The organism is Rhizobium sp. No.120, assembly GCF_054558365.1.
Window position 1 is genome coordinate 167,981 of record NZ_BAAJNQ010000003.1, and the last position, 106,927, is coordinate 274,907.

A 106,927-nucleotide genomic window follows, 5' to 3' on the forward strand; every position below is an offset into this window, starting at 1 on the left:
ACGCTTTTCCAGCCAATGGAAATGACCCGTATCAGGATCATATGAAAGTAACGTCTTGAAATAGTTTACTTGAGAGATATTGAACTGCCGTACCATGGCGGCCTCCTATTTGGAATACCGCCATGATAATACCCTGATCAGGATACGGCAATAAACATCTCATAAACCATCAGCATACCCAACGGTTTCCGGATAGCGTGCCTCGACCTGACCGAGACGACCGTAGTAGGTCGTGATCTGGTAGAGCGACCGGTACTCGACCGGGGTGCGCTGCAGCGGGACCATCGGAAACTGGACGTACTTCTTGTCCTTGGTGTAGGCCATCATGCGATCCACACCGGCGGCCCCGCGACCTGTCAGCCACTTCAACGGCTGAATGTTCAGCGGCTTGCCGTTGACCGAGTTCGAGAGGCTGTTCTGCTTCAGGAATTCGAGGATCGAGATGTTGCCGGCGGAGCTGACCGTCTGAGAGACGATGTAGCCGAACTGGACCGGCGGCAGACGCAGGTCGGTCGGAGCCTGTGCCCAGCCGGAAGCGGCCCAAACTGCGTTGAGCAGGGAATTGACGTCTCGCAGGATCTGCGCCGGGGTCTTGTTGATCCAGAGTGGAGAGCTACCGGTACCGTCGCTCAGAACGTTGGTCGGCGTGACCGCGGCAAGGTTCAGGAGGCCATAGCAGTTCGGAAGAACCGAATCCCCGATGTACACCTGCTCATCGACGTCCATGTTGTGCTTGAGCACCATGGCATCGTACTTCTGGGTGTCGATCGGGCGGCCGATCTGCTGAGCGCTGGCGAGTTCGGGCAGCGTCCAGGAGATTTCGGCGCCCCACAGGTTCAGAGGTTGCGGGGTCTTGCCGATATCGAGCGCCAGAGAGGCGATCGCGTTGGCATCCTTGCCGATCCAGTTCTTGCCGGCCGGGTTCAGGCCACCAGCGCCGGCAAACGTGGAGTTGGTGAACGACGCGGTTTCGTCGGCGATCGAGACGTCCTCGCGAAGATCAATATCGCGAGACCATGTGACGCTGACAAGCGGCTCGTTGATGGTCTGATCGAGACGTTCAAGCTCGCCGATCAGGAACGCGCCGGTGCTGTCGATGGTTTGGCGGTCATAGGTTGCCAGGGCGTCACGGGTGCGAGCTCGGATGATGCGAGGAGAGCTCAGTGCGGTGCTGCCCACGATGTTGCGGTGATGAAACATTGATTGCTCCGTTGAGAAGACGGCAGCGCCGTCACAGATGGAATGATGGTGGGGAAGTCGCGTCAGATGTTGTACGCGACTTCAACGATGCCGTTGGCGTCTGCCGGTCCCATGAAGACCAGACCAGCCGGGGCGATGGTGTTGGTGCTGTCGGCTGCGCCTTCGATACCGCCGATAGGCTTGCCTGCAGCGGCGGCTGCAACGCGTATGTATGCCTGGCCGCCCTTGGCGACCGTGGCGCCCCCATTGAGCTGCACAGCCATATAGCCGCGCTTCAGGAAGTCGCCGAGGCCACCGGACTGCGGCGGCTGTGCCGAACCAAGTCCGCCAGAAGCGACCTGCGAGCTGATCGGGAACGGCCGCACCACGAGAGCGGCAAGCGCGGTTGCAGCTTCACCGCCGGAGAACGGCTGATATTTGCCGCTGACCAGCTTGGCCGGGAGGCCATAAGCCGAGAACGGTGCGGTGGCATCGAAAAGACCAGGCTCGACGGTTGCCTGAGCATGGTCGCGAGAGATGTCGCCGGGGATGCCCGCCGGCATGCGGTACTGGAAAGAGGTCATGTCGTGGGCTCCTTACTTGCGGTTCGACCAGAAGTCCTGGTTTCGCTTGTTGATGTCGGCGATGGTGTTGGTCGCCGCCTGACGTTCGCCGGTGTCGCGAGTGGCGTTGCCGCGGTTGTTGCTGAGTTTCGCCAGCTCGGACGCGCCGTTGAAAATCAGACGCGCTTGGTCGCAGCTCATGGCCTTAAAGTCCGGTGAATCCGTGGTGATGAACGGCTTGAAATGCTCGCGCTTGCCATCGTCCTTGAAGGCAATGCCCATGGCCTTGCGGCGCAGGGCGCAGAGGTTGTCGGCCGTCTTCTGCTTGTCGGCCTTGGCGTCGAAGGTCGGAAGCTTCACGCCAGGGGCAAGGATCTCGGCGCGGGCGACGGTATCCGTGAACTCGCCATGGAGAGGCGCGGAATCGCCGGTCTTGACCTTTTCCTTGTCCTTCTCGGGATCGTCTTCGTCACCGTCCGGGTCATCATCGCCGGTCGGATCGCCAGCTTCGAGCTTTGCGACACGGGCGCCGAGATCGGCAATCGCGCCGGTGATATCGGTCTTCATGGCTTCGATTGCGGCCATGCAAGCGGCCATGGGATCATCGCCGCCGCCGCCTTCACCGTCGTCTCCGGTCGGCGCTTCTTCGGTGCCGGCGCCCTTGACTTCGATCACGAGGCGCTGCGGGGTTTCGCCACCCTCGTCCATCGCCTTCTGAGCATTTTCGAGCTCTTCTTCGAGTGCCGCCTCATCCTTCGCTTTGAAGGCGGTGCGGATGCGATCCCATGTGGTTCGCTTTGCCATAGTTGTCTCCTTGGAAGGATCGGGTTTGCTATCACGCACTGCGCATCGAAGGCCGCAGCGACCTTTGTCCACGAGAGCCACATGGTTCCCGAGAATGTTGAATTGGCGGGCGACGCCGGGCTCGACCGCCTCATAGTCGGCGTCATAACCGCAGGAGAGCTCGCGCTTGCCGGCCCGGATCGCGTCGATACCGGATTGTTCCTGGATCAGCAGATCGGCCATGAGCGTGTCGGCGAACTCGCCCTCACCCCGGCGCACGTTGAACACGACGCCAATGGCAAGAGACCGCCAGTTCTCTGGTGTCACCCATTCGTCTGGGTGCTCGATCGTTACCGGCTTGCCGAGAAACGAAGCCATGGCGACGGGGCTGAATACCTCGTCTTCTTCGCGCATGACGCGGATTACGCCGTCACGGCCGGCCTTAAGCGGTTCCTGCCCTTGTGTGGCCTCGATCTCGCCCGGGACATAGACCAACTCGCCGGTGCGCGCGATCGGCACGTCCTCGCAGACCAGATAGCCCTCGGGCGTCTCGCGCTGCTTCGGGCCGAGCTCGGTAGGTGCATAGAAGCTGACGCGAGTGCTTTCGTCGTCATCCCGCGTCTCGCCTGCCTCGCGATAGGCGATGGCCGCCGCTTGATCAGGTTTATGTCCCGCGCGGACAAGCTCCGCTATGTTGGCAGATATCGTTGCCTGCGATGAACCGGCTTGTAACGGCATCGACACCCTCATATTGCGCAGAAATGCGCTATTTCCTTTAATTTTTGCGCGAGATCGCGCTATGGTGCAGCCATGACAGCTGCATCATTGACTGCGCTGAGAAAGCGCTTGAATCTTTCGAAGACGGCATTTGCCGAGCAAATCGGGATCGGACGCCGGACCCTAGGTCAGTATGAGGCCGAAGAGCGCCCTATTCCCCTAACTGTTGCCCTCGCCTGCGCGGCAATCGCGTTCGGGCTTCCTCCGATGGAGTGATTATGATCGAAGATGATCCGAACTATCGCACCGAGAAGATTACCTCACTCGCCGAAGCCGAGCGCTACAAAGCGCTCCATGCTCTTGGCCTTCGGGGCGTGACCGATAGTTGGCTTCTGGAACGATACGACTATACTGCGAGCGATGATGGCCGCGTGTGGGGCACCGCTACTTTCCGGAAATTGATCCCTATAGGAGAACGTCAATGACCGCGCCCAAATGCACAGAGGCTCATCATCTCGGGCCGTTCAGCACATTGGATATGTCGCCCCCAACCGTTTACTGCGATGCCTGCGGCGCCAGACTATGGGAGATTGATCCCAAATCCCCACTTGCGAAAACGGTCTCTTGGTTTCCGACCAATCAGCTGGCGTCATCAGTTTTGACGATGACGATTATGACGTTTCACCCGAAGAGATCCGAGAAGCAGAAGAATTCTTCTACCGAAAGGATGTCAATCAATGACCGTCGCCGAACTCCGCAAAGCCCTTGAGGGGTTGCCCGATGATATGCCCATTGCAATGACCAATGCGCAGCTTGCCGCTGGCGTTGCCGCCCTTCGCATGATGCGAAAAAAACATGGTGACCAGTTAGGAGATGGCGCTCTCGTATCGGTAATCTATCATGATATGTTTGAGGCCATTTCCATACCGAGCAAGTCTGCCTTTTCTTGATGAATCCGAGGTATGGTCCGGTACAGGCATTGGTGAGCCGCCGACAGCTTTCGTTGTCAGCTGAATCCTTGTTTTGCTAGATGCGATGTGTATGGATGGGCAGCATGACGTTGCCCCGCCTCAGTCCCGAAGAACTGGTTGAAGAATTGAACGAGCTCGCCCGTGTGAGCTTCGTCGATACGTTCCCGCAAGTTCCGCAGGAGCAGACGCTTGAAGCGGATGCCGCGGCCTTCATTCAGTCAGCCGCGGCGCTTCTCATCGACCTCGCGGCCGAGGGCGGCCAACTGGCGGAGCGCGCCCAAAGGATACTTGATCGTCTGGAATGACCACTTCGCACCAGCATCTGCAGTTTGGAAACTGCCCCGCATGTCCCTTCATGCCGTCCAATGTGGGCGGTTGATCCCACCGGACGAACTGTCCTTCCATCTCGGCGTGAGAATGCCTCACGTCACTGTCATCGGCTGTACGCCAGATATATCCGACCGACCCGACATGCTCAGCCCGCGCCCGCGTCAGTTCCGTTGAGGTCCGGCTTACCTCTGTGCGGGCAATCGTATTCGCCCGGCTCCGCGCCACATCCCCGGACCTCATGATCTCTTCGGCGATGTAGTTGGACCGACGCCCTTGGACGATGCCCTCGTTTGCCAGCTTTCGGACACGCTCGGCGGCTTCGAACGGGATGCTCTTGATGAGCGATACCTGTTCGTCCAGGCGCTCTCGCATCACCCGGCCGGTCGGCGCCGTCTCGATCTCTTGCCGAAGGCTGCGGCCCATCCGGCGGGACACCTCGAGCCATGCTGCCTTGTCGCGCGCCGCGACGTCCTCGACCATCCGCTTCGCCGTGGCATCTGCCCAGCCGCCGATGATGTCGCCGTAGCGCTGCAGGGCCGCGCTGACCTTCCCGGCAAGTAATGGATCATCGGGCGAGAACGCTTTGACGATATCGCCGACATGCCGGGCGATCTTGCGGAGTTGGGCGGCGTATCGAGCTTCGACCTTCCGGGCGCGGATGAAGGCTGATCGGCCCTCGACCTTATCCCGAAACCTCACCTCTTGCCTCCAGCAACGACCGACAGCGGCGGCTCTGCAGTTTCCTGCTCTTCCTCGACCGGATCATTGTCGGGTTCATCGACCGGCTCAAGCGCGCCTTCGGCACCAGGAGGTTCCTCGCCCTTGGCCGCTTCAATCTCGTCATCGGAGATGTTCGAGAAAACACCAGTGATATCAGACGATTGGCGAAGTTCCTTAAGAGCTGTCTCCTTGGAGATCAACGCGCCCTCCTCGACCGTCATAACGGCGGTTGCGATCGTGTTCGCAATGTCGGCTCGTTCCTTCTCGCTCATCTGCCAGAGCGGATTGAACCGATAGCTGAACGACGATGGTGGCTCGCTACCGAGCTCGGACCGATAGAGAACGTCGAGCAGCGTCGTGATCGGCAGGCGAAGGCGGCGCTCTTGCTGGGCATTGATCGAATCGTAGTAGTTCCGAAGGTCGCTCTCGCCTGTGGCATTCATGCCCGACGGTGATTGGCCGAACAGCCGGACCAGCGGAATATCGATCGCGCCTGAGAGCTGCTGACCAAACTGCAACGTGATATCGGCTAGGCCGGAGAACGCATATTGATGCGTCTCGAAATCATCTTCGGCGTCCATGAGGGTCAAACCCTCGTTAGACTGGTATTTCCGGATCAACTCCATCTGTTTGACCAAGGCGTCCATGACAGGGCCGCCGGCCGAGATGATCTTGCGCAGATCCTTGACCTTGTAGGTGCGCAGATGGGCCTTGTAGACGAGCTGTGCGGCGCCCTGCGTCGTGCTGTCGAAGGCGACGAGCCGGTCGTAGAGGCGCTCGACGACGCTCAAGCCCCAGCCGTTTTCCGTCTGCTGCTGCCAGAAGGGCAGCTCGTAGCCTTCGATGCGGATAACGCGGCTATAATGGACGTCCTTGTTGATCAGAGCCGGAGCGTTCTGGTTGATCGTGTAGAATTCTGGCTTGCCGAGATATGGGCCATATTCTTTCACCGGCCGCTGCAAGGACGGCTGCACCATCCAGCGGTCAAGGACGAGGAGCCCCTTGAACTGATCCTTGGTCACCGTCTCAAGCCGGAGCGGCGTCGCAACATCCTGCCCATCGATCAGCATGACCGCGATGGCACCGCCATAAAGCCGAGCCCATTTGACCGTGTCGTTGATCGCCTGCCAGATCTGCAGCCGGTTCATCGCCTGATGCAGGGTCTCGATGTCATCCGGGTTGGCGGTTCCGTTCAGATCGACGCCGGCGCGCGTCATATCCTCGGCGACGACATCGACTGCCTTCCCGACAAGCCAGGAGCCGCGATACATCCATTCGAGCTGGACGCGGTTACGGCTGATCGGATTGAAGCCATAGGTGTTGGCCGAAGCCATGCTGTCCGTACCGACGCCGGTCCGGGCCGCGAAGTTTTGAAAGCTGTCGCGGGTATTGGCCTGCGGCTGCATCGCGCGCTGTTGGATTCGGCCGCTGCGGCGTTTCGACATTATCCGGCTAGCCTCTTCCACATGTTTTCATCAAAGCTATCGCCAAGGGCGAGCTCATTCAGTGCGTCAGCGAAAGCATCAACCTGGTCGTCAAACTGTCCGTTCGGGAACGAGCAGATCTCGTCGAGAAATGCTTCGTTCCAATCGCCACGGACCAACTTGACATTACCAGCCTCGGCTTGGGCAGACGCTGGTTTCGCGCGCGTCGCCTTGTCGCCTGTCGGCGGGACCGCTTTCACATCAAACCCGGCGAGTAGCTTAATCTTTGTCCCAGCATCGGCCTTACCGGCTGCGCCAGGATCCTGCGGCATGCGAACGGTCACGAATGGGCCGTCCTGCGTTGCCGCATTCTTCAAGTTCTTCTCGACGTCGGACGGCGACCAGCGATCGCGGCGCACATCCTCGATGTAGAAGGTGTCGTCGACGTAGGCCATCTTGAGGCCCACCGTCCAATCAGGTTGCGTTCCGGGTTTCGGAACGCTGGCGGCGAAGTCCCACGCTCTGCAGCGCCTGGCGTTGGCCGGAACCGCATCCACGATCTCGAAGTCACCGCGCTGGAACATACCGCCCGAGCGAGGCGTCGGGCGCTGCTGATACTGTCCCGCGTAGGCGTATGAGCCCTTCGCTTTCTTCAAGCGCTCGATCTCGGCGCGAGGAAAGCGCTCCGGGAAAAGAAGCTCGCCCTCTTCGATCCGAGGGTCTTCGAAGAACAGCTCGCCGCCTACATAGGTCCGGCATGCGTTGCCCGGTTCGAACTCCATCGGCAAGTTCAGATGGACGAAACCAATGTCGAGATCGAGAGCCACCGCCGCGACGTCCTGCGCATGCAGACGTTGCATGATGATGACGATCGCCGAGGACGTCACGTCGTTCAGGCGGTCTGAGATACCCTCGCGAAAGATACGGACCGCTGTAGCGCGCTCCGTATCGCTTTCCGCCGTTTCCGTCGAATGCGGGTCATCGATCTTCACCCGGTCGCCGCGGCCTCCAGTCATTGAACTGAACGGTCTGGCCTCGCTGAAGCCGTTTCCCGTGTTTTCGAACTTCCCTTTGGCGTTCTGGTCATCTCGAAGCTTCAGCGGCCATAGGGTCTGAAACTTCTGGCTTTCGATCAGCCGGCGCAGTTTGATGTTGTCGCGCAAAACGTTCGGCTGGCTGTACGATGTCGCCAGCACCTGGATATCCGGCCGCTCACACGGTCCCCACTCCCAGGCGGTCCAGAAGACCATGAGGAGCGATTTCATCATGCCCGGCGGCACAGTCATCATGAGGAACTGGATACGGCCGGCGGTAACCGCCTCGAGATGCTTGCACATCGCCCGAAGCGCCCATCCGAACCGCAGGTCTCGCTTCGGCTCCAATACAGTCCAGAACTCTCGGATGAAGCCTTCCAGTGTGCGGCATTGCGCCCGGATCCGTTCGGCATCCCGCGCGGTGCGCTCCTGTTCGGCTATCTCAGCCCTGCGCTTCCTCTCCGCCCTGATCGCCCTCATCATCACCGCTGGTGGCGGCAAGCGGGCCAAAGATGGCTTCGAGTGCATTCAATTGCTCTTCCGTTGCGTTGGTCAGGTCGACTGTCTGGATAGGTCCGCCGTTCGGGCCGGCGATGCGGTGCTGTGCCGGCGGATAGGAGCCTTGCATCTTGTTCGCCTCCGAGATCGCAGAGAGCGCTATACGAGGATCGCTATCGGCGGCCTTGTCGAAGATCGTCTTCAGCGCCATGAGCCTGTCAGCGGCCGTCCATTCGGCTTTTTCAGCAACCCGAGCGCCGACCTCTCCGACCCGCTTCATGATGCTTTCATTTGCTTTCAGACGTGCCGCATTGCCCCGGTTTGCAGCATATCCCGCCGCTTCATACGCTTCATCGGCCGTCTTGCCTTTGGCGAGCGCCTGAGCGAACTTCTCATGCCGGGCATTTTTCAGGACTGGCATAGGTTAACCCTGGGAGGATGAAATGGTGGCACTCTGCCCTAAATGCGAAACAGACATTCATCATTTCTATTACGAAGCAAAGGATGCCCGGACGGAATATGGGACCAGCCTCGTCTATCCGGCAGTAGCGATAACATGCCCCCATTGTAGGACCGTTCTGGGTGCCACAATTGACCCGGTCTATCTACAAGGCCAAATACTCAGCGCATTGAAGAAGAAATAACCGGCTGACCCACTTAGCGCCGTTTATAAAGGGCATCGCTACCCCAGAGCAGCGGCGCGGCATCTTCTGCCACGAGTGAAGCCATGGTCTTATCGCCGGTGATAAGTCGAAAGGCCCGCTCTCTTCGAAATGGTTAGGTGGCCGGCACGAACGGCAACAGATATTCCGCGCCGACCTTGAAGGCGCTAGCAGCTTCGGAATTGATGGTTCCGAGCTCAAGCTTGCCCCATGGGGTGTATTTGAAGAACTGATCGTTCTCCTTGCTGCCGGAGGTGACAGGTTCAAATGTCAGGGTAAAGCCGGCCTGATTTTCGACGCGGCTGATAAGTTTGAATTTTGCGGTGCAAATGGGTGCGCTCATGCGTCTTCTCCTTTGTTTGTCCGGATACCGCCGGACGCGGGTTTCAGAAACTGCTCCGATCGTCTTTAAGTTTTGCCCGAACCATGGCACAGCAGAGCGCAAGGGCATCCGTCTCACCTGATCCGACATATTCGGTTCCGTTGAGATCGCTGATGTCCCACGATATGCCATTGCAGCCATTGACGAAGGCTTGTCGCGTCCAGTCGCCCTGTTCTCGTCCGAACTCCTGCTCAAACAGCGCGACCGCGGCTTCGAACTTCCTCGTCCAGCCGGATCGGGTTTCAAGGCCGAAGAGTGCCTGCATGGCCTTTTCGAGGCGATAGTCGCCCTTATCCGCGCGAGCGATCGTCAGGGCTAGATTGAAAGGATCGAGATCCCATTCATCGTAGGCCATCTGGCGCTCCAAAGAAAAACCCGCCTCGGCGAACCGGGCGGGCTGATGTGGTTGCAGGCTCCGGAATTGAACCGGATCTTCGAGGTTATGAGCCACGCGGCTTACCGTTTGCCCTGCCTACGTAAACTGTTGCCGGGCTACCCTCCCGGCTTGGCCGACGGCGCTGGTTGTGTATCCAGCGCTGCATCTGGTCGGGGCGCGTCGGCTTCCCCTCGTATTGGCTCCAAGGGCCGCGATTGACGATCGTATCCTTGGCTTACGGCGCCCCCGGAGGGGATTTTGCTACACCCGCGCGTGCAGCAATCTTATGCGGCGACCTGAAGCTTTGCCCTGCGTCGCGCTTCACGTTCGCGCAACTTGTTGGCCTTCTCCAGTCGCTTGCTCAGCGCCTCAAGATCTGGGCTATCAGGATCGAAAACCGGCTTTGCATCTTCCGGCAACCAGAAGCCCGGGCTTCGTGCCATAGGTGTTTCAACCTTATCCAAATCAGTAACCGAATTCGGCATCATTGGCACCACCCTCGACCAGTCAGGCTGATGTAACAAATTAGCTTTTTTAATCAATACGCCGGAAATGTTATTAAATTCATTTCTCAACCGTCGCTCTGAAGTACTACGCGATCGACCGGAATTTTTGCAGAAATCTCGAAAAGACCCAGCAATGTGACGCGCTGCCATGCAGATCGACCAGCGAGAAAGCAGAATTCGGTTCTCCTCGCTTTTGACGAGCTCAAGCATCCAACCATAGAACACCTCTTCCGCTCTGGATATAGCCGCAGCCGATGGCCGGAAGCGGATACGGATATCGACCTGGTCCATGGGCTCAGGTTGAATGTCAGGCCAATAGCTCTTGGCATGGCCTGGTCGCAGGTTGCGGACACTCAGATGCACGAAGGTATCGGCGGCCTCGACGAACCTGGCACGCACAACAAGGCTCACATCCGCGACAGTGGCGGCGTTCTCGCAAAGTCTGTCAAACGGCAAGGCGTTGGTCTGGTTCATCAAGGATCGTCTCCAATTGCTCATAGATCAAAGTTCGAAGTGTCGGTCGGACCGGCCACGGACGCCGGGCTACGGCCTTCCCACGCAATACGCCAAGCTGTATATGATCGAAGGCATCAAGCAGTTCGCTTGGCCTCTGCAATGCCCAATCCTGACGCTGGACGAGAATGTCGGATACCGCGCCTATTGTCTCGCTCCAGAGCTCATCTCGATTGTTCCGGGTCTGCCTGATGCAACGGAGTGTCATGATGAGGTGGCCGTCGCCATAGAGATTTCTGATTTCGTGCATGGTGCCGCGGGCATGGCTCTGTGCTGCCGCGCGACGGCGGTAGACCGGCACAAGGCGTATGCCGAGGCCGTCCAGTAGCGTATCAAGCTTGCCCTTGCGATCTTTCATATACCGGCTGCCCTCTCGATCGCTTCTCGCTTCATCGCACCCCAGAGGCCATATGCGATGTCACGGTTTTCATCGGTGGGATTGTCTTTGAACGCGTTCAGGGCGCGGCGATAAACCTTTCGGCGCTCAAGCCGGATTGGCGTCCAGTGCGCGCGGCAGATCCATTCGACAGCGCGTTCATCGCCCTTCCAGGTGCGCCGGCAGAATGGGACACAGCAGGAGATACGGTCGGTCACAGCCTCCCCTCCGCCTTCAGCCGTTCGACCTTCTTGACGGCGTGGATAACGGTTGTGTGGTCGCGGCCACCGAACAGCCGGCCGATCTCGGGATAGGACCGATCGAAGAGCTTCTTGACCTCGTACATCAACAACTGGCGAGCCGCGACGACCTTGCGATGGCGGTCCTGGCTCCGGATCTTGTCGAATGTGAAGCCGAGCTCTGCGGCGCGGTTCCGGACATAGAGGCTGCTGTTTCGCTCGTGGATGCCGCGCCATGCCCGCCAGGCCTGCACATGGGCGTCGAACTCGATATCGCAGCCCATCCAGTAAGGGAGATGCGGCTGTGGGGCGCGTTCGATGAGCAAAGGCATCGGCGGTTTCGGTACCGGTTTCGGGATCGGCATCCGGATCGGCGCGGCCCGTAGGCGCTGCTGCAGCAAGCGGTAAGCGTCGATCATCTCGGCGCCGGTGGCGTATGTCTTAGCGTCGACCTGCATCATGCCGGCACCCTCCGCCGCTCGATCTCAACAACCCTCCCGCCGCCACGGAAAAGCTTGTTCGCCTGATCGCGGACCAAAGCTCGCTTCGTCGTCGGTCCGGTCAGCGCCTCCGATACGATCGGGCTGTTCATCTGGCGGAGGAACTCAGCCTTGGCGGCGGATTCGGCTTCTGCCTGTGTCCCGAAGATGATGTCGTCGCGGCCATCGCGAACAACGCGGTTCTCACCGTGGTGATATAGCCGGTACCAGGCAATCCAGCCTGTCGGGCGGCGGTGGGTTCCGAAGTCACAGCGATTCACTAGAGCTCTCCTCTTTGAGCCAAAACCATGTCTTTCCGCTTTTGATCAATGAAATCGCGCTGGCGGAAACGCCAAACTCCTCGGCCAATTCCAATTGGGTATGGGTACAAAGCCGCCTTTTTATTTCCAGAACTTGAAGCTCAGTCAGCTTAGATCGCCCCTGACGACTACCGCGGTTGGATGTGCCGTGCGCGACCCTGTCCATCTGGTTTTCGGAATTGGTAGCCCATCGAAGGTGCTTTGGATTGACGCAGCCTCCAGACCCGTTGCCACAGGAATGCGCGACTTGATGTGCCGTGGAAGGTGACGGCCCGTGCGCGGCCTCGCACACATAGACGTGAGCCAGCTTCGTCTTTCCTCCAGTGCGGTACTGGGCATAGCCTTTGTCACTCTTGGTGAAGGGCCATATGAGGCAGTCTTGTCGGGTGTAGGGAATAGCAATCTGATTGAGAAAAATCAGGGTTGCTCCGTTCGGCATCCTACCGCCCTCAGGCGTACCGTACCTCACCTTGCGATGGTAATGTGCGCTGCAAAGCCCCTGCAATCTTGCCGGCTTTTCGCAGTTGCACACGCTGCATTTTCTACTCATGCGAATGCCCTCGGATTGTCTTTGAGGGCAGCGACCCAATTCTTGATCAGAACGATATCTGGTCCATCATTAGCCGATAGGTGACGCTCCATCTCCTCGCAGGCATAGAAAAGAGCGTCTTCGCGGCTCTCTGCAAAATTTCCCCACTTGGCGCCAACCTTGTAGCAATGGCCGCGATCGTTGGTTTGTGAGCTTGTCGACCACATCCAGAGACCATCGACATGCCGATGGATCTCGATGCGCGCCCGGTCCCATACCATGCGCGGGTGCGCCAGCCGAAAGGTGAAGTCCGGATCTTCCTGCCAAACTCGTCCATCAGGATCGATTGAGGCGATAACAGGCGGCTTTCTGATGGAATCGAAGAGACTGAGCTGTTGCATCAGAACAACTCCCCTGTCCGTTCCGGTTGATTGGACCGGTACCGGGTGTATTCGGCTTCGAATTTCAGGGTTTCAACGATGGAAGGATCACCGAAGCGGACCTTGATCGAGGCGATCTCAGCGATGCCCTCAATGTCCGATCCGAACGTCTTGTTGATCAGCGCCCAATCCTTGTCGGTTACCGCGACCTTCATCCGCTCCTGCTTATATTTTTCCGGACGATAGAGGGTCAGGACTGCATCGTAATCGGCTCGCGCGCCCTCTCCGCCGTAGAGGTCCCTGGATATCGGCCGCGGATTGTCGCGGATCGTGCCCTGCCCGTTTCTCTGGTTGAGGATCAGGACCGCCGAACCGGTCTCATCAGCCAGCGATTTCAGCTCGACGGTGACCTCGCCTGAAATCCGGTCCGGCGAGAGCTTTGGATCGCGCGGCTTCACCTTGCTGATATGGTCGATCACGATGAATGGCGTCTTGCCGTTGGCCCGCTTCTTGATGAACCGACGGGCATAGGTCACCAGCCGGTCAACGCCTTCGCGCTGGCACCTGATGATCTCGAAGGGTTGCTCGTTGATCCACGTCGCGAACTGGACGCATCGGTCCTGCTCGACCTGGCTCATAAGCCGCATCGGCTCGCGCTGCTGGCGAACACTGATCTCGTGGACCTGGGCAATCATCTGCCGCACGCATTGGGCCGGCGACTGGTCATAGGAGAGGAAAAGGACAGGATGCCCCTCATAGACCGCGTGGTAGATCAGCTGCATCGTCAGGGATGACTTCCCCTCGCCCGATGAAGACAGCAGTCCATAGAGGTTTCCGGCCTCGAATACCGGCTCCGAGAGAACCTTGGCAATCTCCGTCAGAGCAATAGGGACGCCGATGACGCCATCTCGTCGAGCCGATGCCTGGAAGGCTGCGAGATAGGACGAGCCGGGCGAGACAATCGCCGTCGTCTCGGCGAACCGGGACCGCATGTCTTTCAACCGAGCCTCGAGCTGCTCGATCTCGTCTCCAAGGGTGAGAAGATTGTGGCCCTCGCCTGCTAAGTCGACACCGATCTGGGCTTCACTCAGCAGGCGCCGGGATAGAGACATGCTCTTGATGGCGACGAGCGCGCCGTCATATTGGTTGCGAAGGCTTGGATCGGTGCCACGAACGAAGAGTTTGGAGAGATACACCGCCGGCGTGATCTCGATATCTTTCTTACGGTCCTTCTCGTCTTTGACGATAAACACCTTCGGAAGCCGAGGCTTGAGCGATATCGTATTGACCGGTTGGCCTCGGCGCCGGTCCTCGGCTGCAAAGCGATATGCGGTCTGGTGTATCTCCCAAGCGAAGTCTTCCGGCTCAAGGCCGCAGCTATCGATTAGAGAGTTATCGGCAAACATACAGGCGAAAAATGTCTCAGCCGCGGCAAAGGCATCATCCTCGGTGATGCGGTCCATGAAATCGCGGCGATTTGGCATCTCGTTCATGCCGCCACCTCGTCAAATTTGGTTGATTCATCACCGAAGGAATGCCAGCCGGCGCGGCTCTCACGGGCAAACACGTCGGCACGGCGCGCGTGCGGCATGATGCGATCGCATAGCGCGTAGAACTCATCCGGCTTGCGGCTGTGCTCTCGAGCGACTCCGTCAAAGATTGTGCGCGGTGCAAGGGACTGACGAGGGTTCCCCAAAGCTCCCACGATGATGATTTCGCCTGTGGTGCGCACGCGATAGCCGGTGCCCATCCTGTCCTTGCCGGCGGCGGTAGTTTTTCGCCAAATCATGAAGGACTTATACTCAAATCCCCAAGTCCTAACACATTGGATTGCCAAGGGCAGCTGAGGTGCGGTGGCCCAGAGGTATAGAAGGCAGTCCATGGAGGCGAGCTGGCTGACCGGCATTGCGAGGATCTCGTGGTCCTTCATGCAGGCATATTGCTGCTGTGCAGCCTTTCCATTCCCCTTCTCGCTGTAGAGGCCAAAGTCCCACGGCGGATCGATCACAAGGAGCTCATAATGGAGTGGAAGGAGTGGGTCGAAGAACCAAGTCATGCCGCTGCTCCCGCACGCTCGTTGCGCGCCATGCGGAGATCCATAAGCGGCTGCTGGTACCGGCCGGCGTGGACCTTCATATCGCGGACACCCCAGCAGATCGCCAGAGCGCAGGCCTCGGCGGCGTTGTGGGCTAAGGTCTTCTGCGTGGGGAGCTTGATGCCGATCAGCTCACATTGAGCAACGGCGGCGGCTTTCCAGTCCTTCTTGCCTTTGCTGTCGAGCGGCGGCTTGAAGGTCTGCCCGTAGAAGCTCTTGCGCCAGGTGCCGGGCGGAAGCGTCCCGTATGGAATGCCGAAGTTCGCGATCGTCGAAACGATGGCCGTGGTAGCGATCCAGGGGTAGAGCATGGCATCGGCGCTGGTGTTGCCGATCTTGGCCAGCGATTGCTCTTCGAGAACAACCCAATCGGGCTTTCCGAACTCGCGTATCAGCGCGGCAACTTTGAGACCAATCTGATCGCCTGTGTAATAGTGGTCGGCCTTGTCTGGCATCTGGAAGACGCCGCATTTCACGCTGGAGTAGTTGCGATCGATCTTCTGCTGTTCGGGCTCGAAGATGGCCCAGCCGGTGGACTTCGACGGGTCGAAACCGAAAATCTTTGTCATGCCGACTTCTCCAATGGGATAAGCCGATAGCAACCGCGGCGATCGGACGAGATAAACCACCCAAGGGGCTGCAAAACATGCTGCGCTTTGCTGATCTGCGCTGAAATGCTTTGCCGCGATGTGTTTAGCTCTCGAGCCGTCTGTCGGTCCGACCAGATCAGGTTTTCGAGATTGGCGACGCGAACCCAATCGCCAACGCGCTCCGAAAGCGCTTCGATGATGGTCCGCTGTTGTCGGGTGAGATCAGCATCCAAAATACGCTCTACAGGGGAAGCCTCTCCAATGTGGCTGCCGCATGTCGGGCAGCAGAATGATTTTCGAGATGTCGTCATCGCACACCGCTTGGAAGAGAAGGTCTCAGCATTCGCGCTGAGCAGTTGATGGCGGCTCAAGCCGGGAGGAAGGCGAGCCGCCGGGGGAACATCAGTCGTCTTCGGAACTGAAGGGATCGTCGCCGGTCGCAGGAGCCGCTTCGTTCTTCTCCCGCTTAGCCTCTGCCGCGACACGGGCCTCGATATCCGGGAGAACCGTGTCGTATTCCTTCTTGCCGGCGTCATAGCTTTCCAGCCACAGGCGATCGTCTGAGCTGCCGGCGTCGAAACCGGAGACGCGATCGAGGCCGTTCAAGCCAGCATGGAAGCCTCGAGCCTGTACGAGCTGCTCGCCGCTGACACGCTTGGAGAGGAGATCACCCTGCGGATCTTCGTTGATGTAGCCGAGCCAGATCAGGTTCTCGCGCTCGGTCCGGTGCTTGTCGACCGGCTTCTGCTGGTCTTCGGCCAGGAAGGATTTCAGGTAATGGTCGAGCTTTGCCGACGGGAAGCCGGCAGCCTTCGCGTTCTGCCGGTTCGATTTTTTCTGCTCGTTCAACTCGCGGATTTTGGCCGCGATGTCGCGATCCTTCCGATGGTAATAGGAAAACTGAACTCTACGCTCACGATCTGCCTTGGAATTATCACCGGCTAGTGCGGTCATGCGTCACCTACCTTTCGTTGAGAGTTGCTCTTTCGCAGCGCGCGCTTTCGCTTCCAAAGCTTCCACGCCTGCGAGAATATCCGACACAGCAGCATGGCCATGCACCTCCTCGACTGCCTTGACCTCGTTCTCGAGCTGCTTGATCAGGCTCAGGCAGAAGTTGACGTAGACAGAGCGCACTCGGTTGCAGAGCACGATGTCGTAGATCTTCCGCTGGCCTTTCATGAGCCGCTTGAAGCTGACCGCCGATATGCCGCATTGGCGGGCAAGCTTCGTAATGGCGCGTTCTTCGTCACCCCAGCCCGAGCATTCGCGCTCGTACATTTTCCGGGCCAACAACGTCGCCTCTTCTGGGCTATATGCGTCGACTACAGACATCGCTTTCGCCTCATTCCCTGAATTTAAATCGAACACCGAATGTTGAGTTTCTGAACACTTCATGATCGCCGCTCCTGCTAGGTTCCCTGTCAGCGGGAAGCGGCGAAGATCATGAAAGGAGATCAACCGCCGCCGACCGGCGACAGTGAATAGTGAGCTTCAGGCGTCCCATCGGTACGAACGGCCTGCCAGCCGGAACCGCGAAGATCCTGATTAAGTTTGGAAAATGAGATGCAGAGCAGCGTGAAAGCTCGAACCGGGTCAGACTGCCAGGAAAGAGCGATGAGATTGCAAAGCTGCGATGCGGGAATGAAATGCGGATATTCAGCGCGGAGAGCACGTTCCAAGCGGCTCTCGCGTGAATCCGACGGAGGGACCTCGTTGACCGCCATCATCAGACGTCATCCCAAAAGTGATCATCGTCGATCGCACGGATGAGAGGAAAGCGGTCGTTGCCTTCGACGGCGCCTGCGTTGTCCGTGACGCTCTCGTGAGGAATGAGGCTTTTCGCCGCCCAAAGGATGCAGCCAAAGAATGCGCCGGTACCGAGAGCGAGCGCGCAATGTCCGAGGATTTCCGTCATGCCGCCCCCGCCTGGACTTGAGTTTCGATCTTATTGGGACGCAAAGGACGCTCTGCCTGCACTCGATCGTGCGGCGTGCGGCCTTCAACTGCGTTTTGGACTACAATGCAGATGCCGGTGGAAAGCTTCGTCATGATCGCGCCCTCAGAATGGAATGTCATCTGTCTCGGTCACACCGAGATCATGGATACGCGGCCTTTCAGCCTTGAACGCATCAACAGCTTCCAAAACGATGAATGTTATGTCTGGATTTGCCGCTGCGAGGCGCTTGGCCTCATCGCAAGCCTTCGCAAGCGAATAGTGTTTGAAGGTCGAGCCCCGCTGACCGTTTCCATAAACCATGAAAAACTTCAGAACAGGGTGCGCCTCGGCACTTGGCTGCGCGTCTTCAGAACCAACGAGATAGCCAAGCGTACATTCGAGCGGACCGCAAATAGAGCGTATCGTCTCAATTCCCGGATTTCGGGATTTTCCGACAAGAATATCTCGAACCAAAGAACGGTTTGCGCCAATCTCATCAGCGACCGAAGTCGCGTTCTTACCTGTCGCGTCAAGGCGGATCTGTATTCTTTCCGCGAGCGTGCTCATGCTGCACTCTCTGACGGGGTCTCGAAGAAATATCGATCATCCCATGCGACATCGCGCTCTTCCGCAGCCTTGCGGATAGCCTTCATTTCATCGAGCGATGGCGCGATGCCATTTTCCCATCGGGATACCGTCGCTTGCGCCACCCCAGCCAGAGAAGCAAACTCTGCCTGGGTCACCCCGAAAATCTTTGTGCGGATATGTTTCATCGTGCTCATGACTGAATTTGTATCCGTATCTGGATACTCAGTCAAGCGTAAATATCCACATGCGGATTTTACCAGTGGCGATGCGCTCGGTACGCCTATCGCATGAAGCGCTATGATTATGTTTCCCTGCTGAAGGGGTTCAAAAAAATCGGCTTGAAACAGGACTTCGTTGCGTCGGAGATCGGCGTGGCGCAGGCATCTATTTCCCGTTGGACAACGAAGGATTCAGAGCCGTCGATCGACAATTATTTTGCGATCATTGACCTCGCGAGACAGCATGGCCTCATCACTGAGGATGACACAGACGAAAGCCCACCGGAGCGCAATCTCAATCTCATCGACGAAATCGATATCTTCGCAGGTCTCGGTGGCGGCGGCCTTTCGATCATTGAGAGCACCGCGACCAATGGCATTACCTTCCATCGTGAGAGCGTGCGCGATCAGTGGCGCCTTCCGGATTCAGTGCTCAATCGGTTCAACGCCCGACCGAACCATATCAAGGCATTTCCCTCGAAGGGAAACTCGATGGTTCCGATGATCCAGGATGGTGATGTAGTGTTCGCTGATACCCGCCACCGTGTGCCGTCGCCTCCTGGCGTCTATGTGCTAGCGGATCAGTTCGGTGGCGTTGTTGTCAAGAAGCTGCAGGTGATATCGCGACCTGCTGACGATCCAGTGATAGTTCGCATCTCGTCAGAAAATGCCGACTACGAGCCGCAAGAATTGACGCTCGATGAGATCCAGATAATCGGAATGTATGTGGGCCGTTTCACGGTCAATTGATCGAGATGGCAATTCACCTCAGGTAAGACAGCTCAGAACCTACGCTTAGCCACGCTGCCGCTCGCCATGTGCAGCCACATATAAAGCGTGGTCAGCCGTTCACGCTCGATCTTGATCCATTTATCCTCTGGTATTCGAGCGCAACGCGCGACCAGATTCCGCTGATCGTCATTCATCCGAGATGTCTGTGTTTTCAAGTATTCGATCATTGCCCACCACCTGTTGAGATAACCAAGGCATTAGGATGGTCTCTAACACAGAGACATCCGGTCCTGCGCCGATCTAGAGTCAGCGCCAAGCATCCGTGGAATCAACCTCTCCTGAAGCTCGGTTTGATTTCCCAGCCGCTACTGGGTCTAACACCGGCATCCCTATTCTGCGCTGGTCAGGCGCTGGTTCCATCCGGTACGAGCATCGTCCCTTTTCTTCGGGCGACGGTATAAGCTGCTTCAGTTTCCCGGCGAGCTGCAAACTCGATTTCCCGGCGGGCCATCAACCCCGTTCGATTCCGCCCGGTGAGCCTGGCGCCGGTACCGCATGGGATTATTCATATGCCGGAATGATCGGCGGCGCGGGTGAAACCCCGGAAAGACCGCTGCCCTTGCGCCTCCAAACACATTATCTTGGCGGGAACCTCCGAGCAGACCCAAGATTTTGCGCTTTTCTGCGCCTCAGAGCAGCATTGCCTATTCCATCAATTGTTGTGATGTGTTAGGCATTTTCTATCACGAAAGCTGCTTTGAGCCCTGGCCGGATCATTCCCGCCGGGGCTTTTCTTTTTCCGCCATCCAAACTCGGATTGCAATATCCAAAAATAAATATCCGTATTCGGATTGACATAATATCCGCTTCTGCATATTCTCATCCTCGTAGACAGCGACCACGAAGACGCCTCGGCAGATCTGGATCGCGGTGAAAACGCAGAGTGACAGTCGCTCCAACATGGAGGCCGTCATGTGAACAGCAGCTCGGAGATAGCGGCGAGGCCCGAGCCTCGAACAACCTCGCCGCAACAGCGCACCGACTGAGCCACGCAAGGAAGTCCGCGAAACGGCTGCGCAAGATGAGGATGGCGAAAATGACGACCGTGCAATTCGATTTCGAAGAAATGCAGCTCTCCGGCGAAGGCCTTATGGCTCGCGGCACTGCGACGCTCGAAAGCGCCTATGAGGATGACAGCGAATTCTATGTCTCGGAAGTCATTCTGGACGGCGGCCGCCGTCTGACGCGCCCGAGCAAGATCAACAGCGCAGATGTCTTCAACGGCGAACTCTTCACTATGATCGTGAAGCAGATCGAAGATGATCGTACCACGCACGGCAAGCATGCGGCTCTTGAATGGAGCGATGCCGTTGCCGGTAATGCTCCGGCTGTCTCTGCTCTCCGTCATCGTCGCGGAATGCCGCTGACGTATTCGACGGCACGCGTACCGGAAATCGGAGGGCGCGTGTCGTGACCGATATTCAAGCTCGCTTGGCCGACATCAACGCGCGAGCCCTTGCAGCACAGCAAAAGCGAGATCGCGAATTCTGGTCGATCATCGGATTTACCTGGCTCATCGCCATCGCCGCCGTGATCGTTGTCTGGTCGATCCCCATGGCCCGTGATGCGGACCGGAAATGGTCTCTCGACCATCAGGAACAGATCGCGTCCCGGCGCTGAATACCATCTAATTTCAACAGGAGTGAGCCGTTATGGCAGAGCAGTCTATTGGCGCGCTTGCGTCGAAACTCATTGATCGGTGGAGCTGGTGGCGCGCGGCGCTCAAGAACCCTGAGGCGGTCGGCAAGACCCTCCCCGTCCACGATGGCAATGCCCAGCAGGGCTATTACCGGGCAAAGAACCGGGACAAGACCTTTGATCCGGTCGCAATCTTCTATCCGGAAGGCTCGGACGAGATCGTCGCCTATCGCAACGGCCGCGAGGTTCGGCCCGACGAAATCTGGACGTTCTGCTGCCGGTACCCGGTGACCTTCGAAGCCTATACGGCGGCGATGGATGGGAAAGGCTGGCCCGACGATGACGCTACGGTCACCGCTCAGGTGAAGACTCCAGAGCCAGGACCGGGCGACAATTCACAAAACGAGCGTGTCGACGAAGCGGAAGCACTCAAAGATCAGATCGACGCTGCGCTCGCCGGCATGAAGGCCTACGAGAAGATTTCGGACGATGCGACGGCCTCCAAGGCCCTTTCGTTGCGCAATCGCCTGAACGAACTCTCCGGCCAAGCCGAGAAGATCCGCGTCAAGCAGAAGGAACCTCACCTCGAAGCCGGGAAGGCGGTCGACGCCAAATGGCAACCTCTGGTCAAATCGGCCAAGGCCGGCGCCGACAAGGTGCGTGACGCGATCGGATCGTGGGAAACGGTCAAGCTGCAGGAGCAGCGCAGGCGGGAGCGTGAGATAGAGCAGGCGCGCCTCGCTGCCGAGCATGCCGCCCGCGAGCAGTCTTCCGAGACTACGGTCTTGGAAGCTCCGGCTCCTCTCACCGCCTCGGAAGCCGCGCCGGCGCCGATCAAGCCGACCTATGGCAAGTCTGCGAGCGTTTCGATCAAGCTTGTCGTCACCGAGGTAACCGATTGGGTCGCCTTGTCGACCTTCATGCTCAATCACCCCGACCTTCAGAACTGCCTTCGAGACCTCGCGCAGCGCGCCATCGACAAGGGCCATTCCGTCCCCGGCGTCAAGGTGGAAGAGAAAGCGGCGGTGCGCTGATGGAAATCGTATCGCGCCAGCAAGCAAGGGAAGCTGGCCTATCCCATTATTTCACGGGTAGGCCATGCCCTCGCGGCCATTACGCACTCAAAAGCACCAAATGGAAGCAGTGCGCAGAGTGCGCTAGGGAGCGCGCGCGAGCCGTCATAGCCGCAAACCCAGAGCGCAATCGTGCCAAGGCCAAACAGTGGCAGGAAGCAAATCCTGAAAACGCCAATCGCAAGAAAAACGATTGGTACCACGCAAACAAAGATAAGGCCAAAGCATCATCTCGCGCGTGGGAGAAGGCTAATCCCGACAAGGTCCGGGCTACCCGCCAGCGTCGACGAGCCAGACGTATCAACGCTCCCGGCGATTTCAATGAAAACGACATCGCTCGATTGATGGTGATGCAGAAGGGCAAGTGTGCCCTCTGCAAATGCAAAATCACCAAGAAGAACAAGAGCATAGATCACATTACTGCTCTTTCGAAGGGCGGCAGCAACTATCCGCGCAATCTGCAAATTCTTTGCCTGCCTTGCAACCAGTCGAAATGCGACCGCGATCCTATCGATCACGCGCAAAAGAAGGGGTTTCTCCTATGAAATATGCATCTATCGCGTTCAAGTGGAACAAAGAAAAAACCTACGATTACGTGATCCCCGCCGGCCTTGATCTGCAGCCGGGCGACAAGGTCATGGTCGAAACCAAGCACGGCCCGAAGGAGGTCGAGGTCGTCGAGATCAAGACCGAATCCGACAAGGCGGAGAAGGAAATCCTCCGCCGTGCCGATCCGAAGCCAGAAGCCGCTACCGAAGCCGCCGCAGACGTCGCCACCGAAAAGAAGTGGGATTTCTAAATGGACACCCAGACCCAGACGAAACAGAGCATGCCGGCGTTGGCCGGCGGCGGCCAGGTTGTGGCGATCGTGCCGCAGACCTTCGAGGAAGCCTACCGAATTGCCAAGGCCGTCTACATCGGCGGCCTGGCGCCGGCGGCATTGATCGGCAAGCTGCAGGGCGATGATGCCGTGAGCGCGGTCACAGTCGCGATCTTGGCTGGCGCGGAGCTCGGCCTGAAGCCGATGGTCTCGCTTCGTAGCTTCACCGTCATCAACGGCAAGCCCGCGCTCTACGGCGACGGCATCATCAATGTGGTTCGCCAATCGGGCCGCGTTGCGTTGCTGAAAACCGGCTATGCCAAGGATGACAAGAAAATCCTTCGCGATGCCGGCGTGCTGCCGAGCAAGGAAGCGGAGGAGGAAGAGCCGGGTGTAACCGCCAAGGCGTTCGCCGCGCTCTCCGAGGACGAGCGCACCTTCGGCTATTGCATCGCGAAGCGGTCGGACACCGGCGAAGAGAAGACGGTCATTTTCAGCGTTGCAGACGCGAAGCATGCTCGCCTTTGGGATGATCGCCCAACCGTGCGCAAGCAGGTTTGGGAGAATGGGCAAAAGGTTTGGAAAGACGGCCAGCCCAATGACGCGCCTTGGTATCGGTTCCAGAAGCGCATGCTGTCTTGGAGAGCGGCGGGCTACTGCCTGCGCGAACTGTTTGGCGACGTGCTAGGCGGTATCCGTGACGAGTTCGAAGCTCGCGAGATCGCTGATCTAGATGATATGCGCGACGTCACGCCTCCAGACGAGCAGCCGGCGAAGCCCAAGCCTCCGGTACCGCCGAAGCCGCCGGTTGAAGACGCGGAAGTCGTCGATGTCACGGACAAGCCGACCGAGGACGGCAATGCCGGGGTCGAGCAGCCAGCGCAGACCGAACCGGAAGAACCGGCTCAAGAGGAAATCGTCGACGATAACGAATTTTTTGAGCGTCTTGAGGAAGCACTCGCCGTCGTTTCCGATGCTGCCTCGCTCGAAGAGGTTTGGGACAGCTTTGATCCTATGGCCCGCTTCGACGGCAAGCCGCAGGGGGAAACCAATCAGGCAATCGCCAAGGCGATCCGCAAGCGCGCTGAGAAGCGCATTGGGGGTGCCGCATGATGCTATCGTCAGAACAAACCCGCGCCGCTAGGCATGGCATCGGTCAAGGGCCTGAATGGTCAATGATCGAAAGGCCGGTAGGTCCGAGCGATCTTGTCCCCACTTGGTGTAAGGGCGCCAATATCAACTGGATGGATGAATACAGCAACCCGCCTTCGGTTAGGCTCAAGGTGAATTGCGAAGCCCGTAATTGGGAAAACAAACGGTACCGGAAGGAAGGCAAGCACTACCGCGCCTATCATGAGGATGGGCGTCTTGAGCAATATTCGCACGGCTCACCGCTATACATGGATAAGGTTAAGCGGTGGAGGAGCCTTGATGGTACCCTGCGCAGGTTCGCTCCGACTGAAGAGATCGGAACCTATAACAGCGAAACCAACCAATTTGAGAACCCGAAAGGCGAATGGGTAGAGGTAGAACGCCTTTGCACCGCGCAACAGGAAGGGTTTGGCGGTTCACATTACGATATCATCTTGGAAGATGGTACAGAAGTTATTCTGCGCGGCCCTTGGCATACGTCTGGACCTGAGGGATACACGGAAGTTGCTTATGTCGATCCGCTAGCAAGTTGGCGCGGTCGGTACAGGCGCCCGGAACCTTGGTTCAACATGACTGGCATGGGAGGCCTCCTCATCCGCGACGATGTCTTCATTGCCATCATGTCCCGCTTTCTCCCCCACCTCGAGCTAGCCCTCGTCAAAGAGCATGGAATTGCTGACATCCAGCCCCTGAAGCCTGAGTGGGATGCACCGAAGTGCGTTATTCGCGCTCGGGAGTGGGAAGCTCGCCGGCAGGCAAAGGCAGGTGCCGCATGAGCAAGTCCGATTTCCCAGCTCTAAGAATGACGATCGAAGGCGGCCGCCTCGTTCCGGCCGGCCCGTTCGACGCCGAGCGCCTGAATTCATATCGACGCGGGACAACCGTCTTTGTCCGGTTCACGGAAGAGAAAGACCGCGTCCTGATCCGGAAATGGTTTGCTGTGTTAGGCCTCGTCCTGAAACAGTGCAAGACACCGTGGAAGACGCGCGACGAGGCCCATGAGGCCATCAAGCTCGCCCTGGGTATCGTCAATTTGTCCAAGACCGTCGGCGGCGATTTTATGTCGTATCCGAAGTCGCTGACCGAGCTCGAAGACCCCGAGCTGCAAGAAGCGCTCGACCAGATGATCGAGCTTCTCAGCCGAATGACAGGTGTAGATGTCGCAACCCTGCGCAAGGAAACCGCGCACGTCGACGAGGAGCCGTCCGATCCCGAGACGGGCGAAGTCCTCGATACCCAACCCCAGAATTCCGGCTCGACGCCATCCGAGCCGGATACAGCGGACAGCGGCACCCTTTCCGCTTCCGCAGCGTCCGACGATCACGCCCCCCAAGCCTCCTCGTCGGACGCTCCCCCTACCGAGCGCGAGACGCTGATCAAGTTCGCAAAGGACATGCTTCCGATGGCGGCTGATACCAGCGTCTCGCCATCCGCCCTCAAATTGGTCGAACGCGAGTGGGCTCCTTACATCAAGGAACTTTCCCCCGAGAGCGTCGAGAAGGCACGCGCGATCAGCGAAAGCGTTCGCGCCATCGCCAACGATCCGAAGCGGCTCGGGCCAGCGCTCGAGCATTTCGCTGAGGTCCTGGAAACCACCGTGGAGAAGCTGCGAGGTGACGAAGATGCCTAAGTCGCCCAAGACATTCCCCTTTGGCGCGCTTGAGCGTGACCTCTGCAATCTCGCCCGTCACCGTGTCGCTGAATCCATCCATTCGGTTCTGCAGGTCGCGGATACCAAGGAAACGAAGTTCCTGATCACCATGCAAGCCATGGTTCAGGCGGTTGCGATGTGCAGTGGCGCATATAGCGCCGTCTATTCCAACAAGCTCGAAGATCCCTTTGAGGTAGCGAAGATCGTTCTCGATCTCGCTTCCGAGGTGAAGAACGGAGATGCTGTATGAGGCGCCCGAACCCCGCGACCCTGCAAGCGCAGTGTGACGCCTTCAACTCCCGCTATCCCGTCGGCCAAACGGTATCGGTCCGCAAGGATGACGGCGCTGGCGTCCTCACCGTCACACGGTCGAAAGCTGAAGTCTTGTCCGGTCACTCGGCCGTCATTTGGCTGGAAGGGATTTCCGGCTGCTACCTTCTCGATCGCGTCACCCCAATCAAGGATGCTGCTCATGGCTGAGGAACTGGAATTCGTCGGCTTTGTCGGCAAGTGCATGTCCGACCCAAAGAGCTACGCCAGCAGCCTTAATCGCTGGCGTGAGCCGACCGCCAAAGAAATTGCCGACAAGGCTCTATCCGAGCTTGAGACGGCCCGTCAGAAGGATGTGGACGCCCACGAGCGCAATCTCCCAAAGATCGAGATCAATCGCCAGCTTCGCGAGAAGATCATCGCCCTCATGAAAGAAGCCGGCATTCCGGATTCCTACAGTGAGCGTGACCTGAAAAGCCGCTCACGATTTCCGAAGAACATTCGTCATGATGCTGGATATTTGGGTGACTTGAACCGAAACGTGAAGATCACCGACGGATTCGATCATGCTTCATGGACCTATAACAGCCTCAAGGCTCGATATGACGAGTATGCAAAGCAAGCTGAGCAGGAAGATGCGAAGCGCAAAGCAGAGCAAGAACGCGAGGCTGCTGCCGCCCTTGAGAAGCGCCGCAACGATCTGAAGCTTGCCGAGATCATCATCCGCTATGGCTTGGATGAAGCCATCGATTGGAATGGCGCTCTTGATGCTCTCCGGGGCAAGGATCAACGCCTCGATCTGGCCGCCGCCATGTATCAGACCCGTGGAGATTGGTCCGATGGCTACTATCGGGTCTCAGATGCAATTGGTCGCTTTATCGTCACGACCCCAGAAGATGCGGCGATCCAGACAGATATCCTGTCATGCTTCAACGACGACATCGATGGGCGCATCTTCCGGGATACCGAATGGAACTACTCGCGCCTGTTTGCCGAATCCGCTGATTCTCAATTGTCCAAGGACGTTCAGACGGCCTTGGCAAATGTGGAGGGCGCTTGATGCCGATCCGAGCAGAACGCAAATCCCTCTACCTTGGCGGCGGTACCCATTCGAAGGAATGGAAGGCCTTCCGCGCCTCCATCATCGAGCGCGCTGGCAATCGCTGCGAAGGCACACCAATGCATCCGGATTGCCGAGCTGAGAATGGACAGCCGCATCCGATCACCGGAAGCAAGGTCGTCCTGACAATCGCCCACATGGATCATGATGAGAGTCATGCTGATCCAGATCGTTGCCGCGCACTTTGTCAAAAATGTCATTTGTCGTGGGATGCAAAGCATCACGCCGCCAATGCGGCCATCACCCGTCGCCGGAAGGCTCCTCAGATGGACGTGGAGGATTTCATCAATGGCTAATCGGATGGAATTCAACCGCAAGACCAAAGCCGCAATCATCGCCCGCGCCGCCGGCCACTGCGAAAAGTGCAAAGCCGTTCTGAAGAGTGGCGAGGGAGAGGTCGACCATATCCTTCCTTGTGCCCTCGGTGGCGAACCGACGATAGCCAATGGCCGCCTTCTTTGCCGTGTCTGCCATGCAGAAAAGACCGCAGACGATATTCGACGCATACGCAAGTCCGATCGCCAGCGCGATAAGGCAACGAGAGCGATCCGGCCGGCCTCGAAACTGCGTTCTGCACCCTTCCCCAAATCCGACAAGGCATTGCGCCGGCAGCCAAAGCCGAGCCTGCAGCCGAGACCGCTCTACAAGGAAATCGACGCATGACCCCGACACCTGAAATGATCGAAGCCGCCAAGCAGGCTTATTGGAAGCATTACGGTAAAATGCATGACGATAATGTGGTTTTCGAAAAAACCATTGCCGCCGCCCTTGCGCTCATACCCGGAGAGACGCTGCCTGCGGCGGTGAAGGAGATTGACCGCCAGAAAGCCGCCGACGCTGCGGTAAAAGCCAACCACGCTTATGGGCAATGGATGCCGGAACGCTGGCTTCATCTCTTCCTTGACGCTTACGAGGGCAAACTATGATCAGCCTTATGGATGTTCAGCGCGGCTATGATGATTGGGCGGCGCAACCTCACAACAAAAAGTGGGTAAAGCGCCTCGACGGTACGCCCATTGCCAACGATATCGTTGTTCGAATTTTTGAGGCATTGAAGGACGCCTCACCCGCCCCGCTGCCTGTGGCGGTGGAGGATCTGGAGTGGAACGGTGCTGGAAATAACATTTATGCATCGACACCATTTGGGCCATACGCAATACGCCACAATACCACATCGCTCACTACTTTTCCCTTGGAGTTGGTAATTCCCGGCGAAAAAGTAGCCACGCAGTTTTTCTACTTCGAGGACAGGGCCAAAGCCGCCGCCCAAGCCGACTACGAATCCCGAATCCGCTCCGCTCTCTCCTCTCCGGTAGGAGGGATGGAGGAAAGGCCGCCCCTACGCATTTCAGCACATGAATACGCGATGGAATATGAGTTCCGCGCCGACGAAGGTGATTATGCCCCCACAGACGGTGAGCGGGCCATGATCGAGGACGCTATTAATGGCTTCCTTGGCGAGAACGAGATTTCCCCCACCCCCGCCTCCGATATCGCCGCGCTTCAAAAGGCCTTTGACCAGCGCACGGATAAGCTTCTTGAACTTGTAGAAGAGAATGGTCTCCTAAAGGGCAGAGCCGCTACCAATGAACAGGCCCTGGCCTCCTATAAGTCGGAGATCGCCGCGTTGAAAGAGGAGAATCGGCGCTTGCGCAATAAGGTCCCGGCCCGTGCGCTAACTGATAGCCAGCTTGACGACGAAGCGGCGGCAATTGACGAGGTTATGGCCGGAGGCTTTGGTGAAGGTGGCGGATCACCGGGAGAATGGTGGTACGAGCGCGCCGACGAAATTGCCCACGAGCGCAAACGGCGTCAGCTCGAAAAAGAATTGGCCGAGCACAATCGCGCCGCCCTCCAGCATGTAGCGAAGGGAGAGCGGTAATGGCCTATTGGACCGTAAGTCGGCATCTCGGCAACACCCTCTATACCGTCGATGGCGCGGAATCCAAGGAAGCAGCGCTGCTCGATATCTACTGTGACGCGATCCGCGATGGCAATTTCAGGCTTCCGCCGCTTCGTGAAAGGTGGTGGCAGTTCTGGCGCCCTGCTGAATATGACGATTTCGAAAAGAAGCTTTTGGCCTTTTCGTCCGCCCTCTCCCAGCAAGAGGGGCGCGCGCGATGATCGGCTTTGCGTTTTTCCTCGGCATGTTCTGCGGCTGTATCCTCATGGCGATTGCCAATTATCTTGATTGGAAGGCACGCGCCGCCCCTCTCAATAAAGGAGGGGAGTAATGGCAGAGAAACTTACGCTTTGGGCCTTCTATACAAATGACGATTTGACCGAGGGTCGTGGCCGGCAGTTCGTGAAGCATTTTTGCAAGATTGAATCCACCGCGATCCGGCTTGCGAAGAAGGGCTATGTCCAAGGAACTGACTGCCCGGTAGAGCCAGTCGATGCCCTTTATGTCGATGGCAAATACTTCCTCCCCACATCGATCTTGAACATCGTACCCCCACCTCCGGAAGACGAGGCTCGTCAACGCGTGATCGACGCCAGAAAGCTTGCGCTGGAAAAGGCAAAGGCTCTTGGCCTTAGCGATGAAGAGATCGCTCTCCTTGTGAAAGGCCCCTCCCAATGACAAAACAGCACGATAAGGCTCTTCTGCCCTGCCCGTTCTGTGGCAAAGAACCGATGTTCGCATCTGTCACCGATGTCATCGACAACTTCGATCACGGCTTCACCATATGGTGCGGTGAATGTGGGATCGACATGCACGATGAATATCGAGACGACGTTCTGAACCGTTGGAACACTCGCTCCCCTATAGAAGCCGGAGACGGCGGGAACGGCGGAGGCGGCTGGCTGGATATCGCGAGTGCGCCGAAGGACGGCACCTATATCCTTGTCGCGGCCTACTACGATAATAAGCCAACGGTAGGTTGCGCCTATTGGCCAGAAGCGAATGAATGGTTTTGGTGGCACGATCAGGAATATTCATTGTCCGAAAATGGCTTTGAAGCTCGTTTTTGGCAGCCATTGCCCTCTCCACCATCCCCCTCTAACGAAGGGGAGAAGCCATGAGCGAGATACCGGACGATATCAACGCAACGGCGGATCGACTCGCTTGCATCAGCGGCATTGCAACTAGGGCAGATCATATCGCCCAAGCCATCCTCGCCGAACGCCATCGCCAAGCAGAGGTGATGGAAGAAGTGAAGAAAGAGGCAAGACGCAGGGCTTTGGAAGAAGCCGCGATATTGGTTGAAGCTCATCCGATGCGTTTTGCCGGCCAGAACGAACGTTATGTTCGCAGATCCATGGCTGAAGCCGTTCGTGCCCTCAGCACAATGCAGGAAATTTCAACCAAATGATCCTGTGTAACTATTTTACTCTCTGGTGGAAGAAAGAACCTGACTTCGATGTCAGCGATGATATTCGTTTCGTCATTGCTCATTATGGTCGTTCTGGTGGCCCATGGATTGCGAGACGGCTTGTTTACAAACTTGCGCGCCGCACCGGCATCGCCTTCAGAACGAATAGCGATGCACCTTGGATATTCTTCGGCGTTATGACCTTGTCGGAACGCGCCGAAACGAATGAGCCATCCGGCCGCGCCGCTCTTAACGAGGAGGCGGGGAAGTGACGGCCTCTGCGCTCATCAAGGAATCCGATCTCCACCGCATGGCGAAGGTTGCCAAGCGCGACGGCGTGACCGTCTGGGTAGAGATCGATGGAAAAAAGATCGGTGTTTCGCCCGATATCCCCGCTATCCACAAGAAGGATGACGTTGAACCCATCAGAGGTTTCGATCTCTGATGGAGGACATGCCGCGCAAACCATTTTTGTCACACGAAACCACCCGCCATAAAAAGCTTGTCTGGTATTTCAAGCGGAAGGGAAAGCGCGTCCGGTTGCGCGGAGAATATGGCAGTGATGAATTCAATGCTGCTTATGAGAAGGCCCTCACGGGCTCAAGCGCAGCACCAGAACCGCAAAAGGCAGCGACTGGAACTCTGAAGTGGCTGATAGAGCAATATAAGCGAAGCGCCGCTTGGGCTGAGCTAGCAGCGGGCACACGTCGAGCCCGAGACAACATTCTCAAGGAAGTCCTGAAAAAGAACGGCGATCTTCCCTACGGGCGAATGACAAAGGCAGATATCAAGGCTGGCATCGATAAGCGTGCCGCTACACCCAATGCTGCAAACAACTTTCTGAAAACAATGTCGCATCTTTTTAAGTGGGCCGTCGAGGCGGAGAAGGTAACGATCAATCCAGTCGCTGGCGTGAGCAAGGTAAAGGTGAAGTCTGATGGATTTCACACTTGGACCGTTGAGCAAGTCGAGCAATACCGTGCCCATCATAAGGTCGGAACGAAGCCGCGCCTCGCAATAGACATCCTCCTCTTTCTCGGCCTGCGCCGCGGTGATGCTGTCATCGTTGGGCGGCAACATCTGAAAGAAGGCATTATTTCACTGAAAACCGAGAAGACAGGGCAATGGGTCCATCTTCCTGTCTTTCGCCAGCTCCTGGAGTCGATTGAGGCAACGGCGACAGGCGATCTCGCATTCCTTACGACGGAGCGCGGCAAGCCGTTCAGTTCAGGAGCATCATTTGGGAATTGGTTTGCCAAGCAGTGCAAGGCGGCAGAATTGCCGGATGAGTGCAGAGCGCACGGGCTGCGGAAAGCAGGCGCAACAATCGCGGCTGATGAAGGCGCAACAGCGCATGAACTGATGGCAATGTTCGGCTGGTCGCGGCTAGCTATGGCGGAAATCTACACCAAGGAAGCCGACAAGAAGAGGTTGGCGCGAGGCGCTTCAGAACGTCTGTCGAACAGACTATAGGTCGCACCTATGACCCTGCGTGGTCGCACCCGTAGAAATATCAATAACTTACAATTAGATTTGGCGACCCCTGCAGGATTCGAACCTGCGACCACATGCTTAGAAGGCAAGTGCTCTATCCAGCTGAGCTAAGGGGCCATGAGCCTGGCCGCGCTTTGGGCGCGGCGGGCAACACATGCCTGAAACGGTCACCCAATTCAATGGGCGGCGTTCAATAAATGCCTGGCTTCAGTGAGTCCAGGGCTGGATGCGGTTGAAGCGGAAGTTGTCGGAGTAGGATACCGTCTGTCGGATGGGATCCTTCGGCGCGATGACACGGTATTCGATGCCATTGCGCTTGGCGTAGTCTTCCGCCTGCTCCTGCGTCTCGAAGGTCAGCTTGAGCTGCTGGCGCATATCGCCCGATGAGGTATAGCCCATGATCGGATCGATCTTGCGCGGCGTTTCCTGATCGAACTCCAGAACCCAGATATTGGTTTTGGCCTTGCCGGATTGCATGGCGGTTTTTGCAGGACGATAAATCTTGGCAGGCATTGCTGCAGCGCCTCCGAATCGAGCGGAATGATCCGCCTTCTTGCTTCTCTTGCCTCGGCGCAATCCCTTTCAGGGCCGCGCGAACACGACCTTTGCTTAGCCGCGAATGCCTTTGTTTTCAAGCAAAAAGGCGGCCGCTGCCACGACGAATTCAATGACTTCAATGAAGGGATTTTAAATGGTCGGAGTGGAGAGATTCGAACTCCCGACCCTCTGGTCCCAAACCAGATGCGCTACCAGACTGCGCTACACTCCGTACCCGTCAGCATGACCAAAACGCGATCATCGGCTGATTTCCGTACCGCCGGACGTGTAGTCCGACGGAACGAGTGGGGAGATACACGGTTCATCTGCCCGCTGCAACAGATAAAATCCTGCTTAGCACATCTTCCCCGATGAAAATTTATTTGCCAAGCTTTGCCGAAATAGAGGCGCTCGTCACCGTGTCGCCGACAGCAAGCCCGAGTTTGCGAACAATGCCGGCGTTCAGCTCGATGACGTAAGCAACCGGCCCACCGGAACTGATGATCGCTTCGGAATAGGGCACGGCGTTTTCCTGGATATGGGTGACGACACCCTTTTGATCCAGAAACACCATATCGAGCGGCAACTTGGTGTTCTTCATCCACATCATGACAGGCCGCGGCGTGCCGAAATCGAACAGCATACCGTGATCGGCCGGCATGCTGTCGCGATACATCAGTCCGAGTTCGAGCTGCGCCGGCGTCACGGCCAGTTCCACTGTGAATTTATAGGTTTGGCCCTTGGGCGATGTGATCGAAAGCGGTTCCGAATCGAAAGCCATCGACTGCATGCTTGCAGTTTGTCCCGCAAAGGACACAGGGACTACGGCCCCAACGAGAAAAAGCGCCACAATGGCGCTTTTCAAAATTCCAAAACATCCGGCTTTGCTCATATCAGTGCGGCCGTGTCGCCGGGCTCGGTGCATCCGGGTGGATTTCCGCGGCCATCAGGCCCTTTTCGCCCGGTCCGAAGCGAACAAGTACCACCTGCCCCGGCCGAAGCTCAGCGAGACCGAAGCGACGCAGCGTCTCCATATGCACGAAAATATCCTCTGTGCCCTCGCCGCGCGTCAGGAAACCGAAGCCCTTGGTGCGGTTGAACCACTTGACCAGCGCGCGCTCCAATCCGCTCGTCGCCGTCACTTGCACATGCGTACGGACAGGAGGCATCTGCGAGGGATGCACAGCGGTCGATTGGTCCATGGAGAGGATCTTGAAGGCCTGATATCCTCGCTCACGGCGCTGAATCAGCGCGACGATGCGGGTTCCCTCGAGAATCGTCTGATAACCGTCACGGCGTAGACACGTCACATGCAGCAACACGTCCTGCATGCCATTGTCGGGCACGATGAAACCGAAGCCCTTGGCAACATCGAACCACTTGACGACGCCTGAGATTTCGATGAGCTCGACGGTATCGCCCGACATCTCTTCGAAGTCGACAACTCCCTTCGATGAAATTCTGTCACCCATCCTAGTCAGCCCTCGATTACGCGTCACACTGTTACGGTTAACTGATTCCCTGATATCAAGATTAACATCTTGGTAACGGAAAAGCGCAAGTCCTAGTTTTCGTTTATTCCCACCCTAAGATTATTGCTCCAAGACTTGCGCGAAGCTGGTGCCGCGATCGAAGATCCGTCCAGCTCAACATTAAGAGAGGAAATAGAATGCGTTATCTCCATACGATGGTCCGCGTCACCGATCTCGACGCCTCGTTGCATTTTTATAGCACCTTGTTCGGGCTTGTCGAAACACGCCGCTACGAGAACGAGAAAGGTCGCTATACGCTCGTTTTCCTTGCTGCCGACGAGGATGCCGAATCATCCCGCAGTAACGGCGCCCCCAGCCTGGAACTGACCTATAACTGGGACCCGGAAGAATATAGCGGAGGACGCAATTTCGGCCACCTCGCCTACGAGGTCGACGATATCTATGCGACCTGCCAGAAGCTGATGGACAACGGAATCACGATCAACCGCCCGCCCCGCGATGGTCACATGGCTTTCGTGCGCTCTCCGGACGGCATTTCGATCGAAATCCTGCAGAAGGGCGCCAATCTACCTTCTGCCGAGCCCTGGGCTTCCATGGCCAATACCGGCTCCTGGTAAGGCCTAAGCTTTCGCGAGGCTTACGGCACGCGCGGAGCCATCCGTTTCGCGCTTGCCGCCCATGCCCATCCTCCGGCATGCTTGGACGACTCGAAGCATCATGCATCGGATATCGCGGGGTCATCGTTTCCAGTCGGCACGCGCGATATCGTCGTCCCTCGCAGGAGGCCGTTCCGATGCACGCCTTTTTGCAGGGAACGTCCTATGTGCGATCACCAGATTTTATACGGCAGAAAGAAGCTAGCAAGCACAATTGCCGTTCTTGCCTCATTTGTGATGATTGCGGGCTGCGCGACCAAGGGTCAAAAGCCGACCGAGACATCGGACATAGCCCCCGCCGCGCAGCCGACGGCAGCCGAACAGCTCGCGGCCGATATGAACAACAAGGCCGATGCCCGGCACCGCAAGGCCGACCTCGCCTATCGCGACCCACTGGTACATAGCATCAACGGCACCCGCCAGCAGATCGTCGCCCAGCAGAATCAAGCGCTCTATCCGGCACCCGCCGAAACTCCCCCTGAGGGGCAAACCGGTATTGCGGGCCTGGTCACGCAACCGACGGGCGTTAACGCGAGCAGAAGCAGCATCTTTTCCGCGCCGCCGCCCATTGCCGTCAATCCCGATGGGACGCTTGCCAAGACCCAAGCCGACGGGGCCCAGCCCATTACGCCGATGATGCGCAGTGTCTACAGCACGCCGCCGTCAGCAATGCCGACATCGCCACCACCGGCGATGGATGCCGCCGCATCGAACGCTCGCACCTCGGCAGAGATGTTGCCGCCACCCGTCATCCGCAATGCAACCTCGCCGACCGCGGGCTCGCCGCAGCCGATCGCCCAGGTGACGACGTCCGGAGCAGCAGCAATGCCGACCCCAAATGTCCATGAGTTGAACGGCAGACAGGCGGCCGTCCTGGCGCAATTCATCGCCTCGAAGAACCAGCCCAAAAACGGCAAGCTACTGGTGCAGCCGGTGCAGGGCGCGACAGGGCAATAAAGAGCCGATGTTTCCAGGACTTCTTCAATGTCAGAGGCAAGAGCCTGTTAAGGCTCGCTTATTCAGCATCGGCGGCAGTTTCACTCACCTGTCATTTTTTCCACAAAAAAGCAAAATTGCCGCTTGCGGGAATGAAATCCCCCCGCTATAAGCGCGCCACACAACAGCTGAACGCGCCCTTCGTCTATCGGTTAGGACGACAGATTTTCATTCTGTAAAGAGGGGTTCGACTCCCCTAGGGCGTGCCACTGTTGTTCTTTCTCCCACTGCAATTCATTTAAGCTACCGCTTGCGGACGCAATAGGCTATTCCTATTTGCACCGCGCGGCATGCGCCCTTCGTCTATCGGTTAGGACGACAGATTCTCATTCTGTAAAGAGGGGTTCGACTCCCCTAGGGCGTACCAAAAGCGTGTCCCGAAGTTTTCCACAAGCACCTCGAAAAATCTTCGCTTAGTCATCGATTTTTCTGCGATTTTTCTCGTTTTTCCGCTTGCGGGAATGAAAGGTGCTGACTATAAGGGCGCCACAGCACGCGCCCTTCGTCTATCGGTTAGGACGACAGATTTTCATTCTGTAAAGAGGGGTTCGACTCCCCTAGGGCGTGCCACTGTTCCTTCCCCTTAAATTGATGTTTTGGCTCGCTAAACGCAGGTATGCAGACGCGTATTGGGCGTAATCTGCGTTACGGAGCCTTTGCTGCGTCCGTGACCCGAAGCTGCACACGTCTGCTTCCCTGCCAATGATCGGCGCCGAGCGTGCCAGCAACGTGTATCTGTGCACCGCGCGACGACATAAGCAGATCGCCCAAGGGTGTTTCTGCCGCACGGAAGGCAATGCCATCCACCCGGCCGCCGTCCTGCGCCTCCAGCGTAATCTTAATGTGCGACTGGCCGACAAGGCGGGAATCGCGCAGGCGGTGGCTCGGAAGGGCGAAGACGGGCTGTGGATGGCCCGAACCATACGGACCGGCAGTCTCCAGCCTGTCGATAAGCTCCACGGTCGCGCCGCTTGCGCCGAGCGCACCGTCGATCTTCAACGTTTCGTTGGCGACGAGCCCGGCTACCTGCTTCTCCGCCTTCTCGGTGAAGAAGGCTCGCAGCTTTCCGAGATTGCTTCTCTCCACAGTCAGGCCGGCTGCCATGGCATGGCCCCCGCCCTTGACCAGCAAGCCGGCATCGACGGCGGCACGCACCATGCGGCCCATGTCGAAGCCGTTGATGGAGCGGCCGGATCCGGTGCCCTTGCCCATCGGATCGAAGGCGATGGCGAAGGCCGGCCGGCGGAATTTGTCCTTGAGGCGCGATGCAATGAGGCCGACGATTCCCGGATGCCAGTTCTCACGCGCCGTGACGATGACGGAGGCGCCGTCGCCATTGCCGTACTCCGCCAGGGCCTCGGCCTCCGCCTCTTGCAGCATGGTGGCTTCCATAACCTGCCTCTCGCGATTGAGCTCGTCCAGCTTCGCGGCGATGGTTTCCGCTTCGCCTCCATCAGCCAGCGTCAGCAGGCGTGCGCCAAGAGCTGCATCGCCGATGCGACCGCCGGCATTGATGCGCGGACCAATCAGGAAGCCGAAGTGATAGGGGGTAACGGGACCGTTAAGGCCGGCCCTGCGAAAGAGGGCGGCAAGCCCGAGATTGCCCTGATGGCGGGCGGCGATCAGCCCTTTGACGACATAGGCGCGGTTGAGGCCCTTCAGCGGCACGACATCGCAAACGGTCGCGAGCGCAACGATATCGAGCCAGGCGAGCAGGTCGATAGAACGCACGCGGGAATCTCCGGCCTCGCGCAGCAGCCGCAAGGCTGCAACCAGAACCATGAAGACGACGCCGGCGGCACAGAGATGCCCCTGCCCCGACAGATCGTCCTCACGATTCGGATTGACCAAGGCGTGACAATGGGGCAGCTCGTGCGCCACCTGGTGGTGATCGATGACGACAACGTCGATATTGCGCGCCCTCGCCGCATCAAGCGATTCGAAGCTAGTGGAGCCGCAATCGACGGTCACGATCAGCGTCGCGCCATTGTCGATCAGCTGATTGATGGCTGTCGGATTGGGACCGTACCCCTCAAAGATGCGATCGGGAATGTAAATGCTGGCGGGAACGCCGAAATGAGTCAGGAAGCGATAGACCAACGCCGAGGAGGCCGCGCCGTCGACGTCATAGTCGCCGAAGATCGCGACTGTCTCGCCCTTACTAATCGCGTGCAGGAGACGCCTGGCAGCCTTCTCGCAATCGGTCAGCAGGTGCGGGTCCGGCATCAGGCCGCGGATCGTCGGATCGAGAAAGGCCATGGCTTCGTCCTGGCCGACACCGCGGCCGGCAAGCACGCGGGCAATCAGGTCCGGCAGCCCATGCGTCTGCGCAATGGCGAGCGCCCTGTTCTGGCCGGCCTGATCGAGCCTGGAAACCCAGCGATTGCCTGATACCGAGCGCTCGACACCCAGAAATGCCCGTTGAACTGGATCGACCGGTTGCTCCACCATCTCTCCCGGAATTTGAGAGCGGCGTCCCTTTGAGACACGCCGCCGCTGGTCAGATTATTCTTTCGGCCGCTCGATGCGGATGACCTGCGGTTCGCCGACGAGATAGCCTTCGTTCTTGATTGCCGCAACTGCTTTGCGCACCGAATCCTCCGTCGTCGCATGGGTGACGAGGATGATCGTCTGGTGATCGGACGGCGCCAGATGCTGCTTCGAGCGCTGGACGATCGATTCGAGCGAAATATGGTTTTCCGCCATGCGGGTCGCGACGCTCGCAAAGACGCCCGTGCGATCGAGAACGGTGAGACGGATGAAATAGCCGCCCTCATGGCTCTGCATCTGCGCCTTGCGGTAGGGCTCCAGCGCTTTCGCGGGGTGACCAAGCACCGGTACGCGCTGTTCGCCCGGGCGGCTCTTGGCGATATCGGCGATGTCGCCGAGCACGGAAGATGCCGTCGCATTGCCGCCGGCTCCCGGCCCGACCATCAGCAATTCGCCGAGAATATCGGATTCGATCGCCACGGCATTGGTGACGCCATCGACCTGGGCAATAACCGAATCGAGCGGCACCATGGTCGGGTGCACGCGCTGCTCGATGCCGCTTTCCGTGCGCTGGGCGACGCCGAGCAGCTTGATGCGGTAACCGAGATCGGCAGCGGCGCGGATATCCTCGATGGAGACGTTGGTAATGCCTTCGAGGTAGATGTCGTCGGCCGCGATGCGATTGCCGAAGGCAAGCGTCGTCAGGATGGCAAGCTTATGAGCCGTATCGTTGCCCTCGATATCGAAGGCCGGATCGGCTTCGGCATAGCCGAGACGCTGCGCTTCCTTGAGACAATCGGCGAATGACAGGCCTTCCTTCTCCATCCGGGTCAAGATGTAATTGCAGGTGCCGTTCATGATGCCATAGACGCGGGAAATCGTATTACCCGTCAGCGATTCGCGCAGCGCCTTGATGACCGGAATGCCGCCGGCAACGGCCGCTTCGAAGTTGAGCAGGACGCCCTTCTCTTCGGCGATCTGCGCAAGCTCGACACCGTGATAGGCAAGCAGCGCCTTGTTAGCGGTGACGACGTGCAGGCCGCGTGCAAGCGCTGCGCGCACCGCTGCGTTGGCCGCGCCTTCGGAACCGCCGATCAGCTCGACGAAAACGTCGATATCGGCCTTCTGCGCCAGATCGACAGGACCGCCGAACCATTCGATGCCCGCTAGATCGATGCCGCGATCCCGCGTGCGATCGCGCGCCGTCACGGCAACGATCTTGACGGGACGACCGCAGGTAACGGCAAGCTCGTTAGCGCGGCTCTGAATGATGCGGACGAGCGAGGCACCAACGGTACCCAAGCCCGCAATGCCGATTTTGAGGGCATCTGCCATGGAAAATTCCTGATCAGTATTGGGACGGCAGCCGCGGGAACGGCTGCCGCGCGATATTATGAACGGTGAGCGTTCAGCGAAATGACATTATGCATCGTCTCGTCCGCGGTGGAGAAGAAGCGCTTCAGATTGCGTGCAGCCTGCCGGATGCGGTGTTCGTTTTCAACAAGCGCGATGCGGACATAATCATCGCCCTGCTCGCCGAAGCCGATGCCCGGAGCAACTGCAATGTCGGCCTTCTCGACCAGTAGCTTGGAGAATTCCAGCGAGCCGAGATGACGGAACTTTTCCGGGATCTTCGCCCAGGCGAACATGGTCGCGGCCGGCGGCGGCACGTCGAAGCCGGCTTTGCCGAAGCTGTCGACCAGAACGTCGCGGCGGCGCTTGTAGATGTTGCGCACTTCGGCGATGTCGGAACCGTCGCCGTTGAGAGCGTGCGTCGCCGCCACTTGGATCGGCGTGAAGGCGCCGTAATCGAGATAGGACTTCACGCGCGTCAGCGCCGCAATCAGCCGCTCGTTACCGACGGCAAAGCCCATGCGCCAGCCGGGCATGGAGAAGGTCTTCGACATCGAGGTGAATTCGACCGTCACGTCGATGGCGCCCGGAACTTCCAGCACCGACGGCGGCGGCGCGTCGTCGAAGTAGATTTCCGAATAGGCCAGATCCGAAAGCACGATGATGTCGTGCTTCTTGGCGAAGGCGACAACTTCCTTGTAGAAATCGAGCGTCGCGACATAGGCCGTCGGGTTCGACGGATAATTCAGGATCAGAGCCAATGGCTTCGGGATCGAGTGGCGCACTGCCCGTTCCAGCGGCGGGAAGAAGCTATCGTCCGGCTCGACCGGGATCGAGCGGATCACACCACCTGCCATCAGGAAGCCGAAGGCATGGATCGGATAGGTCGGGTTCGGGCAGAGGATCACGTCGCCAGGCGCAGTGATCGCCTGCGCCATATTGGCAAAGCCTTCCTTCGAGCCGAGGGTGGCGACCACCTGCGTATCCGGATTGAGCTTCACGCCGAAGCGGCGCGCATAATAGGCGGCCTGGGCACGACGAAGGCCCGGAATGCCCTTGGAGGAAGAATAGCGATGCGTGCGCGGGTCCTGGACCACTTCGCACAGCTTGTCGACGATCGCTTTGGGGGTTGGAAGATCTGGATTGCCCATGCCGAGGTCGATAATGTCCGCCCCGCCCGCTCGCGCGCTCGCTTTCAAACGATTGACCTGTTCGAAAACGTAGGGCGGCAAACGCCGGACTTTATGAAACTCTTCCATTTCTTTCCCCATGGGACAGCGGCCCTCAAAACCGCGCTGAAGTTCGTTGATCTCCCGGCCAGCCGCGATACGAACTTGGGACTCGCGGCGCCGTATTCATGCTATCTCGAAAGATAAGGTGAATCTTGGGCGCTTGTGCACGCAAAATGCAATCCGCCGGCCAGATACATCCAAATTCGGCCTATCTGAACGCTTTGCGTCCAAATCGCCTGAAACGCAAGGCTAATTCTGCGTCGCGGCCGGCTGAGCGCCGCCCTCTTTCTGAATTTCCTGCAGCGTATCCTGGCCATGTTCGGCGGCGAGCTTGCGCATCTCGGCAACGCGCTTCTGGTACTCGGCCTCGGAGATCGTGCCGGCCTTGCGCTGCGATCCGAGAGCCGTCAGCTGCTTGACCAGATCGCCCGCCTGCTGATCGTTGATCTGGACGTTTGCAGCTGTCGGTGGCGCATTGAAGGAAGGATAGCCGTCCTTGTAAAATTGCTGCGTGCTGGTTTCCACCACGGGCGTGCCCTTGGCGGGTTTTACGATCACCGCCTGAGGTGGCTGCTTGCGCTTGGCGAAGGCCGCCTTTTCCTCGGGCGTCGAGCAGCCCGCGAGCGTCAATGCGAGAATTCCGCACATTGCACCGCAGAATACGGAATACCGGTTCAGTCTTGCCACCATGCCGCCGCCCATAATTGTCTTCCTGCGCTATTCCTTGCTGTGGGTTGCGACTGTTAAATTTGTCGCAGCAGCAAAGCAAGAGCAGGGTTGCGTTTCATTCGACTTGTATTCTTTTTCCCGCAAGATGTACAAATGGAAAACAAGACACGAGCTGCCGCCGGGAGGATGATGCGTGACCGACAGCAAGCGGGACAAGAATGAAGGTAATGGTGGCTTTCCCGGCTTTGATCCAAAGTCAGTCGAGCCTTACATCGTCAGGGATCCCGAAGCGATGGCCGTCAACTTTGCCCGTGCGCTGGAAAATCTCGGCAAGGCAGCCTCAGCCTGGCTTGCACCGCGCGAGCGCGGCGAGAAGGTCGATACGATTGCCGATCCCTTTACCGACATGGTCAAGACGCTTTCTAAGGTCGGAGAATACTGGCTTTCCGATCCCCGCCGGACGCTGGAAGCGCAGACTCACCTGCTTTCCGGCTATTTCGGCCTGTGGACGAAAACCATGCAGCGCCTCAGCGGCGATTCGTCCGCCGAGGCTGAAGCCGAACCGGTCAAGGACAAGCGCTTTGCCGATGAGGACTGGCAGAAGAACCCTTTCTTCGATTTCCTGAAGCAGACCTATCTTCTGACGTCGAACTGGGCGGAAAAGCTGGTCGGCGAAGCGGAAGGACTGGACGAGCATACGCGTCACAAGGCGGCGTTCTACACGAAGCAGATCACCGCGGCCTTCTCCCCGACCAATTTCGTCGCGACCAACCCGCAGGTCTATCGCGAAACCATCGCCTCCAACGCCGAGAACCTGGTGCGCGGCATGAAGATGCTGGCGGAGGATATCAGCCTCGGCCACGGCGAGCTGCGCCTGCGGCAGACCGATATGACGAAATTCGCCGTCGGCCGCGACATGGCGCTGACTCCAGGCAAGGTGATCGCACAAAGCGATGTCTGCCAGGTGATCCAATATGAGCCGGCGACGGAGCAGGTGCTGAAGCGGCCGCTGCTGATCTGCCCGCCCTGGATCAACAAATTCTACATTCTCGATCTCAACCCGCAGAAATCCTTCATCAAATGGTGTGTGGAGCAGGGTCACACCGTCTTCGTAATTTCGTGGGTCAATCCCGATCATCGTCATGCAGCGAAGGACTGGACCTCCTATGCCCGCGAAGGCATCGATTTCGCTCTGGAAACAATCGAAAAGGCGACGGGCGAGCAGGAGGTTAATGCCGTGGGCTATTGCGTCGGCGGCACGCTGCTCGCGGCTACGCTCGCCCTCCATGCCAAGGAAAAGAATAAGCGCATCCGAACGGTCACCTTCCTGACCACGCAGGTCGATTTCACCTTCGCCGGCGACCTGAAGGTTTTCGTCGACGAGGAGCAGATTGCGGCACTCGAAGAGCAGATGAACGTACTCGGCTATCTCGAAGGTTCGAAGATGGCGACGGCCTTCAATATGCTGCGCGCCTCCGAGCTGATCTGGCCCTATTTCGTCAACAACTATCTGAAGGGGCAGGAACCCCTACCCTTCGACCTCCTGTTCTGGAATGCCGATTCCACGCGCATGGCCGCTGCCAACCATTCGTTCTACCTGCGCAACTGCTACCTCAACAATGCCTTGAGCCAGGGCAAAATGGTGCTCGACGGCAAGACGCTGTCGCTGAAGGACGTGCGCATTCCCGTCTATAATCTAGCGACGCGCGAGGATCATATCGCACCGGCCAAATCCGTCTTCGTCGGCAGCCAGTATTTCGGCGGTCCGGTGGAATTCGTGGTAACCGGCTCAGGTCACATTGCCGGCGTCGTCAATCCGCCCGACAAGCATAAATATCAGTTCTGGACCGGCGGCCCGACCGGCGGCGACTATGAGGATTGGCTGGCCGAAGCAAAGGAGACACCTGGCTCCTGGTGGCCGCATTGGCATGCCTGGATCCTCGCGCAAGATCATCGCATGACGGCAGCGCGCAAACCCGGCGGCAAGGCCCTCAATGCGCTGGAAGAAGCCCCCGGCAGCTTCGTTATGGAACGGGCGTAGCTGCTGCCCGATTATGCAATTTCCTTCGCCTCTCGTCCCTGCCCGCCTGATTTCCCGCTACAAGCGCTTCCTCTTCGATGCCGAGCTGGAGGACGGTACCTTCATCACCGGCTCCTGCCCGAATACCGGCTCGATGCTCGGCCTTACGACACCCGGCTCGCGCATATGGCTCTCCGAGCATGAGGGCGCGAAGCGAAAATACCGCCATGTCTTCGAACTCATCGAAGCTGATGACACAACCGTCGGTGTCAACACCGCCATGCCGAACCGCATTGCAGCGGAAGCGATCGCGCTTGGGCAAATCTCCGATCTCGGCGAGTATACAATGGTCAAGCGCGAGCAGAATTACGGCCGCAATTCGCGCATAGACCTGCTCTTGACCGACCCTTTGCGGACAACCACCTATGTCGAGGTGAAAAACGTCCATTTCATGCGGCAGCCGAGTCTTGCGGAATTTCCCGATACCGCGACGGCGCGCGGAGCCAAGCATCTGGAAGAACTCGGCGATATGGCGGAGGCCGGCTACCGCTCCGTTATGCTGTTCGTGATCCAGCGCAATGATTGCCATCGCTTCCGCATCTGCGGTGATCTCGATCCGGTCTACGCCAGGGCCTATGATCGCGCTTTGAAGCGTGGCGTCGAGGTCTATGCGCTGAAATGCAGGGTTTCGCCGACGGAAATCGCGCCTGCCGGGTTGATCCCGATAGACGAACCCGGCATAGCTGCATTAGAACAATTTAAGATCTCTACCGAAGGCTAGTCATGGTGAATTACATCGAAGCGGCAACGGCGCCGGCGAAGAATACGGGTGCTATCCGCATCTACGGAGAGGATGCCTTTGCCGGAATGCGCAAGGCGTGCCAGCTGACCGCCCGCTGCCTCGATGAACTCGCCGCGATCGTCGCGCCCGGCGTGCCCACCGATGTCATCGACCGTTTCGTCTTCGAATTCGGCATGGATCACGGCGCCTATCCGGCGACGCTGAATTATCGCGGCTATATGAAATCCTCCTGCACGTCGATCAACCATGTCGTCTGCCACGGCATTCCGAACGACAAGCCGCTGCGCGAAGGCGATATCGTCAATATCGACGTGACCTATGTGCTCGATGGCTGGCATGGCGATTCCAGCCGCATGTATCCGGTCGGCGAAATCAAGCGCTCGGCCGAGCGGCTGCTCGAAGTCACCTACGAATCTCTGATGCGTGGCATTGCCGCCGTTCGTCCGGGTGCCCGCACGGGCGCCATCGGTGAGGCGATCCAGACCTACGCCGAAGGCGAGCGCTGCTCGGTCGTGCGCGACTTCTGCGGCCATGGAGTCGGCAGCCTCTTCCATGACTCGCCAAATATCTTGCATTACGGCCGGGTCAACGACGGCCCGGAACTGCGCGAAGGTATGATCTTCACCATCGAGCCGATGATCAATCTCGGCAAACCGCATGTGAAAGTCCTCGGAGATGGCTGGACAGCCGTCACCCGCGACCGTTCGCTCTCGGCACAATATGAGCATACGGTCGGCGTGACCGCGACGGGCTGCGAGATCTTCACCTTGTCGCCCGGCGGCCTAGACCGCCCCGGCCTGCCGCCGCTGCAGGGATAATTCATGGCAAAACGGCCCGCTTCTTCCAATGGACATGGTGACATGCCCCTCGATAGAGGCGGGAAGACGGAGGCGTTGGAAGATGCGCCGCTACTCAACGAGCGGCTATTCTTCCCGCAACAGGCTGCCAAGCCCGCCCCGCAGACCTCGAAATCCGCCCCGATAGTCAAATCCGTGCCAGCCAACGTCGAAGCCCATTATCACGGTCACCGCGAACGGTTGCGCAATCGCTATCGCGACGGCGGCGATGGGGCATTGGCAGACTACGAAGTCCTTGAACTCCTGCTTTTCCGCCTGATTCCGCGCCGCGACACGAAACCGATCGCCAAGGCCCTGCTCGCCCGCTTCGGCACGCTTGGCGGCGTGTTCGGCGCGCCGGTCAGCCTCTTGACCGAGGTCAGCGGCGTCGGCGATGCCGTCGCCCTCGACCTGAAGCTCGTCGCAAGCGTCGCACAGCGCATGCTGAAGAGCGAATTGACGGGCAAGCCGGTACTCTCCTCCTGGAAGGCGCTCGTCGATTATTGTCATGCTGCCATGGCGCACGAAGCACGCGAGCAATTCCGCCTGCTGTTTCTCGACAAGCGCAACGCTTTGATCGCAGATGAAGTACAGGGGTTCGGCACCATCGATCATACGCCGGTCTATCCGCGCGAGGTCGTCAAACGCGCACTCGAACTCTCCGCCTCGGCAGTGATTCTGGTTCACAATCACCCGTCGGGAGATCCAACTCCGTCCCGCGCCGATATCGACATGACCAAGACCATCATCGATACCGCCAAGCCCTTGGGCATCACGGTTCACGACCATGTTATCATTGGAAAAAACGGCCACGTCAGCTTCCGCGCATTACGGCTGATTTGAAATCAGCCGAATTCTCCTAAGATTTTTATTAAAAAATACCATGCAATAGTTTGATATAATTAAACTTTTTTAATTCACCCAACTCTTCCAACTCTTCGAAGCGGCTGTGAATCGTCGGCCCCAGCCAGTTACTATTTTTCAGTTCAGCGTCAGGATCATCTGGCAGAAGGATCGTGGCTATTCCGACGACGAGCCTGCTGGCGGAAGCTGCTGTTTTGATTTGACCAATCCGTCTCAGTGGTCGGCCCGATCCGGAGATCGCATGCAGAAGACATCACCGACATTTGCCTCGCGCCTTCGCCGTCTTGGCCGTGGCGCGTTCGTTGCTTCGATCGGTTTCGCGGCAATCGCCGGCGGCTTCTATGCTCATATGCTCTGGACGACGAATTTCCATCCGGTCATCGCCGGCGAGCTCTACCGCTCATCGCAGCCATCGGCCAGCAATATCGCCGAGTTTCAGAAGCAATATGGCATCAAGACCATTATCAACCTGCGTGGCGACAATAGCGGGCATGGTTGGTATGATACAGAAGTCGCCGAGGCGAAAGCGCTCAACATCGACCATATCGATTTCCATATGTCTTCGGGCCGTGAGCTGACACAGGAGCAGGCGGCGCAGCTTGTCGACATCATGCGGAATGCGCCGAAGCCGATCCTCATTCATTGCCAGGCCGGAGCCGACAGAACGGGCCTAGCCTCGGCACTTTACCTAGCTGCCATTGCCAAAACCAGCGAGGCTACTGCAGAGGGCCAGATGTCGATCATCTATGGTCACCTGCCGTTCTCTTTCACCCGCGCCTATGCCATGGATCGTACCTTCGAGAAGCTGGAACCCTGGCTCGGCCTTTCGGCATCGTGAGCGCCATACTTCCCGTTAGATAATCTGTAACATTGAGCCGCTACCGGTTGACGGAGTGCATGTTGCATTGCGACATTGATTCCCTATTCCAGTCATCCGAGGCTTCCCGATGGACCAATTCGATCTCCTAGTCGTGGGTAGCGGCCCTGCCGGCCGCAGAGGCGCTATTCAGGCCGCCAAACTCGGCAAGAAGGTGCTCGTCGTCGAGCAAGGCAAGCGGGTCGGCGGCGTCTCGGTCCACACCGGCACCATTCCCTCCAAGACACTGCGCGAAACGGCGCTCAACCTTTCCGGCTGGCGCGAACGCGGCTTCTACGGCCGCGCCTACCGCGTCAAACAGGAAATCAGCGCCGAAGACCTGCGCCGCCGCCTGCTAATCACTCTCGACCACGAGGTCGAAGTGCTTGAGCATCAATTCGCGCGCAATCGCGTCCAGCACATCAGAGGCAAGGCAAGCTTCGTCGATCCGCAGACGATGCAGATCGTCAAGGATGATGGCGAGGTGGTTACCGTGTCCGCCGCCAGCATCCTGCTTGCAGTCGGCACCAAGCCTTTCCGCCCCGATTATATGCCCTTTGACAATAAGACAGTTCTCGACAGCGATGAATTGCTCGAAATCGAAGACCTGCCTCGATCGATGGTCGTCATCGGCGCCGGCGTCATCGGCATCGAATACGCCACCATCTTCAGCGCTCTCGACACGCAGGTGACGCTGATCGATCCGAAATCCACCATGCTCGATTTCATCGACAAAGAGATCGTCGAAGATTTCACCTATCAGCTGCGCGATCGCAACATGAAGCTGCTGCTCGGCCAAAAGGCCGAGAAGGTGGAGCGGCAGAACGGCAAAGTCGAAGTGACGCTCGACAATGGCCGCCGCATCACCACCGACATGGTTCTTTTCGCCGCGGGTCGCATGGGTGCCACCGACACGCTCAATCTTGCCGCTGCCGGCCTCGAGGCCGATGCGCGTGGCCGCCTGAACGTCAATCCGGAAACCTTTGCCACTAAGGTTCCGCATATCTTTGCCGCCGGCGATGTCGTCGGTTTCCCGAGCCTTGCCTCCACGTCGATGGAACAGGGCCGCATTGCCGCGCGCGTCGCCGTTGGCGCGATCGCCAAGGAGCCGCCGAAATACTTCCCCTACGGCATCTATGCCGTGCCGGAGATTTCCACCTGCGGCCTTTCCGAAGAAGAGGTCAAGGAGCGGCATATCCCCTATGAATGCGGCATCGCCCGCTTTCGCGAGACGTCGCGCGGCCACATCATGGGCCTCGATACCGGTCTTCTAAAGATGATCTTTTCGCTGAAGACTCGCCGCCTGCTCGGCGTTCACATTGTCGGCGAAGGTGCAACAGAGCTCGTGCATATCGGCCAAGCCGTGCTGAACCTCAAGGGCACCGTCGAATATTTCGTCGAAAACACCTTCAACTATCCGACGCTTGCCGAAGCCTACAAGATCGCCGGCCTCGATGCCTGGAACCGCATGGGCGATATCAAGTCGGAGATTTGAGCGCGTCTGTGAAATTCACGTTAAGTGAGGCCAATAGGCCTCACGCAAGAGCTTCGATCAGAGGCAGGACTTCGGCGAAAGAACCGATGCTGTATTTCGGGGATGGCAGCGTGTCCGGCCAAGATGTGCCAGCAGCGTAGAAGACGCCTCGCATTCCCGCCACCTCCGCGCCCCTGACATCGGCCTCTGGATTGTCGCCGACAAAAATGCAGCTTGCCGGGGTGACGCCCAGCCGTTCAGCGGCAAGCTGAAAAATTCTCGCATCCGGCTTCCGTAGGCCGACATCCTCCGAAATGACAACGCGGTCAACGAAATCTCTCAGTCCGGTGATCTCAATTTTTGCGGATTGAACGTCGCTATGGCCATTGCTGATGATGGCCGTCTTCAAACCATGCTCGCGCAGCGCGACAAGCATTTCCAGGGCACCTAGCGACGGCCGTGCGAAATGTGGGTAACGCCGTTGAAAATCGGAAAGCAACAAAGCCCCGCAATCATCGCTCACACCGAGAGCAGCCGCCAGTCGCGGATAGAGCTTTTGTTTGTCCACGAGGCCTTCCTTCTCCAAAGCAAAGAAGGTTGCCTGAAAATTCTGAAAGGTGACGTCCTCCAGTTGATCTTCAAACCGTTCGAATTGATCCGGCAGGAATGCCAGGAGGGCGGCGCGCCGGTCGATAAGCGTCTCATCAAGGTCAAATATCGCCGCTTCAATCAAGGTCGACCCCTTCGTCATTCATCGTACCACGCCTCGGATAGAGCCTACGACTCTAATGACAAGTGTCTATGGCAAACGATCGGATTAGGCTACGAGCGCCGCCTGAACCGCAAAGGCGATAGCGGGCTAGACCAGGCAATATCGGCGAAGTCGAGGTGTCAGAAAACTTCCATGATATCGGCACAAAAAAGCCCTGCCGCGAACGGCAGGGCCTACTTTCAGTCCGGAAGAAAAGCCGATTACTCGGCGCTGTCTTCAGCAGCCTTCTTCTTCGGAGCGGCCTTCTTCTTCGGAGCCGCAGCTTCTTCGCCTTCGGCGGCAGCTTCAGTCGCTTCAGCCTTGGCAGCAGCCTTCTTCTTCGGAGCAGCCTTCTTGGCGGACGGCTTGTCTTCTTCTTCGTCGTCAGCCAGCAGCGTTTCCTTGGAAACGGTCTTGTCCGTGACGTTGACCTCGGTCAGCAGGTGGTCGATGACCTTTTCTTCAAAGATCGGGGCGCGCAGGTTGGCGGAAGCGCCCGGCGTCTTGCGGAAGAATTCCAGGATTTCCTTTTCCTGGCCCGGGAACTGCTGGAGTTGTGCGTAGAGAGCACGCTGCAGTTCGTCTTCGCTGACTTCGACGCCGGCCTTTTCGCCGATTTCGGAGAGAACGAGGCCGAGGCGAACGCGACGCTCGGCGAGCTTGCGGTATTCCTCGCGAGCCTTCTCTTCGGTGGTATCTTCGTCTTCGAAGGTCTTGCCGGATTCGCTGAGGTCGGTTTCGATCTGGCGCCAGATGCTGGCGAATTCAGCCTCGACGAGCTTCTGCGGCGTGTCGAACTGATACATTTCGTCGAGCTGGTCGAGGATCTGACGCTTGACCTTCTGGCGGGTAACCGAGCCGTACTGGCTTTCGATCTGGCCGCGAACGATCTCCTTCAGGCGATCGGCGGATTCGATGCCGAGCTTGGAAGCGAGTTCGTCGTTGATTTCGATTTCGCCGGGAGCTGCAACTTCCTTCACGTTGATGTCAAAGGTCGCTTCCTTGCCGGCGAGGTTCTTGGCCGGATAGTCGGCCGGGAAGGTTACGGTGATGACCTTCTCATCGCCAGCCTTAAGGCCAACGAGCTGCTCTTCGAAGCCCGGGATGAAGCGGTTGGAGCCGAGAACGAGCTGTGCGTCTTCGTCCTTGCCGCCGTCGAAGGCAACGCCATCGACCTTGCCGAGGTAATCGATGGTGACGCGGTCGCCATTGGCAGCCTTGCCCTTCTTGGTCTCGTAGCTGCGGGCGCTTTCAGCGATCTTGAGGATCTGCTCGGTCACTTCGTCTTCGCCGATCTCGGCGACTTCGCGAGTGACCTTGATGCCGTTGACCGGTTTCAGTTCGATCGCCGGGATGACTTCGTAAGACAGCGTGAATTCGAAATCGGCTTGAGCAGAGAGGATCTTTTCGGCCTCATCCTGGTCTTCCGTCATCGCGATTTCCGGCTGAGTGGCCGACTTCTCGCCGCGCTCGGTCAGGATCGCCGGCGGCTGGTCACGAACGATTTCGTTGACGAGATCAGCCATGATCGACTTGCCGTAGACCTTCTTCAGGTGCGAGACCGGAACCTTGCCCGGACGGAAGCCGTTGATGCGGACCTTGTCCTTGACCTCGGCCAGGCGCTCGTTCATGCGCACTTCCATGTCCTTGGCCGGGATGACCACCTTGATTTCGCGCTTCAGCCCTTCAGCGAGCGTTTCGATAACCTGCATTGTCCTACCTTCATTCATGGCGGCCGTGCCCAGACAGCCGTTCGTTTCGATGAGCACGACGCCGGAAAATCCCGAGCGTGGCTTGGATGCAATTCTCTTCCACCTTGCAAGAGCGCCGCGCATTCAGTCGAACGCGCAAAAGGCGGCTCTATCCCGTCACGAGCCAAAACATCTTCTCCACTTCCTCATCGAAAGCGGGATGCTTTGGGCAAGATGGCGCGTCCTGCGGCATATTGGGAGACAGGCTTGGTCAGCCTCCCCCCGTCCACAAGACAGTGTTGGTGCGGGTAGAGAGACTTGAACTCCCACGCCTTGCGGCACCAGAACCTAAATCTGGCGTGTCTACCAATTTCACCATACCCGCGTTCCCAAAACCGCATGGCGATGCCTGCCCATGGGGCCTTCCGGAGCGCGGCGTCTCTATATCACCCGTTTCAAACCACGCAAAGGAAAAATGACGGCTCCGCGACAACGCCCGAAGCTTATCGGAGTCATTGGCGCAGATATCGTCAGTAAAGCGGCTCCTCATAGACGGATTTGCCGTCGAGAAGCAGGCTTCTGATATGGGCAACGCCGTCGGAAGATACGCGCGCTGCGATGGCGACGCGATTGGCGTTGCGGGCACTCTCGATATCGCGGCCCTGCCCTTCAGGCACGTAATAGCGTTCGATGCCATAGGTGACGCCGATCATCGCTTGGGATTGATCGGCTGCATCGCCATAGAAAACATAGTCGTAAGGCAAGCTTTTGAGCACGACCGTGTCAGGCTTCGGATCGAGTGCTCCAAAAGATGATTCGACGACACCCCAATAACCATCATCCTGTTTCTTCAGCCGAACGGACAGGATCGCCGCGCTTCGGCTTGCTTTCGGTGGTCCGTCGACCAATGTCGAGATCGGAACCCGCGAGATGTCGTAGTTCAAGGTCACGTAGTCGCCGCGCAGAAGATCGCGCGGATCGACCGGCGCCGTCTTCAAGAGAATCTCAACGCCGCTCCGCAGGCCCCAGGCCCGCTCGCCGACCATATAGCCAAGAACTGCCGTCTGCAGCGCGGCCACGACTATGGCTGCGATCCAAAGGCGGCTGGAGCCAACGGCCGGACTCTTTTCAGCGGTATCTGTCATGCCCGCGTCCCCTGTCCGCTATTATCGGAAAAGCGCCGTTCCAGTTGGATGACCAGCCAGGCGGCAATCGCCACAAGCACGCCGGCTACGAGGAAAAAGCCTGCCGTGCCGATGATCGAGCCTATCGTCTCGCCTGCGAGATAGAGAATTTCGCAGGCAAAGACGAAATAGGCGAGATAGCGTACCGCACCATTGTCGCGGCCGCTGAGCGCGATGGCGATCACCGCGCTGGCAAGCGTCGCTGCCGCGACAATGACGAGCGGCAATTTGTCTTCAACCCAGACATTATTCTCAAAGGAACCGTTGCTGATTTCGGCATGGATAAGAAAGAAGCCGATCGATGCAACCAGAAACGTGTAGAAAGTAGGCGCGGCGCCGGCCGTGCGGGCAAAAGGCACCAACGGCGACGCGGGGACGCTGACGACGAGAAACGCCGCCATGCCGAGAGCGGCAAACAGGATCGCGTTATTCAATCCCTCATGACGGCCAAAGAGCCATGTCAGCCAGCCCACGAGCATGAGATAGGCCAAATGCCGAGCCATCGGCGCGTCGACATAGCGGATAAGCGCAATCAGGACCGCAGCCATCAGAAGCGGCATCCAGGGCATGATCCCATACCATTCGTCGAAATGCCCCCAGAGATAGCCGCCACAAAATGCCCAGGCCAGAAAACCGGCGAGCCCGACTTGCGCCGAGGAGCGAAACAACGCCGCGACTATGCAGGCAGCGGCGAACCAGACGAGCATCATTCTGAGCTCGTCACCCGACAGATTGTACATCTGGCCGACCAGCGCCATGGCGCCACCGAAACTTAATGTGCCGAGAATCAACATTGCGGCAGCGACGATGGAGCGACCCTGAACTAACAAATATGCCGCCGCGAGGTAGAAGGCCCATATCATCGCAACCAGCCCCAACAGACGGGCAACTCTCGGAAGGGCCTCCCAGTTTGCGGAGATGAACAGCAGGATGGCAAGACCGAGAAGCACGGCAGCGATGATGGTCAGCACCCGGCCGGCGCTGAAGCTCGTCCGGCGGCCGTCATACTCGCTGAGGATGGCTTTCGCCGTCCCCGCGTCGACCAGGCCCTTGTCGATCCAGATCTTCAGATCCCGCTCCAGCCTGCCCCTGTACATACCCGCTCCCTCGCTGCGATTCTGCTCGTGACAGAGTTAGCACAAATCGCCGTGCAATCGATGTGAGCAGAGCCGTTCCGGCAGAGGCTTCGGCTCACGGGAATATGTGCCATGTTAATACGGAATTAAGGGATCATGCAGTATTTTGACGGCCGGTAAAGAGATACCGATTAAAGATATGCGCGCAGCTCATGTCTCCCATGAGATTATTGCGCTGCACAAATTCGAAAAGTCATACTATTTATCAAGCAACAAGACGGCGGTGGCGCGCCGGACCGATAGAGATCGGACCAAGCCTGGGGATAGTATCCCGACATAATATTCGGGGCCGCACACTCCTCCTCCCAGTGCGCTCCGATAGATTGACGACACTCCTCCTCCCAGTCGTCAATCATCTCAAATGACGCCCGCCGCATCCTCCTCCCGCGGTGGGCGTTATTTTTATCCTCACTAAATCGGTTTGCGCTGCCTAGACGCCCATTCGGCCATCAGATGGCATTGCCAGTATGGCAAGAGTCTCAAGCTCATTTCTGAACCGCCACACGGCAGTTCGCGGCAACATCTGCCACTCCAAAACAGCACGGCTGGCGAAAAGACGGCTAAAAGCGGGCGGCTCGTGGCAAACGCTCCGGAATGGCTGACACTGGCGCGGAATTGATTTCTAGCGACAGACCAGTTTCAGCCGCGATATGCACATAAAGCAGCCATCATCTTAGGCAAAGCGTCTATAAGACTTGCGCATTATGCATAGGTGACATGAAGCTTTCGCGCTTTTAGTTTTCGCGGCGCAGCATATATTTAAATCCATTAGATCGACGACGGAACCAATCACGGAACCGCTCGATTCCTTGATCCTCGAAAGGGACTACAATGAACCTGACCCGCTCTTTCAACAACTGGCGCAAGTATCGTCAGACCGTTAACGAACTCGGCCGCATGAGCGCTCGTGAACTGCACGACCTCGGCATCGACCGCGCCGACATCCATCGCGTTGCCCGCGAAGCCACCGGCCGTTAATCGCCGGATAGGCTTCGCCCAACAGCGAAAGCCTTCTCAACGCCCGTTGCGGACCTCCGCGGCGGGCGTTCTTTTTTGCCTATCGACTGAGCAAGCGCAGCATAACCGACACCGCCGCGAGCTATTCCTTATCTGCAAGGCACACAAATTTTGAGCATCGACTGCTTTTTGGGCGTCATATTGCACAAATGCATAGCAGACGCATCTTCTTTGCACTGCACAATCAGCCTCTTAGCGCCTATATAGAGTGCAAGCGCTGAGGCGGTAATCGTATCGCCCGCAAACAAGATACCGAGGAAAAGATCATGAACCCGATTCGCATTGCAAAGAACTGGATCAGCTACCGCCGCACTCTGAACGAACTTGGCAACCTCTCCAGCCAGACCCTTTCGGACATCGGCGTCAGCCGCTACGAAATCCGCAACATCGCTGCTCGTTCTTTCCGTTAATAGGAACGAACTGCAGTCTGCCCAAGACGGCGCCTTTCGGCGCCGTTTTTGATTCCAGCTCTCAGCAAATCAATTGGATCGCCGGCCTGCCCGTGATAATGACGCGCGCATGACACAGATCACTTCCCACTCCCCCATCCACGTCATCGGTGGCGGCCTCGCTGGCTCGGAAGCCGCGTGGCAGATCGCCAATGCCGGCGTGCCCGTCATCCTGCATGAAATGCGCGGCGTGCGCGGCACCGAAGCGCACAAGACGGACGATCTTGCCGAGCTGGTGTGCTCCAACTCGTTCCGCTCCGACGATGCCACCAGCAATGCCGTCGGCGTCATCCATGCGGAAATGCGCATGGCGGGCTCTCTCATCATGGCATGTGCGGACAAGCACCAGGTGCCGGCCGGTGGTGCGCTTGCCGTCGATCGCGACGGCTTTTCTGCCGCCGTCACGCAGGCAGTGCATGGTCACCCGCTGATCACCGTCGTCCGCGAGGAAATCCAGGGGCTGCCGCCCAAGGAATGGGATCAGGCGATCATCGCCACCGGACCGCTGACCGCACCGGGGCTTGCCAGCGCCATCCAGGCAGAAACCGGGGCGGATGCGCTCGCCTTCTTCGACGCCATCGCGCCGATCGTCTATCGTGATAGCATCAATATGGATGTCTGCTGGTATCAATCGCGCTACGACAAGGTCGGTCCCGGCGGCAATGGCAAGGATTATATCAACTGCCCGATGGACGAAGCCCAATACAATGCCTTCGTCGATGCGCTGATCGCCGGCGATGCCGTCGGCTTCAAGGAATGGGAAGGCACGCCCTATTTCGATGGCTGCCTGCCGATCGAGGTGATGGCAGAGCGCGGGCGTGAGACGCTGCGCCACGGGCCGATGAAGCCGATGGGGCTCACCAATGCCCATAATCCCACGGTCAAGGCCTATGCCGTCGTGCAACTGCGTCAGGACAATGCGCTCGGCACGCTCTACAATATGGTCGGCTTCCAGACGAAGCTGAAGTATGGCGCGCAGGCAGAGATCTTCCGCCTGATTCCCGGTCTCGAAAACGCGGAATTCGCCCGCCTCGGCGGCTTACACCGCAATACCTACATCAATTCCCCGACCCTGCTCGACCGCTCGCTGGTCTTGAAGTCGCGACCGGGCTTGCGTTTCGCCGGCCAGATCACAGGCTGCGAAGGCTATGTCGAAAGCGCCAGCATCGGCCTGCTTGCCGGCCGCTTCGCGGCAGCGGAGCGCAAGGGTGAAGCGCCCTTGCTGCCGCCAGATACGACAGCGCTCGGCTCGCTGCTGAACCACATCACCGGCGGCCATATCGTCTCGGACGAGGAGCCGGGCAAACGCTCCTTCCAACCGATGAATATCAATTTCGGGCTTTTCCCGGAGCTGGAGCCGGGGTCGATCGTCAAGCCGGAAGGCGTCAAGCGCTTTCGCGGCAAGGACAAGACCATCATGAAGCGTCAGCTGATCGCCAAACGTGCGCTTGCCGATTGCGCTAGCTGGCTTGGCGTGCCGGCACCCGTATTCGCGGAAAGCGCCTGACCTGAAGCAATTCCAGGAAAAGTGCGAAGCGGCTTCCGCGCAGAATTGCATAAACACAAAAGGATAGAGCGTTTTCGCGATTCAAAGAAAAGCGCAAACGTTCTGACGGACTTTCATGATCTTCAGCTCGTTGCCGGCGGCGGGTGGTGCTCGAGCTTCGCGTCTTCTCCGGCAACGTAATTGCCGAGCAGCCAGAGCGAAACCTCCGCAGCTTCCGTTGGCGTCTTGAACTCGAACGTGGCGTTGTGATGCGGAACATCCAGAAAATCGACCGTCAGCCCACGGCCGGTTGCCGAAATCTTGGCACGCGCCCTGCCCGGTTCGATCAGATGGACACTGAAATGATTGCGCACGTTGCGCATGAAACCGGCTTTGCCATCATGCAGACGCACGAAGACTGCCTGTCCGTCTGAGGTCGCTTGCAATTGGCGGATTGCTTCGGCGGGAAAGGCGCGACCGAATTCCAGAATGGCAAGGCCGGTATCGTGCAGGCCGTCTTCCTTGTTCTGCGACGCCATGCGCGTCGCGTAATAAGCAATGAAGACGACGATAGCAAACAGTATGCACCAGACGACAATACCCACGGCAAATCCCCCTGAAATGCAAATCAAGTGCCGCCATCTCAATAGACGCCGAGACTTGTGCGAGCTTGGTGTATTTTAGATTTTCTTTGTGATCGACGCTATTGCCATGCGCAGCTGCCGGCGCCATTGCGGCAGTACTAGGGATTGATCGAAGATGCCGGCGCCAAGCTTCTGTGCCTTCTGCAGGACAGGCTCGGCCAAGGTAACAGGCAGAAAGGCGGGGAATACCGCCTGCGGGACAGGGCCTGCTGCCCTCGCCTTGGCGAGATGCTCGCGACCAAGACCGGCAAAGGCTTCGACCGCTGCCGAAATGCGCGGCTTGTCTTCACCGGCGAGAAAACTGTCGCGATCTAGCCCTGTCGCCGAGAGTATCTCCAACGGAAGGTACACCTGGCCGCGATGGCGATTAAGCGGCATCAGAAGCAGCAAGCCGGCGATTGCCTGAGCAACGCCCGCATGGCCGGCGGCATCGGCGGAGCGCTTCGCCTCGTCGGCGGACAAGACCAGGCTTGCAAGCTGGATGAGAGCAGACGCAGTCTCGCCGGCATAGCCTTCGAGGCTGCTGCGGCTTTCCAACGGGTCATCGTAGAGATCGAAGATGCGCGCATCGATCATGTCGATCAGCGTCTGGCGCGGCAAACGATACTCTTCGATCGCGGTCAGAAGCTCGGAGGCCAGAGGATTGGCTTCGCTCGATCCGTGAGATTGCCCTTCGAGAAGATCGCGCCAGTATTGCATGCGTACTTCGCCAGGCAGCGGCTCATGCACCAGATCGCGCACGCGCGCCAACTCAGCGTTGAAGGCATAGAGTGCGGCCAGCGCAGGACGTTTCTCCTCCGGCGCCAACAGGCAGGCGAGATAGCGATCGCGATCCGTGTCGCGAAGTGTGGCAAGGCAGATGTCCCGGTTGCTGCGGGGCGCGGCTGTTATCGTCATGCTTTTGGATCCGCAGATCAAACAGCGATCAGCGCCGCGGCCACGGCACGCGATTCGGAAAGCATGATATTGAACGTGCGCACAGCGGCCCCGGTACTCATAGGGTCGGAGGAAATCTGCTTCGCGCGCAGGGCAGCCTTCAGCTCGGCCGGCAGGGGGCGCAGCTCCATGCCGGTGCCGACAAGCAGCACTTCGATCTCGGCGGCTTCATCGAGAATCTTCTGGAAGCGATCCGGCGTCAGCGCATCGCCCTGCAGCATGTCCCAGCCGTAGATGCCGGAAGGCAGGCACAGCAGCGAACCGCGATGCGACATGTCGGCAAAACGGAAACCACCATTTCCGTAAGCGTCGATCGGTGCGCGTCCGGGGAAATGCGCGTTTCGGATTTCTATACCTTTAGCCACTGTATCACACCGCTGGTTTGCCTGACTGGATATCGCCGGCCGCGGGTCCATTGCTTTCGCCGCCGGTCTGGAACTTATCCGGACGCAGCTTGAACAGGATCAGCACGGGCGCCGCAATATAAATCGACGAGAAAGTGCCGACAGCGACACCGAAAAGCAGGACGAAGGTGAAGGCACGGATCACCTCGCCGCCGAAGATGTAGAGGGCGAGTAGCGCCAGAAGCGTAGTCGCCGATGTCAGGATGGTACGAGATAGTGTCTGATTGATGGAAGCATCGATCAGAATCGGCAGCGGCATCTGCGAATAGCGCTTCAGATTTTCGCGCATGCGGTCATAGACAACAACCGTGTCGTTCAGCGAATAGCCGACGATGGTCAGGATCGCGGCAATGCCGGTCATGTTGAATTCCATGCCTGATAGCACGAAGAGGCCGAGCGTCAGGATAACGTCGTGCAGCGTCGCGATGATCGCACCGACCGCGAACTGCCATTCGAATCGAAGCCAGATATAGATCAGAATTGCTGCCAGCGCCGCCAGGACGGCTAAGGAGGCAGTAGTGGTGCTTTCGCCCGATACCGCTGGGCCGACCACCTCGACGCGAGAGAAATTATAGGTCTTGCCCAGTTCGTCCTGCACGAGAGAAACGGCCGATTGTTCGGCATTCTCGCCACCGTCCTGCGAATGGACGCGAATCACGGCGCCAAGTCGATCAGCCAGCCGCTCGACGCGCACATCGCCGGGCACGACGGCCTCAAGATGCCTCTGAATATCCGCTACGTCGGCAACGCCCTGCTTGGCGCGGACCTCGATGATCGATCCGCCGGCAAAATCGATGCCGAGATGCATTCCGACCGTCGCAAAGGCAATGAGTGTGGCGACGGACAGAGCAGCGGAGACCGTAAACGTATAGCGGCGGATCCCCATGAAGCGGATATTGGCATTGTCGAAAATGCCGCTGCGCACGCCAACCAGCAAAGTGCGCGGCTTGCGGCGTGAAATCCACATATTCACCAGCGACCGCGTGACGAAGCAGGAGGTGAAGAAGGTCGAGATAACGCCGACCATCAGAGTCGCGGCAAAGCCGCGCACCGCGCCAGTACTTGCGTAGAAGAGAATGGCGGCAACGATCAACACTGTCAGATTGGCATCGGCGACCGTCGCAGCCGCCCGGTTGAAGCCGTGATACAGCGCATCGACGAGAAGATGAGTCTTCTTCTCCTCCTCGCGCACACGCTCGTAGATCAGCACCAGCGCATCGAGGCCGATGCCGATGATGAGAACGATCGCGGCAACGCCAGGCAAGGTCAGGGTGATGCCGAGCAGCCCCATGAGCGCTGCCACCATGATCATGTTGATGACGAGCGCGATGGTCGCGATGACGCCGAGCAGGCGATAGAAGCCGATCATCAAGGTAGCAACGAAGACGGCGGCAGCGATGCAGGCAATCAGGCCATAACGCGCCGTCTCTCCACCAAGACCCGGCTGAATCGTGCGCTCCTCGACCGTCGTCAGTGTCGCCGGCAATGGTCCGCTCTTGATCATGACGGTCAGATCCTGCGCGCCCCGGGCGGTGAAATCTCCGGGAACGTCGATCTCGCCCGTTGCGATGACAGTCTTCAGGGAGGCCGCAGAGATGACCTGATCGTCAAGCACGACGACGATAATCTTACCGAGATTGCTGGCCGTCGATTGGGCAAAGCGATGGGTCGCCTCCTGCGTCAGCTTGACGGAGACCGTGCCCTCGCCTTTCTGATTGTCGACGACCGCGACGGCATCGGAAAAATCGATGTTCGAGAGCAGCGGCTGCCGTTGCACCAGATAACCGGCGGGCGGATCGTCTTCGGAAAACAGCACATCGGATCCGGCCGGCGGCTGCTTGTCCATGGCGTCCTGGACCGACATCGACTGATCGATCAGGCGGAAGCTGAGTTTGGCGGGCTGGCCGAGAAGGTTTTTCAGCCGCTGCGCATCGGTAAGATCCGGCACCTGCACGCCGATGCGGTCACCTCGTTGCGGGCGGATTATGGGTTCGCCTACGCCGAGCTGTGCGATACGGGCGCGGATGACTTTCATCGCACGAGCGATCGCAGCCGACACATGGTTATTGATGTCGGCATCGGTGATATCGAGTGTCAGCGCCCCGCTGTCACCCTGAGACAGAACCACGGACGGCTGGCCCGGTCCTGATGTCAACGGCTGCAATGCCGTCAAGGCCGTCTGGACCTGCGCGGGATCATTGATGCGAAGCTGGATCTTGCGGCCGGTGCCGGTCAGACCCGAATAGCCGACATTGACGGTACGCAACCGCGTCGCGATATCGCCGACAACGCTTTCCAGGCGATCTTTCTCGACTTCACCCCGTTCGATCTTCAGCAGCAGATGCGAGCCACCGCGAAGATCGAGGCCTAGCTCGATCTTCCGATGTGCCCACCATGCCGGAAGGGATGAGAGCGCGCGCTCGCCAAACAGATTGGGAGCGGCCAGAAGCACGCTCAAGAGAACGACGAACCAGATCAGGGCGGTCTTCCACCAGGAGACGTGCAGCATCGCTCTCTCGAATTAGGGCTTCCCTACCGCGCCCCTCTTTCGACGGAAAATGCAAAGGGCGCAGTAACATCTTGAATTTGTGCACAGTCCTTCAAGAAAGTCGATCTCGAATTTCGAAGACGCACAGCGGCGGCTGGAGCCGCCCTTCGGGGAGCCTTACGCGGCGTCCGCCTTGACGGGCTCGCCCTTGACGCGAACCTCGGAAATGGCGCTGCGGACAACGCGGATGCGCACGCCTTCGGCGATCTCGACTTCCAGTTCCTTTTCATCGACGACCTTCGTGACCTTGCCGACGATGCCGCTGGTGACGATCTGATCGCCGCGGCGGATGTTCTTCAGGATCTCGTCACGCTTCTTCGCCTGCGCGCGCTGCGGGCGGATGAGAAGGAAATACCAAACGACCATCAGCGGCACAAACAGGATGATCATTTCAAAGCCGGAACCGCCGAAGGCGCTCGCGGCCGAATCTGTTGCGCTCTGCGCATATGCGTTGGTGATAAACATCGAGAACTCCCTTGAATTCCGAGCGGGTACGGGCCCCGCGTCAGGTGGCCGGAATATAGTTACGCGTATGGCGAATGCAACAAAAACAGCCGTCAACCGTACCGTTTTCCCGGCCTGTTAGCCTTTCAGCCCCCAAAGGAGCATGATACCCGGCAAGACAGCGCGCGCATTTTACGACTTTCTTGTTCAATATTCAGGAGGAAACGGTGACTGAAGACCAAAACGCCCTGATCCTTGCCGAAGTCCGTCGCCTTGCCGACGCTGTCGAACGTCTGGCCGGGCCGGCCCCGGCGATCAACGACTGGAATGCCGCCGACTGCTTCGTCTGGGCCCCTACCCGACTTCATCTGCAGCCCGTCCCGCAGCCGAACCGGGTGGCGCTGACTCTCATCCGCGGTGTCGATCATGTGCGCGATATTCTGCACGAAAACACGCTGCGTTTCGCGGAAGGCTTTGCAGCCAACAACGTGCTGCTCTGGGGCGCGCGCGGCATGGGCAAATCCTCGCTCGTCAAGGCGGTACATGAAGATGTGCGTCGGGCGACCGGCGTCTCGCTGAAGCTGATTGAAGTCCATCGCGAAGATATTTCCTCGCTGCCGGTGCTGCTCGATATCGTGAAGGCCGCACCGCATCGCATCATCATCTTCTGCGACGATCTCTCCTTCGATCATGACGATACCGCCTATAAGTCACTTAAGGCGGCTTTGGACGGCGGCGTTGAGGGACGGCCTGACAATGTGCTCTTCTACGCGACATCCAACCGTCGGCACCTGCTGCCGCGCCATATGATGGAAAACGAACAATCGACCGCGATCAATCCTTCGGAGGCAGTCGAGGAAAAGGTCTCGCTCTCCGACCGCTTCGGCCTCTGGCTCGGCTTCCACAAATGCAGCCAGGAAGACTATCTGCAGATGATCGACGCCTATGCCGATCACTTCAAGCTCGATCTCGATCGCGCGCAGATGCATCACGAAGCCCTTGAATGGGCGACGACCCGCGGCGCCCGCTCCGGCCGTGTCGCCTGGCAATATATCCAGGATCTGGCGGGCCGGTTGCGCATAATGCTCGATCGCGACTGATCTTCGAGGCCATAAACGACAAAAAGCCCGGTTTTAACCGGGCTTTTTGCAGAGTCCTTGAGACGCATTACCTATTCAAGGAACGTCATTGGGTTGACCGGAGCCGAATTCTTGCGGACTTCGAAGTGCAGCTGTGGCTGGCTGACATTGCCGCTCATGCCGGAAGTCGCCAGCGTCTGGCCGCGCTGAACCTTCTGGCCGCGGCTGACGTTTAGCGCATCGGCGTGGCCGTAGACCGTAACCGTGCCGTCGTCGTGGCGGACGAGAACCGTGTTTCCGAGCTCCTTCAGGCCGTTGCCGGCATAGATAACGACACCGTTCTCGGCAGCCTTGATAGGCGTCCCCGAGGGAACAGAGATGTCGATGCCGTCGTTGCGGCTACCATTGACGTTGGCGCCATAGCCGGCGACGACAGCGCCGCGAACCGGCCAGCGATACTTGCCGATACCAGTTGCCTCGGGCGCATCGGCCTGTGCATCCGACTTGGCGGCATCGTTAATAGACTGGCTCGGCGAAGCGGAAGCGACTTCCTTCGGCTTGGCAGAGGTATCAGCCGCGGCATCGGCATGCGCAACCGCTTTGGGCGCCTGCTTGGCGATCGGGTCAGCGGCGGCCTGCTTCGGCTCGATGGTGAGCGCGCCCGGCTTGACCGATGCCTTCTGCGGCTCGATCGAAGCGGTCTTGACCGGATCCGCAGCAGCGACGCCCCCATGCGGCAACGCGAGTGCCTGGCCGATGCGAATGCTGTCGCCAGCCTGCATGTTGTTCGCACGCTTCAGTTCAGCGACAGTGACACCGCTTTCCTTGGCGATCCTCGCCAGGGAGTCACCCGGCTTGACGACATAAGTGCCCTTCGGTGCCGGGCCCTTGCCATTGCCAGCAGCGAGCTTGTTGGGATCAGCAAGCCCAGCCTGGGACTTGCCGCGTATTTGATTGCCGGAAGGCAGCGCAAGAGCTTCCTGCTGCGGCGCCTTGACCGGGCCGGGCATCTTGCCGCCCTTGGACAAGTCCGTCGCTTCAGAGGCCATCTTGGCCGGACCCGAGACACCCGCCCCATTCATCGTCGGAATGATGATCTGCTGGCCGGGTTGGGCGGCGACACCATTGCGCAGGCCGTTCGCACGCAGAATTTCCTTTTCTGGAACGCCATAGCGGCGCGACAGCAGTGCGATATTTTCACCCTGATGCAACGTCACGCTCGGCGCATTGACCGTCGTCCAGCCGGGAGACATCTGCTGCGCGGCGGCGGCCTTGATCGTGCCGGTCGACATCGTATCGGGAGCAAGTGCGGGCGCGGCACGGGAACCATTGCCGCGCGACGAGGGGAACGGCTGCGCGAGCGCTTCGGCTTGCCCCTGAGATACCGCACGAGGACGACCGGCACTGGCGGACGCGCTGGGCGGAGCAAGTTCGGTGCGCTGAATTGCAACGGGGGCGGTCGAAGCCCGTGCGCTGGAATAGGACGGATTATAGCGAGCCGGAGAGTTCGGGTATGGTTGCGACACCGGCGCGGTCTGCTGCGAGTAATCCTCCTGGCCGTAGCCGCCGGCCTGAGCAACGTCGGCCCGCGGCACGGGATCGCCGTTCGGACCACTTAGGCTGCGACGGTTGATCGAACCGGTCGTCACATTGTCCGTCTTGTTGAAGAGACCGCTGAAGCGGGTCGTGTCCGAACTGCAAGCTGTGGCAGTACTCGCCAGAAGAACGGCCACCAGGACTTTCCCTGCCGATTTGCTGACGTTTGAAGAAAGACTGAAACCCATGACTCGACCCACTTAAGACGCAACCGATTATGGGTCGATTAAAGCGCGTTAATCTTACCATGCGGTTAAAGCACTGGTGTCGCATGTGTTTTTTTGAGGAATTGCTAACCATAGAAAATGAAACGGCGTCATTGCGCCCGTTTCACAGGGGCGTCAGCCCGAATTGAGCTCAAAGATAGGAGGCGAGCATGGGCACGATGGGCTGGTAGGGAACGTCGAATAATTCTTCGCGCTCGAATCGGCTTCCCGTCTTCGTCAGGCGCACCAGGCGACACGTATGCTCATCGACGATAAGCGGGGCTATCATCGAGCCGCCGGACACCAGCTGTTCGGCATAGAAGCGCGGCATCGTGGTAAAAGCTGCGGTGACCAGTATGCGGTCGAAGGTGCCCTCGCCCGGGAGACCGGCGCTGCCGTCCGCCTGGCGGATGATGACATTGCGCAGGCCAAGCGCATCCATGCGCTGCTGCGCCGATGTCGTCAGCGTCTTGTAGCGATCGACCGTAAGCACGCGCTCGACGATCCGCCCCATGACGGCGGCGGTGAAACCGCTGCCCGTGCCGATCTCGAGCACGCGGTGGCCCGGCTTGATCTTCAGACTATGAAGAATACGCACCACCAAATCGATGCCTTCCATGAAGGCACCGCAATCGATCGGGATCGTCCGGCTGGAATAGGCATCATCGGCAAACTGCACCGGCACGAAAGGTATGCGCGGCGTCTGCTCGACCGCCGTCATCAGGTCGATGTCCAAAATGCCCTCTGCTCGCAGCCGCAACACCACGGCCGCAAAGCCTTCCTTTTCCACCAAACGAGGTGTCAATCCGCTACTCCATACCGAGCGCCCGCGCCACGCGGTCTTGCGCCGAATAATCCGTCAAATCGAGTTTCAAAGGCGTTACCGAAATACGATTTTGTTTCAACGCCTGAATATCAGTCCCCGGACGGAAGATACCGTTTCGCTCGCCGAAGCGAAGCCAATAATAAGGGAAGCCACGGCCATCGGCCCGCTCCTCGACCTGCACGTTGAAGGCAAGATTGCCCTGTGCCGTCACTTCCACGCCATCCACCTCGTCGGGGCGGCAATTGGGAAAGTTCAGATTGAGGAAGGTGCCATCGGGCAGATCGATAGTCATCAGCTTGCCGAGCAAGGCAGGCGCATGCGTTTCAGCGACGTCCCAAGGTACGACACGCGCACCGTTTTCATAGAGATAGGCCTGGCTCAAAGCAAAAGAGCGCACACCTTGCAGCGTGCCCTCGATGGCACCGGCGATGGTGCCGGAATAGGTGACGTCGTCGGCGACGTTCGAACCGGAATTGACTCCGGAGAGCACGAGATCCGGCTTGTTGTCCATCACCTGGCGGATCGCCATGATGACGCAGTCCGTCGGCGTTCCCCTGAGAGCATAATGCTTCTCGGAAACCTTGCGCATGCGCAAAGGTTCGGAAAGGCTCAATGAGTGGGCAAGACCGCTCTGATCCGTCTCGGGCGCCACGACCCAGACATCATCGGACAGAGTGCGGGCGATACGCTCCAATGCCGCCAGACCTTCGGCATGAATGCCGTCATCATTGGTCAGAAGAATACGCATCGCCCACCCCCCAATTATGCTGCTTTTTCGATCCTCTTCAGACCACCCATATATGGCAGGAGTGCGTCGGGGACAGTGACCGAGCCATCGGCATTGAGATAATTCTCAAGCACCGCGATGAGGCAGCGGCCGACCGCCGTACCGGAACCGTTCAGCGTGTGAACGAACCTGGTGTTCTTGTCGTCCTTGCCGCGATAGCGGGCATTCATGCGCCGTGCCTGGAAATCACCGCAGACGGAGCAGGACGAAATCTCGCGATAGGTATCCTGCCCCGGCAGCCAGACTTCGAGGTCGTAGGTCTTGCGGGCGCCAAAGCCCATATCGCCGGTCGAGAGCGTCATGACACGATAATGCAGGCCGAGGCGCTTCAGCACCTCTTCCGCGCAAGCCGTCATCCGCTCATGTTCGGCAACGGAGCTTTCCGCATCGGTGATCGACACGAGCTCGCACTTCCAGAACTGGTGCTGACGAAGCATGCCGCGCGTGTCGCGACCGGCAGAGCCTGCTTCCGAACGGAAGGACGGCGTCAGAGCCGTGAAGCGCAGCGGCAGCTTCTCTTGATCAAGGATTTCGCCGGAAACAAGATTGGTCAGCGAAACCTCCGCCGTCGGGATCAGCCAGCGACCATCCGTGGTTCTAAACGAATCCTCGGCAAATTTCGGCAGCTGACCGGTTCCGAACATCGCCTCGTCGCGTACCATCAGCGGTGCGCTGACTTCGGTATAGCCATGCTCGCTGGTGTGGAGATCGAGCATGAACTGACCAAGAGCGCGCTCAAGCCGAGCAAGCTGAGAGGTCAGCACCGTAAAGCGCGAACCGGAAAGCTTGGCAGCTCGCTCGAAATCCATGTAGCCGAGGGCTTCGCCGATATCGAAATGCTCTTTCGGCTGATGGTTCCAGGTCGGCTTGGCGCCCCAGGCATGCTTGACGACGTTGTCGTGCTCGTCCTTGCCGACGGGCACGTCCTCGAGCGGGATGTTCGGAATGCGCGCCAATGCATCATTAAGCTCGGCGGTGAGCGTACGCTCTTCTTCTTCCGCAGCCGGAAGCGAGACTTTGAGGTCGGCAACTTCCGCCTTCAGCTTTTCGGCAAGCTCGCTGTTTTTCTGCGCCATTGCCGCGCCGATTTCCTTGGAAGCGGCATTGCGGCGGGACTGCATGTCCTGGACGGACTGAATGACGGAGCGGCGCTTCTCATCGAGCGCGATGAGGCTTTGCGACTGAGGCTCCGCACCGCGCTTTGCAAGCGCTGCATCGAAAGCTTCGGCATTCTCACGAATCCATCTGATATCAAGCATCTTCGTTCCAGGTCGTTTGACATGAGTATAACTCCGACCGAGGTCTCGGTCGGAGGTCGAAACGGCAATGGCAGGGAAACGAGGCTGAGCCTTCCGCGCCTAGACGTCGTCCGTCGTGGTGATCTCGGAAGTCCCGCCGCTCTCTTCAAGCGCTTGCCGGCTACGCTGGCGTTCCACGAGTCTCGCCGCGTAGATGGAAATCTCGTAGAGAAGGATTGTCGGCAGTGCAAGGCCGATCTGGGACATCGGATCCGGCGGCGTCAGCACGGCGGCGACGATAAAGGCGAAAACGATGGCGAACTTACGCTTTTCGGCCAGCCAGGTTGACGTCAGCAAGCCGACGCGCGCCAGCAGCGTCGTGATGACGGGAAGCTGGAAAACAAGGCCGAAAGAGAAGACGAGCGTCATGATGAGGCTCAGATATTCCGAGACCTTCGGCATCAGCTGGATACCGACCTGACCGTCGCCACCCGTCTGCTGCATCTTCAGGAAGAACCACATCACCATCGGCGTGAAGAAGAAATAGACGAGCGCGGCTCCCATAAGGAACAGGACGGGGGACGCGATCAGGAACGGAAGGAAAGCATTGCGCTCGTTCTTATAGAGGCCGGGCGCGACGAATTTGTAGATCTGCGAAGCGATGATCGGGAAGGAAATCACCAGGGCGCCAAACATCGCGACCTTCACCTGGGTGAAGAAGAATTCCTGCGGCGCCGTATAGATCAGTTCGGATTTGGCAAGATCGAGATGAGCCCACTCCACGGCCCATTTGTATGGGTAGACCAAATAGTTGAAGAGATGCTTCGCCACAGCGAAACATCCGATGAAGGCAACGAAAAACGCGACGAGCGACCAGATCAGCCGCGTGCGCAATTCCATAAGGTGTTCGATAAGCGGCTGTGGCTTATCGTCGATATCACCCGTCATGCCTGGTCCTTCTTCTTGGGCGTTTTAGGCGTGGCCTTGCTGGCTGTGGCAGCCGCGCGCTTCCTGGGAGCTGGAGGCGCTTTCTCTACGGCAGCAGCGGTCGCGACCTTGCGCGGGGCTCGCTTCGGTTTTTCCGTCACTACGGGCGTCTGTACGGCAGCGGCCGCAACGTCGTCGAACTTGGTGACAGCCTTCGGGCGCGGTTTGCGCACGGCCTTTGGCTTCTCGGCGGGTTCGCTTGCAGCGGTAATCGGCTGCGGAACGACTGCCGCCCCTATCTCGGCAGCCGCCGGCGACGGGTTGCTCGAAGCGGCAGACGCCGGAGATGAGGCAGCAAGAGCTTCCGGCAGGCCAGACGCCACACCGGGAACCGGCTCAGACGGCAACGGCGTCGCGGCCGAAGCTGCCTTGTCTGGCGTTGCCGCACGCTGCAGATCGGCCTTTATCTCATTGCCCATTTCCCGTAGCGGGTTCATGGCTTCCCGCAGTGAGTTGACCGGATTGAGCTTCTGAGCGTCGGCAATGGTCTGGCGCACATCATCCAGATCCGCCTCGCGCATGGCTTCATCAAATTGGGCACGAAAATCGCCAGCGACTTTCCTGGCGCGCGCCGTCATCTTACCGATGGTCCGCAATGTCGATGGCAACTCCTTGGGGCCAATCACCACCAAGGCCACGACGCCAATAACCACCAGCTCGGACCAGCCTATATCGAACATGCAAAGGCTCCTGGGCCAACGGCAAGCCTTTCAGCTCACGCCTGCCCGACATGATTACTTCGTTTCGTCAGCCTTGTGCTCGACCGTACGGGAGGCCGTCGATGCGGACGTCGACGTATCTTCGTCGTCGCTCATGCCCTTTTTGAAGCTCTTGATGCCTTTGGCGACATCACCCATCAGCTCTGGGATCTTCCCACGGCCGAACAACAACAGCGCGATGGCCAGGACGATCAGCCAGTGCCATATGCTTAGAGAACCCATTGCTTTAACTCCCAATTACAGTGTCTTTTCGATGTAAGACGTTTGCGGATGTTTTTCAAACACCAAAATGTAGTGCATCCACGCATATCGGGATGACGAACGCCCATACGGGTGGCGAAACGTCTTCAAGCCGAGAAGATGATTGTTATATTCGCACCTGCTGATGGCGAAAGAGAGACCTGACGCGCCGTTTTGCGAAAATCTGCCGATGCGATTGCGGTCACCTTTCAGGAACCGATCAATGGTTCAATCGCCGGAACCTACGCCGCTCGGCGGGAGGATGCCCAGTTCTTCAAGATCCAGCTGCGTGATTGGATCTTCGTCCTCAGTGAGCTCGTCACTCATCAATGGAGAGGGAATATTGAAATTGGCCGGGATACGGCCCGAAAGCAGCCCCGCCCCCTTCAACTCTTCGAGACCGGGCAAATCGCGTAGCTCTTCCAGGCCGAAATGATCGAGGAAGTCGCGCGTCGTACCGAGCGTCACGGGCCGCCCCGGTGTGCGACGACGACCACGGAACCGCACCCAACCGGCTTCCATCAACACGTCGAGCGTACCCTTGGAGGTCTGCACACCCCTGATATCCTCGATCTCTGCGCGCGTGACAGGCTGGTGGTAGGCGATAATTGCCAGCACTTCCAACGCTGCGCGGGACAGCTTGCGGACCTCGCTCTCGTCGCGCCGGATCACGAAAGAAAGATCCGCCGCCGTGCGGAAGGCCCAGGCGCCATCCACCTGCACGAGATTGACGCCACGCATGGCGTAATCGGCCCTGAGCTTCTGCATGATGGCAGAAATATCGATGCCACGCGCCACACGCTCGGCAATGAAAGCTTCGGAAACCGGCTGCGCCGAGGCGAAAACCAATGCTTCGGCAATGCGCTCGGCCTCGCTCAGCCGGCGCTCATCAACATCGGGCGCTTCCGCCTCGTGCCCCACATGCTGCTCGTCTTCCGGGTCCGTCACACGTTTTCCCGCCCTATTCCGCTGCTTCCAGTGACGAATGCTTCGGTCCGCGCCGCATGTAGAGCGGTTCAAACGCGCCTTCTTGACGAATTTCCAGCTGCCCTTCGCGCACCAGCTCCAGCGAAGCCGCAAAGGCGCTGGCGATGGCCGTTACACGATCGTTGGCAGTCGTCATATAGCTCAGCAGATAATGTTCCAATGCCGTCCAATCGGTGATTTCGCCGATCATGCGGTCAAGGATGACGCGGGCATCGGCAAGCGACCACACACGGCGCTTCTCGATCGTCACCTGCGTCACCGCCTGACGCTGACGCAGGCTAGCATAGGCCGTCAGGAGATCATAGAGACTGGCATCGAAGGCCGACTGGCGGCGATCTGGAATATGCTCCGGCGCGCCACGCGCGAAGATATCGCGGCCGAGACGATTGCGATTGACGAGATCGGTTGCCGCGTCACGCATCGCCTCGAGGCGTTTCAGGCGGAAAGCGAGCGTCGCCGCCATCTCCTCACCCGTCGGCCCGTCTTCCTTGCTCTGCTGGGGGATGAGCAACTTAGATTTCAGATAGGCGAGCCACGCGGCCATGACGAGATAATCGGCCGCAAGCTCGATACGGATCCGCCGGGCGCTGTCGATGAACTGAAGATATTGCTCGGCAAGCGCTAGAACGGAAATACGGGACAGATCGACTTTCTGGGTGCGCGCAAGATGCAGCAGAAGATCCAGCGGTCCTTCGAAGCCGGCAAGATCGACGACGAGCGCCGGCTCGTGCGAGCCGCGTTGCGTCTCGTTCTCCTGCCAGAGCTTGTCCATCGGCGTTGCCGCCTGCTGAAGCTTATCCGTGCTGCCGCTCACTCTATCACCCGTCCGTTCTTCGAAGTCCGGTTTACGCCACTGCGAACATCGCGTCGAATTCCGCCCGAATGGAGGCTTCATCGGCGCCATCATCTCTGCCGAAAGCCGCTTCGACCGCCTTGGCCCTTGCCAGCGACGCACCCGCCAGCGCGGGTACATTGCGAACCACCTGCAGCATCTCGTCCATGACACCATTGCAATGCAGCACGATATCGCATCCACCCGCAATAATATTTGCTGCACGCTCGCCGATCGTGCCTTTCAGCGCATTCATCGAGGTATCGTCCGACAGCAGCAATCCCTGGAAACCGATATAGCCGCGAATGATCTCCTCGTTCACCTTGCGCGATGTCGTGGCCGGGTTTTCCGGATCGATATCGGTGAAGACAACATGGCATGTCATCGCCATCAGCTCATCCTTGAGAGCGACGAAGGGCGCGAAATCATGCGCCTCCAGCTCCGCGCGCAGAACCGAGACGACGGGCAGTTCGTGATGCGAATCGGCAAAGCCGCGGCCGTGGCCGGGTATATGCTTCATCACGGGCAGTACGCCACCCGCTTTCAGACCTTCCGCCGCAGCGCGCCCCATCTCCGTCACCGTCACCGGATCGGAGCCATAGGCGCGATTGCCGATGACATTGCTCGATCCCTCCACCGGCACGTCCAGCACCGGCAGGCAATCGACATTGATGCCGAACTTCAGCAAATCGAAGGCATGGAGCCGCGACATCAGCCATGCGGCACGGAGGCCTCGTTCGCGATCCTGACGATAGATGTCGCCGAGCGCCTGCCCCGATGGATAATGCGGCAGGATCGGCGGGCGAATGCGCTGCACCCTGCCGCCTTCCTGATCGATGAAAACAGGCGCATCACGGCCGACGCTATCGCGCAAGGACGCAACGAGATCGGCGATCTGCGCCGGCTCGGAAATATTGCGTCCAAACAGAATGAAACCCCAAGGCTGCTCCCCCTGATAGAAGGATCGTTCTTCGGGTGTGATGGTGTGGCCGCTACAGCCAAGGATCATGGATTTCGATTCGGTCATATCCGAATCATAAGGCTTGCGCCGGGAAATGCGAGTGACGTCAAACGGAGATGCACAGGAACAGCGCCACAAATGAAAACGGCGAGCCAATGCCCGCCGTTTTCAGAAGTTTCGTATCCGATCCTTACTTCGAGATCAGGCAGGTGCCGCCGGCGGCGCGATAGCGCGTGCAGATGGCTGCGGCCTCATCCTTAGAGCCGGCGACGACGCGAACGCGATAGTAGGTCCCCTTGCCGGCGATGTCAGCCTTGCGGATCTCCAGCGGATGGCTGCCGATGACGCCGGCGAACTTGACCTTGAGGTTCGCCTGCGATTTCTGCGCATCGGCTTCCGTCGGCAGAGATGCGATCTGCACACCGTAAGCGCCGCCACTTGCAGCGGAGGTGGCAGCCGGGGCTGCAGCCGCCGGGCTAGCAGATGCGACCTGCTTCGGCTGAGCCTTGGGCTGAGCTTGAGGTTGAGCTTCCTGGGCCGGAGCAGCCGGATTTACCTTGGCGGCGGGCTCCGGACGTGCCGTCGGGACCGGGTTCGTCTTGACGACGCGGATCGGCGTGCTCTCGGCGCTGGCGGCATCGGTATTATCCGACTGGGCTGCTGCCGGGGCATTTGCCGCAGACGGGCGCGAACCGGTCGATGCGACCTGATTGTTCGCCGGCTTGGACGCCGGGGTTGTCGTGTCGGCAACCGGCTCGTCGCGCGGCACCAGAGAGCCATCCGGCTTGACGATCATCGTGCGCACCTTGCGCGGCGAGACCGACGGCACCTGATCGTCGTTGTTGGCGGCGACATTGCTGTTACCACCCTTCTGGTTCGGCAACAGGCGCGGATCTTCGGTTTCACCAACCGGCGTCGAGGTGACCTGATCGCCGCTACCGTCATCCGGAGATACGGCTTCGGGAATTAGCGTCTTCTGGACAACATCGACAGGCTGCTCGTTGGAAGAGACGAGCTCCTTCTGCTTCGGCGCTGCTGTGCTATCGCCGGCAACGCGGTCGTAGACGGCTTTGTCCTGATTCGGAACAACGGTACCGCCCGGATTTTCCGGCGCGACCTTGACTGGATCGCTGTCGGCCGTAATTACGCGTGGCTCACCCGAGAAGCTAGAGAGCGGCGTCCCGTGACGAAGCCAGCTATAGGCGCCGTAGGAACCAACGCCCAGCGCAACGACGACAACGGCGGCCGTAACGATGCCACGCACGGAACGAACCGGACGGCGGCTTGCCGCAGCCGGGTTCAGCGTCATTCTGGCGACATTCTCGACAGGCGTCGCGGCTTCGCGGTAGCTGCGACGGAAATCCTCTTCCAGTGCACGCTCGAACTCGTCGAACTCGTCGATCGACTGCTTTGCGACGGGTGCAGCAGACTGGGCAGCCGCATTCTTCGACCAGGAAGCGGCGGAAACGGCACTACCGAGGGCGGCGGCAACGGCCGGTTTGATCGGCTCGGGTGCGGCCTCCTTGGCCGGCGTACCAAGCAGGCTCGCCATTTCCGAATCGAGGTCGAAATCAAATTCCGGCGGAACCGTGATCGGCTCTTCGGGCTCGATTGCTGGCAGATGCGGAACATGCGACCCCTCGAAGGTTTCGACACGATCCTCCGTCTCAGCGATTTCCGTGGGATCGAAGGGCAGCGGCTGATCGACTTCGAACACTGGTGCTGCCTTGGTCGCAGCAGGCACAGCATTTGCGGCAGAGGCAGTCGGCGCGGACGGCAGCGGCTGAGGCGCTACAGCGGCAAACACTGGAGCAGCCGGCGCAGGCGCAACGGGAGTTGCGCGGGATAGGGGGGGCTCTGCCACCGGAGCGGCCGGAGCCGGCTGCCGTGCGGTAGAAGACTTTTCGGCCTCTGCGAAGTCGAGACCTGCAAGCTCCATTTCGATATCGGCCAGATCGAATTCGAAATCCTGATCGGCGAAGGGGTCTTCCGCACCGAAGGTAATCGGCTTTGCGTCTTCACGCTGTGCCACAGGAACCGGAGCGACCGGCGGTTCTGCAGGCTCCGGGAAGGAGACGCTGAAATCTTCGAAAGCTGGTTCTTCCTTGGCAACCGGCGCATCGGCTCTGGATGGAACCGGATAACGATTCACATCGGCCAGAAGGGCATCGATCTCAGCCGAAAGTGCGGCCGGATCGGCCTTAACCACCTTTGGCGGTTCGGGCGCACGGAAGACCGGCGGAGCGGGCTGAGATACGGCTTCTGGAGCGCGCGGAGGCTCGACAGCGTCGAACGCCTCGAAATCGATAGCATCATCGAAGAGCGCCTCGTCGGAAACGGCCTTCGGCGCGGGAGCTGCAGCCGGCGTGATTTGCTCACGCGGGGCGGCCGGGGTTGCCAGCGTAAAGTTGGCAAGCGGCAGCCTTATGGTGGCAGCAGCGGACTGCGGCGTCGGCTTCAACACGGGAGCAGCCGGTTGTGGTTCGACGGGCACGGGCTTTTGTGCTGGCTGCAAAACCGGCGCGATCGACATTTCAAGCTCGTCGATCAGATCGCGAGCCCCGATCGTCGGCTTGATCGGCGCCGCAGGCTGCGGCGCAGACCCTTCGAGCTTCGGCTCTTCGAACTTAGGCTCAACATGCACCGGCTCAGCTGGAAGAACAGCCTGTTCAAGGCTCGGCGGCAACACCTGCTCCGCCGGAGCCGAAATGTCATTTGCCGGACTCATTCGCGGCGTATCGTACCGCTCGAATTCGCGAAGAAGTTCGTCTTCGAGATTGAAGGCAGGATCTTGCCGCTGAACCGGAGCATTCGCCTGAGCAGCGGGGCGCGGCTCAAAACCTACGATACGAGCAAGTTCCGCAAGCGGATCATCATCCGCAAAGAACTTGTCGTTTCCGCTTGCGCGATACGCGAACTGTTTTTCTGCCATCACCCGTTCCACTCGAAAACGCTTCAACCAATGCCAGCGTAATGTGGGTAAATGGTGACGTTTATCGCATTTCGTCCGGTGCAGCGGTCCCGGTTATACCAAGACCCGACTTCAAAACCGACGCGACAGCGTACACCAGCCCAAGTCTGGCAATGCTCAATTCTCGGTTCTTATCGTTAACAAAACGTAATTCCGGTAAATCTTTACCTTTGTTCCAGTGTCCATGGAAGGAACTGGCCAGATCGTAAAGATAAAAAGCGATGCGATGCGGTTCTTGAGACTGTGCCGCAGCTTCGATGATTCGCGGGAACTCCGCAATCTTCGCAACCAACTGCAATTCAGTGGGATCGGAGATTGCACCAACGACGGCCTTCGACAGGTCGAGCGAGGCTATATCGAGGTCCGGGAAAGCTTCCTTGGCCTGACGAAAGACCGACATACAGCGGGCATGAGCATACTGCACGTAAAAGACCGGATTGTCCTTCGACTGCTCGGTGACCTTGGCGAAATCGAAGTCCAGTGGCTCGGAATTCTTCCGATAAAGCATCATGAAGCGCACGGAATCGCGGCCGACTTCATCGACGACTTCGCGCAAGGTGACGAAATCACCCGAGCGCTTCGACATCTTCACCGGTTCGCCATTTCGATACAGCTTGACGAGCTGGCACAGAAGCACCGTCAGCTTAGCAGCGCCATCGGAAACGCCACGAGCCACCGCTTCAAGCCGCTTGACGTAGCCGCCATGGTCGGCGCCAAGGATGTAGATCATCTCGTTGAAGCCGCGGTCGAACTTATTCTTGAAGTATGCAACGTCGGCAGCGAAGTAGGTATAGGAACCATCGGACTTGATCAGCGGGCGATCGATATCGTCACCCACCTCGGTCGAGCGGAACAGCGTCTGTTCGCGGTCTTCCCAATCTTCTGGCAGCTGTCCCTTCGGCGGCGGCAGCGCGCCCTTGTAAACATAGCCCTTAAAGGTCAGGTCGTTGATCGCGGTGCGGATCAGTGCCGCGCCATTGGCATGCAGGGTGCGCTCGGAGAAGAAGACGTCGTGATGAACGTTCAGCGCCTCCAAATCCTCCTTGATCATTGCCATCATCGCATCGATGGCACGATCCTTGACGATCGGAAGCCACTGCTCTTCCGGCATGCCCCGTAGCTTGGTGCCGAATTCCTTGGCGAGCGCTTCACCGACCGGAACGAGATAATCACCGGGATAAAGGCCCGGCGGTATCTCGCCGACCTGCTCGCCCAGCGCCTCGCGATAGCGAATAAAGACGGAGCGTGCGAGCACGTCGATCTGCGAGCCGGCATCGTTGATGTAATATTCCTTGGTGACCTCATAGCCGGAGAAGGCCAGCAGGTTTGCCAGCGCATCGCCGACGACGGCGCCGCGGCAGTGGCCGACATGCATCGGTCCGGTCGGATTGGCCGAAACATATTCGACATTGACCTTCTGCCCCTCACCGAGCTTGGAGCGGCCGAATTTCTCGCCTTCGGAGATCATCGTTGCCAGCAGTCGCTGCCAGTAGCCTACCGAAAGACGGATATTGATGAAGCCAGGCCCCGCAACCGAAACCTCGGCGACATCAGCGTCTTCCTTCAGCTTGGCGACGATGATTTCGGCAAGCGCACGCGGATTCGTGCCGAGCGGCTTGGACAGAACCATGGCCGCATTGGTGGCGACATCGCCGTGACTGGCATCTCGCGGTGGCTCCACGCCGATACGTCCGAAATCGAGCTCAGATCGCTTTTCTCGCACAATATCAATTTGTTCGAGAGCGTTCTTAATTCTTACTTCGAAATCGGTGAAAAGGTTCATCATATCGTCCACGCATTAGCTTCGCGAGCCGCTATCGGCCCGACGCCGCCGCTGCCTACCGCAAATCGGGAGTCTGGTCAAACAGGCGCTTATGGGCGCTGATGGCGTAGGTGTCGGTCATGCCGGCAAGATAGTCCCCGACATGCCTTGCCTTGGGGGCAATTGCGAGCCCGGCAATATGATCGACCCAGTAGTGGCTCTGCATCTCCCTCGGATTTTCCATATATGCGCGGAAAAGGTCCGTGACGATCTGCGCTGCGCCGGCACGGATGCGCATGATGTCGGGATGACGGTAGATACGCTTGAACAGCATTTGTTTGATCAGCTTATCGGTTTCGGCCATCTCGGGCGAGAAGGTCGCGATGACCCGCCCCGCAGCTCGAATGTCGGCGACGTTGCCCGGCTTGATTTCGGCGAGCGCTTGCTGCGAAACGGCGATCACATCCTCGACCATGTGGGTGATCTGCCGGCGCATGATCTCGTTCGTGAAGCGGCTCGCCTCCAGATGCGGGTAGCGCGCCCTCACCTCGGCCATCAGCGTGGCGAGAAACGGCACCTCCTCCAGCATGTCGAAGGTCAGATAGCCGGAACGCAAGCCATCATCGATGTCGTGCGTATTGTAGGCGATGTCATCCGCGATCGCGGCGACCTGCGCTTCAAGGCTGGCATAGGAGGTGATTTCGAGATCGTGGATCTCGCAATAATCGAGGATTGGCTGCGGCACCGGACCGCGGATGCCCTTACCATCAGGCGTCATCAATGGCCCATTGTGCTTGACGAGGCCCTCAAGCGTTTCCCAGGTAAGATTGAGCCCGTCGAAATCGGCATAACGGCGCTCGAGCTTGGTGACGATGCGCAGGGATTGGGCGTTGTGATCGAAGCCGCCATAGGGCAGCAACATTTCATGCAGCGCGTCTTCGCCCGTATGACCGAAAGGCGTGTGGCCGAAATCATGAACAAGCGCCACACCCTCCGCCAGATCCTCGTCGAGTTTCAGGGCTCGCGCCAAGGCGCGGGCAATCTGGGCAACTTCGATCGTATGCGTCAATCGTGTGCGGTAATGATCGCCATCCTGAGCAATGAAGACCTGCGTCTTGTGCTTCAACCGACGGAAGGCGGTCGCGTGGACGATCCGGTCGCGATCGCGCTGAAATTCGGAACGTGTCGGGCTCGATCCTTCTTCGTAGAGCCTCCCACGCGATTCCCAGGGATTTGTCGCATAGGCCGCTTTTTCCCCGTATCCGAAACCCAATGCATGCGTATCAATCGTCATTATCAATCCATTCCGGCATTTGGCTCCCGCACCGCCATCAGCGCGACAGTCGTTTCCCTGCCATCGGTTCGGGGTCCTGTCCGACGATCCGGGCAGTGGCCCGCTCTTTCGTACATCCCAGCCCATTGACGCCGCTTTGCGGCCTTCATACCTATAGACCAGAAAACAGCAAAATGGTGCGTGGCTCAACCAGGAAACCATAGCTGTCAACGGCCTGACTTTCATGATAAAGGCTACGGATATCAGCCGTTTGAAAGTTCGGCGGCTTATTGGTTCTCTCCGGATCTTGACCCCGGCAGGAGGAAGACATGACTGAGACAAGTGTTACCCTATCGGATGCTGCGGCCAAGCGAATCGCCGCGATCGTGGGAGCGGAATCCGGAAAGAGCGCCCTTCGCGTCGCTGTCGAAGGCGGCGGCTGTTCGGGTTTTTCCTATAAGTTCGATCTCGTCGAGGGCCCCGAAGCTGACGACATCATTGTCGAAAAGGACAATGCGACCGTCCTGATCGATCAGTTGTCGCTGGTCTACATGGCAGGCTCCGAGATCGATTTCGTCGATAATCTGCTTGGACAATCCTTTCAGATCAAGAATCCGAATGCGGTCGCAAGTTGCGGCTGCGGCACAAGTTTTGCCATCTGATCCTCATCCCGCTTTTCCACAGTTTGATAACCGGCCAGGAGCCTTCGCTTCGGGCCGGTTTTCATATGGGCTGTAGTCAAGCCCGCCAGCTGCGGATACAACAGGGCAAAGCAAAGGAATGAGCCGCCCATGAAAATCGCCACCTGGAACATCAACGGCGTCAAAGCGCGTATCGAGAACCTCTGCCAGTGGCTGAAGGACTCGAACCCGGACATCGTCTGCCTGCAGGAGATCAAGACGGTCGATGAAGGATTTCCCAGGCTGGAGATCGAGGCGCTCGGCTATCACGTCGAAACACATGGGCAAAAGGGTTTCAACGGCGTCGCTATCCTCTCGAAGACCAAGCCGGATGAAGTGACACGCGGTTTGCCGGGTGACGATGGCGACGAACAAGCCCGCTTCATCGAGGCGGTGTTCTCCGTCGGAGGACATGGCGCCTTGCGGATCTGCTGCCTCTATCTGCCGAACGGCAATCCGGTCGATACAGAAAAATACCCCTATAAGCTCGCCTGGATGGAGCGCCTGCGCAAATTCGCCCTGGAGCGCCTGGCCCTTGAAGAGCCCCTGATACTCGCCGGCGACTACAACGTTATCCCCGAGCCGCATGATTGTTTCGACCCGAAGGTCTGGGAGAGCGACGCACTCTTCTTGCCGCAGACGCGCCAGGCTTTCCGGCAGCTCGAACATCTCGGCTTTACCGATGCGGTACGCGCGACAACGGACGCGATCAAGCTTTATTCATTCTGGGATTACCAGGCCGGCGCCTGGCCAAAAAATAACGGCATCCGCATCGATCACCTGATGCTCTCTCCTGAAGCGGCCGATCGCCTCACCGGCACGGCCATCGAGAAGCATGTGCGCGCCTGGGAAAAGCCCTCCGACCATGTCCCCGTTGTCGCCCACCTGGATTTCAGCAATTAAGCTTCAATCCCGATCGGGAAAGGCTATCATCTCCGCCGGGCGGAAGCCCGATGCAACGCCAATTAGTCGGAGCCTGCGACGTCGAGCTGATGGGCCATGGAGACTGCTACTCGGCGATCGTTCTCATTGGCAACGGAGAATGCTTGCTCCTGCAAGTCTTCCATCCAGCTGCAGTCCTTCGGCTTGCACTTGTCGAGTGCTGCCGTCATGAAGGCCAGACCGCGAATGGATTGGCCTTCCTGGAACAGGATATTGCCGAAGACGGCCATGGCGCCTGGATGGCCGCTCTTGCGCGCCTGGTTCAGCCACTTCTTGGCCTGCTGCACATTGGTGGCGCCACCCTCGCCCGTCAGCATCATCTGCGCGAGCTGAAACTGCGCCTCAGGAACGCCGAAGGTGGATGCAACCTGGAAATAGAGCTGGCGTGCCTGATTGAGATCGACTTTGACCGGGCTGTTGGCAATGCCGGTCTTATAGTAGCTCGCAAGCGCGAGCAGTGCGTTGATGAAGAAGCCGGTATCTTCCGAACCCGGCTCAACGCCTTGCTGGGCGATCTCGCTATAGATCTTGAACGCTTCGAAATCGTTCTGCGTGACGCCATCACCATCGGCATACATGTTGGCCAGAGCCCAGCGGGAGCCGGTGTGACCTTTTTCGGCGGCATAGCGATAGGCTTCGACCGCCTCTTCCTTTTGCCCGTTCTTATAGGCCTTGAAGCCGAACTTGAAGAGATCGAATGGACCCGATTCCTTGGTGACGCCGGCATTGATATCGAATGCCTTGGCTTGCCCCGCTAGCACCACCGCAGTGGCAAGGGACAGGCTGAGCATCATGACTCTCGCTGATATGAACTCGGACTTAAACATAACAGTCGATTTCTTTCGCTCCATTCGTACCTGTTACGGCGCTTGCATAAACGCCATCAGTTTCACGAATGTTTTCCCTGATGGCGCACAAGACTGGATCGTCCTTCGAGAGGGCGCTTCCTATGGCATCCAACCGCTGCTGTTTGCCACAATTGCGAGCATAGCTTGCAATTATGTCCAAACCAGCATTCGCCCGGCCGCGACCGCGTTCCGCCGCCGAAGGAGCGATCGCAATCGCCTTCCGATGATGGAAATCAAAGATCGTCCGGCTGACGACATACCTTGGCAGACAACGATTTTTCCACCGCACCGGAAGCGTCACGGCTCCGATCCCGAATTGTTGTTTATGCCAAAGTGGAAGTTCACCCATCAACCGCTTACGCACTTTCTATAAGGCTTACCCCTGTGCCCACGTAATCGCTGCTCCCCATTTGTGGCGGGAAATGGACAAATTGTAATCTGATCACGTGGCTGCAATGTCTTGAAATAGAGTGTTGCTAATTCGTCACAAAAATTTTATCGGATGTGAGATTTTCTTAACCATAAATCGGGCAGAAGGCCCGGTTTACGCTCCACTTTTCCCGATCCGATAAAGAAACGCCGCGAAACTCATGAGAGCTCGCGACGTTGGCAATAGAGTAAAGGAACAATCCACTCGGCTCTTTCAGTTCAATGACTTGTCATCAGAAGCTGACTTTCACCGATGTCTGAAGTGCAGCGACTAAGTCATTGCCGAAGCTATAGGTCGCATCATTACCATAGACGACACCACCACGCGTGACTGGTCCGGACTTACCCGATGTCATGAGGCCGAGAGCACCTCCGAAATTGAACTGGACATGCTCGGTCGCCTTGTAAGCCACGCCTGCGCCGAGGGTCCACGTATCCGAGTTCATGCCATAGCCATCACTCGTACCACGGTCCCAGGTCAGGCTGACGGCCCCGCTCCACTTGTCGTTGAACTTGTGGCCGACACCGCCGGTGATTGTCCAGCCATCCTTGTAGAGCAAGTCGAGCGAGGTTAACTCGGTCGGGCCATTGGCTCTGCAGGATATGCTACGGGTGGAGCTGGGGCAAAGCGCGATGCTCTGCAGGATACTCCAGTTCGTCCATTTGACCGAACCGAAGGCTAGCCAATCCGGCGCAATGCCGGTCTGCACTTTCCACTCCAGCGAATCGGGCGCATCGGCAGAGCCGAAAACCGAGGTTAACTTGCCACCAAAGCCGGGGACGACAGGCGGCGGCACCTCAGTCAGGTCGACGCTACCCTTGAGGTTGTCGTATTTGACCCGGCTGTTGTAGACAAGGCTCGTGCGGAAGGCATATTCCGGAATTTCATAGGCGATACCGGCGCGCCAGCCCCAACCGTGACCGTCGATATCAAGCGAGCCCATGCCGTTGTAAATGGCGGAAATCGGGGCCGGCGTGGCGTAGACAAGGCGCGACTTATACCCGCTGACTTCCTGGTAGAAACCGCCGCCGATCAGACGTAGTTGACCCGGCCCCGCATCGAACTTGTACGAGCAGGTAGCCGAATAGTTGTTCGTGCGAACCTTGACTTCGGTTTCGTTGTTGGCACCCGCCCAGTTTACACCTTCGTTGAGGTGCCCGCCAAACGGCTGTGAATAGTCGGCCATGCAGTCGATGTCGTCAGTGATGCCGATCTTGAAGGCGGCATAGGGAATGGCATAATTTTCCGCTGCATCCGTCGAACGGCTACGGTTATTGAGATTGCCGTCGGCTGGATTGATGTCTTTCGCGTTCTTTAGCTTGCGGTCCGGCATGACATAGGTGACACCCGACTCGAAAACGTAGCGGCCCTTGTCGAAGAGCAAATCGATGTCGTAGCCGCCACGATCGAGACCGCCCGCAAAAGCGGCGGTCGCAAAAGACGAGCTGATGACGAATGTGACTGCGCTCCTCAACGCAACAGAAAATGCCATTGTATCTCCCCCACATGTGCATTCAGTGGTTTGATTGTTGCGATGATCGCGTAAATTGGCAATGTGGCGCGTAAGAGCACCGGTCATGTAAGAGAGCGATTGATTTACGTAAGAAAACGAACTCCGCCTCTCAAAATCTCTTGGCGTAGGTGATTTTTTCTTTCGAAACGGCATTTTCGAGCCCCGGAGAGATTTTCATTCTTCACAGCAACAATTCTGTTACAATATGACAACAGTTTTGCTTTTCGATTACATCAAGCACTTTATGAGTAATCTGTTTCGCCTGTGCGAAACTGACGGCATATCCGGGCCAGTTCATTCCATCGAATCGAGGCGATAAAAAAGGCACGCGGCGAGTACCGCATGCCTTTTTCGATTCTTCGATCTCTGTTCCCTAGCGCGAGGCCTGATATCTCAGGTCGCGCATCTCCGGGGTGAAACCATTAGTCTATGCAAACGCCTCAGCCGGCTTCGCTGACCCGGGCGAGCGCCACCTTGAGGCTCGCCTGTTGCCCCTCGAGCTCGCCAAGCCGCTCGCGCTCAGCGGCGACCACGTCCGGATTGGCATTGGCAACGAACTTCTCGTTCGAAAGCTTGCCGGCAATGCGGGCGATCTCCTGATCATTCTTGGCGATCGCCTTTTCGAGACGCGCCTTCTCGGCCGAGAGATCGATGAGGTTGCCGAGCGGCAGGCAGACCGTCGCCTCGCCTATGACGATCTGAGCTGCGCCCTTGGGTGCGGTATCGGCAAGCGAAACCGATTCCACACGCGCCAGCCGCTTGATGGCGGCGTCATGACGGAACAGGCGTTCGCGCGTCAGGCTATTGGCATCGACCACGACCAGGGGTGCCGTTGCAGCTGGCGGCACGTTCATTTCCGAACGAACAGAGCGAATGCCGGAAACCAGATCGATCAGCCAGTTGATCTCGTCGGCGGCGACATTATCGGCATAGGACGGTGCCGGCCAATCCGCATGGCAGATCAGGCCGTCGCGTTCTCTGCCTTCGCCCGCCGTGTGCGCCCAGAGCTCTTCGGTCATGAAGGGCATGAATGGATGAAGCAGCTTGTAGGTCTCTTCGAGAACATAGGCAGCACAAGATTGGGCCTCCGCCTTGGCGCCTTCATCCTCGCCATTGAAGATCGGCTTCAAGAGCTCAAGATACCAATCGCAGAACTGGTTCCAGATGAAGCGATAGAGCGCGCCTGCAGCATCGTTGAAGCGGAAGCTTTCCAGTGCCTCGGTCACGTCGCGCTCCGCACGCGCCAGCTCCGTCAGGATCCAGCGGTTGACGGTAAGCTCTGCGGCTTCGGGGACGAAATGCGGGTCGCTCTTGGCGCCGTTCATCTCGGCAAAGCGCGTGGCGTTCCAGAGCTTGGTGCCGAAGTTGCGATAGCCGGCGATACGGGCCGGGTCGAGCTTAACGTCGCGACCCTGCGCGGCCATGATCGCCAACGTAAAACGCAACGAATCGGCGCCGTACTGATCGATTAGTTCCAGCGGGTCGATGACGTTGCCCTTGGACTTCGACATCTTCTGGCCGTTCTTATCGCGGACCAGGGCGTGGACATAGACCGTGTTGAACGGCTCGACAGGCTCGCCGTTCTCATCCTTCATGAAGTGAAGGCTCATCATCATCATGCGGGCAACCCAGAAGAAGATGATGTCGAAGCCGGTGACTAGGACGTTCGTCGGATAGTAACGTGCCAGTTCAGGCGTCTCATCAGGCCAGCCCAGCGTCGAGAACGGCCAAAGCGCCGAGGAGAACCAGGTGTCGAGCACGTCTTCGTCGCGCGTCAGGATTTCGCCCGGCTTGAAGTTCTCCAACAGGTCCTCGACATAGGCCTTCATCGGCCCCTCATGCGAAAGGTAATGCTGGATCGCGGCCTGTAGCGCTTCTTCCTCGGTCTTTTCGACGAAGACCTGACCATCCGGGCCGTACCAGGCGGGAATCTGATGCCCCCACCAGAGCTGACGTGAAACGCACCACGGCTGGATGTTTTCCATCCAGTCGTAATAGGTCTTGTCCCAGCTTTTCGGAACGAGCTTCGTACGCCCTTCACGAACCGAGGCGATCGCCGGTTCGGCGAGCGTCTTGGCGTCGACATACCACTGCTCCGTCAGGCGCGGCTCGATCGGCACGCCGCCACGGTCACCATGCGGAACCATGTGTTTGTGTGGCTCGATCTTATCCAGAAGACCCGATTCTTCGAAAATACGGACGATGATCTTGCGCGCCTCGAAGCGGTCCTTGCCTTCCAGCTCATCCCAGGCTCCGTGCAGGGCAGCAGGATTGTCGAGACCTTCAAGGAAATCCTCGTTGTCCTTGATGGTGATGGTCGCTTCCGGGGTCAGGATGTTGACGATGCGCAGGCCGCGACGCTTACCGACGTCGAAGTCGTTGAAATCATGCGCGGGCGTCATCTTGACCGCACCCGTTCCAGCTGTGGGATCCGGATACTCGTCGGCAACGATCGGGATGCGGCGACCGACGATCGGCAAGATGACATGCTTGCCGACAAGCGGCTTGTAGCGTTCGTCTTCCGGATTAACGGCAACGCCGGTATCGCCCAGCATGGTTTCTGGGCGGGTGGTGGCAACGACGAGATAATCGCGCGTTTCCCATTCCGTCGCCTTGCCTTCTTCATCGAAGGCAATCGGATGCTGATAGGTGACGCCCGGCTCCAGCGGATAACGCAGGTACCAGAGATTGCCGTTGACCTCGTGCTGCTCGACTTCGATGTCCGAAATTGCGGTCAGCATTTTTGGGTCCCAGTTGACCAGCCGCTTGTCGCGATAGATCAGGCCTTCCTTGTAGAGCGTGACGAAGACTTCGAGAACGGCCTTGGACAGGCCCTCGTCCATGGTGAAGCGTTCGCGCGACCAGTCGCAGGAAGCGCCGAGGCGCTTCAGCTGATTGAAGATCAACCCGCCGGACTCGTCCTTCCACTCCCAGACTTTTTCAATGAATGCTTCGCGGCCCATCTTGTGGCGATCCGGCTGCTGACGCTCGGCAAGACGACGCTCGACGACCATCTGCGTGGCGATGCCCGCATGATCCATGCCCGGCTGCCAGAGAACGTCCTTACCGCGCATGCGCTCGAACCGCACCATGATGTCCTGCAGCGTATTGTTCAGCGCATGGCCCATGTGCAGCGAACCGGTCACGTTCGGCGGGGGTATGACGATCGTGAAGGTTTCCGCGCCCGGCTTGGCGTTCGCGCCGGCGCGAAAGGCGTCGGCCTCATCCCATTTTTGGGCGATCTTCGGTTCGACGGTGGCGGAATCATATGTTTTGTCGAGCATTTTATGACCGGATCTAGAGGACTGGGTGATGCGGGTTGTAAATAGGATGGCCGGGAGCAAGTCAATAAAAAAGCCGCCCCGGAGCCCGGAGCGGCGGATCGGCTACCCGAAGCTCGAGGCTATCAGCGGCGCGAACCGCGAGCCACTCGTTCGATTTCCTCACGCACGAGTCGCTCCACAAGGGTCGGCAAGTTGTCGTCGAGCCATTCCTGCAGCATGGGGCGCAGCATCTCCTGGGCCAGCTCATCGAGGGAGCGGCGCGGACCACCGTCGACGACTGCAGCCAGCTCCTCGAATGAGCGGGAAACTTGAGCACCGGTGGCTTCCGACATTAGTGGCGACGCAGAGATGGCCTGGGTCGACAAGGGTGCTTCCACCTCCATGGCAACGGCTGGTTCATGCGCCTCAAAAAGCGATGACTCGACGGACGCTGCGACCTGAGGCGCCACAGCGGCAGCCATCGGCTTCTGCTCCTCCATATCGGGTTCCACTTCCGGCATCCGCATGGGCGACTGTGCGACCGGTGCGGCAACCTCCGTAATGGCCTGCCTCAGGGGGGCGTCGGCGATCGGCTCGACATGCACCTCGGCAAGGCGGGCGGCTATGGCCGGCGGCAGCTCGCGCGGCTGCGGCTCGCGTCCGGCATTCAGCAAAGCGGCGGTGTTACGTTCGGATGCAGCGCGCACGCGCGCGGCAACATCGGCCAGCGAGAGACCGCGGCCTGCGGCCTCGGGCTCGGCAACCGGCAGCTGCGAGTTTGCCGCGACAAAACGCGGATCCTGTTCGGCGGCACGGGCGCGGTCAGCGGCGGCGAATTCTTCATCCACAGTCAACTGAATGTCGTCGTCACGCACGCCAGAGCCGGCAAAATGCGTCGTGGGGGTCGGCTTGGCACCTACAGGCTCATTACTTTCGATGATCCTGCGGATCGACGCCAGAATCTCTTCCATGGACGGTTCACGCACTACATTTGGCTGAGCCATATTCATCCCCGTTTTCCCATATTCGACGACCGGAAACTCGCACCGTAAACTCGCCACGCGGCACCCGAATCAGGGCCACCCTAGATGACTGTCTTCGGGAAAAAAATCACCTGAAAAGCACTAAACCCGGTGATGCACAGTTTTGTTACGATCACGACGAATCGCTCTGCTAAACGTGATTCTGCCACAGAGCGCGGCAATAAAAAACAGGCGCCCGGAGGCGCCTGTCGCAAGCTTACTGAACAGGTCGCTCTGAAAATCAGAAGACGAATTCCTTGGCCTTGGCAAAGCCCGGCAGCGGCTTGATCGAGGCGTTGAAGAAGACGTTTTCCGAAAACGCACCGCGTTCGCGCATAAAAACGGTTGCGCGGGCAGCCTGGCCATAGCCGATAACGGTGATCAGGCGACCGTCTTCGCCAAGCTGGTCCAGCAGGCCCTGCGGCAACTGTTCGACGGAGCCGTTGAGGAAAATCACATCATAAGGTGCATCGGCGGCATGCCCCTTTTCAAGGTCACCTCCAACGACGGTCACATTGCCGTAGCCAAGCGCGGCAAGATTGGTCTTCGCCTGAGCCGCTAGCCCCTCGTTGGATTCAAGCGCGATAACCTTGCCGGCGAGAAGTGACAGGACGGCGGACACGTAACCCGTGCCACAGCCGACATCGAGAACCTTGTCGTCCTTGGTGATGGCACCGAGCTGCAGCAGCTTTGCGAGCGGCGAGGCCTCCATCAGGAAACGGCCAGGGGCGACCTCGATATCGCAGTCGACATAGGCCAGGAGCTTCGACTTCTCCGGTACGAAATTTTCGCGCGGTACGGCGAAAAATGCATTCAACACGGAATGAGAGGTGACATCCGTTGTCCGGATCTGGTTCTCGACCATCTTCACGCGCGCTGCTTCGAAATCCATCTTATCCTCTTGCGCCCTTGGTGCCAGACCGGCTGGCTCTACTTTCTGTTACGCGTGTCTTAATCGCCTGACGCTTCGCTTTCAAGGCATTGCGGCAACAGGCGCAGAGATTCATCACAAGGCGTCGCAGGCGAACAACAATCTTGACACCGGCCGCATGCGTCATCGTCCTGGTATCGGACCTCGAAGACATTTAGGAATCCGCCGTGCTCAGGATCGGGACGCATGTTAGCAAAATGTTAACTTCAGGCGCCCACGCTTCCATGCGTTGCACCCGCCGTGGTGACCAATCGACCTTCCGGCCCGAAGCCATTCGGCCCAGATATTAAATTTGAATAGAAGGTGGCTGGGATGCCTGTTTCTCTCGTTCTTTTCGTCGTAACGTCGCTGCCGCTTGTGGTTTTCCTGGCCGCGAGTCTTTCCTCGATGATGTAGGTTTTCCGAATGAGGCTTTCGCTCTGCGCCGCAGCGCTTCTCCTTCTCTTGCCCCAAGTTGTGTTGAGCGAGGAAACCTCAAGCGAGGATGAACCAAAAGAGCCGGCTCCGATCATCGGACACATCGTTACCGGAAAGCAACTCGACGAATGGTGCGAAGAGGATCGAACGCTCGCTTCGGTCTATATCCAGGGCATTCTCGACGAGGCCCAGCGAACGAAGAGCCTGACGATCCGGGCCACAAAGCAGACGCCCAAGAACTCATCGCGCTATGAGCGCTACCTTCAGCAGTTTGTCGGTGCTTTCTGTCTGCCACCCGAGCTCAGCAATACAAAAGCGACGACGATCGCCTGCAAATGGATGGCGGAGCACTCCTGGCAGCTGGAGCGGCCCGCCAGCTCTTTGATCGCGCGCGCCTATAAATTCGCCTTTCCATGTCTTGAGGAATAAGCTCCAGCGAGGCCCAACGTCCCAGTCCTCATTTTTGTTGACAAATACTAAGTCAACCTTACAATTAGCGTGCTGAATTTGATTGACCTCCAGTCCAGCAAAAGGCGGCCCAGTTTTTTCCCTAGACTGGACCGCTTTTGCTTTTTATGGCTCGCGGAACCACCCGACCTGCCAAGACGGCGGCTTGTCGTAAGCCCGCGAACCCAACATCCAAGATCATCCGAGCGAAAAAACTGAAGTGCCTAGCCGCAAAGGTAAATGCTCCGGCCGCGATCTCGATTGATCCCACCACAGCAATCCTTTGCCCAAGATTTTGATCAGCAGGGTGGAACCGCCAGAATCATTGTCGGCGATCGATGGGAAGGGAATCTAAACGCGCAACGATTGCCACACTTCGTTTTCTCTTGACGGAGTGGCTGAGCTTCAAAGCGCCAAAGCTGAAAACATAAAGCAAAATCAGATATTTAGAATTGAGCTTGGAAGAAATGGAGGCCTCGCCCGGAATCGAACCGGGGTGCAAGGATTTGCAGTCCTCTGCGTAACCACTCCGCCACGAGGCCATCCGAAAGCAATTTGCGTTGTGGTGGCGCGGATTTAGAATGATCCAAAGAAAACCGCAAGAGGGTTCATTCTGAATCCTATCCTTTTTTCATTCAGAAAAGATATTTGCTCATGCGGGCGAGCAAAATGCCGACGCGGTCGGCTTTTACGAGCGGTTCGGTTCAGGGCGACAGGACACGCCAGATATCGACAATCAGGTGGCGCCCTACCCGATCCTTCATTTGCATCAACAGAGATCGACTTCAACATAAGGCGCAGCTGCCGATAACTGGTGATTTCGGATACTCGGCCAATCGCGCCGAATTATTGCAAACCAACCGGGTTTCAGAGCAAAAGAACATTACCGTCTCGGCGAATAACCACCTCGTCCGGAGGCGTGGTCGCTGCCAGCCCATTCAGGTAGGTTATGGGGACCTGAGGTAGATGTTAGATTTAGTACCACCGGTTTGTACGCCACCCACAGACCGGACAGTGCCGCGTCCGACGAGACTACGCCCCCAGTAATGTCGTCGGACGCACCACACAGCCAGATGGCTAGATCGCACCGAGGTGGAAGCCGGATAAAGCTGCCCTTTTCTCCGATACGGAATGATACTTTGTTTTTCCGCCCGACGGGCGAAGCACTACAAATTGCGTCATTTTTGCAACAACGCCGGTTTTCAAGTAGGGCGCATATAGTTCTGCATCCTTAGTATCTTGCCAAATCACCGAAGCAGGTTCAGGAAATAGTTCGCGAAGCTTATTACTTCGCACCTACTGATAGGGAACATGAACGGGATGGGGTTGGGCACGTCGTTTTTCGGCGCGATATCTCATGCCCAATCAAGAAAGATTGGAGTTATTATGAACATCAAGAGCCTTCTTCTCGGCTCCGCTGCTGCCCTGGCAGCAGTATCCGGTGCTCACGCGGCTGACGCGATCGTCGCAGCCGAGCCGGAGCCGCTGGAATACGTCCGCATCTGCGACGCTTACGGTGCTGGCTACTTCTTCATCCCGGGTACCGAAACCTGCCTCAAGATCGGCGGCAAGGTGCGTACGGAAGGTGAGTGGTATAATGCTTACAACCGTGATAGCCATCAGGGCACGCTGTGGCATACTCGTGCCGAGCTGAACGTCGACACCGCAACCGACACCGAATACGGTCCGCTGAAGACCGAAACCATCGTTCGCTGGGACTGGAACGACGGCGGCTCCACCTCCACCAACCTGCTGTGGTCCTACATCAGCCTCGGTGGCTTCACCGTTGGTAAGAAAGACTCGCAGTACAACCTGTATATCGGCTACGCCGGCGACGTCATCAACGACGACGTGATCTATGACGGTCCGTACGAACTCAATCAGTTGACCTATGAATATGACGGCGGCAACGGCTTCTCGGCTGTGATCTCGCTTGAAGATTCCAACTCCGCCACGACCGGCTCGGCATCCTACGGCGCAAGCTGGTGGACGGACGACCGGACCAATCACTACGCTCCTGACGTTGTCGCCGGTGCCGGCTTCAAGTCCGGTGCATGGGGCTTCAAGGTCGTCGGTGGTTACGACTCGATCGTCGAAGAAGGCGCCATCAAGGCTCGCATCGATGCTGACTTCGGCGCATTCACGGCCTTCTTGATGGGCGGCTGGAATACTGACGGCGACAAGCTCAACAAGTATGCCGGCACCAACCAGGACGTCTCTGCTTGCACGGCGCCGAACGGCACCGTCAATGCCTCGAAGTGCGGCTGGGGTGATTGGGCTGTTTGGGGCGGCGTCGGCGTTCCGGTCAACGACAAGCTGAAGTGGAACCTGCAGCTCGCCTACAGCGACTCGAAGATCTTCGAAGCAACCACGAACCTGAAGTTCAACCCGGTCAAGAACCTCCTGGTCGAGCCGGAACTGACTTACGTTCATTATGACTATGCCCACGACGATACCGTTTCGGGCATCCTGCGCTTCGAACGCAACTTCTAACCTGATCAGACTTGACCTCCGATCAGAGAAGGAAGGGGGCCGGCTTTCCCTGCCGGCCCCCTTTTTCATTGTAACACCCGCAATCAGCGGCTCCTCCTGCGATCAATACGCGTGTCACAAGGATCTCCAGTCAACGAAAAGGGGAACCTAGTCGCTGCCCTGGGCGTTTAGCGATGAAAAGGGACATAGCTGAATACAGGAGTTAGAACCTTGAAACACTACCTTGCTTCGCTCGCCTTGAGCGTGGCGCTGGCCACGGGCTCAGCGCTATCCGCCGCCCTGCCTGCAGTGGCCGCGCCGCCGAGCAGTCCATCTATATCGCGGGCATCAGATCTTATCCTAGTGCAAGAGCAAGGATCGCGCCGATGGGGCAATGACGACCGTCCCCGCTGGCGTGATCGCGATCGCCGTCACTGGCATGGCGACCGCGGCTGGGACCGCCGCCGCCATTGGGATGACAGATGGCGGGACGACCGCCGCTATCATCACCGCCGCCATGGCGGTGTGATATTCGAGATTCGGCCTTAGTGCGGCGGGTTGCGATATCGGAATGATATCTGCCAAGCTCACGTCGGACACAAGGTAGGAAGCGGGTCACGTCGGGGAATAACACAAACAATATGGCCGCCACCGGAACTCCGGCGGCGGCCATATTATTTTAAGAGGAACCTGCGCCGGTTCCTAACGTCTTGCGATTAACGGCAGACGCGAACATGGCGGATAACCCAACGTCCATGAATCTTGCGCTTTACCTTCTTCACATGGCAGTGATGATGATAGTGGTGATGACGATGATGATGCATCGGAGCGGCCTCGGACGGCACGCTGAAGGCAAAGACCGACGCCACAGCTACTGCAGAAGCAAGAATCAGATTTTTCATGTCGAACCTCTAAAGCATTGGGGGACTATGCTGCGCGGATCGCGCATTACGTTCATGCGCCGCATGGCATTAACGACACATGAACATGCTCTCACATTCGCGAGAGCAACCATACCTTGAACTAATTTTTTCAGAAAGACCACATATATCCACCCGAGAGGTCCCTTGGCGGGCTCTCGAAAATCACGAATGCATTATTTTGGCACGATCTCATTAGCCCGCTACCATTCGCCATCTCGCGGGAAGAAAAGTGCAGCGCAAGATATTGTTATTGCACCGCAAAAAGCCTGAATGATTCATGCGCTCGATTTTCAGTCGTCCACCGAACGAAGGGGCAGCAGGCGCCGAATACGTTCGTCGCGAAGATAAAGGCCACCCCACGCCGTGACGCCGAGCAATAAACTTATAAGTTGTGGAGGCGACCCGATTTCTCCGAGGCGCAGATGGGCGCAAATTGCACCGCCGAAGAACCCGGTCGTCAGGATCGCTCCAAGGACTGCCGTGCGCGGAATTGCGTAAAGAATGACGCAGACGAAGATGATCAAACCCACCACCGTAGCCAGATTGGCGGGAAAGCCCGTCTCCGCCATCTGCGCGCTGATCAAGGCCGGCGCAAACAGATCAACCGCCCCATCGGCCACCAATGCAAGAATCACAATTACGCTAAGAACCCATCCCACCGCCACTCCACCACGAAAGCTCGCATTCTCGGCCATCTTATCCCCCAAATGTGCCAGATTTGGCCCACATTCCCATTGCCCACCGGCATTGACGCCTGGCTGACAGGTGGCGGCAATCTGGCATGAATGGGAAAGACCGGTCAACGAAGATACCACTGTCGAACCAGGCGAGCCTCGGCCGAAGTCAGTGCTGCGGGGCATGCGCAATAAAACTGCAAAAATGTGCTGCTATAAGCTTGGCCGCACTCATCAGCTTTGAGAATTACGAACACAGGATTAAGTCAATCGGGCATGTTTGCTCCGATATCAGCTTCAATTCTGTAGAAGAAGAGTGGCTCCCCGGGCCGGATTCGAACCGGCGACCTGTCGATTAACAGTCGAATGCTCTACCGCTGAGCTACCAGGGAATGCGCTTGGCGCGGTGTGAGCGGGGTAATACAAATGCTTTCCCGATTTGCCAAGCGGTTTTTTCAAAAAAAATGAATTCTCTTGCATTATTTCCTCGCGCCACCATTTCCTGTGGATGACCGATCAAAGCGAAACGCCAGCAAATGCCAATCGGAATGGCCGGAAAACCCGCCGTTTTGGCATTGATCCCTCTACCCGCGAGCTGGTTTTCGGCTCTGTGAGAATTCCCCTACCTCGATCACGCCTTGCCCGCGTCGGCGTGGGGATAGCGCTTATCTTCGGCGGCCTGCTCGGCTTCCTGCCGGTACTCGGCTTCTGGATGCTGCCATTGGGCTTCATCGTGCTCTCGCACGACATGCCGGTGGTGCGCCGCTGGCGCCGCCGCTTCGCCGTATGGTGGACGCGAAAACGCCGACCAGCAAACTAACTCTTTTATCCTATCGCGCACGAACGGGACGAGCCGGATTGCCGACTACAGTCGCGCCGGCGGCAACATCTCTGGTGACGACCGCACCGGCGCCGATGATTGCGCCATCCCCCACGGACACACCGCCGACGAGGATCGCTCCGCCGCCGATCCACACGCTTCTGCCGATCGTCACCGGCCGCGCGACCTCCAGCCCCGCTCCGCGCAGTTCGGCATCCTTATGATGTTCAGCGCAATAGATATGGACCCCCGGCCCCAGCATGCTGCCGTCTCCGATGCGCACGCTGGCGCTGTCGAGGATGGTGCAGCCGGCATTCATATAGACCCGGCGGCCGAGCGAGATGTTGATGCCATAGGAGCAGTGAAACGGCGCCTCGATGAAGACGCCCTCACCGATCTCGGCAAAGAGTGCGGCTAAAGCGGGGGCGAGGTGGCCGCGTTGGGACGGCGGCATGGTGTTATGCGCATACACTGCCTCGCGCGCCCGCCAACGCAAGGCGTCGAGTTCCGGATCGAAACAGCAGTACCACTCTCCCGCTGCCATTTTCTGCCGTTCGCTGTGACCCATATTCCGGTTCCTCCAATCCCTTCCAACCTTCCACTCAGCAATCTTGCAATACGGCTCCGGGCGCAGACAAGGAGGCGCATTGCATCTTTTTGCCGAATAACAATCCAAGGGCGAGGACCTGCCAACCACGTCTCTTCATCAGCAAGAGCTCAACTGCACGATCCTGCAAGTAGCGCCCCCTTCGTAGACCCGCGATCCTTGTGAAAAAGCCCGCCAATGCGGGATTCTTGCCCACAACAAACTGTCACACAGCTTGTCTATAACCCGCGCTACCGCGGACTTGCGCAAGACCACCGGTTCCGAGCTTTCAAAAGGAAATAGGGATATGTCGAAACTTAAAAATTACATTTCTGCCGCCGCCGCTGGCGTCATGAGCGTCGCTCTGGCGATGCCGGCTGCCGCAGCTCCGGTCAAGTTCGATTTCTGGTTTGGCTTGTCGGGCGACCTTCAGCGCGTCGTCGAGACGCTCTGCAAGAACTTCAACGATTCCCAGAAGGATTATGAAGTTTCCTGCGTCAGCCAGGGCAACTACGATGCCGCCCTGCAGAACACGATCGCCGCCTTCCGCGCTGGCAAGCAGCCGACGATTGTCCAGGTCTATGACGTCGGCACGGCAACGATGATGCTTTCGGGCGCCTATTATCCGGTCAACAAGCTGATGGCCGAGAACGGGTACAAGGTTGACTGGAACAACTATTTCCCGGGTATCGCCCGCTACTACGCCACCTCGAAGGGCGAGCTGCTCTCCTTCCCCTTCAACTCTTCCACCGCCCTGCTCTATTGGAACAAGGACGCTTTCGCCAAGATCGGCAAGACCGCCGCACCGAAGACCTGGGAAGAAGCTGCGGAAGACATGAAGGCCCTGAAGGGCGCCGGCTATGAATGCCCGATGGCCATCAACATCTCCGGCAACGAAAGCTGGCAGCTGATGGAGCAGTTCTCGGCCATCCACGATCAGCCGATCGCCACGAAGAACAATGGTTACGACGGTCTCGACGCCCGCCTCACCGTCAATAAGACGAAGTTCGTCAAGTATGTGACTGATCTCAAGAGCTGGTACGACCAGGGCCTCATCAAGATCAAGTCCAAGGACCTCGGTCAGGATATGGTTCAGGCCTTCGCCGCCGGCGATTGCCAGATGATCATGACCTCGGTCGGCGACCATGGCACGGTCGGCAAGACTCATAAGGCCGACATGAACTGGGATGTTGCCGAGCTTCCGGTTTACGCCGGCACCGAGCGCAAAAATTCGCTCGTCGGCGGCGCTTCGCTCTGGGTTCTATCCGGCAAGTCGGCTGACGAATACAAGGGCGCTGCCGCGTTCCTGAACTTCATCGCCAAACCCGAAACCGCCCTCTTCTGGTCGACCAACACCGGCTACATCCCGGTTACTAAGTCCGGCTTCGAATTCATGAAATCCTCCGGTTTCTACGACAAGGCTCCTTACAAGGGCCGCGAAGTCGCTATCGCCAGCTTGACAGCTTCCGAGCCGACCGCGATCACCCGCGGCATCCGCCTTGGCAGCTTCACGCAGATCCGCGCCGAGTTCGGTAACCAGATGCAAGCCATCTTCGCCAACAAGGTCAGCGTCCAGGAAGGCATCGACAACCTCGTCAAGAACGGCGACGCCGTACTCGAGCGCTTCGAAGCCACCTACAAGGGCAAGCAGCTGCCGTAAACGGCAAAGCCCGTAACAGAACAGCGTCCGCCGGGGTTTCCCGGCGGACGTTCGTTATGAAGGCAAGCGTGGCATCGGGATATCAAGCCGGTAGAGACAATGGAAAAGCGAGTAACTTTCAACAAATGGAGCGTCGGCATTCTGTTCGCAGTGCCGCAACTGCTCCTCATCTTCACCTTTTTCTATTGGCCGGCGGGTCAGGCGGTCTTCTGGTCGCTGACGCTGCAGCAGCCCTGGGGCGGGGGCAATATCTGGGTCGGGCTCGACAATTTCAAATCCATTCTCGCCAGTTCCGATTACTGGAACTCGGTCACGATCAGCATCATCTTCGCTGCTATCAGCACAAGTATTTCCATGGTCGGCGGGCTGATACTTGCGGCATTGACCGATCGACAGCTGCGCGGCTCGAAAATCTATCGCGTGGTCCTGATCTGGCCTTACGGTATTGCCGCGCCCGCATCGGCGATGGCCTTCCGCTTCATCCTGGCGCCGGAAGCCGGACTCATGGCCGTGGTCAATCAGTGGTGGCCGGGATTCTGGGACCCGGGTCTTGACGGCAACGCCGCCATGGCCTGCATCATCGCCGCCTTCTCGTGGAAATATATCGGGTACAGCTTCATCTTCTTCCTCGCCGCTTTCCAGGCCATTCCACGCGCGCTGATCGAGGCGTCCGCCATGGACGGCTCCGGCGTGCTCCGCCGCTTCTGGGACATCCAGTTCCCATTGATCACGCCGACAATCTTCTTCCTGCTCGTCATCAACATCACCGAAAGCTTCCAGGATTCATTCGGCATCGTCGACATCATGACTTCGGGCGGCCCGCACAACTCGACCAACCTCATGGTCTACAAGATCTATTCGGATGGCTTCAAAGGTCTCGATTTTTCCGGTGCTGCGGCACAGAGCATCATTCTCATGCTGCTGATCGTCCTGCTTACCATCTTCCAGTTCCGCTTCATCGAGAAGCGCGTGCATTATCGTTGAGGCTGACATGGTCGAGCGCACACCCATTCTTAATTTTTTCACCCATTTGATCCTGTTCCTTGGCTTCATTGTCGCCGTCGGCCCACTGGCTATCGTCGCCATTGCCGCATCGCACAACATCGCCGATGTCAACAAAGTGCCGATGTCGCTCATCCCCGGTTCGGATTTCTGGGTCAACATGAAGACGGCCTGGACGACCGCAAATCTCGGCCCGAAGCTGCTGAACAGCCTAATCTTCGCTACCGGCGTCGCGGTGGGCAAGGTATTGATTTCCGCGATAACGGCCTTCTCCCTGGTCTATTTCCGCTATCCCGGCCGCCACCTCATTTTCTGGCTGATCTTCATAACGCTGATGCTGCCGCTCGAAGTGCGTATCGTGCCGACCTATGCGGTCGCAGCGAACGTGCTTTCGCCCTTCCAGGGAATTCTCGACATCACCGGCATCACCTGGCTTATCGCAAAGCTTACTGGTATCGAAGTTTCCCTGAACCTTGGGCTACTTAACTCCTCAATCGGCCTTATCCTACCGCTGGTCGCGACAGCGACCGGTACCTTTCTTTACCGCCAGTTCTTCCTGACGATACCGGACGAGTTGGCTGAAGCCGCGCGCATGGACGGCGCCGGAGCATTGCGCTTCTTCGTCGACATCCTGCTGCCGCTGTCGCGCACCAACATGGCCGCCCTCGGCACCATCATGTTCCTTTGGGCCTGGAACCAGTATCTCTGGCCGTTGTTGGTAACCACCGATCCCGCCCACATAACGGCTGTTCACGAACTCAAGTCACTTATCCCGAATTTTGGCGGCCTTCCGGAGTGGCATATCGCCATGGCCGGCACGCTGATCATCATGATTCCGCCGCTTGCCGTTGTCGTGCTGATGCAGCGTTGGGTCGTTCGGGGCATGATCGCTACGGAGAAGTGATCTTGTTTACCTGCCGCGCCGGCATTTGCCGGCGCGGCATTTCCCTCTGCGATCGAGTATCGATCTGCATCGCGCTGGAATAGCCCTGCGCGAACCCAAACTTCACTTAAACTCGATCGACTTACACAAATGAAAAACCCGGAAGTCGGGAAAACTTCCGGGGATACCTACTGAAAAGTTATGTTTGAAATTCAGTTCGCCAGCACCTTGAGCGGCGTGACAGAGGCGACCGCGTCGAGCCGCAGTCCGGTATCCTGGGCGAAGAGATGCGTGTGCTGCTGCGGCAGTTCCAGAGCGACCGCCTGACCGGTCTGGCCGGTGGTATGGTCGGCAACCGCGACGGCAAAGCTCGAGCCGTTGATATCGCAATGGATGACGCGGCCGGCACCGAGTTCTTCCACGAAATCGACAGTCGCCGGGATGGCGCCTGGCCTGCCGGCAGGAACGAGGCGCGCATGCTCCGGTCGGAGGCCGAGGGCGACAGGCTGGCCGGCATGGCGCTTGCCGATATTGGCGTCGATGGCTATCGGAATGCCGTCGAAGATAAATTGCTCGCCATTGGCCGCAAAGGTACCTTCCAGAAAATTCATGGCCGGAGAGCCGATGAAAGAGCCGACGAAGCGCGTGCGCGGCGTGTTGTAGATTTCAAGCGGCGTACCGACCTGTTCGACATTGCCCTTGTACATGACGACGAGCTTGTCGGCGAGCGTCATGGCTTCGACCTGATCGTGCGTCACGAAGACCGAGGTCGCCGACAAGCGCTTGTGCAGGCGGCGGATTTCCACGCGCATCTGCACACGCAACTTCGCATCGAGATTGGAGAGCGGCTCATCGAAGAGGAATACCTTCGGCTCGCGGATGATGGCACGGCCCATGGCGACGCGCTGGCGCTGACCGCCGGAGAGCTCGGCCGGCTTGCGGGCGAGGAAATCCTCGAGGCCGACGATCTTGGCAGTTTCCTTGATACGGCGCTCGCGCTCGGCGCGCGGCACGCCGGCGACCTTGAGCGCATAGCCCATATTGGCGGCGACATCCATGTGCGGATAGAGCGCATAGTTCTGGAAGACCATGGCGCAGCCGCGCTCGCGCGGCTCGAGCTGGTTAACCACCTTGCCGTCAATGATGATCTCGCCCGAGGTGATATCTTCAAGACCAGCGATCATGCGCAGCAGCGTGGACTTGCCGCAGCCGGAGGGCCCGAGGATGACGACAAATTCGCCCGACCGGAAATTCAGGTCGACGCCATGGACGACTGGATTGCGGCCATAAGCCTTGCGAACTTGTTCGATGCGGATTTCCGCCATTTTAATCTTCCCCGCCTGTCCATTCGAGGCCCATCAATTCTGGTCCTGTCAATCGGGTGGACTGCTAGCGAATTTGCATTACAGAACAGTGACAAGCATTCCTTATACCACAGAGGAGATCGAGTTTTCCTTACGAGAGTTGCGTGCGGCATTCGCTTATGTAACGCACGGTAGGGAAACCATTCGGCGGCTGGCAGCGTATAATGGTTTGAGCCTTTATAAGGCATGCGAGACGCAACAGAGGATGAGCAATCGGCCGGGACCATGACGACATCGACAAAAGAGCCGAACCCCATTCTTCTATGGTTTCGAAGGGATCTCCGCCTCGACGACAACCAGGCGTTACAGGCGGCGGCAACATCAGGCCGCCCGGTAATTCCCGTCTATATTCGCGAGCCGGCTGCAGCGGAGCGTGGCCCGCTTGGCGGAGCGCAGGAATGGTGGCTGCATCATTCGCTCGCTGCCCTACAAACCGCCCTCGAAGGCCTCGGGAGCAGGCTTATCCTCCGCCAGGGCAATGCGCTGACGGTGCTCGAAAAACTTATTGAGGAAACCAATGCTGAAGCCGTCGGCTGGAACCGTCGCTACGATCCTACCGGGATCAAGGTGGACACTCAAATCAAGAAGTCATTGCGGACCAAGGGTATCGGGGCCAACAGCTTTGCCGGTCAATTGCTGCATGAACCGACACGCTTGCGCACGGGCGCAGGCGACCATTACAAAACCTACACGCCCTTCTGGCGCGCATTCGAACAATCCGGCGAGCCGCCGTTTCCGATAGAAGCGCCCGCAAAGCTCCTCGCACCCAGCCAGTGGCCCCAATCGGACACGCTCGCCTCTTGGTCACTGCTGCCCACCCAGCCGAACTGGGCATCAGAATTTACGGACCTATGGAAACCGGGCGAAGCCGCGGCGCAAAAGAAGCTGAAGGACTTCATCGATGGCGCCATCGATGATTATGCGGTCGGCCGCGATTTCCCAGACAGACCAGCGACCTCCCTGCTCTCGCCGCATCTGGCGCTCGGAGAAATTTCGCCTGCCCGCATCTGGCATGCGACGCGCGGGCTGCCTGGCAATATCGCTAAAGACAATGTCGTCCGCTTCCGCAAGGAGCTGGTCTGGCGCGAATTCTGCTATCACCAGCTCTTTCATTTCCCGAAACTCAGGACGGAAAACTGGAACGATCGCTACGACGACTTCCCTTGGCTTACCGATACCAAACTGCTGAGAAGCTGGCAGCGCGGGCAAACCGGCTATCCGATCGTCGATGCCGGCATGCGGCAGCTATGGCGCCATGGCTGGATGCACAATCGCGTTCGCATGATCGCGGCCTCCTTTCTCATCAAGGATCTGCTGATCGACTGGCGCGAAGGTGAAGCCTGGTTTCGCGACACGCTCGTCGACGCCGATCCGGCCGCCAATACGGCAAACTGGCAATGGGTTGCAGGCTCGGGTGCCGATGCCTCGCCGTTCTTCCGCATCTTCAATCCGGTGCTGCAAGGCGAGAAATTCGATCCGAATGGCGGCTATGTCAGGACTTTCGTGCCGGAGCTCTCCAAGCTCGACAGCAAATATATCCATCGGCCGTTCGAGGCGCCTGACGACGTCCTCAAGCGTGCGGGCATAGAACTTGGCAAGCACTACCCCCGGCCGATCGTCGATCATGCCATGGCGCGCCAGCGCGCGCTCGTCGCTCATGCATCCCTGAAGAATGACGGATAGCTGCTATTCGGCTGGGTGCGCGGTGATATGCGGGCCGACCGGCCGGCGCTTATTGCCGCCTCCCAGAAAATATCTGAGCACCCTGAAATAAAGACTGTAGGGCAGAAACTTCAGCAGCTTTGCCCGATAGACCAGACTTTTCGGGAAGCTGATGTCGAAGCATGATGATTTCAACCCGGCAGCGATCGCATCAGCTGCATGCTGCGCCGACACGATCTGAGGCATGTCGAGCTTATTGCCGCGAGCCGTCAACGGCGTATCGACATAACCGGGGGTAACGAGCTGGATGTGGATGCCCATACGATCGAGCTCGAAGTTCAGGCTTTCCGCCATATTGATCAGCGCAGCCTTGCTGGCCCCGTAAGCTGCGCCACCGGGCAGTCCGCCATAACCGGCAACGGACGAGACAAGAGCGACTTGGCCGAATCCCCTCGCCCGCATATGCCTCACCGCCGGAACGAGACAATTGACGACGCCGTGAAGATTGACGGCGAAACTGCGCTCGAAGACTTCGTGATTGAGATCTTCGCCCCGCGCCGGCAAATAGATGCCGGCGTTCAAAACCGCCAAGGCGATAGGGCCGTGCTGATATTCGATCGCGGCAACCGTGTGTTCCATATCCTCGGCATTGGTTACGTCGCCGTCCAGCACGACAATGCTGCCTGCAAGCGCGCTTGCCTCGGCTTGCAGCGCCAGAAGCTTGTCGTGGCTACGCGCCGTAACGGCAACCTTATATCCTTCTTCAGCCAGTTTCAGCGCGAGCGCGCGGCCGATACCGGAACTCGCGCCGGTGATCCAGACCACTCCATGTTCAGGACGTGCGATGAACGGGCTCATGGCTCTTCTCCTTGGCTGGCGGCCGCCTAAATCAAACGCCTAAATCGCGACCATCCGTGGCATTTTAGAAATAGCGCATCATTGTGGCCGCTTTCGGCCAGACTGACGGCTTCATCGGGAAAACAATGTCACCAATTGGAGACCGAGAACTTGGATGAAGAAGAGAGGTCGAAACGCCCGCCAAGTCGAATTTTGCGAGGCAAAGGAGTAGCAAGGAACAGAATTTCTTGCCTATGCTGCCTTGTGAAGGGAAAAGACCGTTCTTACAGTAGTTGCGAACAGAAGGCAGATTCCAATGACCGTCCATCCGTCCGTCCTCGAAGCAATTGGCAATACGCCGTTGATCAAGCTCAAGGGCGCCTCAGAGGCGACGGGCTCGACCATTCTCGGCAAGGCCGAATTTCTCAATCCCGGTCAATCGGTGAAGGATCGCGCCGCGCTCTACATCATTCGCGATGCTGAGAAGAAGGGTCTTTTGAGACCTGGCGGTGTCATTGTCGAGGGCACGGCCGGCAATACCGGGATTGGCCTTACACTGGTTGCCAAAGCGCTCGGCTACCGCACCGTCATCGTCATTCCTGAGACACAGAGCCAGGAAAAGAAGGATGCATTGAAGCTGCTCGGCGCCGAACTCGTGGAAGTTCCGGCTGTCCCCTACAAGAACCCGAACAACTACGTGAAGGTCTCGGGCCGGCTGGCCGAGCAGCTCGCAAAAACAGAGCCTAACGGTGCGATCTGGGCAAACCAGTTCGACAATGTTGCCAATCGTCAGGCCCATATCGAGACGACCGCCAAAGAAATCTGGTACGATACCGATGGCAAGATCGACGGCTTCATCTGCTCGGTCGGTTCCGGCGGCACGCTGGCGGGCGTCGCCATGGGCCTGCACGCCTTCAATAAGGACATCAAGATCGGTATTGCCGACCCCGAAGGTGCCGCCCTCTATGAATTCTACAAGAACGGCGAGCTGAAATCCTCCGGCTCCTCCATCACCGAAGGCATCGGCCAGGGCCGCATTACGGCGAACCTGGAGGGTTTCACGCCCGATTTTGCCTATCAGGTCACCGATGCCGAAGCGCTTCCCTACGTCTTCGATCTGGTCGAACACGAGGGTCTGTGCCTCGGCGGCTCGACGGCCATCAATATCGCCGGCGCGGTTCGTCTCGCCAAGGATCTCGGTCCAGGACACACGATCGTGACCATCCTGTGCGATTACGGCAATCGCTATCAGTCCAAGCTCTTCAATCCCGACTTCCTGAAGTCGAAGGGTTTGCCGCTGCCAAGCTATTTGGAAAAACGGGCTGATATCGCCGTCCCATACGAAACCACAGCGTGATCATATGACCGTCCATGCCCTTTATCGTGACGATTTCTATCTTTCGACCGCCGAAGCCGTCGTCACCGCAATTCACGAAGATGGGGGCATCGAGCTCGATCAGACCTGTTTCTACGCCACATCTGGCGGCCAGCCGGGTGATACAGGTTTCCTGGAGCGCGGCGACGGCTCCAGGATCATGCTTGGTCAGACGAAACATGGGCCGATCAAGGATATCATCATTCATGTCCCGCTCGAAAATCAGCCCTTGCCTATCGTCGGCGAGAAGCTGGTGCTGCATATCGACTGGGGGCGACGCTATAAGCTGATGCGCATGCATACAGCCTGCCATCTGCTTTCCGTGGTCTGCCCCTATCCGATTACGGGCGCGGCGGTCGGCGAAGATGAAAGCCGCGTCGATTTCGATATGAGCGAGACGATCGATAAGGATGAAGTAACGGCGAAAATGATGGCGCTCGTCAACGAGAACCATCCCGTCTTCGTCCGATGGATCACGGATGAAGAGCTGATCGCAAATCCCGGCATCGTCAAATCCAAGAATGTCCGCCCGCCGATGGGCCTCGGCCGGGTCAGCCTTGTCTGTATCGGCGAGGATTCTGCCATCGACAGCCAGCCTTGCGGGGGCACGCATGTGTCGGAAACGCAGGAGGTCGGCGCGATCCATATCGCCAAGATCGAGAAGAAGGGCAAGGAAAACCGTCGCTTCCGTATTCGGTTCGGCGCGCCGCCTGACGAGAATTGATCGGGCAAGCGCCTATCTCGACATCAAGACCAATAAACCATAGCAGGGAGTGATCATCATGGCAGCGGACAAGAGCCGTTTCGTCGTATCCGCCGACTGGCTGCAGGGCGAGCTGGGCGCCAAGGATCTGCGTATCCTCGACGCATCCTTCTATCTGCCGGCGCAGAAGCGCGATGCCGATGCCGAATATGCCAGCGGCCATATTCCCGGTGCCATCCGCTTCGATCAGGACAAGATTGCGGATCATTCGACCGGCCTGCCGCATATGGTCCCCTCGCCCGAATTCTTCGCGGCCGAAGTCGGCAAGCGCGGCATCAGCGACAGTGATCGGATTGTGATCTATGACGGTCCGGGCCTGTTCGCCTCGCCGCGCGTCTGGTGGCTGTTCCACATCGTCATGGGTGCGCCGAATGTCTTTGTACTCGACGGCGGTCTGGATGGCTGGAAGGCCGAAGGGCGGCCGCTAGAGACGGCGACGCCTGCCTTCGCGGCCGCGACATTCGAGCCCAAGTTCAATGGAAGCCGTGTCGTTTCGCTCAATGAGATGCGAGAAATCGTCGACAGCCATTCCCTGCAGATCGCAGATGCCCGCAGCGCCGGCCGTTTCGCCGCTACGGAGCCCGAGCCGCGCGAAGGCATGCGCTCGGGCCATATGCCGGGAGCCAGAAGCCTGCCCTCCGGCGTCTTCGCCACGAATGGCAAGTTCAAATCCTTGTCGGAACTGCGCGAGACGATCAAGAAGGCGGGCATCGATCTCGAAAAGCCTGTGGTGACCACTTGCGGCTCCGGCATCACCGCCGCCATCATCACGCTGGCGCTCGAATCCCTCGGCCACGGCAACAACAAGCTCTATGACGGCTCCTGGTCGGAATGGGGCAGCCGGGCGGATACGCCCATCGTAACCGGTCAAGATTGAGCATCATAGCCGTGAAGACGCCCTCCTCCATCAAGGTTCACATCACCCGCCTGGAAATGACTGCGCCGCCCAAGGCCAGCCTGCCGGTGCCGGTCAATATCCAGACTGCGATCATGCGGGCGCCTGGTATTCCGCTGCCCTTCTATCGCTATCTCTATCGTCAGGTGGGCGCGCGCTGGCATTGGGTGGAGCGTCTGCGCCTCTCCGACGAGCAGCTGACGGCCGTTCTCCACGATCAGCGCAACGATATCAGCGTACTTTACGTCAACGGCGCGCCGGGTGGATTCTTCGAATATTTCCGCCAGGACGAGGAGACGATCGAACTCAGCCATTTCGGCCTCATCGAAAACGCACTCGGTCTCGGCATCGGCAAATGGTTCCTGCTGCAGTCGCTCTACGCCATATGGACATTGAACCCGCAGCGCATCATTACGACTACAAATAACCTCGATCATCCCAGGGCGTTGCAGCTCTACCAGATGTTTGGCTTCTCGCCGATCTCCACTGGCGAAGGCATCGTCCGGCCGCTTAGCGATAAGGAACTGCTTGAGCTCGCGAAGAAAAGCTAAGTGTTCGCTTTCGGCAGGAATCGGGTGGTTTCGGTTCTTGTTCAGGCGCATCACATGGCAAATCTCGAAAGGAGCATTGCCATGTCTTCCATCGCTTTTGCCGCCATGCCCACCTCCGACGCCGAAGTCTTATGGAACGGCGGCGCGGATGCCTACGGCCACCAGCCGGAGACCATGACTTCCGACGGCCCCGGCCATCCCTGCCGGCACTGCCTGCGCAATATCGATGCCGGCGACGAACTGTTCGTCTTTGCCTATCGCCCCTTCCCGGAATTGCAGCCCTATGCGGAAACAGGTCCGATCTTCCTTCATAAGGCGCCATGTCAGCGCTACGAAGCAGAAGAAATCCTGCCGCCTGTGCTGACGACCAGCAAGGATTTCATCGTGCGGGGTTATGGCAAGAACGACCGCATCGTCTATGGGACCGGCGCCGTGACGCCGACCGGCGACATCCCGGCCTATGCTGCCTCGCTGCTAGAGCGTCCAGAGATCGCCTATGTCCACGTCCGCTCGGCACGCAACAATTGCTATCAGTGCCGGATTGATAAAAGTGGAGCGCCGGCATACGCGGATGCCGGCGCCTCCATCTGACGTGCGCGCAACGTGCTTTACGCGACGTTCAGAATGCTTTCTGGCGCGACGGCCTCATAGCCGAGCGCCTCGGCCACCGGCCGGTTCGTGATGCGACCCTTGTGGACATTGAGGCCGTTGCGGAGGTGCTTGTCTTCCGCGATGGCGCGCAGCCCGCGATCGGCCAACGCGAGACCATGATAGATCGTGGCGTTGTTGAGCGCATGGGCCGAGGTCACGGGAACGGCACCCGGCATATTGGCGACGCAGTAGTGCACGACACCTTCCACCACATAGGTCGGATCGGAATGCGTCGTCGCATGCGAGGTCTCGAAACAGCCGCCTTGGTCGATGGCAACGTCGACGATGACTGAGCCCTTCTTCATGCCCGATAGCATTTCGCGCGTTACCAGCTTCGGCGCGGCGGCACCGGGGATCAGCACGGCACCGATGACGAGATCGGCGGAAAAGACCTCTTCCTCCAGAGCCTGGATGCTGGAATAGCGTGTATGGACGCGGCCGTTGAAGATGTCATCAAGCTGGCGCAAGCGCGGCAGCGAGCGATCGAGGATGCTGACGTCGGCACCGAGGCCGGCTGCCATCTTGGCCGCATGCAGACCAACGACGCCGCCGCCGATAATCGCGACCTTTGCCGGCAGCACGCCGGGCACGCCGCCGAGCAGGATGCCGAGGCCGCCATTGGCCTTCTGCAGAGCGGTTGCACCCGCCTGGATCGACAGGCGGCCGGCAACTTCGGACATCGGCGCGAGCAGCGGCAGGCCGCCGCGCTCGTCCGTCACGGTCTCGTAGGCGATGGCAGTCACGCCCGAGGCGAGCAAGCCCTTGGTCTGTTCCGGATCAGGGGCTAGATGCAGATAGGTGTAAAGGAGCTGACCTTCTCGGAGCTGCGCCCATTCAGACGGCTGCGGCTCCTTGACCTTCACGATCATGTCGCACTTCTCGAAAATATCCTTGGCGCTTGCGGCGATCTTGGCGCCGGCAGCCGCATAGGTGTGGTCATCGGCACCGATGCCGGCACCGGCCTTTGTCTCGACCCAGACTTCGTGGCCATGGGCGACATATTCGCGAACGGATGCCGGCGTCAGCCCGACGCGGTACTCGTGGTTCTTGATTTCCTTGGGGCAGCCAACGCGCATTTCATTCCTCCTCGAATGCTTTTGCGTCTTTCATTTTCTCCAAATGAAATCAGACCACCACCGTCCCGCAATGTCCTTGCAAAGACGATTTGCGCTGCAGTCATTTTTCGTGATTTATTGCGCAAATAGGAATTTCTTCGAAAGATCTTCGAATGTCCGACCTCGATGCCATCGATCATTCGATTCTGCGGATGCTGCAGCAGAACGCCAGGATGACCAATGCGGAACTGGCCGAGAAGGTCGGTCTTTCACCCTCCGCCTGTTCGCGGCGGCTCGATATCCTGGAAAAGAGCGGCGTCATCGACGGCTATCACGCGCATCTCTCGCACAAGGCGCTTGATTACAAGATGATCGCCTTCGTGCACATCTCGCTGTCCGGCCAGTTCGCCAAGACGCTTTCGGAATTCGAAACCGCGGTGAAGCGCTGCCCCAATGTGCTCTCCTGCTACCTGATGTCGGGCGAATACGATTACATATTGCGCGTCGCCGCGCGGGACCTCGAGGACTACGAGCGCATCCATCGCGACTGGCTCTCCGCCCTGCCCCATGTCGTGAAGATTAATTCCAGCTTTGCACTGCGCGAGATCATCGACCGGCCGAATGTCGGCTTGTGATTTTCGTCAGCGCATATCCAGCAGCAACGCGCGATGATCCGAGACTTCGGGTTCGGCGACGGGATCGAAATGGATGACCTCGACATTGGACGTCACCAGCATGTAGTCGGCAAAACGCGGCTGCTTCTTATAATGCGAGGTGCGCGTGTCCTCATGTCCCCGCGAGGTGACGAGATCGGCAAGTCCTAGGCTGCCGAGGACTTCGAAGGTCTCGCTATCCGGCAACACGTTGAAGTCACCGCAGACGACCAGCCGGTCGCCCTCTTGCCGAACCTGGCGAATGATCTCGACCAGCGCACGCGCCTGATGGCGCCGGGCCGGCGTATCGCCCTTGCCTTCCAGATCCCGAAGGCCATGCATATGAGCAATGGTGACGGGATAGCCGCGCTCATAGTCGAAAAGGCGGATGCAATGGGCATTGCGCGAACGCGGATGCGGTCCGTAGCCATCGGCCGAAAATTC

123 protein-coding genes and 9 tRNA genes (2 of these 132 cut by a window edge) are annotated in these 106,927 nt (G+C 58.5%); 58 read left to right on the forward strand and 74 right to left on the reverse strand.

Annotated features, from left to right (window positions below):
* The 4 genes from ACYJRZ_RS11375 to ACYJRZ_RS11390 all read right to left on the reverse strand — a co-directional run.
* On the reverse strand, positions 1-96 hold the 5' end (the start) of the coding sequence (locus ACYJRZ_RS11375; RefSeq protein ID WP_459459052.1) for an HNH endonuclease. The gene continues 693 nt to the left of window position 1, outside the view; only the first 96 of its 789 coding nucleotides appear in the window; the start codon lies at positions 94-96; its stop codon lies off the left edge, out of view.
* A gap of 63 nt (positions 97-159) precedes the next feature.
* The gene (locus tag ACYJRZ_RS11380; protein WP_459459053.1) at positions 160-1,200 is read right to left on the reverse strand and encodes a DUF2184 domain-containing protein; all 1,041 of its coding nucleotides are present in this window, start codon (positions 1,198-1,200) and stop codon (positions 160-162) included.
* 62 nt (positions 1,201-1,262) lie between these two features.
* Positions 1,263-1,763 carry a structural cement protein Gp24 gene (locus ACYJRZ_RS11385; protein ID WP_459459054.1) on the reverse strand — a complete coding sequence of 167 codons (501 nt, stop codon included), beginning with the start codon at positions 1,761-1,763 and terminating at the stop codon, positions 1,263-1,265.
* A 12-nt stretch (positions 1,764-1,775) separates the two neighbouring features.
* Positions 1,776-3,263, reverse strand: a complete 1,488-nt coding sequence (locus tag ACYJRZ_RS11390; protein WP_459459055.1) for a DUF2213 domain-containing protein — start codon at positions 3,261-3,263, stop codon at positions 1,776-1,778.
* Positions 3,264-3,335: 72 nt separating this feature from the next.
* Here ACYJRZ_RS11390 and ACYJRZ_RS11395 point away from each other — a divergent pair, with 72 nt between their 5' ends.
* The 4 genes from ACYJRZ_RS11395 (at position 3,336) to ACYJRZ_RS11410 (ending at position 4,518) form a co-directional block, all read left to right on the forward strand.
* Complete coding sequence (locus ACYJRZ_RS11395) at positions 3,336-3,518, forward strand: helix-turn-helix domain-containing protein (protein ID WP_459459056.1); 183 nt, start codon at positions 3,336-3,338, stop codon at positions 3,516-3,518.
* A 2-nt stretch (positions 3,519-3,520) separates the two neighbouring features.
* The gene (locus tag ACYJRZ_RS11400; RefSeq protein WP_459459057.1) at positions 3,521-3,727 is read left to right on the forward strand and encodes a hypothetical protein; all 207 of its coding nucleotides are present in this window, start codon (positions 3,521-3,523) and stop codon (positions 3,725-3,727) included.
* Between the two features lie 252 nt (positions 3,728-3,979).
* Complete coding sequence (locus ACYJRZ_RS11405; protein WP_459459058.1) at positions 3,980-4,192, forward strand: hypothetical protein; 213 nt, start codon at positions 3,980-3,982, stop codon at positions 4,190-4,192.
* 104 nt (positions 4,193-4,296) lie between these two features.
* Entirely contained in the window at positions 4,297-4,518 is a 222-nt protein-coding gene (locus tag ACYJRZ_RS11410) for a hypothetical protein (protein ID WP_459459059.1), read from the forward strand.
* On the opposite strand, the gene ACYJRZ_RS11415 is transcribed toward ACYJRZ_RS11410, so the two are convergent.
* The gene (locus ACYJRZ_RS11415) at positions 4,448-4,915 is read right to left on the reverse strand and encodes a phage head morphogenesis protein (RefSeq protein WP_459459587.1); all 468 of its coding nucleotides are present in this window, start codon (positions 4,913-4,915) and stop codon (positions 4,448-4,450) included. The two genes, ACYJRZ_RS11410 and ACYJRZ_RS11415, sit on opposite strands and share 71 nt — an antisense overlap.
* Here ACYJRZ_RS11415 and ACYJRZ_RS11420 point away from each other — a divergent pair.
* A complete protein-coding gene (locus ACYJRZ_RS11420) occupies positions 4,817-5,104 on the forward strand; it encodes a hypothetical protein (protein WP_459459635.1) in 288 nt (95 codons plus the stop codon). The two genes, ACYJRZ_RS11415 and ACYJRZ_RS11420, sit on opposite strands and share 99 nt — an antisense overlap.
* 134 nt (positions 5,105-5,238) lie before the next feature.
* On the opposite strand, the gene ACYJRZ_RS11425 is transcribed toward ACYJRZ_RS11420, so the two are convergent.
* The 22 genes from ACYJRZ_RS11425 to ACYJRZ_RS11530 form a co-directional block, all read right to left on the reverse strand.
* A complete protein-coding gene (locus tag ACYJRZ_RS11425; protein ID WP_459459060.1) occupies positions 5,239-6,708 on the reverse strand; it encodes a DUF1073 domain-containing protein in 1,470 nt (489 codons plus the stop codon).
* A complete protein-coding gene (gene terL, locus ACYJRZ_RS11430) occupies positions 6,708-8,204 on the reverse strand; it encodes a phage terminase large subunit (protein ID WP_459459061.1) in 1,497 nt (498 codons plus the stop codon). The genes ACYJRZ_RS11425 and terL overlap by 1 nt, the downstream gene beginning before the upstream one ends.
* On the reverse strand, positions 8,164-8,640 hold the full coding sequence (locus tag ACYJRZ_RS11435) for a hypothetical protein (RefSeq protein ID WP_459459062.1): 477 nt from the start codon (positions 8,638-8,640) through the stop codon (positions 8,164-8,166). The genes terL and ACYJRZ_RS11435 overlap by 41 nt, the downstream gene beginning before the upstream one ends.
* A 356-nt stretch (positions 8,641-8,996) precedes the next feature.
* Positions 8,997-9,224: a hypothetical protein gene (locus ACYJRZ_RS11440; protein WP_459459063.1), complete on the reverse strand. Its 228-nt coding sequence runs from the start codon at positions 9,222-9,224 to the stop codon at positions 8,997-8,999.
* Between the two features lie 43 nt (positions 9,225-9,267).
* Entirely contained in the window at positions 9,268-9,618 is a 351-nt protein-coding gene (locus tag ACYJRZ_RS11445) for a hypothetical protein (RefSeq protein WP_459459064.1), read from the reverse strand.
* A gap of 48 nt (positions 9,619-9,666) precedes the next feature.
* Positions 9,667-9,740 (reverse strand) — tRNA-Met (locus tag ACYJRZ_RS11450).
* Positions 9,741-9,923: 183 nt separating this feature from the next.
* A complete protein-coding gene (locus ACYJRZ_RS11455; protein WP_459459065.1) occupies positions 9,924-10,619 on the reverse strand; it encodes a DUF6362 family protein in 696 nt (231 codons plus the stop codon).
* The gene (locus tag ACYJRZ_RS11460; RefSeq protein WP_459459066.1) at positions 10,591-11,016 is read right to left on the reverse strand and encodes a hypothetical protein; all 426 of its coding nucleotides are present in this window, start codon (positions 11,014-11,016) and stop codon (positions 10,591-10,593) included. Before ACYJRZ_RS11460 ends, ACYJRZ_RS11455 begins: the two co-directional genes overlap by 29 nt.
* Positions 11,013-11,252, reverse strand: coding sequence for a hypothetical protein (locus ACYJRZ_RS11465; RefSeq protein ID WP_459459067.1), 240 nt, complete (start codon positions 11,250-11,252; stop codon positions 11,013-11,015). Before ACYJRZ_RS11465 ends, ACYJRZ_RS11460 begins: the two co-directional genes overlap by 4 nt.
* The gene (locus ACYJRZ_RS11470) at positions 11,249-11,734 is read right to left on the reverse strand and encodes a helix-turn-helix domain-containing protein (protein ID WP_459459068.1); all 486 of its coding nucleotides are present in this window, start codon (positions 11,732-11,734) and stop codon (positions 11,249-11,251) included. The genes ACYJRZ_RS11465 and ACYJRZ_RS11470 overlap by 4 nt, the downstream gene beginning before the upstream one ends.
* A complete protein-coding gene (locus ACYJRZ_RS11475; protein WP_459459069.1) occupies positions 11,731-12,033 on the reverse strand; it encodes a hypothetical protein in 303 nt (100 codons plus the stop codon). The genes ACYJRZ_RS11470 and ACYJRZ_RS11475 overlap by 4 nt, the downstream gene beginning before the upstream one ends.
* Positions 12,020-12,622: an HNH endonuclease signature motif containing protein gene (locus ACYJRZ_RS11480; protein WP_459459070.1), complete on the reverse strand. Its 603-nt coding sequence runs from the start codon at positions 12,620-12,622 to the stop codon at positions 12,020-12,022. The genes ACYJRZ_RS11475 and ACYJRZ_RS11480 overlap by 14 nt, the downstream gene beginning before the upstream one ends.
* The gene (locus ACYJRZ_RS11485; RefSeq protein ID WP_459459071.1) at positions 12,619-13,002 is read right to left on the reverse strand and encodes a hypothetical protein; all 384 of its coding nucleotides are present in this window, start codon (positions 13,000-13,002) and stop codon (positions 12,619-12,621) included. Before ACYJRZ_RS11485 ends, ACYJRZ_RS11480 begins: the two co-directional genes overlap by 4 nt.
* Positions 13,002-14,474, reverse strand: a complete 1,473-nt coding sequence (locus tag ACYJRZ_RS11490; RefSeq protein WP_459459072.1) for a DnaB-like helicase C-terminal domain-containing protein — start codon at positions 14,472-14,474, stop codon at positions 13,002-13,004. Before ACYJRZ_RS11490 ends, ACYJRZ_RS11485 begins: the two co-directional genes overlap by 1 nt.
* A complete protein-coding gene (locus ACYJRZ_RS11495; RefSeq protein ID WP_459459073.1) occupies positions 14,471-15,037 on the reverse strand; it encodes an MT-A70 family methyltransferase in 567 nt (188 codons plus the stop codon). Before ACYJRZ_RS11495 ends, ACYJRZ_RS11490 begins: the two co-directional genes overlap by 4 nt.
* A complete protein-coding gene (locus ACYJRZ_RS11500) occupies positions 15,034-15,645 on the reverse strand; it encodes a RuvC family protein (RefSeq protein ID WP_145645054.1) in 612 nt (203 codons plus the stop codon). Before ACYJRZ_RS11500 ends, ACYJRZ_RS11495 begins: the two co-directional genes overlap by 4 nt.
* A gap of 423 nt (positions 15,646-16,068) precedes the next feature.
* The gene (locus ACYJRZ_RS11505; protein WP_459459074.1) at positions 16,069-16,620 is read right to left on the reverse strand and encodes a hypothetical protein; all 552 of its coding nucleotides are present in this window, start codon (positions 16,618-16,620) and stop codon (positions 16,069-16,071) included.
* A gap of 3 nt (positions 16,621-16,623) precedes the next feature.
* The gene (locus tag ACYJRZ_RS11510; protein WP_459459075.1) at positions 16,624-17,061 is read right to left on the reverse strand and encodes a hypothetical protein; all 438 of its coding nucleotides are present in this window, start codon (positions 17,059-17,061) and stop codon (positions 16,624-16,626) included.
* A gap of 59 nt (positions 17,062-17,120) precedes the next feature.
* Positions 17,121-17,345 carry a hypothetical protein gene (locus tag ACYJRZ_RS11515; protein WP_459459076.1) on the reverse strand — a complete coding sequence of 75 codons (225 nt, stop codon included), beginning with the start codon at positions 17,343-17,345 and terminating at the stop codon, positions 17,121-17,123.
* A 47-nt stretch (positions 17,346-17,392) separates the two neighbouring features.
* Complete coding sequence (locus ACYJRZ_RS11520; RefSeq protein WP_459459077.1) at positions 17,393-17,581, reverse strand: hypothetical protein; 189 nt, start codon at positions 17,579-17,581, stop codon at positions 17,393-17,395.
* A 144-nt stretch (positions 17,582-17,725) separates the two neighbouring features.
* Positions 17,726-18,169: a helix-turn-helix domain-containing protein gene (locus tag ACYJRZ_RS11525; protein WP_459459078.1), complete on the reverse strand. Its 444-nt coding sequence runs from the start codon at positions 18,167-18,169 to the stop codon at positions 17,726-17,728.
* Positions 18,166-18,384 carry a helix-turn-helix domain-containing protein gene (locus ACYJRZ_RS11530; RefSeq protein WP_459459079.1) on the reverse strand — a complete coding sequence of 73 codons (219 nt, stop codon included), beginning with the start codon at positions 18,382-18,384 and terminating at the stop codon, positions 18,166-18,168. Before ACYJRZ_RS11530 ends, ACYJRZ_RS11525 begins: the two co-directional genes overlap by 4 nt.
* 93 nt (positions 18,385-18,477) lie before the next feature.
* Between ACYJRZ_RS11530 and ACYJRZ_RS11535 the strand changes: the two genes are divergently transcribed.
* From ACYJRZ_RS11535 to ACYJRZ_RS11640, 22 genes are all read left to right on the forward strand, one after another.
* Positions 18,478-19,158: a LexA family transcriptional regulator gene (locus ACYJRZ_RS11535; RefSeq protein ID WP_459459080.1), complete on the forward strand. Its 681-nt coding sequence runs from the start codon at positions 18,478-18,480 to the stop codon at positions 19,156-19,158.
* A 1,078-nt stretch (positions 19,159-20,236) separates the two neighbouring features.
* Positions 20,237-20,614, forward strand: coding sequence for a hypothetical protein (locus ACYJRZ_RS11540; RefSeq protein WP_459459081.1), 378 nt, complete (start codon positions 20,237-20,239; stop codon positions 20,612-20,614).
* Complete coding sequence (locus ACYJRZ_RS11545) at positions 20,611-20,820, forward strand: hypothetical protein (RefSeq protein ID WP_459459082.1); 210 nt, start codon at positions 20,611-20,613, stop codon at positions 20,818-20,820. Before ACYJRZ_RS11540 ends, ACYJRZ_RS11545 begins: the two co-directional genes overlap by 4 nt.
* Positions 20,821-20,852: 32 nt before the next feature.
* Positions 20,853-21,872 carry a hypothetical protein gene (locus ACYJRZ_RS11550; protein WP_459459083.1) on the forward strand — a complete coding sequence of 340 codons (1,020 nt, stop codon included), beginning with the start codon at positions 20,853-20,855 and terminating at the stop codon, positions 21,870-21,872.
* Positions 21,872-22,456, forward strand: a complete 585-nt coding sequence (locus ACYJRZ_RS11555) for an HNH endonuclease (RefSeq protein WP_459459084.1) — start codon at positions 21,872-21,874, stop codon at positions 22,454-22,456. The genes ACYJRZ_RS11550 and ACYJRZ_RS11555 overlap by 1 nt, the downstream gene beginning before the upstream one ends.
* A complete protein-coding gene (locus tag ACYJRZ_RS11560) occupies positions 22,453-22,710 on the forward strand; it encodes a DUF5839 family protein (protein WP_459459085.1) in 258 nt (85 codons plus the stop codon). The genes ACYJRZ_RS11555 and ACYJRZ_RS11560 overlap by 4 nt, the downstream gene beginning before the upstream one ends.
* Positions 22,711-23,844, forward strand: coding sequence for a recombinase RecT (locus ACYJRZ_RS11565; RefSeq protein WP_459459086.1), 1,134 nt, complete (start codon positions 22,711-22,713; stop codon positions 23,842-23,844).
* Positions 23,841-24,659, forward strand: coding sequence for a hypothetical protein (locus ACYJRZ_RS11570; protein WP_459459087.1), 819 nt, complete (start codon positions 23,841-23,843; stop codon positions 24,657-24,659). Before ACYJRZ_RS11565 ends, ACYJRZ_RS11570 begins: the two co-directional genes overlap by 4 nt.
* Entirely contained in the window at positions 24,656-25,513 is an 858-nt protein-coding gene (locus ACYJRZ_RS11575; protein WP_459459088.1) for a hypothetical protein, read from the forward strand. The genes ACYJRZ_RS11570 and ACYJRZ_RS11575 overlap by 4 nt, the downstream gene beginning before the upstream one ends.
* Positions 25,506-25,784, forward strand: coding sequence for a hypothetical protein (locus ACYJRZ_RS11580; RefSeq protein WP_459459089.1), 279 nt, complete (start codon positions 25,506-25,508; stop codon positions 25,782-25,784). The genes ACYJRZ_RS11575 and ACYJRZ_RS11580 overlap by 8 nt, the downstream gene beginning before the upstream one ends.
* A gap of 87 nt (positions 25,785-25,871) precedes the next feature.
* Positions 25,872-26,864 (forward strand): hypothetical protein, encoded by a 993-nt coding sequence (locus ACYJRZ_RS11585; protein ID WP_459459090.1) that lies wholly within the window; start codon positions 25,872-25,874, stop codon positions 26,862-26,864.
* Positions 26,864-27,220, forward strand: a complete 357-nt coding sequence (locus ACYJRZ_RS11590) for a hypothetical protein (protein ID WP_459459091.1) — start codon at positions 26,864-26,866, stop codon at positions 27,218-27,220. Before ACYJRZ_RS11585 ends, ACYJRZ_RS11590 begins: the two co-directional genes overlap by 1 nt.
* Positions 27,213-27,587, forward strand: coding sequence for an HNH endonuclease (locus ACYJRZ_RS11595; protein ID WP_459459092.1), 375 nt, complete (start codon positions 27,213-27,215; stop codon positions 27,585-27,587). The genes ACYJRZ_RS11590 and ACYJRZ_RS11595 overlap by 8 nt, the downstream gene beginning before the upstream one ends.
* A complete protein-coding gene (locus ACYJRZ_RS11600; RefSeq protein WP_459459093.1) occupies positions 27,584-27,850 on the forward strand; it encodes a hypothetical protein in 267 nt (88 codons plus the stop codon). Before ACYJRZ_RS11595 ends, ACYJRZ_RS11600 begins: the two co-directional genes overlap by 4 nt.
* Complete coding sequence (locus tag ACYJRZ_RS11605) at positions 27,847-28,806, forward strand: hypothetical protein (RefSeq protein WP_459459094.1); 960 nt, start codon at positions 27,847-27,849, stop codon at positions 28,804-28,806. The genes ACYJRZ_RS11600 and ACYJRZ_RS11605 overlap by 4 nt, the downstream gene beginning before the upstream one ends.
* Positions 28,806-29,048, forward strand: a complete 243-nt coding sequence (locus ACYJRZ_RS11610) for a hypothetical protein (protein WP_459459095.1) — start codon at positions 28,806-28,808, stop codon at positions 29,046-29,048. Before ACYJRZ_RS11605 ends, ACYJRZ_RS11610 begins: the two co-directional genes overlap by 1 nt.
* Before the next feature lie 109 nt (positions 29,049-29,157).
* Complete coding sequence (locus ACYJRZ_RS11615) at positions 29,158-29,505, forward strand: hypothetical protein (RefSeq protein ID WP_459459096.1); 348 nt, start codon at positions 29,158-29,160, stop codon at positions 29,503-29,505.
* A complete protein-coding gene (locus tag ACYJRZ_RS11620) occupies positions 29,502-29,948 on the forward strand; it encodes a Lar family restriction alleviation protein (RefSeq protein WP_459459097.1) in 447 nt (148 codons plus the stop codon). The genes ACYJRZ_RS11615 and ACYJRZ_RS11620 overlap by 4 nt, the downstream gene beginning before the upstream one ends.
* Positions 29,945-30,238, forward strand: a complete 294-nt coding sequence (locus ACYJRZ_RS11625; RefSeq protein ID WP_459459098.1) for a hypothetical protein — start codon at positions 29,945-29,947, stop codon at positions 30,236-30,238. Before ACYJRZ_RS11620 ends, ACYJRZ_RS11625 begins: the two co-directional genes overlap by 4 nt.
* Positions 30,235-30,510, forward strand: coding sequence for a hypothetical protein (locus ACYJRZ_RS11630; protein WP_459459099.1), 276 nt, complete (start codon positions 30,235-30,237; stop codon positions 30,508-30,510). Before ACYJRZ_RS11625 ends, ACYJRZ_RS11630 begins: the two co-directional genes overlap by 4 nt.
* Complete coding sequence (locus ACYJRZ_RS11635; protein WP_169644919.1) at positions 30,507-30,683, forward strand: hypothetical protein; 177 nt, start codon at positions 30,507-30,509, stop codon at positions 30,681-30,683. Before ACYJRZ_RS11630 ends, ACYJRZ_RS11635 begins: the two co-directional genes overlap by 4 nt.
* A gap of 8 nt (positions 30,684-30,691) precedes the next feature.
* On the forward strand, positions 30,692-31,711 hold the full coding sequence (locus ACYJRZ_RS11640) for a tyrosine-type recombinase/integrase (protein WP_459459100.1): 1,020 nt from the start codon (positions 30,692-30,694) through the stop codon (positions 31,709-31,711).
* A 61-nt stretch (positions 31,712-31,772) separates the two neighbouring features.
* Here the strand turns inward: ACYJRZ_RS11640 and ACYJRZ_RS11645 are convergent.
* From ACYJRZ_RS11645 to ACYJRZ_RS11665, 5 genes are all read right to left on the reverse strand, one after another.
* Positions 31,773-31,849, reverse strand: a tRNA-Arg gene (locus ACYJRZ_RS11645).
* Positions 31,850-31,939: 90 nt separating this feature from the next.
* Positions 31,940-32,245 (reverse strand): ETC complex I subunit, encoded by a 306-nt coding sequence (locus ACYJRZ_RS11650; RefSeq protein WP_459459101.1) that lies wholly within the window; start codon positions 32,243-32,245, stop codon positions 31,940-31,942.
* Positions 32,246-32,424: 179 nt separating this feature from the next.
* Positions 32,425-32,501: transfer RNA gene (locus ACYJRZ_RS11655), tRNA-Pro, on the reverse strand.
* A gap of 147 nt (positions 32,502-32,648) precedes the next feature.
* A complete protein-coding gene (locus ACYJRZ_RS11660) occupies positions 32,649-33,161 on the reverse strand; it encodes a DUF192 domain-containing protein (RefSeq protein ID WP_459459102.1) in 513 nt (170 codons plus the stop codon).
* A gap of 1 nt (position 33,162) precedes the next feature.
* The gene (locus tag ACYJRZ_RS11665) at positions 33,163-33,741 is read right to left on the reverse strand and encodes a cold-shock protein (RefSeq protein ID WP_112721378.1); all 579 of its coding nucleotides are present in this window, start codon (positions 33,739-33,741) and stop codon (positions 33,163-33,165) included.
* A gap of 197 nt (positions 33,742-33,938) precedes the next feature.
* On the opposite strand from ACYJRZ_RS11665, the gene ACYJRZ_RS11670 reads away from it, so the two are divergent.
* From ACYJRZ_RS11670 to ACYJRZ_RS11690, 5 genes are all read left to right on the forward strand, one after another.
* Positions 33,939-34,379, forward strand: coding sequence for a VOC family protein (locus ACYJRZ_RS11670; RefSeq protein WP_015339720.1), 441 nt, complete (start codon positions 33,939-33,941; stop codon positions 34,377-34,379).
* A 204-nt stretch (positions 34,380-34,583) separates the two neighbouring features.
* The gene (locus tag ACYJRZ_RS11675) at positions 34,584-35,375 is read left to right on the forward strand and encodes a hypothetical protein (protein WP_459459103.1); all 792 of its coding nucleotides are present in this window, start codon (positions 34,584-34,586) and stop codon (positions 35,373-35,375) included.
* 173 nt (positions 35,376-35,548) lie between these two features.
* Positions 35,549-35,623, forward strand: a tRNA-Glu gene (locus tag ACYJRZ_RS11680).
* A gap of 83 nt (positions 35,624-35,706) precedes the next feature.
* Positions 35,707-35,781: transfer RNA gene (locus ACYJRZ_RS11685), tRNA-Glu, on the forward strand.
* A gap of 128 nt (positions 35,782-35,909) precedes the next feature.
* A tRNA-Glu gene (locus tag ACYJRZ_RS11690) sits at positions 35,910-35,984 on the forward strand.
* A gap of 75 nt (positions 35,985-36,059) precedes the next feature.
* Here ACYJRZ_RS11690 and recJ read toward each other — a convergent pair.
* From recJ to ACYJRZ_RS11710, 4 genes are all read right to left on the reverse strand, one after another.
* The gene (recJ, locus tag ACYJRZ_RS11695; protein WP_459459104.1) at positions 36,060-37,865 is read right to left on the reverse strand and encodes a single-stranded-DNA-specific exonuclease RecJ; all 1,806 of its coding nucleotides are present in this window, start codon (positions 37,863-37,865) and stop codon (positions 36,060-36,062) included.
* A 54-nt stretch (positions 37,866-37,919) separates the two neighbouring features.
* Entirely contained in the window at positions 37,920-39,239 is a 1,320-nt protein-coding gene (locus tag ACYJRZ_RS11700) for a homoserine dehydrogenase (protein WP_459459105.1), read from the reverse strand.
* 56 nt (positions 39,240-39,295) lie between these two features.
* Positions 39,296-40,516 carry an LL-diaminopimelate aminotransferase gene (locus tag ACYJRZ_RS11705; protein WP_459459106.1) on the reverse strand — a complete coding sequence of 407 codons (1,221 nt, stop codon included), beginning with the start codon at positions 40,514-40,516 and terminating at the stop codon, positions 39,296-39,298.
* 222 nt (positions 40,517-40,738) lie between these two features.
* Positions 40,739-41,191, reverse strand: coding sequence for a hypothetical protein (locus ACYJRZ_RS11710; protein ID WP_459459107.1), 453 nt, complete (start codon positions 41,189-41,191; stop codon positions 40,739-40,741).
* 160 nt (positions 41,192-41,351) lie between these two features.
* On the opposite strand from ACYJRZ_RS11710, the gene ACYJRZ_RS11715 reads away from it, so the two are divergent.
* The 6 genes from ACYJRZ_RS11715 (at position 41,352) to sthA (ending at position 48,031) form a co-directional block, all read left to right on the forward strand.
* Positions 41,352-43,199: a PHA/PHB synthase family protein gene (locus tag ACYJRZ_RS11715; RefSeq protein ID WP_459459108.1), complete on the forward strand. Its 1,848-nt coding sequence runs from the start codon at positions 41,352-41,354 to the stop codon at positions 43,197-43,199.
* Between the two features lie 13 nt (positions 43,200-43,212).
* Positions 43,213-43,959, forward strand: coding sequence for a DNA/RNA nuclease SfsA (gene sfsA, locus ACYJRZ_RS11720; RefSeq protein WP_459459109.1), 747 nt, complete (start codon positions 43,213-43,215; stop codon positions 43,957-43,959).
* A 2-nt stretch (positions 43,960-43,961) separates the two neighbouring features.
* Complete coding sequence (map, locus tag ACYJRZ_RS11725) at positions 43,962-44,798, forward strand: type I methionyl aminopeptidase (protein ID WP_459459110.1); 837 nt, start codon at positions 43,962-43,964, stop codon at positions 44,796-44,798.
* 3 nt (positions 44,799-44,801) lie between these two features.
* On the forward strand, positions 44,802-45,659 hold the full coding sequence (gene radC / locus ACYJRZ_RS11730; protein ID WP_459459111.1) for a RadC family protein: 858 nt from the start codon (positions 44,802-44,804) through the stop codon (positions 45,657-45,659).
* 262 nt (positions 45,660-45,921) lie between these two features.
* Positions 45,922-46,518, forward strand: a complete 597-nt coding sequence (locus ACYJRZ_RS11735; RefSeq protein ID WP_459459112.1) for a dual specificity protein phosphatase family protein — start codon at positions 45,922-45,924, stop codon at positions 46,516-46,518.
* A gap of 109 nt (positions 46,519-46,627) precedes the next feature.
* Positions 46,628-48,031, forward strand: a complete 1,404-nt coding sequence (gene sthA, locus ACYJRZ_RS11740) for a Si-specific NAD(P)(+) transhydrogenase (protein WP_459459113.1) — start codon at positions 46,628-46,630, stop codon at positions 48,029-48,031.
* 40 nt (positions 48,032-48,071) lie between these two features.
* Here sthA and ACYJRZ_RS11745 read toward each other — a convergent pair whose 3' ends face one another.
* From ACYJRZ_RS11745 to ACYJRZ_RS11765, 5 genes are all read right to left on the reverse strand, one after another.
* Complete coding sequence (locus ACYJRZ_RS11745; protein ID WP_459459114.1) at positions 48,072-48,761, reverse strand: HAD family hydrolase; 690 nt, start codon at positions 48,759-48,761, stop codon at positions 48,072-48,074.
* Between the two features lie 221 nt (positions 48,762-48,982).
* Positions 48,983-50,473, reverse strand: a complete 1,491-nt coding sequence (tig, locus tag ACYJRZ_RS11750; protein ID WP_459459115.1) for a trigger factor — start codon at positions 50,471-50,473, stop codon at positions 48,983-48,985.
* Between the two features lie 279 nt (positions 50,474-50,752).
* Positions 50,753-50,837 (reverse strand) — tRNA-Leu (locus ACYJRZ_RS11755).
* Positions 50,838-50,982: 145 nt separating this feature from the next.
* Entirely contained in the window at positions 50,983-51,597 is a 615-nt protein-coding gene (locus ACYJRZ_RS11760; RefSeq protein WP_459459116.1) for a GDYXXLXY domain-containing protein, read from the reverse strand.
* The gene (locus tag ACYJRZ_RS11765; protein ID WP_459459117.1) at positions 51,594-52,733 is read right to left on the reverse strand and encodes a DUF2157 domain-containing protein; all 1,140 of its coding nucleotides are present in this window, start codon (positions 52,731-52,733) and stop codon (positions 51,594-51,596) included. The genes ACYJRZ_RS11760 and ACYJRZ_RS11765 overlap by 4 nt, the downstream gene beginning before the upstream one ends.
* An 870-nt stretch (positions 52,734-53,603) precedes the next feature.
* On the opposite strand from ACYJRZ_RS11765, the gene ACYJRZ_RS11770 reads away from it, so the two are divergent.
* The 3 genes from ACYJRZ_RS11770 (at position 53,604) to trmFO (ending at position 55,745) form a co-directional block, all read left to right on the forward strand.
* The gene (locus ACYJRZ_RS11770; protein ID WP_081615319.1) at positions 53,604-53,750 is read left to right on the forward strand and encodes a DUF1127 domain-containing protein; all 147 of its coding nucleotides are present in this window, start codon (positions 53,604-53,606) and stop codon (positions 53,748-53,750) included.
* Positions 53,751-54,055: 305 nt separating this feature from the next.
* On the forward strand, positions 54,056-54,199 hold the full coding sequence (locus ACYJRZ_RS11775; protein ID WP_069611985.1) for a DUF1127 domain-containing protein: 144 nt from the start codon (positions 54,056-54,058) through the stop codon (positions 54,197-54,199).
* Between the two features lie 109 nt (positions 54,200-54,308).
* The gene (trmFO, locus tag ACYJRZ_RS11780; RefSeq protein ID WP_459459118.1) at positions 54,309-55,745 is read left to right on the forward strand and encodes a methylenetetrahydrofolate--tRNA-(uracil(54)-C(5))-methyltransferase (FADH(2)-oxidizing) TrmFO; all 1,437 of its coding nucleotides are present in this window, start codon (positions 54,309-54,311) and stop codon (positions 55,743-55,745) included.
* 122 nt (positions 55,746-55,867) lie between these two features.
* Here trmFO and ACYJRZ_RS11785 read toward each other — a convergent pair whose 3' ends face one another.
* From ACYJRZ_RS11785 to yajC, 5 genes are all read right to left on the reverse strand, one after another.
* Positions 55,868-56,329: a hypothetical protein gene (locus tag ACYJRZ_RS11785; RefSeq protein WP_459459119.1), complete on the reverse strand. Its 462-nt coding sequence runs from the start codon at positions 56,327-56,329 to the stop codon at positions 55,868-55,870.
* A gap of 75 nt (positions 56,330-56,404) precedes the next feature.
* Positions 56,405-57,265 carry a phytoene/squalene synthase family protein gene (locus ACYJRZ_RS11790; RefSeq protein WP_459459120.1) on the reverse strand — a complete coding sequence of 287 codons (861 nt, stop codon included), beginning with the start codon at positions 57,263-57,265 and terminating at the stop codon, positions 56,405-56,407.
* 17 nt (positions 57,266-57,282) lie between these two features.
* Positions 57,283-57,669 (reverse strand): Mth938-like domain-containing protein, encoded by a 387-nt coding sequence (locus ACYJRZ_RS11795; RefSeq protein ID WP_459459121.1) that lies wholly within the window; start codon positions 57,667-57,669, stop codon positions 57,283-57,285.
* A 4-nt stretch (positions 57,670-57,673) separates the two neighbouring features.
* Complete coding sequence (gene secDF, locus ACYJRZ_RS11800; RefSeq protein ID WP_459459122.1) at positions 57,674-60,217, reverse strand: protein translocase subunit SecDF; 2,544 nt, start codon at positions 60,215-60,217, stop codon at positions 57,674-57,676.
* 156 nt (positions 60,218-60,373) lie between these two features.
* Positions 60,374-60,721: a preprotein translocase subunit YajC gene (gene yajC / locus ACYJRZ_RS11805; RefSeq protein ID WP_459459123.1), complete on the reverse strand. Its 348-nt coding sequence runs from the start codon at positions 60,719-60,721 to the stop codon at positions 60,374-60,376.
* Positions 60,722-60,927: 206 nt separating this feature from the next.
* Between yajC and ACYJRZ_RS11810 the strand changes: the two genes are divergently transcribed.
* Positions 60,928-61,800: an ATP-binding protein gene (locus ACYJRZ_RS11810; protein ID WP_459459124.1), complete on the forward strand. Its 873-nt coding sequence runs from the start codon at positions 60,928-60,930 to the stop codon at positions 61,798-61,800.
* A 71-nt stretch (positions 61,801-61,871) separates the two neighbouring features.
* Here ACYJRZ_RS11810 and ACYJRZ_RS11815 read toward each other — a convergent pair whose 3' ends face one another.
* The 13 genes from ACYJRZ_RS11815 to ACYJRZ_RS11875 form a co-directional block, all read right to left on the reverse strand.
* Positions 61,872-63,563 (reverse strand): peptidoglycan DD-metalloendopeptidase family protein, encoded by a 1,692-nt coding sequence (locus tag ACYJRZ_RS11815; protein ID WP_459459125.1) that lies wholly within the window; start codon positions 63,561-63,563, stop codon positions 61,872-61,874.
* A gap of 169 nt (positions 63,564-63,732) precedes the next feature.
* The gene (locus ACYJRZ_RS11820; protein ID WP_459459126.1) at positions 63,733-64,386 is read right to left on the reverse strand and encodes a protein-L-isoaspartate(D-aspartate) O-methyltransferase; all 654 of its coding nucleotides are present in this window, start codon (positions 64,384-64,386) and stop codon (positions 63,733-63,735) included.
* 4 nt (positions 64,387-64,390) lie between these two features.
* Positions 64,391-65,155 carry a 5'/3'-nucleotidase SurE gene (gene surE / locus ACYJRZ_RS11825; RefSeq protein ID WP_459459127.1) on the reverse strand — a complete coding sequence of 255 codons (765 nt, stop codon included), beginning with the start codon at positions 65,153-65,155 and terminating at the stop codon, positions 64,391-64,393.
* A 14-nt stretch (positions 65,156-65,169) separates the two neighbouring features.
* Positions 65,170-66,453 (reverse strand): serine--tRNA ligase, encoded by a 1,284-nt coding sequence (gene serS / locus ACYJRZ_RS11830; protein ID WP_459459128.1) that lies wholly within the window; start codon positions 66,451-66,453, stop codon positions 65,170-65,172.
* 99 nt (positions 66,454-66,552) lie between these two features.
* The gene (gene tatC, locus ACYJRZ_RS11835; protein ID WP_459459129.1) at positions 66,553-67,380 is read right to left on the reverse strand and encodes a twin-arginine translocase subunit TatC; all 828 of its coding nucleotides are present in this window, start codon (positions 67,378-67,380) and stop codon (positions 66,553-66,555) included.
* On the reverse strand, positions 67,377-68,099 hold the full coding sequence (gene tatB / locus ACYJRZ_RS11840) for a Sec-independent protein translocase protein TatB (protein ID WP_459459130.1): 723 nt from the start codon (positions 68,097-68,099) through the stop codon (positions 67,377-67,379). Before tatB ends, tatC begins: the two co-directional genes overlap by 4 nt.
* A gap of 54 nt (positions 68,100-68,153) precedes the next feature.
* A complete protein-coding gene (locus tag ACYJRZ_RS11845) occupies positions 68,154-68,360 on the reverse strand; it encodes a twin-arginine translocase TatA/TatE family subunit (RefSeq protein WP_459459131.1) in 207 nt (68 codons plus the stop codon).
* A 246-nt stretch (positions 68,361-68,606) separates the two neighbouring features.
* Entirely contained in the window at positions 68,607-69,299 is a 693-nt protein-coding gene (gene scpB, locus ACYJRZ_RS11850) for an SMC-Scp complex subunit ScpB (protein WP_459459589.1), read from the reverse strand.
* A gap of 40 nt (positions 69,300-69,339) precedes the next feature.
* Positions 69,340-70,137 carry a segregation and condensation protein A gene (locus ACYJRZ_RS11855; protein ID WP_459459591.1) on the reverse strand — a complete coding sequence of 266 codons (798 nt, stop codon included), beginning with the start codon at positions 70,135-70,137 and terminating at the stop codon, positions 69,340-69,342.
* Between the two features lie 73 nt (positions 70,138-70,210).
* Positions 70,211-71,224: a beta-N-acetylhexosaminidase gene (gene nagZ, locus ACYJRZ_RS11860; protein WP_459459132.1), complete on the reverse strand. Its 1,014-nt coding sequence runs from the start codon at positions 71,222-71,224 to the stop codon at positions 70,211-70,213.
* Positions 71,225-71,348: 124 nt separating this feature from the next.
* Positions 71,349-74,090: an SPOR domain-containing protein gene (locus tag ACYJRZ_RS11865; protein ID WP_459459133.1), complete on the reverse strand. Its 2,742-nt coding sequence runs from the start codon at positions 74,088-74,090 to the stop codon at positions 71,349-71,351.
* Between the two features lie 61 nt (positions 74,091-74,151).
* Positions 74,152-75,912, reverse strand: a complete 1,761-nt coding sequence (argS, locus tag ACYJRZ_RS11870) for an arginine--tRNA ligase (protein WP_459459593.1) — start codon at positions 75,910-75,912, stop codon at positions 74,152-74,154.
* Positions 75,913-75,967: 55 nt separating this feature from the next.
* Entirely contained in the window at positions 75,968-77,185 is a 1,218-nt protein-coding gene (locus tag ACYJRZ_RS11875; protein WP_459459134.1) for a deoxyguanosinetriphosphate triphosphohydrolase, read from the reverse strand.
* A 308-nt stretch (positions 77,186-77,493) separates the two neighbouring features.
* Here ACYJRZ_RS11875 and erpA point away from each other — a divergent pair, with 308 nt between their 5' ends.
* On the forward strand, positions 77,494-77,826 hold the full coding sequence (gene erpA / locus ACYJRZ_RS11880) for an iron-sulfur cluster insertion protein ErpA (RefSeq protein WP_459459135.1): 333 nt from the start codon (positions 77,494-77,496) through the stop codon (positions 77,824-77,826).
* A 129-nt stretch (positions 77,827-77,955) separates the two neighbouring features.
* Positions 77,956-78,747 (forward strand): exodeoxyribonuclease III, encoded by a 792-nt coding sequence (gene xth / locus ACYJRZ_RS11885; protein ID WP_459459136.1) that lies wholly within the window; start codon positions 77,956-77,958, stop codon positions 78,745-78,747.
* A 62-nt stretch (positions 78,748-78,809) separates the two neighbouring features.
* On the opposite strand, the gene exoR is transcribed toward xth, so the two are convergent.
* From exoR to ACYJRZ_RS11915, 6 genes are all read right to left on the reverse strand, one after another.
* Positions 78,810-79,613, reverse strand: coding sequence for an exopolysaccharide production regulator ExoR (gene exoR, locus ACYJRZ_RS11890; RefSeq protein ID WP_459459137.1), 804 nt, complete (start codon positions 79,611-79,613; stop codon positions 78,810-78,812).
* Positions 79,606-79,983: a hypothetical protein gene (locus tag ACYJRZ_RS11895; protein ID WP_459459138.1), complete on the reverse strand. Its 378-nt coding sequence runs from the start codon at positions 79,981-79,983 to the stop codon at positions 79,606-79,608. The genes exoR and ACYJRZ_RS11895 overlap by 8 nt, the downstream gene beginning before the upstream one ends.
* Positions 79,984-80,296: 313 nt before the next feature.
* On the reverse strand, positions 80,297-81,556 hold the full coding sequence (locus ACYJRZ_RS11900) for an OmpP1/FadL family transporter (protein WP_459459139.1): 1,260 nt from the start codon (positions 81,554-81,556) through the stop codon (positions 80,297-80,299).
* Between the two features lie 461 nt (positions 81,557-82,017).
* A complete protein-coding gene (locus ACYJRZ_RS11905; protein ID WP_459459140.1) occupies positions 82,018-84,861 on the reverse strand; it encodes a valine--tRNA ligase in 2,844 nt (947 codons plus the stop codon).
* A gap of 122 nt (positions 84,862-84,983) precedes the next feature.
* Complete coding sequence (locus tag ACYJRZ_RS11910; RefSeq protein ID WP_459459141.1) at positions 84,984-85,850, reverse strand: PopZ family protein; 867 nt, start codon at positions 85,848-85,850, stop codon at positions 84,984-84,986.
* Positions 85,851-86,103: 253 nt separating this feature from the next.
* Complete coding sequence (locus ACYJRZ_RS11915) at positions 86,104-86,754, reverse strand: protein-L-isoaspartate O-methyltransferase family protein (protein ID WP_459459142.1); 651 nt, start codon at positions 86,752-86,754, stop codon at positions 86,104-86,106.
* 444 nt (positions 86,755-87,198) lie between these two features.
* Here ACYJRZ_RS11915 and ACYJRZ_RS11920 point away from each other — a divergent pair, with 444 nt between their 5' ends.
* Complete coding sequence (locus ACYJRZ_RS11920; RefSeq protein ID WP_459459143.1) at positions 87,199-87,639, forward strand: Rap1a/Tai family immunity protein; 441 nt, start codon at positions 87,199-87,201, stop codon at positions 87,637-87,639.
* Positions 87,640-88,125: 486 nt separating this feature from the next.
* Here ACYJRZ_RS11920 and ACYJRZ_RS11925 read toward each other — a convergent pair.
* Positions 88,126-88,199, reverse strand: a tRNA-Cys gene (locus ACYJRZ_RS11925).
* 844 nt (positions 88,200-89,043) lie between these two features.
* Between ACYJRZ_RS11925 and ACYJRZ_RS11930 the strand changes: the two genes are divergently transcribed.
* On the forward strand, positions 89,044-90,150 hold the full coding sequence (locus ACYJRZ_RS11930) for a porin (RefSeq protein ID WP_459459144.1): 1,107 nt from the start codon (positions 89,044-89,046) through the stop codon (positions 90,148-90,150).
* Between the two features lie 373 nt (positions 90,151-90,523).
* Positions 90,524-90,658: a hypothetical protein gene (locus tag ACYJRZ_RS11935; RefSeq protein WP_459459145.1), complete on the forward strand. Its 135-nt coding sequence runs from the start codon at positions 90,524-90,526 to the stop codon at positions 90,656-90,658.
* A gap of 187 nt (positions 90,659-90,845) precedes the next feature.
* On the opposite strand, the gene ACYJRZ_RS11940 is transcribed toward ACYJRZ_RS11935, so the two are convergent.
* From ACYJRZ_RS11940 to ACYJRZ_RS11950, 3 genes are all read right to left on the reverse strand, one after another.
* Positions 90,846-91,031 carry a hypothetical protein gene (locus tag ACYJRZ_RS11940; RefSeq protein ID WP_459459146.1) on the reverse strand — a complete coding sequence of 62 codons (186 nt, stop codon included), beginning with the start codon at positions 91,029-91,031 and terminating at the stop codon, positions 90,846-90,848.
* A gap of 311 nt (positions 91,032-91,342) precedes the next feature.
* Entirely contained in the window at positions 91,343-91,747 is a 405-nt protein-coding gene (locus ACYJRZ_RS11945; RefSeq protein WP_459459147.1) for a DoxX family protein, read from the reverse strand.
* A gap of 296 nt (positions 91,748-92,043) precedes the next feature.
* Positions 92,044-92,118, reverse strand: a tRNA-Asn gene (locus tag ACYJRZ_RS11950).
* Positions 92,119-92,234: 116 nt separating this feature from the next.
* Here ACYJRZ_RS11950 and ACYJRZ_RS11955 point away from each other — a divergent pair.
* Positions 92,235-92,546, forward strand: coding sequence for a hypothetical protein (locus ACYJRZ_RS11955; protein ID WP_459459148.1), 312 nt, complete (start codon positions 92,235-92,237; stop codon positions 92,544-92,546).
* Between the two features lie 10 nt (positions 92,547-92,556).
* On the opposite strand, the gene ACYJRZ_RS11960 is transcribed toward ACYJRZ_RS11955, so the two are convergent.
* Positions 92,557-93,114 carry a sugar O-acetyltransferase gene (locus tag ACYJRZ_RS11960; protein ID WP_459459149.1) on the reverse strand — a complete coding sequence of 186 codons (558 nt, stop codon included), beginning with the start codon at positions 93,112-93,114 and terminating at the stop codon, positions 92,557-92,559.
* A 325-nt stretch (positions 93,115-93,439) separates the two neighbouring features.
* Here ACYJRZ_RS11960 and ACYJRZ_RS11965 point away from each other — a divergent pair, with 325 nt between their 5' ends.
* From ACYJRZ_RS11965 to ACYJRZ_RS11975, 3 genes are all read left to right on the forward strand, one after another.
* A complete protein-coding gene (locus ACYJRZ_RS11965; RefSeq protein ID WP_459459150.1) occupies positions 93,440-94,792 on the forward strand; it encodes an extracellular solute-binding protein in 1,353 nt (450 codons plus the stop codon).
* Between the two features lie 99 nt (positions 94,793-94,891).
* The gene (locus tag ACYJRZ_RS11970; protein ID WP_459459151.1) at positions 94,892-95,776 is read left to right on the forward strand and encodes a carbohydrate ABC transporter permease; all 885 of its coding nucleotides are present in this window, start codon (positions 94,892-94,894) and stop codon (positions 95,774-95,776) included.
* 7 nt (positions 95,777-95,783) lie between these two features.
* Positions 95,784-96,698 carry an ABC transporter permease subunit gene (locus ACYJRZ_RS11975; protein ID WP_459459152.1) on the forward strand — a complete coding sequence of 305 codons (915 nt, stop codon included), beginning with the start codon at positions 95,784-95,786 and terminating at the stop codon, positions 96,696-96,698.
* 191 nt (positions 96,699-96,889) lie between these two features.
* Here the strand turns inward: ACYJRZ_RS11975 and ACYJRZ_RS11980 are convergent, their stop codons facing one another.
* A complete protein-coding gene (locus ACYJRZ_RS11980) occupies positions 96,890-98,002 on the reverse strand; it encodes a sn-glycerol-3-phosphate import ATP-binding protein UgpC (protein ID WP_459459153.1) in 1,113 nt (370 codons plus the stop codon).
* 264 nt (positions 98,003-98,266) lie between these two features.
* On the opposite strand from ACYJRZ_RS11980, the gene ACYJRZ_RS11985 reads away from it, so the two are divergent.
* Positions 98,267-99,724, forward strand: coding sequence for a cryptochrome/photolyase family protein (locus ACYJRZ_RS11985; RefSeq protein WP_459459154.1), 1,458 nt, complete (start codon positions 98,267-98,269; stop codon positions 99,722-99,724).
* A 3-nt stretch (positions 99,725-99,727) separates the two neighbouring features.
* On the opposite strand, the gene ACYJRZ_RS11990 is transcribed toward ACYJRZ_RS11985, so the two are convergent.
* Positions 99,728-100,561, reverse strand: a complete 834-nt coding sequence (locus ACYJRZ_RS11990; protein WP_459459155.1) for an SDR family NAD(P)-dependent oxidoreductase — start codon at positions 100,559-100,561, stop codon at positions 99,728-99,730.
* Between the two features lie 295 nt (positions 100,562-100,856).
* Here ACYJRZ_RS11990 and ACYJRZ_RS11995 point away from each other — a divergent pair, with 295 nt between their 5' ends.
* The 5 genes from ACYJRZ_RS11995 (at position 100,857) to ACYJRZ_RS12015 (ending at position 104,715) form a co-directional block, all read left to right on the forward strand.
* Positions 100,857-101,897, forward strand: a complete 1,041-nt coding sequence (locus ACYJRZ_RS11995) for a cysteine synthase A (protein ID WP_459459156.1) — start codon at positions 100,857-100,859, stop codon at positions 101,895-101,897.
* A 4-nt stretch (positions 101,898-101,901) separates the two neighbouring features.
* The gene (locus tag ACYJRZ_RS12000; protein WP_459459157.1) at positions 101,902-102,639 is read left to right on the forward strand and encodes an alanyl-tRNA editing protein; all 738 of its coding nucleotides are present in this window, start codon (positions 101,902-101,904) and stop codon (positions 102,637-102,639) included.
* A 58-nt stretch (positions 102,640-102,697) separates the two neighbouring features.
* On the forward strand, positions 102,698-103,555 hold the full coding sequence (gene sseA, locus ACYJRZ_RS12005; protein ID WP_459459158.1) for a 3-mercaptopyruvate sulfurtransferase: 858 nt from the start codon (positions 102,698-102,700) through the stop codon (positions 103,553-103,555).
* Positions 103,510-104,124: a GNAT family N-acetyltransferase gene (locus ACYJRZ_RS12010; protein WP_459459159.1), complete on the forward strand. Its 615-nt coding sequence runs from the start codon at positions 103,510-103,512 to the stop codon at positions 104,122-104,124. The genes sseA and ACYJRZ_RS12010 overlap by 46 nt, the downstream gene beginning before the upstream one ends.
* An 81-nt stretch (positions 104,125-104,205) precedes the next feature.
* Positions 104,206-104,715, forward strand: a complete 510-nt coding sequence (locus ACYJRZ_RS12015) for a DUF1203 domain-containing protein (protein ID WP_459459160.1) — start codon at positions 104,206-104,208, stop codon at positions 104,713-104,715.
* 17 nt (positions 104,716-104,732) lie between these two features.
* Here ACYJRZ_RS12015 and ald read toward each other — a convergent pair whose 3' ends face one another.
* Complete coding sequence (gene ald, locus ACYJRZ_RS12020; RefSeq protein ID WP_459459161.1) at positions 104,733-105,851, reverse strand: alanine dehydrogenase; 1,119 nt, start codon at positions 105,849-105,851, stop codon at positions 104,733-104,735.
* Positions 105,852-106,003: 152 nt separating this feature from the next.
* Here ald and ACYJRZ_RS12025 point away from each other — a divergent pair, with 152 nt between their 5' ends.
* Positions 106,004-106,465, forward strand: coding sequence for an Lrp/AsnC family transcriptional regulator (locus ACYJRZ_RS12025; RefSeq protein ID WP_459459162.1), 462 nt, complete (start codon positions 106,004-106,006; stop codon positions 106,463-106,465).
* A gap of 6 nt (positions 106,466-106,471) precedes the next feature.
* Here ACYJRZ_RS12025 and ACYJRZ_RS12030 read toward each other — a convergent pair whose 3' ends face one another.
* On the reverse strand, positions 106,472-106,927 hold the 3' portion of the coding sequence (locus ACYJRZ_RS12030; RefSeq protein ID WP_459459163.1) for an endonuclease/exonuclease/phosphatase family protein. It continues 348 nt past the right edge of the window; the window shows 456 of its 804 coding nt (coding positions 349-804); its start codon lies beyond the right edge, outside the window — the gene reads right to left on this strand; its stop codon occupies positions 106,472-106,474.

Excerpts from the sequence above, each read along its gene's own strand:
- ACYJRZ_RS11550 (WP_459459083.1), top strand. The coding sequence starts at position 20,853 with ATGGCAGAGCAGTCTATTGGCGCGCTTGCGTCGAAACTCATTGATCGG.
- ACYJRZ_RS11960 (WP_459459149.1), bottom strand. The coding sequence starts at position 93,114 with ATGGGTCACAGCGAACGGCAGAAAATGGCAGCGGGAGAGTGGTACTGC.
- ACYJRZ_RS11410 (WP_459459059.1), top strand. The coding sequence starts at position 4,297 with ATGACGTTGCCCCGCCTCAGTCCCGAAGAACTGGTTGAAGAATTGAAC.
- ACYJRZ_RS11895 (WP_459459138.1), bottom strand. The coding sequence starts at position 79,983 with ATGGGTGAACTTCCACTTTGGCATAAACAACAATTCGGGATCGGAGCC.
- serS (WP_459459128.1), bottom strand. The coding sequence starts at position 66,453 with ATGCTTGATATCAGATGGATTCGTGAGAATGCCGAAGCTTTCGATGCA.
- ACYJRZ_RS11995 (WP_459459156.1), top strand. The coding sequence starts at position 100,857 with ATGACCGTCCATCCGTCCGTCCTCGAAGCAATTGGCAATACGCCGTTG.
- xth (WP_459459136.1), top strand. The coding sequence starts at position 77,956 with ATGAAAATCGCCACCTGGAACATCAACGGCGTCAAAGCGCGTATCGAG.
- argS (WP_459459593.1), bottom strand. The coding sequence starts at position 75,912 with ATGAACCTTTTCACCGATTTCGAAGTAAGAATTAAGAACGCTCTCGAA.
- ACYJRZ_RS11460 (WP_459459066.1), bottom strand. The coding sequence starts at position 11,016 with ATGAAAGATCGCAAGGGCAAGCTTGATACGCTACTGGACGGCCTCGGC.
- ACYJRZ_RS11900 (WP_459459139.1), bottom strand. The coding sequence starts at position 81,556 with ATGGCATTTTCTGTTGCGTTGAGGAGCGCAGTCACATTCGTCATCAGC.
- exoR (WP_459459137.1), bottom strand. The coding sequence starts at position 79,613 with ATGTTTAAGTCCGAGTTCATATCAGCGAGAGTCATGATGCTCAGCCTG.
- ACYJRZ_RS11770 (WP_081615319.1), top strand. The coding sequence starts at position 53,604 with ATGAACCTGACCCGCTCTTTCAACAACTGGCGCAAGTATCGTCAGACC.
- ACYJRZ_RS11490 (WP_459459072.1), bottom strand. The coding sequence starts at position 14,474 with ATGAACGAGATGCCAAATCGCCGCGATTTCATGGACCGCATCACCGAG.
- ACYJRZ_RS12025 (WP_459459162.1), top strand. The coding sequence starts at position 106,004 with ATGTCCGACCTCGATGCCATCGATCATTCGATTCTGCGGATGCTGCAG.
- ACYJRZ_RS11705 (WP_459459106.1), bottom strand. The coding sequence starts at position 40,516 with ATGGAAGAGTTTCATAAAGTCCGGCGTTTGCCGCCCTACGTTTTCGAA.
- surE (WP_459459127.1), bottom strand. The coding sequence starts at position 65,155 with ATGCGTATTCTTCTGACCAATGATGACGGCATTCATGCCGAAGGTCTG.
- ACYJRZ_RS12015 (WP_459459160.1), top strand. The coding sequence starts at position 104,206 with ATGTCTTCCATCGCTTTTGCCGCCATGCCCACCTCCGACGCCGAAGTC.
- ACYJRZ_RS11945 (WP_459459147.1), bottom strand. The coding sequence starts at position 91,747 with ATGGCCGAGAATGCGAGCTTTCGTGGTGGAGTGGCGGTGGGATGGGTT.
- ACYJRZ_RS11425 (WP_459459060.1), bottom strand. The coding sequence starts at position 6,708 with ATGTCGAAACGCCGCAGCGGCCGAATCCAACAGCGCGCGATGCAGCCG.
- ACYJRZ_RS11415 (WP_459459587.1), bottom strand. The coding sequence starts at position 4,915 with ATGCGAGAGCGCCTGGACGAACAGGTATCGCTCATCAAGAGCATCCCG.
- ACYJRZ_RS11735 (WP_459459112.1), top strand. The coding sequence starts at position 45,922 with ATGCAGAAGACATCACCGACATTTGCCTCGCGCCTTCGCCGTCTTGGC.
- ACYJRZ_RS11565 (WP_459459086.1), top strand. The coding sequence starts at position 22,711 with ATGGACACCCAGACCCAGACGAAACAGAGCATGCCGGCGTTGGCCGGC.
- tig (WP_459459115.1), bottom strand. The coding sequence starts at position 50,473 with ATGCAGGTTATCGAAACGCTCGCTGAAGGGCTGAAGCGCGAAATCAAG.
- ACYJRZ_RS11440 (WP_459459063.1), bottom strand. The coding sequence starts at position 9,224 with ATGAGCGCACCCATTTGCACCGCAAAATTCAAACTTATCAGCCGCGTC.
- ACYJRZ_RS11930 (WP_459459144.1), top strand. The coding sequence starts at position 89,044 with ATGAACATCAAGAGCCTTCTTCTCGGCTCCGCTGCTGCCCTGGCAGCA.
- ACYJRZ_RS11580 (WP_459459089.1), top strand. The coding sequence starts at position 25,506 with ATGCCTAAGTCGCCCAAGACATTCCCCTTTGGCGCGCTTGAGCGTGAC.
- ACYJRZ_RS11610 (WP_459459095.1), top strand. The coding sequence starts at position 28,806 with ATGGCCTATTGGACCGTAAGTCGGCATCTCGGCAACACCCTCTATACC.
- ACYJRZ_RS11380 (WP_459459053.1), bottom strand. The coding sequence starts at position 1,200 with ATGTTTCATCACCGCAACATCGTGGGCAGCACCGCACTGAGCTCTCCT.
- ACYJRZ_RS11955 (WP_459459148.1), top strand. The coding sequence starts at position 92,235 with ATGACCGATCAAAGCGAAACGCCAGCAAATGCCAATCGGAATGGCCGG.
- ACYJRZ_RS11670 (WP_015339720.1), top strand. The coding sequence starts at position 33,939 with ATGCGTTATCTCCATACGATGGTCCGCGTCACCGATCTCGACGCCTCG.
- tatC (WP_459459129.1), bottom strand. The coding sequence starts at position 67,380 with ATGACGGGTGATATCGACGATAAGCCACAGCCGCTTATCGAACACCTT.
- ACYJRZ_RS11710 (WP_459459107.1), bottom strand. The coding sequence starts at position 41,191 with ATGGGCGGCGGCATGGTGGCAAGACTGAACCGGTATTCCGTATTCTGC.
- erpA (WP_459459135.1), top strand. The coding sequence starts at position 77,494 with ATGACTGAGACAAGTGTTACCCTATCGGATGCTGCGGCCAAGCGAATC.
- ACYJRZ_RS11390 (WP_459459055.1), bottom strand. The coding sequence starts at position 3,263 with ATGCCGTTACAAGCCGGTTCATCGCAGGCAACGATATCTGCCAACATA.
- ACYJRZ_RS11385 (WP_459459054.1), bottom strand. The coding sequence starts at position 1,763 with ATGACCTCTTTCCAGTACCGCATGCCGGCGGGCATCCCCGGCGACATC.
- ald (WP_459459161.1), bottom strand. The coding sequence starts at position 105,851 with ATGCGCGTTGGCTGCCCCAAGGAAATCAAGAACCACGAGTACCGCGTC.
- ACYJRZ_RS11495 (WP_459459073.1), bottom strand. The coding sequence starts at position 15,037 with ATGACTTGGTTCTTCGACCCACTCCTTCCACTCCATTATGAGCTCCTT.
- ACYJRZ_RS11485 (WP_459459071.1), bottom strand. The coding sequence starts at position 13,002 with ATGCAACAGCTCAGTCTCTTCGATTCCATCAGAAAGCCGCCTGTTATC.
- ACYJRZ_RS11775 (WP_069611985.1), top strand. The coding sequence starts at position 54,056 with ATGAACCCGATTCGCATTGCAAAGAACTGGATCAGCTACCGCCGCACT.
- ACYJRZ_RS11910 (WP_459459141.1), bottom strand. The coding sequence starts at position 85,850 with ATGAATATGGCTCAGCCAAATGTAGTGCGTGAACCGTCCATGGAAGAG.
- ACYJRZ_RS11745 (WP_459459114.1), bottom strand. The coding sequence starts at position 48,761 with ATGACGAAGGGGTCGACCTTGATTGAAGCGGCGATATTTGACCTTGAT.
- ACYJRZ_RS11640 (WP_459459100.1), top strand. The coding sequence starts at position 30,692 with ATGCCGCGCAAACCATTTTTGTCACACGAAACCACCCGCCATAAAAAG.
- ACYJRZ_RS11990 (WP_459459155.1), bottom strand. The coding sequence starts at position 100,561 with ATGAGCCCGTTCATCGCACGTCCTGAACATGGAGTGGTCTGGATCACC.
- ACYJRZ_RS11595 (WP_459459092.1), top strand. The coding sequence starts at position 27,213 with ATGGCTAATCGGATGGAATTCAACCGCAAGACCAAAGCCGCAATCATC.
- ACYJRZ_RS11535 (WP_459459080.1), top strand. The coding sequence starts at position 18,478 with ATGAAGCGCTATGATTATGTTTCCCTGCTGAAGGGGTTCAAAAAAATC.
- ACYJRZ_RS11575 (WP_459459088.1), top strand. The coding sequence starts at position 24,656 with ATGAGCAAGTCCGATTTCCCAGCTCTAAGAATGACGATCGAAGGCGGC.
- ACYJRZ_RS11480 (WP_459459070.1), bottom strand. The coding sequence starts at position 12,622 with ATGAGTAGAAAATGCAGCGTGTGCAACTGCGAAAAGCCGGCAAGATTG.
- recJ (WP_459459104.1), bottom strand. The coding sequence starts at position 37,865 with ATGGTGGAGCAACCGGTCGATCCAGTTCAACGGGCATTTCTGGGTGTC.
- ACYJRZ_RS11985 (WP_459459154.1), top strand. The coding sequence starts at position 98,267 with ATGACGACATCGACAAAAGAGCCGAACCCCATTCTTCTATGGTTTCGA.
- ACYJRZ_RS11555 (WP_459459084.1), top strand. The coding sequence starts at position 21,872 with ATGGAAATCGTATCGCGCCAGCAAGCAAGGGAAGCTGGCCTATCCCAT.
- ACYJRZ_RS11525 (WP_459459078.1), bottom strand. The coding sequence starts at position 18,169 with ATGAGCACGCTCGCGGAAAGAATACAGATCCGCCTTGACGCGACAGGT.
- ACYJRZ_RS11765 (WP_459459117.1), bottom strand. The coding sequence starts at position 52,733 with ATGTACAGGGGCAGGCTGGAGCGGGATCTGAAGATCTGGATCGACAAG.
- ACYJRZ_RS11540 (WP_459459081.1), top strand. The coding sequence starts at position 20,237 with ATGACGACCGTGCAATTCGATTTCGAAGAAATGCAGCTCTCCGGCGAA.
- ACYJRZ_RS11915 (WP_459459142.1), bottom strand. The coding sequence starts at position 86,754 with ATGGATTTCGAAGCAGCGCGCGTGAAGATGGTCGAGAACCAGATCCGG.
- ACYJRZ_RS11395 (WP_459459056.1), top strand. The coding sequence starts at position 3,336 with ATGACAGCTGCATCATTGACTGCGCTGAGAAAGCGCTTGAATCTTTCG.
- terL (WP_459459061.1), bottom strand. The coding sequence starts at position 8,204 with ATGATGAGGGCGATCAGGGCGGAGAGGAAGCGCAGGGCTGAGATAGCC.
- ACYJRZ_RS11815 (WP_459459125.1), bottom strand. The coding sequence starts at position 63,563 with ATGGGTTTCAGTCTTTCTTCAAACGTCAGCAAATCGGCAGGGAAAGTC.
- ACYJRZ_RS11660 (WP_459459102.1), bottom strand. The coding sequence starts at position 33,161 with ATGAGCAAAGCCGGATGTTTTGGAATTTTGAAAAGCGCCATTGTGGCG.
- nagZ (WP_459459132.1), bottom strand. The coding sequence starts at position 71,224 with ATGACCGAATCGAAATCCATGATCCTTGGCTGTAGCGGCCACACCATC.
- ACYJRZ_RS11470 (WP_459459068.1), bottom strand. The coding sequence starts at position 11,734 with ATGATGCAGGTCGACGCTAAGACATACGCCACCGGCGCCGAGATGATC.
- ACYJRZ_RS11845 (WP_459459131.1), bottom strand. The coding sequence starts at position 68,360 with ATGGGTTCTCTAAGCATATGGCACTGGCTGATCGTCCTGGCCATCGCG.
- ACYJRZ_RS11875 (WP_459459134.1), bottom strand. The coding sequence starts at position 77,185 with ATGACGATTGATACGCATGCATTGGGTTTCGGATACGGGGAAAAAGCG.
- ACYJRZ_RS11650 (WP_459459101.1), bottom strand. The coding sequence starts at position 32,245 with ATGCCTGCCAAGATTTATCGTCCTGCAAAAACCGCCATGCAATCCGGC.
- ACYJRZ_RS11520 (WP_459459077.1), bottom strand. The coding sequence starts at position 17,581 with ATGACGGAAATCCTCGGACATTGCGCGCTCGCTCTCGGTACCGGCGCA.
- ACYJRZ_RS11590 (WP_459459091.1), top strand. The coding sequence starts at position 26,864 with ATGCCGATCCGAGCAGAACGCAAATCCCTCTACCTTGGCGGCGGTACC.
- ACYJRZ_RS11455 (WP_459459065.1), bottom strand. The coding sequence starts at position 10,619 with ATGAACCAGACCAACGCCTTGCCGTTTGACAGACTTTGCGAGAACGCC.
- radC (WP_459459111.1), top strand. The coding sequence starts at position 44,802 with ATGGCAAAACGGCCCGCTTCTTCCAATGGACATGGTGACATGCCCCTC.
- yajC (WP_459459123.1), bottom strand. The coding sequence starts at position 60,721 with ATGTTTATCACCAACGCATATGCGCAGAGCGCAACAGATTCGGCCGCG.
- sfsA (WP_459459109.1), top strand. The coding sequence starts at position 43,213 with ATGCAATTTCCTTCGCCTCTCGTCCCTGCCCGCCTGATTTCCCGCTAC.
- ACYJRZ_RS11620 (WP_459459097.1), top strand. The coding sequence starts at position 29,502 with ATGACAAAACAGCACGATAAGGCTCTTCTGCCCTGCCCGTTCTGTGGC.
- ACYJRZ_RS11675 (WP_459459103.1), top strand. The coding sequence starts at position 34,584 with ATGTGCGATCACCAGATTTTATACGGCAGAAAGAAGCTAGCAAGCACA.
- ACYJRZ_RS11760 (WP_459459116.1), bottom strand. The coding sequence starts at position 51,597 with ATGACAGATACCGCTGAAAAGAGTCCGGCCGTTGGCTCCAGCCGCCTT.
- ACYJRZ_RS11400 (WP_459459057.1), top strand. The coding sequence starts at position 3,521 with ATGATCGAAGATGATCCGAACTATCGCACCGAGAAGATTACCTCACTC.
- ACYJRZ_RS11560 (WP_459459085.1), top strand. The coding sequence starts at position 22,453 with ATGAAATATGCATCTATCGCGTTCAAGTGGAACAAAGAAAAAACCTAC.
- ACYJRZ_RS11445 (WP_459459064.1), bottom strand. The coding sequence starts at position 9,618 with ATGGCCTACGATGAATGGGATCTCGATCCTTTCAATCTAGCCCTGACG.
- ACYJRZ_RS11630 (WP_459459099.1), top strand. The coding sequence starts at position 30,235 with ATGATCCTGTGTAACTATTTTACTCTCTGGTGGAAGAAAGAACCTGAC.
- ACYJRZ_RS12010 (WP_459459159.1), top strand. The coding sequence starts at position 103,510 with ATGGGGCAGCCGGGCGGATACGCCCATCGTAACCGGTCAAGATTGAGC.
- sseA (WP_459459158.1), top strand. The coding sequence starts at position 102,698 with ATGGCAGCGGACAAGAGCCGTTTCGTCGTATCCGCCGACTGGCTGCAG.
- ACYJRZ_RS11855 (WP_459459591.1), bottom strand. The coding sequence starts at position 70,137 with ATGGACAAGCTCTGGCAGGAGAACGAGACGCAACGCGGCTCGCACGAG.
- ACYJRZ_RS11935 (WP_459459145.1), top strand. The coding sequence starts at position 90,524 with ATGACGACCGTCCCCGCTGGCGTGATCGCGATCGCCGTCACTGGCATG.
- ACYJRZ_RS11510 (WP_459459075.1), bottom strand. The coding sequence starts at position 17,061 with ATGAAGTGTTCAGAAACTCAACATTCGGTGTTCGATTTAAATTCAGGG.
- secDF (WP_459459122.1), bottom strand. The coding sequence starts at position 60,217 with ATGCTGCACGTCTCCTGGTGGAAGACCGCCCTGATCTGGTTCGTCGTT.
- ACYJRZ_RS11570 (WP_459459087.1), top strand. The coding sequence starts at position 23,841 with ATGATGCTATCGTCAGAACAAACCCGCGCCGCTAGGCATGGCATCGGT.
- ACYJRZ_RS11865 (WP_459459133.1), bottom strand. The coding sequence starts at position 74,090 with ATGGCAGAAAAACAGTTCGCGTATCGCGCAAGCGGAAACGACAAGTTC.
- trmFO (WP_459459118.1), top strand. The coding sequence starts at position 54,309 with ATGACACAGATCACTTCCCACTCCCCCATCCACGTCATCGGTGGCGGC.
- ACYJRZ_RS11965 (WP_459459150.1), top strand. The coding sequence starts at position 93,440 with ATGTCGAAACTTAAAAATTACATTTCTGCCGCCGCCGCTGGCGTCATG.
- ACYJRZ_RS11530 (WP_459459079.1), bottom strand. The coding sequence starts at position 18,384 with ATGAGCACGATGAAACATATCCGCACAAAGATTTTCGGGGTGACCCAG.
- ACYJRZ_RS11905 (WP_459459140.1), bottom strand. The coding sequence starts at position 84,861 with ATGCTCGACAAAACATATGATTCCGCCACCGTCGAACCGAAGATCGCC.
- ACYJRZ_RS11600 (WP_459459093.1), top strand. The coding sequence starts at position 27,584 with ATGACCCCGACACCTGAAATGATCGAAGCCGCCAAGCAGGCTTATTGG.
- tatB (WP_459459130.1), bottom strand. The coding sequence starts at position 68,099 with ATGTTCGATATAGGCTGGTCCGAGCTGGTGGTTATTGGCGTCGTGGCC.
- ACYJRZ_RS11970 (WP_459459151.1), top strand. The coding sequence starts at position 94,892 with ATGGAAAAGCGAGTAACTTTCAACAAATGGAGCGTCGGCATTCTGTTC.
- ACYJRZ_RS11700 (WP_459459105.1), bottom strand. The coding sequence starts at position 39,239 with ATGGCAGATGCCCTCAAAATCGGCATTGCGGGCTTGGGTACCGTTGGT.
- ACYJRZ_RS11940 (WP_459459146.1), bottom strand. The coding sequence starts at position 91,031 with ATGAAAAATCTGATTCTTGCTTCTGCAGTAGCTGTGGCGTCGGTCTTT.
- ACYJRZ_RS11975 (WP_459459152.1), top strand. The coding sequence starts at position 95,784 with ATGGTCGAGCGCACACCCATTCTTAATTTTTTCACCCATTTGATCCTG.
- ACYJRZ_RS11605 (WP_459459094.1), top strand. The coding sequence starts at position 27,847 with ATGATCAGCCTTATGGATGTTCAGCGCGGCTATGATGATTGGGCGGCG.
- ACYJRZ_RS12000 (WP_459459157.1), top strand. The coding sequence starts at position 101,902 with ATGACCGTCCATGCCCTTTATCGTGACGATTTCTATCTTTCGACCGCC.
- ACYJRZ_RS11585 (WP_459459090.1), top strand. The coding sequence starts at position 25,872 with ATGACGGCGCTGGCGTCCTCACCGTCACACGGTCGAAAGCTGAAGTCT.
- ACYJRZ_RS11615 (WP_459459096.1), top strand. The coding sequence starts at position 29,158 with ATGGCAGAGAAACTTACGCTTTGGGCCTTCTATACAAATGACGATTTG.
- ACYJRZ_RS11920 (WP_459459143.1), top strand. The coding sequence starts at position 87,199 with ATGAGGCTTTCGCTCTGCGCCGCAGCGCTTCTCCTTCTCTTGCCCCAA.
- ACYJRZ_RS11625 (WP_459459098.1), top strand. The coding sequence starts at position 29,945 with ATGAGCGAGATACCGGACGATATCAACGCAACGGCGGATCGACTCGCT.
- ACYJRZ_RS11980 (WP_459459153.1), bottom strand. The coding sequence starts at position 98,002 with ATGGCGGAAATCCGCATCGAACAAGTTCGCAAGGCTTATGGCCGCAAT.
- ACYJRZ_RS11505 (WP_459459074.1), bottom strand. The coding sequence starts at position 16,620 with ATGACCGCACTAGCCGGTGATAATTCCAAGGCAGATCGTGAGCGTAGA.
- ACYJRZ_RS11665 (WP_112721378.1), bottom strand. The coding sequence starts at position 33,741 with ATGGGTGACAGAATTTCATCGAAGGGAGTTGTCGACTTCGAAGAGATG.
- map (WP_459459110.1), top strand. The coding sequence starts at position 43,962 with ATGGTGAATTACATCGAAGCGGCAACGGCGCCGGCGAAGAATACGGGT.
- ACYJRZ_RS11435 (WP_459459062.1), bottom strand. The coding sequence starts at position 8,640 with ATGCCAGTCCTGAAAAATGCCCGGCATGAGAAGTTCGCTCAGGCGCTC.
- sthA (WP_459459113.1), top strand. The coding sequence starts at position 46,628 with ATGGACCAATTCGATCTCCTAGTCGTGGGTAGCGGCCCTGCCGGCCGC.
- ACYJRZ_RS11790 (WP_459459120.1), bottom strand. The coding sequence starts at position 57,265 with ATGACGATAACAGCCGCGCCCCGCAGCAACCGGGACATCTGCCTTGCC.
- ACYJRZ_RS11500 (WP_145645054.1), bottom strand. The coding sequence starts at position 15,645 with ATGACAAAGATTTTCGGTTTCGACCCGTCGAAGTCCACCGGCTGGGCC.
- ACYJRZ_RS11405 (WP_459459058.1), top strand. The coding sequence starts at position 3,980 with ATGACCGTCGCCGAACTCCGCAAAGCCCTTGAGGGGTTGCCCGATGAT.